This window comes from Halomonas sp., assembly GCF_029263665.1.
In the GTDB taxonomy this organism is placed as follows: Bacteria; Pseudomonadota; Gammaproteobacteria; order Pseudomonadales; family Halomonadaceae; genus Halomonas.
On sequence record NZ_JAJUFQ010000006.1, the window covers coordinates 1 to 115,343 of the forward strand.

The 115,343-nt window shown below is 57.6% G+C and carries 97 protein-coding genes, 3 tRNA genes and 1 pseudogene (1 of these 101 running past the window's edge); 68 read left to right on the forward strand and 33 right to left on the reverse strand.

Annotated elements, in window-relative coordinates; genetic code table 11:
- Window positions 1-155: 155 nt before the first annotated feature.
- From Q1K07_RS07800 to Q1K07_RS07810, 3 genes are read left to right on the forward strand one after another with little or no spacing between them, the layout of a single operon-like run.
- Window positions 156-1,202, forward strand: a complete 1,047-nt coding sequence (locus Q1K07_RS07800; RefSeq protein ID WP_300309541.1) for a TRAP transporter substrate-binding protein — start codon at window positions 156-158, stop codon at window positions 1,200-1,202.
- 5 nt (window positions 1,203-1,207) lie between these two features.
- The gene (locus tag Q1K07_RS07805) at window positions 1,208-1,735 is read left to right on the forward strand and encodes a TRAP transporter small permease subunit (RefSeq protein WP_300309542.1); all 528 of its coding nucleotides are present in this window, start codon (window positions 1,208-1,210) and stop codon (window positions 1,733-1,735) included.
- Window positions 1,736-1,765: 30 nt separating this feature from the next.
- Window positions 1,766-3,055, forward strand: a complete 1,290-nt coding sequence (locus tag Q1K07_RS07810; protein ID WP_300309543.1) for a TRAP transporter large permease — start codon at window positions 1,766-1,768, stop codon at window positions 3,053-3,055.
- Between the two features lie 82 nt (window positions 3,056-3,137).
- Here the strand turns inward: Q1K07_RS07810 and Q1K07_RS07815 are convergent, their stop codons facing one another.
- Window positions 3,138-4,091 (reverse strand): helix-turn-helix domain-containing protein, encoded by a 954-nt coding sequence (locus tag Q1K07_RS07815; RefSeq protein WP_366945045.1) that lies wholly within the window; start codon window positions 4,089-4,091, stop codon window positions 3,138-3,140.
- A gap of 186 nt (window positions 4,092-4,277) precedes the next feature.
- On the opposite strand from Q1K07_RS07815, the gene pobA reads away from it, so the two are divergent.
- Window positions 4,278-5,492, forward strand: a complete 1,215-nt coding sequence (pobA, locus tag Q1K07_RS07820) for a 4-hydroxybenzoate 3-monooxygenase (RefSeq protein WP_300310018.1) — start codon at window positions 4,278-4,280, stop codon at window positions 5,490-5,492.
- Here the strand turns inward: pobA and Q1K07_RS07825 are convergent.
- Both Q1K07_RS07825 and Q1K07_RS07830 read right to left on the reverse strand, forming a co-directional pair.
- Entirely contained in the window at window positions 5,474-6,505 is a 1,032-nt protein-coding gene (locus Q1K07_RS07825) for a DMT family transporter (protein WP_300309544.1), read from the reverse strand. The two genes, pobA and Q1K07_RS07825, sit on opposite strands and share 19 nt — an antisense overlap.
- A 124-nt stretch (window positions 6,506-6,629) precedes the next feature.
- Complete coding sequence (locus Q1K07_RS07830) at window positions 6,630-7,871, reverse strand: benzoate/H(+) symporter BenE family transporter (protein WP_300309545.1); 1,242 nt, start codon at window positions 7,869-7,871, stop codon at window positions 6,630-6,632.
- A gap of 273 nt (window positions 7,872-8,144) precedes the next feature.
- Here Q1K07_RS07830 and Q1K07_RS07835 point away from each other — a divergent pair, with 273 nt between their 5' ends.
- The 7 genes from Q1K07_RS07835 to Q1K07_RS07865 all read left to right on the forward strand — a co-directional run bounded on the left by Q1K07_RS07835 (window position 8,145) and on the right by Q1K07_RS07865 (window position 18,753).
- Window positions 8,145-9,041: a LysR family transcriptional regulator gene (locus Q1K07_RS07835; RefSeq protein ID WP_300309546.1), complete on the forward strand. Its 897-nt coding sequence runs from the start codon at window positions 8,145-8,147 to the stop codon at window positions 9,039-9,041.
- Window positions 9,042-9,283: 242 nt separating this feature from the next.
- A complete protein-coding gene (gene tssI, locus Q1K07_RS07840; RefSeq protein ID WP_300309547.1) occupies window positions 9,284-11,881 on the forward strand; it encodes a type VI secretion system Vgr family protein in 2,598 nt (865 codons plus the stop codon).
- A gap of 6 nt (window positions 11,882-11,887) precedes the next feature.
- Window positions 11,888-12,808, forward strand: coding sequence for a DUF4123 domain-containing protein (locus tag Q1K07_RS07845; protein WP_300309548.1), 921 nt, complete (start codon window positions 11,888-11,890; stop codon window positions 12,806-12,808).
- Window positions 12,805-15,519: a T6SS effector BTH_I2691 family protein gene (locus Q1K07_RS07850; protein ID WP_300309550.1), complete on the forward strand. Its 2,715-nt coding sequence runs from the start codon at window positions 12,805-12,807 to the stop codon at window positions 15,517-15,519. The genes Q1K07_RS07845 and Q1K07_RS07850 overlap by 4 nt, the downstream gene beginning before the upstream one ends.
- Window positions 15,520-15,522: 3 nt before the next feature.
- Complete coding sequence (locus tag Q1K07_RS07855; protein WP_300309552.1) at window positions 15,523-16,581, forward strand: DUF6708 domain-containing protein; 1,059 nt, start codon at window positions 15,523-15,525, stop codon at window positions 16,579-16,581.
- A 73-nt stretch (window positions 16,582-16,654) separates the two neighbouring features.
- Window positions 16,655-17,707 carry a DUF6708 domain-containing protein gene (locus tag Q1K07_RS07860; protein ID WP_300309554.1) on the forward strand — a complete coding sequence of 351 codons (1,053 nt, stop codon included), beginning with the start codon at window positions 16,655-16,657 and terminating at the stop codon, window positions 17,705-17,707.
- Between the two features lie 173 nt (window positions 17,708-17,880).
- Window positions 17,881-18,753: a DUF6708 domain-containing protein gene (locus Q1K07_RS07865; protein WP_300309556.1), complete on the forward strand. Its 873-nt coding sequence runs from the start codon at window positions 17,881-17,883 to the stop codon at window positions 18,751-18,753.
- 261 nt (window positions 18,754-19,014) lie between these two features.
- Here Q1K07_RS07865 and Q1K07_RS07870 read toward each other — a convergent pair whose 3' ends face one another.
- Both Q1K07_RS07870 and Q1K07_RS07875 read right to left on the reverse strand, forming a co-directional pair.
- Complete coding sequence (locus Q1K07_RS07870; protein ID WP_300309558.1) at window positions 19,015-19,539, reverse strand: hypothetical protein; 525 nt, start codon at window positions 19,537-19,539, stop codon at window positions 19,015-19,017.
- Between the two features lie 82 nt (window positions 19,540-19,621).
- Window positions 19,622-20,968, reverse strand: a complete 1,347-nt coding sequence (locus Q1K07_RS07875) for a hypothetical protein (protein WP_300309560.1) — start codon at window positions 20,966-20,968, stop codon at window positions 19,622-19,624.
- A 350-nt stretch (window positions 20,969-21,318) separates the two neighbouring features.
- On the opposite strand from Q1K07_RS07875, the gene Q1K07_RS07880 reads away from it, so the two are divergent.
- From Q1K07_RS07880 to Q1K07_RS07890, 3 genes are all read left to right on the forward strand, one after another.
- A complete protein-coding gene (locus Q1K07_RS07880) occupies window positions 21,319-22,824 on the forward strand; it encodes a hypothetical protein (protein ID WP_300309562.1) in 1,506 nt (501 codons plus the stop codon).
- 66 nt (window positions 22,825-22,890) lie between these two features.
- Window positions 22,891-24,096, forward strand: coding sequence for a hypothetical protein (locus Q1K07_RS07885; RefSeq protein ID WP_300309564.1), 1,206 nt, complete (start codon window positions 22,891-22,893; stop codon window positions 24,094-24,096).
- Window positions 24,097-25,356, forward strand: coding sequence for a hypothetical protein (locus tag Q1K07_RS07890; protein WP_300309566.1), 1,260 nt, complete (start codon window positions 24,097-24,099; stop codon window positions 25,354-25,356). It begins immediately after the preceding gene.
- A gap of 88 nt (window positions 25,357-25,444) precedes the next feature.
- On the opposite strand, the gene Q1K07_RS07895 is transcribed toward Q1K07_RS07890, so the two are convergent.
- From Q1K07_RS07895 to Q1K07_RS07910, 4 genes are all read right to left on the reverse strand, one after another.
- Complete coding sequence (locus Q1K07_RS07895; protein ID WP_300309568.1) at window positions 25,445-26,155, reverse strand: HAD hydrolase-like protein; 711 nt, start codon at window positions 26,153-26,155, stop codon at window positions 25,445-25,447.
- Window positions 26,156-26,312: 157 nt separating this feature from the next.
- The gene (locus tag Q1K07_RS07900) at window positions 26,313-27,815 is read right to left on the reverse strand and encodes a tripartite tricarboxylate transporter permease (RefSeq protein ID WP_300309570.1); all 1,503 of its coding nucleotides are present in this window, start codon (window positions 27,813-27,815) and stop codon (window positions 26,313-26,315) included.
- A 15-nt stretch (window positions 27,816-27,830) separates the two neighbouring features.
- On the reverse strand, window positions 27,831-28,307 hold the full coding sequence (locus Q1K07_RS07905; RefSeq protein WP_300309572.1) for a tripartite tricarboxylate transporter TctB family protein: 477 nt from the start codon (window positions 28,305-28,307) through the stop codon (window positions 27,831-27,833).
- A gap of 94 nt (window positions 28,308-28,401) precedes the next feature.
- The gene (locus Q1K07_RS07910) at window positions 28,402-29,469 is read right to left on the reverse strand and encodes a tripartite tricarboxylate transporter substrate binding protein (RefSeq protein ID WP_300309574.1); all 1,068 of its coding nucleotides are present in this window, start codon (window positions 29,467-29,469) and stop codon (window positions 28,402-28,404) included.
- Window positions 29,470-30,208: 739 nt separating this feature from the next.
- Between Q1K07_RS07910 and Q1K07_RS07915 the strand changes: the two genes are divergently transcribed.
- From Q1K07_RS07915 to Q1K07_RS07930, 4 genes are all read left to right on the forward strand, one after another.
- Window positions 30,209-32,068 (forward strand): sugar phosphate isomerase/epimerase and 4-hydroxyphenylpyruvate domain-containing protein, encoded by a 1,860-nt coding sequence (locus tag Q1K07_RS07915; protein ID WP_300309576.1) that lies wholly within the window; start codon window positions 30,209-30,211, stop codon window positions 32,066-32,068.
- 84 nt (window positions 32,069-32,152) lie between these two features.
- Complete coding sequence (locus tag Q1K07_RS07920; protein WP_300309578.1) at window positions 32,153-33,019, forward strand: shikimate dehydrogenase; 867 nt, start codon at window positions 32,153-32,155, stop codon at window positions 33,017-33,019.
- Window positions 33,016-33,471, forward strand: a complete 456-nt coding sequence (gene aroQ / locus Q1K07_RS07925; RefSeq protein ID WP_300309580.1) for a type II 3-dehydroquinate dehydratase — start codon at window positions 33,016-33,018, stop codon at window positions 33,469-33,471. The genes Q1K07_RS07920 and aroQ overlap by 4 nt, the downstream gene beginning before the upstream one ends.
- 30 nt (window positions 33,472-33,501) lie before the next feature.
- Complete coding sequence (locus Q1K07_RS07930; RefSeq protein WP_300309583.1) at window positions 33,502-34,557, forward strand: Gfo/Idh/MocA family oxidoreductase; 1,056 nt, start codon at window positions 33,502-33,504, stop codon at window positions 34,555-34,557.
- A 24-nt stretch (window positions 34,558-34,581) separates the two neighbouring features.
- Here Q1K07_RS07930 and Q1K07_RS07935 read toward each other — a convergent pair whose 3' ends face one another.
- The 5 genes from Q1K07_RS07935 to Q1K07_RS07955 form a co-directional block, all read right to left on the reverse strand.
- Entirely contained in the window at window positions 34,582-35,439 is an 858-nt protein-coding gene (locus Q1K07_RS07935; protein WP_300309585.1) for a sugar phosphate isomerase/epimerase, read from the reverse strand.
- Complete coding sequence (locus tag Q1K07_RS07940; RefSeq protein ID WP_300309586.1) at window positions 35,426-37,213, reverse strand: FAD-dependent oxidoreductase; 1,788 nt, start codon at window positions 37,211-37,213, stop codon at window positions 35,426-35,428. Before Q1K07_RS07940 ends, Q1K07_RS07935 begins: the two co-directional genes overlap by 14 nt.
- A gap of 135 nt (window positions 37,214-37,348) precedes the next feature.
- A complete protein-coding gene (locus Q1K07_RS07945; RefSeq protein WP_300309587.1) occupies window positions 37,349-38,302 on the reverse strand; it encodes an AEC family transporter in 954 nt (317 codons plus the stop codon).
- A gap of 7 nt (window positions 38,303-38,309) precedes the next feature.
- Complete coding sequence (locus Q1K07_RS07950) at window positions 38,310-39,089, reverse strand: IclR family transcriptional regulator (protein WP_300309589.1); 780 nt, start codon at window positions 39,087-39,089, stop codon at window positions 38,310-38,312.
- Between the two features lie 143 nt (window positions 39,090-39,232).
- Window positions 39,233-40,018, reverse strand: coding sequence for an IclR family transcriptional regulator C-terminal domain-containing protein (locus Q1K07_RS07955; protein ID WP_300309591.1), 786 nt, complete (start codon window positions 40,016-40,018; stop codon window positions 39,233-39,235).
- 162 nt (window positions 40,019-40,180) lie between these two features.
- Between Q1K07_RS07955 and Q1K07_RS07960 the strand changes: the two genes are divergently transcribed.
- From Q1K07_RS07960 to pcaG, 9 genes are all read left to right on the forward strand, one after another.
- Window positions 40,181-41,461, forward strand: a complete 1,281-nt coding sequence (locus Q1K07_RS07960; protein ID WP_366945046.1) for an adenylosuccinate lyase family protein — start codon at window positions 40,181-40,183, stop codon at window positions 41,459-41,461.
- Window positions 41,462-41,773: 312 nt separating this feature from the next.
- Window positions 41,774-42,604, forward strand: coding sequence for a CoA transferase subunit A (locus Q1K07_RS07965; RefSeq protein ID WP_300309595.1), 831 nt, complete (start codon window positions 41,774-41,776; stop codon window positions 42,602-42,604).
- On the forward strand, window positions 42,604-43,377 hold the full coding sequence (locus tag Q1K07_RS07970) for a CoA-transferase subunit beta (protein WP_300309597.1): 774 nt from the start codon (window positions 42,604-42,606) through the stop codon (window positions 43,375-43,377). Before Q1K07_RS07965 ends, Q1K07_RS07970 begins: the two co-directional genes overlap by 1 nt.
- Before the next feature lie 11 nt (window positions 43,378-43,388).
- Window positions 43,389-44,597 carry a 3-oxoadipyl-CoA thiolase gene (gene pcaF / locus Q1K07_RS07975; protein ID WP_300309599.1) on the forward strand — a complete coding sequence of 403 codons (1,209 nt, stop codon included), beginning with the start codon at window positions 43,389-43,391 and terminating at the stop codon, window positions 44,595-44,597.
- A gap of 130 nt (window positions 44,598-44,727) precedes the next feature.
- On the forward strand, window positions 44,728-46,050 hold the full coding sequence (locus tag Q1K07_RS07980) for a TIGR00366 family protein (protein WP_300309601.1): 1,323 nt from the start codon (window positions 44,728-44,730) through the stop codon (window positions 46,048-46,050).
- A gap of 97 nt (window positions 46,051-46,147) precedes the next feature.
- Window positions 46,148-47,326 carry an alpha/beta fold hydrolase gene (locus Q1K07_RS07985; RefSeq protein WP_300309603.1) on the forward strand — a complete coding sequence of 393 codons (1,179 nt, stop codon included), beginning with the start codon at window positions 46,148-46,150 and terminating at the stop codon, window positions 47,324-47,326.
- Window positions 47,327-47,401: 75 nt separating this feature from the next.
- Window positions 47,402-48,334 (forward strand): pca operon transcription factor PcaQ, encoded by a 933-nt coding sequence (gene pcaQ / locus Q1K07_RS07990; protein WP_300309604.1) that lies wholly within the window; start codon window positions 47,402-47,404, stop codon window positions 48,332-48,334.
- 113 nt (window positions 48,335-48,447) lie between these two features.
- The gene (pcaH, locus tag Q1K07_RS07995) at window positions 48,448-49,191 is read left to right on the forward strand and encodes a protocatechuate 3,4-dioxygenase subunit beta (RefSeq protein ID WP_300309606.1); all 744 of its coding nucleotides are present in this window, start codon (window positions 48,448-48,450) and stop codon (window positions 49,189-49,191) included.
- Between the two features lie 32 nt (window positions 49,192-49,223).
- The gene (gene pcaG / locus Q1K07_RS08000; RefSeq protein WP_300309608.1) at window positions 49,224-49,856 is read left to right on the forward strand and encodes a protocatechuate 3,4-dioxygenase subunit alpha; all 633 of its coding nucleotides are present in this window, start codon (window positions 49,224-49,226) and stop codon (window positions 49,854-49,856) included.
- Between the two features lie 117 nt (window positions 49,857-49,973).
- On the opposite strand, the gene Q1K07_RS08005 is transcribed toward pcaG, so the two are convergent.
- Window positions 49,974-50,681 (reverse strand): fumarylacetoacetate hydrolase family protein, encoded by a 708-nt coding sequence (locus tag Q1K07_RS08005; RefSeq protein ID WP_300309610.1) that lies wholly within the window; start codon window positions 50,679-50,681, stop codon window positions 49,974-49,976.
- Between the two features lie 146 nt (window positions 50,682-50,827).
- On the opposite strand from Q1K07_RS08005, the gene Q1K07_RS08010 reads away from it, so the two are divergent.
- On the forward strand, window positions 50,828-51,601 hold the full coding sequence (locus tag Q1K07_RS08010; protein WP_300309612.1) for a YiiX/YebB-like N1pC/P60 family cysteine hydrolase: 774 nt from the start codon (window positions 50,828-50,830) through the stop codon (window positions 51,599-51,601).
- A 62-nt stretch (window positions 51,602-51,663) separates the two neighbouring features.
- On the opposite strand, the gene Q1K07_RS08015 is transcribed toward Q1K07_RS08010, so the two are convergent.
- On the reverse strand, window positions 51,664-52,824 hold the full coding sequence (locus tag Q1K07_RS08015; protein WP_300309614.1) for an acyltransferase: 1,161 nt from the start codon (window positions 52,822-52,824) through the stop codon (window positions 51,664-51,666).
- Between the two features lie 364 nt (window positions 52,825-53,188).
- Here Q1K07_RS08015 and ada point away from each other — a divergent pair, with 364 nt between their 5' ends.
- Together ada and Q1K07_RS08025 are read left to right on the forward strand one after the other, a co-directional pair.
- Window positions 53,189-54,259: a bifunctional DNA-binding transcriptional regulator/O6-methylguanine-DNA methyltransferase Ada gene (gene ada, locus Q1K07_RS08020; RefSeq protein WP_300309616.1), complete on the forward strand. Its 1,071-nt coding sequence runs from the start codon at window positions 53,189-53,191 to the stop codon at window positions 54,257-54,259.
- Window positions 54,256-54,981, forward strand: coding sequence for a 2OG-Fe(II) oxygenase (locus Q1K07_RS08025; protein ID WP_300309617.1), 726 nt, complete (start codon window positions 54,256-54,258; stop codon window positions 54,979-54,981). The genes ada and Q1K07_RS08025 overlap by 4 nt, the downstream gene beginning before the upstream one ends.
- A 68-nt stretch (window positions 54,982-55,049) precedes the next feature.
- Here Q1K07_RS08025 and Q1K07_RS08030 read toward each other — a convergent pair whose 3' ends face one another.
- On the reverse strand, window positions 55,050-56,561 hold the full coding sequence (locus Q1K07_RS08030) for a PLP-dependent aminotransferase family protein (RefSeq protein WP_366945048.1): 1,512 nt from the start codon (window positions 56,559-56,561) through the stop codon (window positions 55,050-55,052).
- 31 nt (window positions 56,562-56,592) lie between these two features.
- Here Q1K07_RS08030 and Q1K07_RS08035 point away from each other — a divergent pair, with 31 nt between their 5' ends.
- From Q1K07_RS08035 to Q1K07_RS08045, 3 genes are read left to right on the forward strand one after another with little or no spacing between them, the layout of a single operon-like run.
- Window positions 56,593-57,084, forward strand: coding sequence for a GNAT family N-acetyltransferase (locus Q1K07_RS08035; protein ID WP_300309621.1), 492 nt, complete (start codon window positions 56,593-56,595; stop codon window positions 57,082-57,084).
- A 27-nt stretch (window positions 57,085-57,111) separates the two neighbouring features.
- Window positions 57,112-57,735, forward strand: a complete 624-nt coding sequence (locus tag Q1K07_RS08040) for an NAD(P)H-dependent oxidoreductase (protein ID WP_300309623.1) — start codon at window positions 57,112-57,114, stop codon at window positions 57,733-57,735.
- Window positions 57,728-58,159, forward strand: coding sequence for a carboxymuconolactone decarboxylase family protein (locus tag Q1K07_RS08045; RefSeq protein WP_300309625.1), 432 nt, complete (start codon window positions 57,728-57,730; stop codon window positions 58,157-58,159). Before Q1K07_RS08040 ends, Q1K07_RS08045 begins: the two co-directional genes overlap by 8 nt.
- 67 nt (window positions 58,160-58,226) lie before the next feature.
- On the opposite strand, the gene Q1K07_RS08050 is transcribed toward Q1K07_RS08045, so the two are convergent.
- From Q1K07_RS08050 to Q1K07_RS08060, 3 genes are all read right to left on the reverse strand, one after another.
- Window positions 58,227-58,302, reverse strand: a tRNA-Thr gene (locus Q1K07_RS08050).
- 144 nt (window positions 58,303-58,446) lie between these two features.
- Complete coding sequence (locus tag Q1K07_RS08055) at window positions 58,447-58,977, reverse strand: GNAT family N-acetyltransferase (RefSeq protein WP_300309627.1); 531 nt, start codon at window positions 58,975-58,977, stop codon at window positions 58,447-58,449.
- A gap of 39 nt (window positions 58,978-59,016) precedes the next feature.
- A complete protein-coding gene (locus Q1K07_RS08060; RefSeq protein WP_300309629.1) occupies window positions 59,017-59,826 on the reverse strand; it encodes an acyl-CoA thioesterase II in 810 nt (269 codons plus the stop codon).
- Between the two features lie 82 nt (window positions 59,827-59,908).
- On the opposite strand from Q1K07_RS08060, the gene tadA reads away from it, so the two are divergent.
- Window positions 59,909-60,409 (forward strand): tRNA adenosine(34) deaminase TadA, encoded by a 501-nt coding sequence (tadA, locus tag Q1K07_RS08065; protein ID WP_300309631.1) that lies wholly within the window; start codon window positions 59,909-59,911, stop codon window positions 60,407-60,409.
- A 78-nt stretch (window positions 60,410-60,487) separates the two neighbouring features.
- On the opposite strand, the gene mltF is transcribed toward tadA, so the two are convergent.
- Window positions 60,488-61,945: a membrane-bound lytic murein transglycosylase MltF gene (mltF, locus tag Q1K07_RS08070; protein WP_300309633.1), complete on the reverse strand. Its 1,458-nt coding sequence runs from the start codon at window positions 61,943-61,945 to the stop codon at window positions 60,488-60,490.
- 159 nt (window positions 61,946-62,104) lie between these two features.
- Here mltF and purL point away from each other — a divergent pair, with 159 nt between their 5' ends.
- The 9 genes and pseudogenes from purL (at window position 62,105) to nadA (ending at window position 73,783) form a co-directional block, all read left to right on the forward strand.
- Window positions 62,105-66,025, forward strand: coding sequence for a phosphoribosylformylglycinamidine synthase (gene purL / locus Q1K07_RS08075; RefSeq protein ID WP_300309635.1), 3,921 nt, complete (start codon window positions 62,105-62,107; stop codon window positions 66,023-66,025).
- 121 nt (window positions 66,026-66,146) lie between these two features.
- Window positions 66,147-66,947, forward strand: coding sequence for an enoyl-CoA hydratase-related protein (locus tag Q1K07_RS08080; protein WP_300309637.1), 801 nt, complete (start codon window positions 66,147-66,149; stop codon window positions 66,945-66,947).
- Window positions 66,947-68,842, forward strand: a complete 1,896-nt coding sequence (locus Q1K07_RS08085) for a DEAD/DEAH box helicase (protein WP_300309639.1) — start codon at window positions 66,947-66,949, stop codon at window positions 68,840-68,842. Before Q1K07_RS08080 ends, Q1K07_RS08085 begins: the two co-directional genes overlap by 1 nt.
- Window positions 68,843-69,098: 256 nt before the next feature.
- Window positions 69,099-70,139, forward strand: a complete 1,041-nt coding sequence (locus Q1K07_RS08090; protein ID WP_300310020.1) for a ScpA family protein — start codon at window positions 69,099-69,101, stop codon at window positions 70,137-70,139.
- A pseudogene (scpB, locus tag Q1K07_RS08095) lies at window positions 70,136-70,693 on the forward strand (SMC-Scp complex subunit ScpB); the annotation flags it as partial. The gene Q1K07_RS08090 and the pseudogene scpB, both read left to right, overlap by 4 nt.
- A 538-nt stretch (window positions 70,694-71,231) precedes the next feature.
- Window positions 71,232-72,083 (forward strand): 23S rRNA pseudouridine(2605) synthase RluB, encoded by an 852-nt coding sequence (gene rluB / locus Q1K07_RS08100; protein ID WP_300309641.1) that lies wholly within the window; start codon window positions 71,232-71,234, stop codon window positions 72,081-72,083.
- Between the two features lie 95 nt (window positions 72,084-72,178).
- Window positions 72,179-72,254 (forward strand) — tRNA-Lys (locus tag Q1K07_RS08105).
- Window positions 72,255-72,330: 76 nt separating this feature from the next.
- Window positions 72,331-72,406: transfer RNA gene (locus Q1K07_RS08110), tRNA-Lys, on the forward strand.
- Between the two features lie 348 nt (window positions 72,407-72,754).
- The gene (gene nadA, locus Q1K07_RS08115) at window positions 72,755-73,783 is read left to right on the forward strand and encodes a quinolinate synthase NadA (protein WP_300309643.1); all 1,029 of its coding nucleotides are present in this window, start codon (window positions 72,755-72,757) and stop codon (window positions 73,781-73,783) included.
- A 60-nt stretch (window positions 73,784-73,843) separates the two neighbouring features.
- On the opposite strand, the gene Q1K07_RS08120 is transcribed toward nadA, so the two are convergent.
- Both Q1K07_RS08120 and Q1K07_RS08125 read right to left on the reverse strand, forming a co-directional pair.
- Entirely contained in the window at window positions 73,844-74,380 is a 537-nt protein-coding gene (locus tag Q1K07_RS08120; protein WP_300309645.1) for a DinB family protein, read from the reverse strand.
- Window positions 74,380-75,921 carry a M48 family metalloprotease gene (locus Q1K07_RS08125; protein WP_300309647.1) on the reverse strand — a complete coding sequence of 514 codons (1,542 nt, stop codon included), beginning with the start codon at window positions 75,919-75,921 and terminating at the stop codon, window positions 74,380-74,382. Before Q1K07_RS08125 ends, Q1K07_RS08120 begins: the two co-directional genes overlap by 1 nt.
- 188 nt (window positions 75,922-76,109) lie before the next feature.
- On the opposite strand from Q1K07_RS08125, the gene Q1K07_RS08130 reads away from it, so the two are divergent.
- The gene (locus Q1K07_RS08130; protein ID WP_300309649.1) at window positions 76,110-76,358 is read left to right on the forward strand and encodes a sulfurtransferase TusA family protein; all 249 of its coding nucleotides are present in this window, start codon (window positions 76,110-76,112) and stop codon (window positions 76,356-76,358) included.
- Window positions 76,355-77,443 (forward strand): AI-2E family transporter, encoded by a 1,089-nt coding sequence (locus tag Q1K07_RS08135; RefSeq protein WP_300309651.1) that lies wholly within the window; start codon window positions 76,355-76,357, stop codon window positions 77,441-77,443. The genes Q1K07_RS08130 and Q1K07_RS08135 overlap by 4 nt, the downstream gene beginning before the upstream one ends.
- Before the next feature lie 119 nt (window positions 77,444-77,562).
- Here the strand turns inward: Q1K07_RS08135 and bcp are convergent, their stop codons facing one another.
- Window positions 77,563-78,036, reverse strand: coding sequence for a thioredoxin-dependent thiol peroxidase (gene bcp / locus Q1K07_RS08140; RefSeq protein ID WP_300309653.1), 474 nt, complete (start codon window positions 78,034-78,036; stop codon window positions 77,563-77,565).
- 458 nt (window positions 78,037-78,494) lie between these two features.
- Between bcp and dapA the strand changes: the two genes are divergently transcribed.
- The 4 genes from dapA to purC all read left to right on the forward strand — a co-directional run bounded on the left by dapA (window position 78,495) and on the right by purC (window position 82,018).
- Window positions 78,495-79,379, forward strand: coding sequence for a 4-hydroxy-tetrahydrodipicolinate synthase (dapA, locus tag Q1K07_RS08145; RefSeq protein ID WP_300309655.1), 885 nt, complete (start codon window positions 78,495-78,497; stop codon window positions 79,377-79,379).
- Between the two features lie 93 nt (window positions 79,380-79,472).
- Window positions 79,473-80,438, forward strand: coding sequence for a lipoprotein-34 (locus tag Q1K07_RS08150; RefSeq protein ID WP_300309657.1), 966 nt, complete (start codon window positions 79,473-79,475; stop codon window positions 80,436-80,438).
- Entirely contained in the window at window positions 80,438-81,232 is a 795-nt protein-coding gene (locus Q1K07_RS08155; RefSeq protein ID WP_300309659.1) for an MBL fold metallo-hydrolase, read from the forward strand. Before Q1K07_RS08150 ends, Q1K07_RS08155 begins: the two co-directional genes overlap by 1 nt.
- A 69-nt stretch (window positions 81,233-81,301) precedes the next feature.
- A complete protein-coding gene (gene purC / locus Q1K07_RS08160; RefSeq protein ID WP_300309661.1) occupies window positions 81,302-82,018 on the forward strand; it encodes a phosphoribosylaminoimidazolesuccinocarboxamide synthase in 717 nt (238 codons plus the stop codon).
- A 161-nt stretch (window positions 82,019-82,179) separates the two neighbouring features.
- Here the strand turns inward: purC and tsaA are convergent, their stop codons facing one another.
- On the reverse strand, window positions 82,180-82,938 hold the full coding sequence (tsaA, locus tag Q1K07_RS08165) for a tRNA (N6-threonylcarbamoyladenosine(37)-N6)-methyltransferase TrmO (protein ID WP_300309663.1): 759 nt from the start codon (window positions 82,936-82,938) through the stop codon (window positions 82,180-82,182).
- Window positions 82,939-83,056: 118 nt separating this feature from the next.
- Between tsaA and Q1K07_RS08170 the strand changes: the two genes are divergently transcribed.
- Window positions 83,057-83,536, forward strand: coding sequence for a GNAT family N-acetyltransferase (locus tag Q1K07_RS08170; RefSeq protein WP_300309665.1), 480 nt, complete (start codon window positions 83,057-83,059; stop codon window positions 83,534-83,536).
- 66 nt (window positions 83,537-83,602) lie between these two features.
- Here the strand turns inward: Q1K07_RS08170 and nadC are convergent, their stop codons facing one another.
- Window positions 83,603-84,451 (reverse strand): carboxylating nicotinate-nucleotide diphosphorylase, encoded by an 849-nt coding sequence (gene nadC / locus Q1K07_RS08175; RefSeq protein ID WP_300309667.1) that lies wholly within the window; start codon window positions 84,449-84,451, stop codon window positions 83,603-83,605.
- 253 nt (window positions 84,452-84,704) lie between these two features.
- Here nadC and ampD point away from each other — a divergent pair, with 253 nt between their 5' ends.
- From ampD to Q1K07_RS08205, 6 genes are all read left to right on the forward strand, one after another.
- On the forward strand, window positions 84,705-85,274 hold the full coding sequence (gene ampD, locus Q1K07_RS08180; protein WP_300309669.1) for a 1,6-anhydro-N-acetylmuramyl-L-alanine amidase AmpD: 570 nt from the start codon (window positions 84,705-84,707) through the stop codon (window positions 85,272-85,274).
- Between the two features lie 345 nt (window positions 85,275-85,619).
- Complete coding sequence (gene aceE, locus Q1K07_RS08185; RefSeq protein ID WP_300309671.1) at window positions 85,620-88,292, forward strand: pyruvate dehydrogenase (acetyl-transferring), homodimeric type; 2,673 nt, start codon at window positions 85,620-85,622, stop codon at window positions 88,290-88,292.
- Between the two features lie 71 nt (window positions 88,293-88,363).
- Entirely contained in the window at window positions 88,364-90,322 is a 1,959-nt protein-coding gene (gene aceF / locus Q1K07_RS08190; protein ID WP_300309673.1) for a pyruvate dehydrogenase complex dihydrolipoyllysine-residue acetyltransferase, read from the forward strand.
- 350 nt (window positions 90,323-90,672) lie between these two features.
- Complete coding sequence (gene adk, locus Q1K07_RS08195) at window positions 90,673-91,329, forward strand: adenylate kinase (RefSeq protein WP_149286020.1); 657 nt, start codon at window positions 90,673-90,675, stop codon at window positions 91,327-91,329.
- A gap of 103 nt (window positions 91,330-91,432) precedes the next feature.
- A complete protein-coding gene (gene tsaB / locus Q1K07_RS08200) occupies window positions 91,433-92,134 on the forward strand; it encodes a tRNA (adenosine(37)-N6)-threonylcarbamoyltransferase complex dimerization subunit type 1 TsaB (RefSeq protein ID WP_300309678.1) in 702 nt (233 codons plus the stop codon).
- Window positions 92,131-92,883: a class I SAM-dependent methyltransferase gene (locus tag Q1K07_RS08205; RefSeq protein WP_300309680.1), complete on the forward strand. Its 753-nt coding sequence runs from the start codon at window positions 92,131-92,133 to the stop codon at window positions 92,881-92,883. Before tsaB ends, Q1K07_RS08205 begins: the two co-directional genes overlap by 4 nt.
- 22 nt (window positions 92,884-92,905) lie before the next feature.
- Here Q1K07_RS08205 and plsB read toward each other — a convergent pair whose 3' ends face one another.
- Window positions 92,906-95,374: a glycerol-3-phosphate 1-O-acyltransferase PlsB gene (plsB, locus tag Q1K07_RS08210; RefSeq protein ID WP_300309682.1), complete on the reverse strand. Its 2,469-nt coding sequence runs from the start codon at window positions 95,372-95,374 to the stop codon at window positions 92,906-92,908.
- A gap of 120 nt (window positions 95,375-95,494) precedes the next feature.
- Between plsB and Q1K07_RS08215 the strand changes: the two genes are divergently transcribed.
- Window positions 95,495-96,619 (forward strand): phosphatidylserine/phosphatidylglycerophosphate/cardiolipin synthase family protein, encoded by a 1,125-nt coding sequence (locus Q1K07_RS08215; protein ID WP_300309684.1) that lies wholly within the window; start codon window positions 95,495-95,497, stop codon window positions 96,617-96,619.
- Window positions 96,620-96,685: 66 nt separating this feature from the next.
- On the opposite strand, the gene Q1K07_RS08220 is transcribed toward Q1K07_RS08215, so the two are convergent.
- Entirely contained in the window at window positions 96,686-97,366 is a 681-nt protein-coding gene (locus tag Q1K07_RS08220; RefSeq protein WP_300309686.1) for a YecA family protein, read from the reverse strand.
- 124 nt (window positions 97,367-97,490) lie between these two features.
- On the opposite strand from Q1K07_RS08220, the gene Q1K07_RS08225 reads away from it, so the two are divergent.
- From Q1K07_RS08225 to Q1K07_RS08235, 3 genes are all read left to right on the forward strand, one after another.
- Window positions 97,491-98,063 (forward strand): SprT-like domain-containing protein, encoded by a 573-nt coding sequence (locus tag Q1K07_RS08225; RefSeq protein ID WP_300309688.1) that lies wholly within the window; start codon window positions 97,491-97,493, stop codon window positions 98,061-98,063.
- Between the two features lie 156 nt (window positions 98,064-98,219).
- Window positions 98,220-100,169 carry an acetate--CoA ligase gene (gene acs / locus Q1K07_RS08230; protein WP_300309690.1) on the forward strand — a complete coding sequence of 650 codons (1,950 nt, stop codon included), beginning with the start codon at window positions 98,220-98,222 and terminating at the stop codon, window positions 100,167-100,169.
- Window positions 100,170-100,423: 254 nt separating this feature from the next.
- Entirely contained in the window at window positions 100,424-101,086 is a 663-nt protein-coding gene (locus Q1K07_RS08235) for a response regulator transcription factor (protein WP_149286012.1), read from the forward strand.
- Window positions 101,087-101,198: 112 nt separating this feature from the next.
- Here Q1K07_RS08235 and Q1K07_RS08240 read toward each other — a convergent pair whose 3' ends face one another.
- A complete protein-coding gene (locus Q1K07_RS08240) occupies window positions 101,199-102,140 on the reverse strand; it encodes a LysR family transcriptional regulator (protein ID WP_300309693.1) in 942 nt (313 codons plus the stop codon).
- A 230-nt stretch (window positions 102,141-102,370) separates the two neighbouring features.
- Between Q1K07_RS08240 and Q1K07_RS08245 the strand changes: the two genes are divergently transcribed.
- Complete coding sequence (locus Q1K07_RS08245) at window positions 102,371-103,870, forward strand: CoA-acylating methylmalonate-semialdehyde dehydrogenase (protein WP_300309695.1); 1,500 nt, start codon at window positions 102,371-102,373, stop codon at window positions 103,868-103,870.
- A gap of 179 nt (window positions 103,871-104,049) precedes the next feature.
- On the opposite strand, the gene Q1K07_RS08250 is transcribed toward Q1K07_RS08245, so the two are convergent.
- Window positions 104,050-104,715: a hypothetical protein gene (locus Q1K07_RS08250; protein ID WP_300309696.1), complete on the reverse strand. Its 666-nt coding sequence runs from the start codon at window positions 104,713-104,715 to the stop codon at window positions 104,050-104,052.
- A gap of 184 nt (window positions 104,716-104,899) precedes the next feature.
- Window positions 104,900-105,211 carry an XRE family transcriptional regulator gene (locus tag Q1K07_RS08255; protein WP_300309698.1) on the reverse strand — a complete coding sequence of 104 codons (312 nt, stop codon included), beginning with the start codon at window positions 105,209-105,211 and terminating at the stop codon, window positions 104,900-104,902.
- A gap of 249 nt (window positions 105,212-105,460) precedes the next feature.
- On the opposite strand from Q1K07_RS08255, the gene Q1K07_RS08260 reads away from it, so the two are divergent.
- From Q1K07_RS08260 to Q1K07_RS08280, 5 genes are all read left to right on the forward strand, one after another.
- Window positions 105,461-106,888, forward strand: coding sequence for an APC family permease (locus Q1K07_RS08260; protein WP_300309699.1), 1,428 nt, complete (start codon window positions 105,461-105,463; stop codon window positions 106,886-106,888).
- Window positions 106,889-107,301: 413 nt separating this feature from the next.
- The gene (gene lhgO / locus Q1K07_RS08265) at window positions 107,302-108,498 is read left to right on the forward strand and encodes an L-2-hydroxyglutarate oxidase (protein ID WP_300309700.1); all 1,197 of its coding nucleotides are present in this window, start codon (window positions 107,302-107,304) and stop codon (window positions 108,496-108,498) included.
- 212 nt (window positions 108,499-108,710) lie between these two features.
- Complete coding sequence (locus tag Q1K07_RS08270) at window positions 108,711-109,673, forward strand: TAXI family TRAP transporter solute-binding subunit (RefSeq protein WP_300309701.1); 963 nt, start codon at window positions 108,711-108,713, stop codon at window positions 109,671-109,673.
- Between the two features lie 56 nt (window positions 109,674-109,729).
- The gene (locus tag Q1K07_RS08275; RefSeq protein ID WP_300309702.1) at window positions 109,730-110,311 is read left to right on the forward strand and encodes a DUF1850 domain-containing protein; all 582 of its coding nucleotides are present in this window, start codon (window positions 109,730-109,732) and stop codon (window positions 110,309-110,311) included.
- A gap of 55 nt (window positions 110,312-110,366) precedes the next feature.
- A complete protein-coding gene (locus Q1K07_RS08280) occupies window positions 110,367-112,373 on the forward strand; it encodes a TRAP transporter permease (protein ID WP_300309704.1) in 2,007 nt (668 codons plus the stop codon).
- Window positions 112,374-112,472: 99 nt separating this feature from the next.
- On the opposite strand, the gene Q1K07_RS08285 is transcribed toward Q1K07_RS08280, so the two are convergent.
- Window positions 112,473-113,117 carry a YbaY family lipoprotein gene (locus Q1K07_RS08285; RefSeq protein WP_300309706.1) on the reverse strand — a complete coding sequence of 215 codons (645 nt, stop codon included), beginning with the start codon at window positions 113,115-113,117 and terminating at the stop codon, window positions 112,473-112,475.
- A gap of 246 nt (window positions 113,118-113,363) precedes the next feature.
- On the opposite strand from Q1K07_RS08285, the gene purE reads away from it, so the two are divergent.
- Window positions 113,364-113,870 (forward strand): 5-(carboxyamino)imidazole ribonucleotide mutase, encoded by a 507-nt coding sequence (purE, locus tag Q1K07_RS08290; RefSeq protein ID WP_149286001.1) that lies wholly within the window; start codon window positions 113,364-113,366, stop codon window positions 113,868-113,870.
- A gap of 36 nt (window positions 113,871-113,906) precedes the next feature.
- Window positions 113,907-115,028 carry a 5-(carboxyamino)imidazole ribonucleotide synthase gene (locus tag Q1K07_RS08295; protein ID WP_300309710.1) on the forward strand — a complete coding sequence of 374 codons (1,122 nt, stop codon included), beginning with the start codon at window positions 113,907-113,909 and terminating at the stop codon, window positions 115,026-115,028.
- A 124-nt stretch (window positions 115,029-115,152) separates the two neighbouring features.
- On the opposite strand, the gene Q1K07_RS08300 is transcribed toward Q1K07_RS08295, so the two are convergent.
- Window positions 115,153-115,343: the 3' portion of a YeiH family protein gene (locus Q1K07_RS08300; RefSeq protein ID WP_300309712.1), read on the reverse strand. The gene runs 823 nt beyond the window's last position; only the last 191 of its 1,014 coding nucleotides appear in the window; its start codon lies off the right edge, out of view — the gene reads right to left on this strand; the stop codon is at window positions 115,153-115,155.

The window sequence follows — 115,343 nt, forward strand, 5'->3', positions numbered from 1 at the left end:
CAGGGGGAAGAGGGTCAGGGAGTTATTTGCGCAAGGCAGGATATGGTAGGTACAACTAAAGTCGTTTAACGCTCACTTCGATCATCGGGTAACGTTTGTAGCAATTTATATCAATAAGAACATTTGTTCGATATACGAACGCGAGGCCCCTGTCGATGAAACGTACCTTGACCCGTTGCCTGCTGGTGGCTTCCATTGCCGGCCTGACTGCCACCGCTGCTCAAGCGGCGACCACGTTGCGCATGGCCCACTTCTGGCCGGGCGCTTCCGGAATCAATCAGGACATCTTTGAAGCCTGGGCCAAGACCATCGAAGAAGAATCCGGTGGAGAATTGCGTGTCCAGATGTTCCCTTCCGGCACCCTGGCCAAGCCAGATGCCATCTACGACGCAGCATCCAAGGGCATTGCGGATATCGGTGCGACGGCCCAAGGGTATACGGCGGGGCGTTTCCCGCTATCGCAGATTGTCGAACTGCCCGGTGTCGCAAGCAGTGCCAGCCAGGGTGCCTGCGTGCTGCAGAGCCTGTATGACGATGGCTATCTGGACGACGAATATGCCGATACCCATCCGCTGTTTATGTTCACCACCGGCCCTGGCGGGATACATACCATCGATACCGATGTCCAGAAACCTTCCGATCTGGAAGGCATGCGTATTCGTCGCCCGACCGCGGTGGCCGGGGACATCCTCGAAAACATGGGCGCCAGCCCGGTGGGCATGCCGGCGCCAGATATCTACACCGCCATGCAACGTGGCGTGATCGATGGACTGAGCTTCCCCTGGGAAGGTCTGAAAGGCTTCCGCATCAATGAACTGGTCAATTATCACACCGAGGTGCCGTTCTATACGCTGATCTTCGTGGCCACCATGAATCAGCGCGTCTATGACAGCCTGAGCGAAGAACAGAAGGCGGTGATCGATGCCAACTCCGGCATGAAGTGGGCAGAAAAGGCCGGTGGCGTCTTCGACCAATTGGATGTGGAAGGCAAGCAGGAAGCCGAGGACGCTGGCCATACCATCCGTGAGGTGAAAAATCCGCTGCAGGATCCGGATTGGCAGAAGCCGCTGCAGGACGGCATTGATGGCTATCTCGCAGAGCTGGAAGAGCGTGGCATCGATAACGCCCAAGACGTCTACCAGGCAGCACTCGATGCCAGCCAAGCCTGCTCTTCCTCACAAGCGGCCGCCACCCAAGAGTAACCGCCATGCAAACCTCTCTGGAACGGGCCAGCCATTGGTTGGCCCTGCTGTGCCGGCTGATAGCGGGTGTGGCCTTGGTCGCCCTGCTGGCGGTGACGATCGGTGATGTCAGCACGCGTTACCTGTATCGACTGACGGAAGGCGCCATTGCCTTGCGTGTGACCGGCAGTGTCGAGCTGGTCAGCTACCTGATGCTGTATGCCTTGCTGGCGGCCATGGCGGCCAATGTAGAAAAGAGCCAGGTGGTGGTGGAAGTGTTCTCCCACGGCTTGCCCGACAGGCTCAAGCACCGCCTGCATGGCGTCTACCTGCTGGGTTTTGCGGCCCTGGGACTGGTGCTGTGCTTTGGTCTGCTGGAATCGGCCACTGCCGCTACCCAGCACGGGGAAATCACCCAGGACCTGCGCCTGCCGATGGGTCCAATCTATCTGGTCGCCGCGTTGCTCAGTCTGTTGCTGGGACTGCGCAGTCTGCTCCATGCGCTGTTGGGCATGCTGTTTGCTGCTGAAGTCGAGGTGTCGCATGGGGATTGAGCTCGGTATTGATATGGGCAGGGGATGGATATGAGCAGCGAAATGATCGGCGCCATTGGCCTGGGTTGCCTGTTGCTGTTGATGGCCCTGCGCGTGCCGGTGGCATTGACCATGCTGCTGGTCGGGGTGGTCGGCTTTGCTCAGATAGTCGGCTGGGGCGCGGCCATCGCCCAGCTCAAGAGCGTACCGGTCGAGGTGCTGTCCAACTACAGCTTCAGTGCCGTGCCCATGTTCATCCTGATGGGCGTGCTGGCCGCGCACTCGGGCATGGCCGGCAAGCTGTTTCATTCCACCCGGGTGATCTGCGGTGGTTGGAAAGGCGGGCTGGCAATTGCCTCGGTCGGCTCCTGCGGCATCTTCTCGGCGATTTCCGGCTCGTCCCTGGCCACCGCCAGCACCATGACGCGTGTCGCGCTGCCGGAAATGGAACGCTACGGCTATCACCGTGGGCTGGCCACTGGCACGCTGGCGGCGGGCGGCACGCTGGGCATCATGATTCCGCCTTCCATCGCCTTGCTGATCTACGCCATTCTCACCGAGCAATCCGTCGGTGACATGTTCATGGCCGGTATGATCCCGGGGCTGATGGGGCTGGTGATGTACGCCCTGACGGTCAGTGTGGTGATGCGCCTGAAACCATCGCTGGCGGTGGCGGGCGAGCCGACGGCGTGGAGCGAGAAGCTCCGTTCCCTGAGCGGGCTGGTACCATTTTTCGCAGTCTTTCTGGTGATGATCCTGGGGATTTACCAGGGCGTATTCACGCCTACGGAAGGGGCCAGTGTCGGGGCCTTTGCCACACTGTTGTATGCCTTGGCCAAGGGCATGCGTCCGGCTGGGCTATGGCAGAGCGTGCAGGAAACCCTGGCCCTGTCGGCGGTGGTGTTCTTCATGCTGGTGGGGGCCGAGACGCTGGGCTATTTCATCTCGGTGTCGCGGATTTCCTTCTCGATCAGTGATCTGCTCTATGCCGCCGAACTATCGCCCATGCTGGTGGTACTGTGCATCCTGCTGCTGTATTTCCTGCTTGGCATGTTCATGGATTCCATCGCCATGCTGGTGATCACGGTGCCGGTGGTGTATCCGATCATCCAGTCCCTGGGTATCGATCCGGTGTGGTTCGGCATCATCACCGTGCTGACCGTGGAGCTGGGCCTGATCACGCCGCCAGTGGGCATGAACGTGTTCGTGATCAAGGCCATGGCCCCACATGTTGGCCTGGGCGAGATATTCCGCGGTGTCTCGCCATTCATCGCCTCGGACTTCATCCGTCTGGCCCTGCTGATCCTCTTCCCCATATTGACCACGTTCCTGTTGTTATAACGACATCGCTATAACGGTATCGCTATAACGACATCGGTTTAATGACTGCAGCAGGTCTGGCGACAACAAAGCTGGTCCCACATCAACGCTCTCTCTCCCCCTGACCTAGCCGAAAGGCCCGGGGGGAGTGGCTGGTGAGTCGCTTGAAAAAACGCGTGAAGTAAGCTGGCTCGGAGAAACCGAGCGAGTCGGACACCTGGCTGACGGTCATGTTGGTGTAGGTGAGCTGGCGCTTGGCTTCGAGCAGCAGGCGTTCATGCAGCATTTGCAGGGCGCTGCGGTTGGCCAGGCGTCGGCATAGGGTATTGAGGTGGGCGCTGGTCAGCCCCAGCTCGCTGGCCAGGGTCTCGATACTGGGTTGCTGGCGATACTGCGCTTCGATCAACGCTTGGAATCTGGCCAGGTGTTCGCGTCCTTTGTTGTCAGTCCGAAGTCCATGGTAGCGAGCACCGGGTGCATCGTGCCTGAGCCTCGACAGCATCACCAACAATGCCAGTACCAATGATTCCAGCAGACTGGTACGTCCCGCTGCCGGGTGGCGATACTCCTCCGCGATATGCTCGACCAGCTGCATGACGCGCTGGGCAGTGTTGTCTCCTTCCAGGCGCAGGTAATCGGCACGTTCCAGGACCTTGGCCTGTCGGTCAAGGGCATGTACGAAGCGTTCCGCCAGGGGGCGGGCGAGGGTGATGATGTGGCCCTGGATATCCTCGGCGAAGCGAAAGCCATGGATGGTCATGGCCGGGACCACGATGACCAACGGGCCATTGGCCGTATGAGTGGTACCTTCAAGCTCCAGCGTTACACTGCCGCTGGCAACATGCAGGATGTGGAACAGGTCGGCATGGCGATGGGGGTGGATATGCCAGTCGTGCAACTGACTGCGTTCAGGAATGGATTCGCAATGCAACAGGTCCGGCGTCGGCCAGGGCCGCGTTTCACCATACAGCTTGAACACCGGAACAGCGCTGCCATCGGCAAGGGCGTCGCTTTCAAGGGCAGTCGCGGTAGGAGCGTGGTGGAGCGTCATTGCCATGGCGGTCTCTCGAAGGTTCGACCAAGGTCTAGGACGAATGTGCGAAATGTCCAAGTATTGATGCCAATCATGCCTTAAGAAAGGGTGGGTTTCATTGAAAAATGCAACTTATCACAACAACACGATTGCATGAGAGCCACCAGCATGAGCACAAGAGCCACCAGCATGGGCGCAAGAACCAGCAGCATGACGCCCGATTCCTCGCCTTCTTCACGTCAAAAAACTCAGGTTGCAATTATCGGCGCTGGCCCCTCCGGTCTGCTGCTTGGCCAACTGCTGCAGCGTCAGGGCATCGATAACATCATTGTGGAACGCAAGAGCGGCGAATACGTGTTGAGCCGTATTCGTGCCGGTGTGCTGGAGCAGGGCATGGTCGACCTGCTGCATGAAGCCGGTGTGGCGGGGCGCATGGAAGCTGAAGGACTGCCTCATTCCGGGGTCGAGCTGGCGTTCGACAACCGTCGGGTGCGAGTGGATCTGAAGGCGCTGACCGGAGGCAAGACGGTCATGGTCTATGGCCAGACCGAAGTCACCCGCGACCTGATGGAGGCTCGCGAAGCCTGCGGTGGCACGACCCTCTACGAAGCCGACAATGTGCAGCCCCACGACCTGGAAACGGAGTCGCCTTACATCACCTACGAAAAGGATGGTGAGCGCTATCGTATCGACTGCGATTATGTTGCCGGCTGTGATGGCTTCCATGGTGTTTCGCGCCGCGCGATTCCCGAGCATCGCATCAAGACTTTCGAGCGCGTGTATCCCTTCGGCTGGCTAGGGTTGCTGGCGGATACCCCGCCGGTGTCCGAGGAACTGATCTATGCGCGGCATGAGCGCGGCTTTGCTCTGTGCAGCATGCGCTCCGCTCACCGCAGCCGCTATTACCTTCAGGTGTCACTGGATGAGAAAGTGGAGGACTGGTCGGACGAGCGCTTCTGGGAGGAACTCAAACGTCGCCTGCCGCAGGACACAGCCCACGACCTGGTCACGGGGCCTGCGCTGGAGAAGAGTATCGCTCCGCTGCGCAGCTTCGTGGTCGAGCCTATGCAATACGGTCGCCTGTTCCTGGTCGGCGATGCCGCGCATATCGTGCCGCCCACCGGAGCCAAGGGGCTGAATCTCGCCGCCAGCGACGTCAATACGCTCTATCGTCTGCTGTGCAAGGTGTATCAGGAAGGCCGTACCGACTTGATCGAGCGCTATTCCGAGACCTGCCTGCGGCGTATCTGGAAGGCCGAGCGCTTCTCCTGGTGGATGACATCCATGCTGCATACCTTCTCTGACGAAGAAGACTTCACTACACGCATGCAGCAGGCCGAGCTCGATTATCTGAGCCGTTCCACCGCCGGCCTCACCACCTTCGCCGAAAACTACGTTGGCTTGCCCTATGAGTCGCTGGAATGAGAAGCGCTGGATTGAGGCGTGCTGGCCTGCCTGGGAGCGCGCCTCTTGGTGACGGCCAGGGCAATGCCGGCCATGGTGATCAACGCGGCACCGGCCCAGGTTTCAGGGCGCGGCACATCATTGAAGAACACGTAGCCGAACAGCGCCGCCCAGACAATCTGCAGATAGAGAAAGGGCGAAGCCAGCGAGGCCGGGGCATAGCGCATGGCCAGAATCAGAGCCAGTTGGCTGGCTGCACCGAAGATGCCTACCGCAGCGAACAAGGGGAAGTGGCGTAACTCGATGCTCGACCAGAACGCCGGTACCACGGCGCTGCTGACCAGGGCCCCGGCCAATCCCGCATAGAACAGTGACGTCAGTGGATGATCTTCACGACCGAACTTGCGCGTGCTCAGCTGGTACAGGGCGAAGCACAGCGTCATGCCGAAGGGCAGCAGAATGGCCGGCTGGGAACGCCAGTCGATCGGTCCGACGCAGATCACCACGCCAGCGAAGCCCAGCAGGATGGCCAGCATCTGCAGGGTGTTCACTCTTTCCTTGAGCAGCGGAATCGCCAGCAGTGTCACCAGCAGCGGTGAGCTGAAGTTGACCACATAGACCTGCAGCAGCGGCAGTGTGCGAAAGGCCAGGTAAGCAAAGGTGCTGGCGCCAAGCAATAACAGCCCTCGGGTGAACTGGCCACTCAGTGAAGTCGTCTTGAGCATGGCAGTGCCACGGCGCTTGCCCAGCCAGATGAAGTAAGCGCTCAGTACCAGCATGTGGCCTAGGTAACGGGCCCACACCACCTGCACGGGGGAGTAATCCTGTGCCAGTGCCTTGACGCTGGAATCGAGCATGGAGAACAACAATCCCGCCGCCAGCATGAAGGCAATGCCTTTCATCGGGCGGTCGTACTTGGCATCCAGGTGTGCTGTATCCAGCACCTCTGTGTTCAGCGTCTTCGTATCCAGGCCCGGTTCTGGCGGATTGGCATCGGCAGTGGATGGGAGCACGGAGGGGGATCGGGACGCCATGGTGGACCACGCAGAAGTGAAGGGGAGCGAAAAAGGCAACGGCCACGCGCTGACCGACGAAGGGGCAGCGCGTCTTTAGGATGCTAATTGGAAGCACGTTTTCAATCCACCCTTGAAGCTGACTTCATGGGCGGCTTGAAGACTTGAGCTTGGGCGACTCGGCAACAGTATCTTTAGCGGTGGCCATCTGGCGTTGCCAGGGCTTGTGCAGCGCCAGGTAGGCAGCAGCCCCGATCACCACTCCCCAGAAGGCCGAGCCCAGACCATAGAAGGACATTCCCGAAGCGGTGGCCAGAAAGGTCAACAGTGAGGCTTCGCGATGATCTTCTGCATTGACGGCACCCATCAGGTTGTTGCCGATGGCGCCAACCAGCGCCAAGCCTGCCAGCACGGCGATGAAGGTTGCCGGCAGGGCAGTGAACAACAACACGATGGTGCCGGCCAGGCAGCCCCCGATGAGATAGAACACGCCATTGGCGACGCCGGCCATATAGCGCTTGTCGGGATTCTCGTGGGCATCCTTGCTGGTGCAAAGAGCAGCGGTGATCGAAGCCAACACAATGGTGATACCACCGAAGAAGGCTACCAGCACAGACAGAATACCGGTGCCGACCAGGATCGGGCGGGCCGGGGTGTTATAACCGGAGGTGTGCAGAATGGTCATACCGGGCATGAACTGTCCGCTCAGGCTGACCAGTACCAGGGGCAAGGCCAGGCTCAATGTCGATGACCAGCTCCATTCTGGAGTGATGAACTGCGGTATGGCCAGTGACAGGCTCACGCCTTCCAGGCTGGCACCCTCGAAGGCAACGGCCAAGGCTACGCCCACCGCCAGCAATAGCACCAGGCAGTAACGCGGAAACAGGCGCTTGAGCACCAGGTAGGCAGCGATCATGCCAAAGGCCAGCGCCGGTGAGACTTCCACTGCCTGGAAGATGCCGACGCCAAATTGGAACAGGATGCCGGCCATCATGGCACTGGCGATGCCTCGTGGAATGACCGCGAGCAACCTGTCGAAATAGCCGCTGATGCCTATCGCGAACAGGATGACGGCCGCGCTGATATAGGCGCCTACCGCTTCATTCAGTGTGATCTCCGGAAACAGCGTGATCAGCAGGGCGGTTCCGGGCGCCGACCATGCCGTGACCACGGGAACCTTGAGCCACAGACTGAGCAGAATGCCGGATATGCCTGAGCCGATGGAAACCGCCCATACCCAGGAAGTCAGCATGGCATTGGACACATCGGCACTGTTGGCGGCCTGGAAAAAGATGATCATCGGCCCGGAATAGGACACCAGCACCGCCAGAAATCCCGCCATCACGGTAGAGAGGGATACGTCTCTGTACATCTGTTGTTTGTGCATCTTTTGTTTGTACACCTGTTGTCTGTAGACCTGTTGTTTGAGCTGTACGGCGGCTTGTTGATTGTCGCTTATGGTTCGTAGCTTATGGCTTGTAACAAATAGCTCGTAACAAATAGCTCGTAACGAATAGCTCGTAACGAATAGCTCGTAACGAATAGCTCGTAACGAATGGTCCGTAACTTATAAGGCGTAGCGTATTGGGTGAAGAAAAATTGATAAATAGATTTGGAGTGGCAACACTGTTCAGTCTCATTGAACAGTGTTGAGGCATTCATGGACCGCTTCGATGCCATGCAGCTCTACACTCGGGTCGTGGAACTGGGCAGCTTCACCCAGGCCGCCGAGCAATTGGCAATATCCAGAGCCTCGGCCAGCACCATCATTCGCCAGTTGGAAGCCCGCCTGGGCGTGCGCCTGCTGCAACGTACCACGCGTCAGGTCAGCACCACCCTGGATGGTCAATCCTATTATCAGCACTGTCGCGATGTCCTGGCCCAGATCGAAGAAACCGAAAGTGCCCTGTCCCAGGTGGCGCACCAGCCGCATGGTCGGTTACGAGTCGATCTGCCCGCATCCTTGGGACGCTTGGTGGTTATGCCAGCGTTACCGAATTTCCACCGGCGCTTCCCGGACATCGTGCTCGAAATCGGTATTGGCGATCGCATGGTCGACCTGGTGCGGGAAGGCGTGGATTGTGTGGTGCGTATCGGTGTGCTGGAAGATTCCTCGCTGGTCGCCAGGCCCTTGGGTAGCCTGGAGCAGGTAACCTGTGCCAGCGCGGAGTATCTGGCTCGCCATGGTGTACCGGCCGAGCTTTCTGAACTGGAAGGCCATCGTTGTGTGGCCTATCAGTCGCCGACCACCGGCCGGCCGGACCCTCTGGCGTTTCGCGTTGCTGACAAGGAAGTGCCATGGGATATGCCTGCCAATGTCGTCGTCAATCACGGCGAAGCCTACGTGGCCGCCTGTGAAGCGGGCTTTGGCATCATCCAGGTGCCGCGCTACCATGTCGAACGGCAACTGCAGGCGGGGAGCTTGGTCGAGATCCTGCCGCAGTATCGGCTGACGCCCTTGCCCATGGCAGTGCTCTATCCGCATCATCGCCACCTGAGTCCACGCTTGCGAGTGTTCATCGATTGGCTGGTAGAGCTGTTCTCAAGCGAATTGTAAGTGATCTCTTACAATCAATTACGTTATTGATTACAAGATGTGAGTGATGTCGCCGGTGGGCGACTCTGTGTACTTGCTGTAATGTGCTCCATTCGGGAAATGCCGAATCAGTCAGTGTGCGCGTTCAGCGCAACACAACTCAGTCATTGAGCCATGCAAATATATGCTGTGTTGCCCTTGTAGTGGCATGAAGAAATAGCGGTATTGAGGAAAAACATAGCGGCATCGAGGAAAACGCAATCATGTTCACGGACGACACCGGTGATTTACTGGCCCGTATTCTGTCGGGGCCGCTATCGCAGCACGAACGCCTGCTGACCCTGAAGCTCGGCGGCACGGATCTGATTCCGCATCGCCTGGTCGGCGAAGAGCGCCTGTCGCGACCGTTTTCCTATACCCTCGACTGCATTTCCCAGCGCGGCGATATCGAGCTCAAGAGCCTGATCGCGCAGCCTGCCGAACTCGGCATTCGCCAGGCCGATGGCCAGTACCGCCCGCTGTCCGGTCTGGTGGAGTCGGCTGCCATGCTCGGTGAAGATGGCGGTGTATTTTATTATCAGGTGACGCTGGTGCCGTGGCTGGCGATGCTCCAGCTGGGCCGCGACAGCCGCATCTTCCAGGACAAGAATGTCGTCGACATCCTCGAGGCGGTATTCGAGCCGCATGTCGTCGCCCAAGGCGGTTGGCGCCTCGATCTGCGCCGCGAGTATCCCGTTCGCTCCTTCGAAGTGCAGTATCGCGAGTCAGACTTCCATTTCATCAGTCGACTCATGGAGCAAGAAGGTATCTGGTGGTATGCAGAACATGCTGGCGAAGGCGATGATTTCGATGGACATCGCATCGTGTTCACCGATGACCCCGCAACCTGTTCAGCGGTTACGCCACAGACCATCCGCTTCCATCGCCAGGATGCCACCGAGACAGAAGACACCATCACTCAATGGGGTGGCCGGCGTCGCCAGCAGCCCAACCGTGTCAGCGTCGGCACCTTCGACTACAAGCAGCCACGCTTGGAAAAACGTACCGGCCTGGACACCATTCGCGACCAGGGCAACCTGCCGGATATCGAAGTCTACGATTATCCCGGCGAGTACTATTATCACGACTATCCTCGCGGCGAGCGCCTGACCGTCAATCGCATGGAAGCTCTGGAATCTCAGGCCAAGCGGTTTCACGGGGCTGGCGGGGTTCGCCAGCTACAGGCCGGCCAGTGGTTCGAGCTCAGCCAGCATGCTCGCCATGAGCGCGGTAACGAGAGCGAACGCCAGTTCCTGGTGCTCGGCCTGACCATTCATGCCGAAAATGCGCTGCCGGTATCGGTGCATCTCAATACTTTGCCAGGCAGCCTGCAGCAACAGATAGACGAGGCGCGTCGTGCTCATGGGCTCGAAGACGACAGCCTGCACCGTGACGACTACCAGCAGGCCGGTACCGGTCATTACCTGGTTGATTTCGAATCCCAACGCCTCAGCCAGCCGTACCGTTCTCCCCTCGATCATCCACGCCCGGTGCTGCGTGGCTTGCAGACGGCCATCGTCGTCGGTCCGGAAAACGAAGAGATTCATACCGACCACCTCAACCGGGTGAAAGTGCAGTTCCACTGGGACCGCCAGGGCCAGCGCAATGACCATTCCAGTTGCTGGCTGCGCGTGTCCGAGCCCAATGCCGGGGCCGGTTGGGGTGGCGTGTTCGTGCCGCGTATCGACCAGGAAGTGACGGTCAGCTTTCTCGAGGGCGACCCCTCGCGGCCACTCATTACTGGCCGGGTGTACAACGGTGACCAGACCCCCGAATGGCATAGCAACGGCCTACTGTCCGGCTTCAAGACCAAGACCTACCGCGGCGGCAAGTTCAACGAACTGGTGTTCGACGACGCCACCAACCAGGAGCGGGTGCGACTCAACTCCGAGTACGACAAGAGCCAGCTCAACCTTGGCTATCTGATTCACCAGAACGGCAATACCCGCGGCGCCTTCCGCGGTACCGGCTTCGAACTGCGCTCCGATGCCTACGGTGCCATCCGCGCCAATCAGGGCCTGCTGTTGACCAGTTGGGGCCAACTCGGCGCTTCTGGCGACCAGCTCGAACTGACGCAGGCCACCGAGCAGCTTTCGAGCGCGCATCGTCTGGCGGACGCCCTGAGTGAAAGCGGCACCCAGCATAATGCTGATGCCCTCGAGTCGCGTACCAATCTCAAGCAGGCCAGTGACGATACCCAGGGCACATACGGCAGCACCGATGCTGCCTCGGATCAGGATCAGTCCACCGCGCGTGGCGCCAGTCAGGCCGGGCGCGGCGAGGCCGCGCATCTCAAGGCGCCTTGGCTGCACCTGAGTTCACCTGCGGGGATTGCCGCCAGCACGCCGGAATCGACGCATCTGGCCCAGGGCAAGTCACTGAGCGTGACCAGCGGCGACGACATCAACCTGGCCGCAGGCAAGAGCCTGATCGGCGCCATCTCCGACCGAATTTCCCTGTTCGTGCAGCGTGCCGGCATCAAGCTGTTCGCTGCCAAGGGCAAGGTGGACATTCAGGCCCAGAGCGATGAAATGGCCCTGACGGCCGAAAAGGACGTCAAGATCACCTCGACCGAGAACAAGGTGCGCATCGAAGCCGCCGAGGAAATCCTGCTTACCAGCGGTGGCGGGTATATCCGCATCAAGGGCGGCGATATCGAAGTGCATTGCCCGGGCAAGGTTGATATCAAGGGCGCACAGCATGCCTTTTCCGGCCCGCAAGGGATGGACGGCGCCATACCGGAGTTGCCGGAAGGCGGCTGCGAAACGCAACTGACAGGTGCCGACCAGCAGCGTAGCGGCGCTGCACCGCTAGGGAGTTAAGGCAGGATGCGGCAATACCAAGCTCCTAAATATCAAGCCCCCAAAGGACAGAGTACGGTCGATACCTTGCCGGAAGACGCCTTGCTGGTGCACCAGTACGCCTTGCTTAACCCGTTGTCTATTGATGCCGAAGACTGGGCAGATCTGCCCTGTGAGCCGCTGCTCACGCCCAATGTCAACGCCCGCCCGCACTTGTTGCCACAACTGGTGCGATTGAATGAGATGCCCCGTGACGCAAGACTCGCTCTGCGCGAGCGGATCGAGCGACACCGGCAGCGTGGCGTCGCGTTCTTCTGTGCCTTGCTTGGTAGCCATGCACCGGCGGAGCGGGTCGCCAGGCATCTCATGCACCATCTGGAGCAGCGCCGCCAGGGCGATTCGCGCTATTGGTGGCTGCGGTTCTACGACCCTTATGTCTTTCGCCACCTATGCTGGCAGCTGGACGCCGAACAGATGGATGTCCTGCTGGGCCCCATTCATGCATGGACCTGGCCGGATGACGATGGACGCTGGCATCACCAGCGCCATCAATCGAGTGAGGCACCCAAGGTGTATCACTTGTTTCTCAGCAAGGAACAATGGCAGCGCATCGATCGGCTGGCGCTACTCAACAGCACGCTGGAGATGTTGGTGCTGTTGGCTCCAGAAGTGGAGCAAAACGCGGTGCTGTGGCAATGGGTCGACAACCTGCTTGAACAGGCAGAACAGTGGCCATTGCCGGAAGACGACGACCGCCAGCTATACGCCGAACAGGCGGTACGCTTCCACCCCGGAATGCATGACCACCCCGTCATTCTGTCCTGCCTGAAGCGCGCGAGAGAGCCGGGGATGACCTATACCCAGGCCTGTGCGGATCTCGATGATGCCAGGATGATGGATCTGGCCGCAGAGCTGGATGACCGTGACATACGCAAGGAGGCTCCATGAGCGAAGCAGACAACAAGACGATTGCAGAGTGCCCGTATTGCCAGAAGAAGGGCCTGCCGATCCTGCCCTTGCGTTATGCCATTACGCGTACAGACGGCGGCAACAGGGAAGTCGTAGGTCCTGCGCTGAGCGGGCCGTTTGGCGATGGCGTGACAGATATTGCGCTACCGGAAGGGCAAGCCTATACCTTGCGACTGGTGCGTGGCGGATACCTGTATGTGTTCAATGAAACCCGTGGCAGCTGGTCTGGCTATGTGGTGACAGAGAAAGGTTATCTGTTCCCCTACGTCACGGAAATCAAGCACGATGTGCTGTTGCGCCTGGACCCGAACAAGGCCCAGGGCAGTATCGATAGCAGGTTGCAACCGCCTACACAGGATGAAGAATTCACCTGCACCGCCAACCCGGAGCACCATTACCCCGGGCGCTGCATCACCATTCCCAATGCCGATCAGGCCGATAATATCTATCTGGCCTTTTCCGACACCGCCTGGACCAAGCGGGTGTGGAAGGAACATGCCACCAATGCCCAGATATGCGACAGCGGTGTGAAGCGGCGCGACCATATGCGCAAGCTCTCGCTGGCTGAATGGCGTGGCGGTAGCGCCAAGCATGCCGCACCAATGGCCGAGCTGGCCGAGCGGGTGGCGGAGGCTAGATATCCATGGATGTCACCCAATCTGCCGCCCGTCACCTTGATGCGTCGTGAACTCTATCAATTGCATTATCCTTTCAGCCATAGTCCGGCGCCAATCCATGGCATGGATGATCAGGTCGAAGGCTTGGTGGCCTGGGCCCAGGAACAGGCCGAACCGCTGGACATGCCGCCACTGATGGTTGCCCTGGATGATCCGGTGGGCATCGCGGCTGATCTGGCAGGCCTGATGAGGGCAAAACTAGACGAGAAGATGGCTGATACGAAGAAAATTCGACCGCTGGCAATCTCTTCTGCCATTGCCAATATCCGCCACAGTATTCGCGAAGACGCCGAAAATCGACAGATCTATCGTACCGAGCGCCAAGCCATTCAACTGGCATATGGCAGTGGTCCCGGTGCCGGTGGAATGGCGTTGGCAGCGATGCTCGTCCCAGGAGTGCGCGAACAGCAGCAAGAGACACTGGAACGCTTTCGTGACCCCACTCCCGAGCAACTGGCTGCCGCTCGGGAAGACGCTTGGAGCGATTACACCGACAAGCTCAATATGGCGGAATTGCAATCCTGGGAGAGCGCCTGGAAAAAGGAATTGCGTACCCTCGACATCGAACAGCTTAACCCGCTGGCTCGGGCACATGTGCAGTGGATGGAGAGCGATAACCTCCACAAACATCTGGACACCCAGCACGACGATAACGATATCGAATCCGGTGCCGCCTTTGTCGATACGCTGCTGCTGTGTATTCAGGATACGCAGGAGTACTCTCCATGTGCAGCGCTGTACCACCGTTGGCTTTCTGCCAAGACGATTGAGCGACGCAACCTGGTGCTGAGAGCCATGGGTTACCACCAGGAGGTGATACTGGGACAGTGGGATGAGACATTGCAGGGTGGCCTGAAGCCAGATGCCCTGCGCGGGCTACCCTGGGATGGCTTGATTACCGGTTACGGCGAGGCACTCGATGCCCTGCGCAACGGCAGCCAGAACGCGGTAGTACGGCTGGCAGCCGCATTGGGTGGCCCCTTCGCCAAGGTGGCGGCTAATGCGGTTGACCAGGCTGTGGGGCCAGCGCTGGTGGCAATGGGTGTCATTGCCCGTGCACCGGTGATTATGGCCGATGTGACGATGAGCAAACGCGCCGCGATTGCGGAGCTGGTCGCACGCATGATGGCGGTCAACCCACAAGTGGGAACGTTGGATGACCTGAACCGGGCGATCGATATCCAGATGCGCAAGGCGCGTATCTACGGGACTCACCTTGAAGGTACTGGCAAGTACCGCTACCTGATCATGGCCGACCCCAGAGTCGTTGGAGATTTCCCCGGAAAGGATGCTCAGGGCAATGCTCGGCACTTCGCCGAGGCCGCGATCTTGACCGAGGCCGACCGTACAGAGCTGACACGTCTACGTTGGCGCCAGTTGCTGCCCACCGAAGCCGGATTGGGTGTGGTGACCGGTATTCTGCAATGCATGGCGCTGGGCAAGCTGGCCGATGACCTGGCCAGCGGCATGGCGCACGAGAAGAACGAAAACAGCTGGCGCTATCACACCGGCATTGTGGGCTTGATAGGTACGCTGGCGGAGACGGTAGGCAAATGGTCGGACAGCGCATCTAAGGTAGGTAGTCGACTAGGGAAAGGCATCGAGCGTTATGTTGGACGCATCTTACGTTTTGCTGGTCGAGGCCTGGGCATCGGTGCGGGTGGGGTGATGGCGCTATGGGACTTTCGACGCGGATTCCAAGAGCTTGGAGAAGGAAATGGTTGGGTCGGAGGATTATTCTTCGCCTCAGGTACGTTTAGCTTGCTTGCTCTGGGAATGTTTGCGGGCTGGTTTGGGACTACGGTTATTGGTTTGTCTGCTACGGGTATCGGTATTGTATTGGTGGTATTGGTTATCGCTATTGCGATATTGATCGAGATATTCAAGGACAATAAGGTGCAGGACTGGCTGGAACGGTGCTATTTCGGCAAGTTCGAGGAAAGCGAACGTTACCAAGATCCGGAGCTGGAACTGAACGAGCTGGAGCTGGCCCTTAACGATATGAAAGGCTGAATTATGGATTATGCTGGGCTTGGAAAGAGGAATCTCTTTCCTATCAACCGTCCGTTGACCGATGCTGAGCGCGCAGCACGTTTCGATCAGAAGAAGTCGAAAGAAGCACCACCGATGGACTTCCTCTCAGTGATCAAATTCAATAGTAGCTATATCGAATTTGTTGATCGCTGGTATTCCATTCGAGGGTTTTGGGCATGGCTTTCGGTCATGTTGGGTGGAGCAGCAGTGATTGCAGGAGGTGCATTACTTTATGCTGTTTTTCTCCCTGTAGGAGATCCGATGGTTTCAGAACTTGGTCCAGCTATATTTTTGGTTTTATTGTCGGTCGTACTTTTTTTATTCGCCTGGTTCGGTGCGTGGTATGCGTTCAAAGTTGAATGCATGGGCTATACACACTATCCCATGCGTCTGAATCGCAAGACACGTCAGGTGCATTTCTTCCGCCAGAATGGCACGGTACTGACGGTGCCATGGGACTCCCTGTTTATCACTCTTGGCGAAGCCAAGAGTCCTCTCAGCGGCACCACCTATGACCTTCGTGCCCATGTGTTGGATGCCGACGGCGAAACGGTACGCGAGTCGTTTTCACTAGGGTATCCCTCTCCTTTGGGTAACGCGGAGTCGATCGATAAGTTCTGGGCCTTTCTGCAGCCCTATATGGAAGCGGAAGATGGCGTAGAGCGCACCTGGCATCATCTCAAAGAGAATATCGGGTATTTGGTACCAGTAGACGGCCGTAAGGAGGGCTGGCGTTGGAGTATTGCACGTAGCTTTATGCTGGCGGCTCATTGGCCCTACCTGCAGTTGGTGTTTTCGCCCTTTCTGGGCCTCAATGCCGTCGGTCGGATGTTGGCGATGTGGACCAGCAAGGTTCCAGAGTGGCCTGAAGAAGTAGAACAGGAAAGTCAGGTGGATGCGGATGACCCTTACGTGCTGACCTGGCGCGACAACGACACGATCGGATGGTGGGAGCTGTATTGGCCACTGATCTGCACGGTTATTGGTGTAGGAGCCTTCATGGGGGTGATTGGTTGGGTTGTGTCTGATCTTTGGCGCTGAGCGGGAAGTTTATTATCTTTTTAGCAGCCAATATGCATGGGCTGATGTTGGCTGCTGCTACCGGGCCTGAGTGATGGATTACGCTGGACTGGATTACCGCAATATCCGCTTTCCCGTGGACCGCCCTTTGACCGAGGTCGAGCGTGCGGCACGTTATCATCAGAAGACGCCAGGTAGTGCACCACCGATGGATTTTCTATCGGTCATAAAGTGCAACAGCAATTATATAGAACTGGTGGATCGCTGGTATTCGATCAAGGGGTTCAATACTTGGTTTGGGGTATGTGTCGCACTGGGTGGTCTCTTTTTTGCCACTATGATCGTACTTGCTTTCTTCTGGGCGCCTGTCACTGATCAGCGTGCAGCGCTATGGTTTATGATGATCGTCTTGCTTCCCATTTCACTGGGGCTTGTCTGGGGGGGCTGGTGGCTGGTCCGCACCGAATGTGGTCGCTGGACCCACTACCCCATGCGTCTGAATCGCAAGACACGTCAGGTGCATTTCTTCCGCCAGAATGGCACGGTACTGACGGTGCCATGGGACGACCTGTTTATCACTCTTGGCGAAGCCAAGAGTCCTCTCAGCGGTACCACCTATGACCTGCGTGCCCATGTGCTGGATGCCGACGGCGAAACGGTACGCGAGTCGTTTTCCCTAGGGTATCCCTCTCCATTGGGTAACGCCGAGTCGATCGACAAGTTCTGGGCCTTTCTGCAGCCCTATATGGAAGCGGAGGACGGTGTTGAGCGCACCTGGCATCATCTCAAAGAGAATATCGGGTATTTGGTACCAGTGGACGGTCGCAAGGAGGGTTGGCGTTGGAGTATCGCACGCAGCTTTATGCTGGCGGCTCATTGGCCCTACCTGCAGTTGGTGTTTTCGCCTTTTTTTGGCCTAAACGCCGTCGGCCGGATGTTGGCGATGTGGACCAGCAAGGTGCCGGAGTGGCCGGCAGAGATTGAACAGCAAAGCCAAGTGGATGCAGATGACCCCTACACGCTGACCTGGCGCGACAATGACACGATCGGATGGTGGGAACTCTATTGGCCAATGATCTGCACGGTTATTGGCGTAGGAGGCTTCGTAGGGTTGATTGGTTGGGTTGTGTCTGATCTTTGGCGCTGAGCGGGCAGTTTATTCTCTTGTTGGCAGCCAATATGCATGGGCTGGTATTGGCTGCTGTTACTGAGCTTGAGTGATGGATTACACTGGTTTTGGCAGGGATGGTAAGCATAAAACAAGCATCTATGGTCGCTCCATCAGATTGGTTGTCTGTTATCAAAATCAATAGTACATATATGGAGCTGGTCGATCGATGGTATCCTGTAAAAGGGTTTGCTGCATGGCAAGGTGCAATTATATCTATTCCTTGTATAGGGGGAGTTGTAGCATTTTTATGGCTTGCTCTTAACAAAGGTAACACGGAAACATGGATTTTTTCGTCACTTGCTATAGTGGTGTTTCTTATCTTTGCATGGATTGGCTATAGAGGAATGCGATTTGATTGTTTTAGAGAATCTCACTACCCGATTCGATTAAATAGAAAAAATCGAAAAGTCTATGTCAGTAGGCCAAAAGATACTGTTTTGGTAGTATCTTGGGACGATCTATATATCTGTATAAAAGAGAATAAAATACCTCTATTTGATAAGAGTTTTGATATCCGAGCGCATGTTTTAGGTGAGGACGGGAAAACTATTAAGGATACCTTTACTCTTGGATATCCCTACCTTGGGGATAGAGAAGGGGTGCTCCAGCTTTGGGAATATATCCGGCGTTACATGGAGGAACCTGATGGGGTTGAGAAAAGCTGTAATCTTACAGAGATATACCTCCCGGTTGATGGGCGTCGTGAAGGGGCCAGGTTTGGGCTGATCGCAACCTTTTCACCAGCGGCAAAGTGGCCTTTCAAAGGGCAACTACTTTTCTCTCCAATATTGGCCATCACTACTTTAGGAAGATGGTTAGCCATGTATACGAGTAAGATTCCTTGCTGGCCTGAAAATATAGAGGCCGAGTGTAAGGTTGACCCTGATGATCCTTACCAAAAAGACTGGCGTAGCAATGGTAAGTATGACTTCTGGGAGCTGGACTGGCCGGTGATCTGTTTTGTAATCGGACTGGTAGTAATCGGTGTTGCTATTGGGTGGGTGGTGAGGGAGCTTTTCTAGTTGTTATTAGCAATCGACAGGTTTTGGAACCTGAAAGGCGAGGCCGGTGGTGGGCGCTCCGGCTTTGTTTTTTCGGCGAGGTAACACATGGATTATGCAGGACTTGGAAAGAGAAACCACTTTCCCATCAACCGCCCGGTGACCGATACCGAGCGCCCAGTACGCTTCGGTCAGAAAAATCGAGCAAAACACCACTGGTGGCCTGGAAGTTTCCCGGTTGTAAGCTCTAATTGATGGGATACATGATTTTGCTGAATAATGTCAGGCCGGACGTTTCCATGGCAGAAATGCCCAAATTACCCAAAGTAAACCTGCGCCGAGAGCGAGACCTGCCAATCCTGTTGAGGGAGGCAGCCCCCACGGTGATGGTGGCCATGTGGCAACGACATTGAAGCCGAAGATCAGTGTAGTGGCCCAGCCTACAGATACAATCAGAAGCAATACACCAACCACCATGACCAGGATACCACCAAGGATTAAAATGGTTTGAAGCCGATCCTTGGAAGAATGTGATGGTTCCCACGAGGCGACTTTACCTATCGCCAGAAATCCGCCTTTCCATATAAGCGTAAAACCACTGCCAATAAGCAAGCCATATGTGAAATTGGCCAAGGCCGTGGGGGTTACGGTGTCAATTTCATGCCATACCATCAACCCAAACAGTAAGATGGCTGAGATGGCAATGGTCTTCGGCCCAGGCAAGCCTCTCCAGAACAGTAAAAGAAGCGCTCCCAGTGCAATGAAAAAGACAAAAATTACAAGAAACCCAATAACCACTACGCTCATTGTAAACATCCCTGTTATGTGGCGTACGACTACAGAATATATGGCCGATGAAATGGCACCATGTTGAAGTCGATTCCATGGTTCACAATACTGGTTCCTGTCTCTTGCGCATTAAGCGGCGATAATCCTTGAGACTTCTATATAGCCAGTATAACCACTGCAGTGCAACTGCACTTAGCGCAATAAATGGTAGCACAGCGATCCATAGAGGGATCCAGAAGTAGCTGGAATCGAGAAGTAGTATTGGTGGTTGAGCGTTGGGGTAGCTGGCGACCCAGTAGCCACTCAGGCGTGCTGTGCCACTTAGCTGCAAGTCCTGGCTCAGAGAGCTCCAGACAGAAGCATTTTGAGAAAGGTCGTTGTATGGTAAACGTTCTTCTTCCATGGTATTAGAGGCTTCTTTCGGGGAAAAGAAGACAACTCTATCGTTTTTACCAGCATCATCCAGTAGCAAGGAAGAAGACTGTTGTTGCTTCAGAATTTTCCAGGTGCGCTGAATGACCTGTGCGTAGAAACCACTCACCATGTCTCTCATGTCTCTCTTCAGCACGGCGTAGTCTTGATCATTCAGCAGTCGTTCAGGAAGAGGAACGTTGCTATTGGCCTGGGCAACGGCCTGTTCCCAGTTATAGCCATCGAGAGGCAATTTATCCTTGAGCGTAGCGCACTGTTCTAAGTCCGTATCGGAACCTGGACAGATTGAAGCCACGGCATTGATTAACTCTGCAAGGTGATTAACTTGATGTTCACGGTGGGCATACAAATATTTACTATAACGGACGTTTTTGTATAGAGCGGCATATTCATCACCAGTCAGCTGAGTGAATTCGCTGTCGTAGAGTGTGATCAAGTCTCTAAGTGCAGTGCGTTTATCGTCATCGATATGAATGACGTCGATGGGTTGGATTGGTCCAGCTACCGCTCGACTGCAATCCCAGCGAGTTGATATATGGGATATCCCCCAGCGATCTTCGAGCTCTTCGGCGGCACAGGTAGCTGGCAGGTCGGTAATGATGACTTCATCATTATATTGAGGCTGGTATTGTTGGAGCTGCTCCAGGGAGGAAATATGTATCTGACGATGACCTTTCAAGGCTTCGTCGATCCGGGTTAGCCAGATATTCCATGGCCAGCATAACGCTGTACCTACCAGAAAGGCGACGGTTGCTAAAAGCAGAGAAATAAAGTTAAGACGCATAACAGTGTTCAAGTCATCAATCTTCTGGCGCTTCTTGAAGTGAAACTTGAGCCACCATAAGAAAAAAAATGCAAGAAGAAGTGTTGTTACTACCCTGTTGCTCTGTGGAGACGGTGTCTGAATCAGTCTGATCAGTAACAAAGGAACGATAAGAAATCCTCCACGGAAGCCCAGGCGAAGCGGGATGGCGGAGGTATGTGCAGGAGAAGTATTACTGGTGGCAAGTGTCATAGGGTCGGAAGCGGTGGCTGATAACAGGATGAATAAATAGTCATTTTAGAAATGATGGAGAAGAGCAAGTATGCCGTAACAAAGCGAAGGGTAACAGCCAAGTGATGGCAATGAAGCTGGTAAGGTCAAGAAAAGTCCAGTTGGCTGAAATGGCACAATGTATAAGAGAGGAAGTCAATGTTTTGGTGTGGCTGGATGATTTGATGTGGTTAGATGAGATGTTGAAACTTTGCAATATGGAAACTCTCTGTTCATGACGCTCGAGAAGTATTCTCATATAATGGCTGACTTCGCCATCAGGTAGGTAATATCTACTTGATCTTTTTCAATGGACGAAAAAGCGCTAGCCGATGAAACCACCGATCATTCTGCAATATCACCATGTACGAGCCGACTTGAGCGGGATGGCAGTGGTGATCGCATGTGTTGGCCTTGCACTACTGGCGATTGTCCTTCCTGTCTTGAATGTTGCATTGTCCGAAGAATGGATCAGGTGGATAGAAGCCGTCGCGATTGGCGCCTGGTTGGTATCGGTGCTTGTCTGCTGGTGGCGTGGCCGGCGAGTACGAGGCCAGGAGGAAATGGTTGAACTTGATCATACGGGGTTCGACTCTCGGCTCTTCGGGCGAATCGACTTTAGCGATATTACCAGGCATGCCGAAGGCCGTGACGTGTCACTGAGGCGCAAAGGCGCCACAGCACCATCGCTGTGTCTGCGACTCAAGAGTGGCCGTCGGCTGCATTTTCATCTCGATAATCGTTATTACGCCGAAGACTTGCTGGATTATCTCGCCTTCATCGAAGCCGTATTGGCTGGGGTGCGGGGACAGACTGAAGCGTATTTCGAGGCAGGGCTGCCCGGTAAGCAACAACTGTTTGGTGCAAAAACAAAACACGCACCATCCCTCTTGCCACGTGATTTTGTGCGGTACATGGCCCCGAACGGCAGTACCAAGGCGAAGCAGAAACCATCTGCTATGCAAACGCCTGGAAAGGGTACCGCAAGGCAAGACCAGAATATGCCTTCGGTTGCCAGGCAACTGGGAGAGGCCAATCGCCAGGCAGGGGTGCGTTTCAAGCAGCATTTGGCCAGGGATCATAAGCTCTATTCTGTCGCGATGGTGCTGTTGTCGCTGGCCTATCTGGTACGGGCCTGTGGACCTGAGATCAAGTCGGTGATCGCGCCTGATCCATTTACCAGGATGCAACAGCAAGCACCTCAGGCACTCGAGCGCAGCTCCAGCAGGCTGCAGCATGCTGTGGCGCAGAAAGGACCGGTCTATCTCTGGGGACGTGATATCGGAAGCAATATCAAGCCAGTACTGATACCGAATGTCTCCACTCGGCATCAAATTGGCATTACATCGATCGATACGATGAACATCGCAGGCGATATTTCCAGGTTTCTGCGCAATGGCGAAGTTGAAGGATATCGAATTGGTCTAAGGCATGATGGCAAGCTGACTCTGGTGAATGTATCAAATATCTCGATGCAGCCAATCCCAGGTGAGAAAGCGTTGTTCTTCTTTATGCTTATGCCCGAAGGACAGGCTCGAAAAGATGCCAAAAAATCTCTGATGAGTGATTCAGCATGGCGTATCCGATATCACAACATTTCTGACCTTCCTGCCCGAATTAGGCAGGGTGAGATAGGTCTTCCCATGATGCTTGTAGAACACTGGTTGAAGATGACGCCCTCACCACGCTTAATGGTAGCTTCGTCTGAGTATCATGGTATGAGTGATGAGGAGTTTGCTCAGGTTGTTCAGGTTCTTGAGACATCTTTTCGACAGCAGGGCGTGGACATTTCGCACTTTTCAACACGACGATTCAAGGATGGTTCCGCCAGTGAATGACCCGTGTAATCTGATTCCATGTACCACCATTACTGTACTGAAATTTATCAATAGGGCGATCGACCGATGATTGCTTCCGCTGTTCGTTCTTTGGGAGTTGTTCGTGCTGGAGAGGTCTTCTGTGTCAATGCCCAGTGCCAAGATTTCAAGCAGCGTGTTATTCATGATGGCAGTACGCTGTGCCGGCTACGCACGGATAAAGGTGTCTTCTTTTTTCTAAGTGAGCAGTTCGAGTACGGTCTACCTGAACAGGAGCTTCGGAAGGGAGGTCAACTGACAATTGGGGCACATCGTCTACGTGATGGCAGTGCCTGGCTCCACTGGTTCCAGCTCGCCAATGGCGAATCCTGGGAACCTGAGCGGCAGGACTTGCGTTGGCCATTGCTGGGTGTTGGGCTGATTCTTGCCCTGTCGATAGTGATTTTCATGATGCCAAGCGATAAACCGATGCTGATTATGGTCCAAACCTTCCTTGGTATCATTGGCACAGTCATTCTGCCATTTACATTAGTGGCGCTAGTCCTATGGCTACATCCGATAAAGTGGAAACTGCGGCGAGAGCTTGTCGCATTGAAGGCCGGAAAGCCAATCGTGTTGAGCGAAGGGCCGTCATGTTCAGAGGCTGACACACTACCGCTTGACGACGGTGTTTATGGTGGCGTCGGCTTGATCCAGGGGGTTGCCTCAGAGATAGGACTCTTTCGTATTGACGAGAATATCAGGCGCTATCAGCTGCGCTGTGCAGGAGAGACGTTCACACTGGCAGAATCGTCGGGAATGCTTGGCTCGAAGAGCTTTGTGTTTCGGCGCCAAGCACCACTATTTATCGGAGAGTCAGATCGTATCGTGTTGCTGACCATGGTCGACGATGGCGAGGTGCATGGCGTGCTCAACCTTACCGATGGTATTGCTCACGCGAATTATCATGGCAGCCCATACTCACCACAGACGCGTCGAGTTGCGTTTGGGGTAGTAGTAGGAATAGTGACATTCATGGCTCTGTGCCTGGGTGGTTTTACCCTTTATGACTGGCACTCTCGGGGGGTGGGGCCAGATTATTGGGACTGGGTGGAACTGGCTGAGATCAGCGGTTTTTTCATGATGATGTTTATGATGATGTTCAGTGGCATTGGTTTGATTATCTGGTATATCCAGCGGCACTCTTCAAGAAAGATCTCATTGCATGGGATACCGGTAGAAAAAGTGGTTGCCTTGGCGCTGCAGTGGCGTCTGCACAATGGGCGTTCCCCGGTTATTAACGAGTTTTCCTGAATGCTGCCTGAATGGATTCGCCCGTGGCTGTATGCCGCTTCATTATGCTATGGCGCTTTCGCCTTTGTCTGGTATCTGATGGTGGGGTATGCCCAGGCCTGGCATGTCGAGCCGGAACAGACGCTCTCGGTTCCACTCAAGGAGCCTGTTGAATGGAATACGCTTCAAGCCACGGCCACCAACGATGGAAGCCTGTTGAGCGTGGGGGCGAGAGGCCGCGATGGCGAAGTTGAAATGTGTTCCAGTGCGGGAGGATGCCGTACTTCTTGCCTTGCACAGGGGGAAGTGGAAACCGGTTCGCACCTTCCCGTGTTCAATTGTCTTGTGGTACCGGAAACTGGTGGGCAAGTGCGCCATAGTGTTGCTCCTTTGGGGGAGATTGGCCGTCAAGGCTTGAGTTACCTGATGCGCACCAATGGCAATCAAGTGGAAGTGGTGGGGCGCTTGAAGGGCGAGGTTTCTGGGATGGGCTGCAATAAACAGGGACGCTGCTATCTGTTTGCCGAGCTCGCCAAGGTTTATAACCAAAGTGTTTTCGTCTCTGACGATAGCGGTGTGCACTGGCGGTTGGCTGCTCAAGACGTGCTTGATAGTGCCAGTACTGTTGAAGTACTGCGAATCGATGGTGAGCGCATCTGGGCTGCTGATTCAGGATCACTCTATTTCTCGGAGGATGGTGGGAGTCACTGGAATGAGCTGGCCAATGCTCGCTCACTGTTGAGTGAGTCTCCGCTACGTATACTGCTGCATAACGATTCACTGGTATTTTTTCATTGGAACATGGATGAAACCGGGCGGATTTACGCCATGGTGAGTGATCAGGGGCGTGGACCCCACTCCATAGTGATGTTTCAGTTTGATCAAACCGGCAAGGTCGTTGATGCTGGTGAACGCCCTGGTGAGCTGCGGGATCTCGTCAGTGGTCCAGATGGCAAGCTGTACGCTATTTACCGTGCAGAGGAACGTGAACGCTATACCTTATATCGCCTGTCCGCTGGTAAGTGGTTACCGATCAAGGCCAGTGGCCGTTCGCCACTGACCAACTTGCAGGGTAGTGACAAGCTACTGTTGATGGAGGCTGGGCGGGGAGATGGACAACACATGTTGTTCAGTCGAGACGCAGGTGAAACCTGGAAGGCAATCGAAGACCTGCCTTATTACGAGGATAAGCGGGTGTTTGATCCGGCAGGAGCCGGCATTCTGGAGTTCCGCTACCCGAACTCCGAAGATCATTACGGTTACCGCTGGCTTCGTCCATGAAGCGGTAGGGCTATCATCCTTTCTAGCTCTCTTTCGTCACCTTTCTCCCTTTCATCATGCTATTCCCAACCACTGCCCCCAACATACCTCACCCCAACCCTAACAAGGCATTCTCCAATCCGTGCAGGTCACGGGTGGTCGGGGTGTCGCTGGGGAAGGGGGAGGCGTGTGGGTCGGCGGTGACGCCAACGAAACGGGCGCCATTGGAACGGGCGGCGCGGAAGTCGTTGTAGGAGTCGCCGATCATCACGGTATGCTGAGGAGCGTGGTGGCGGCGGGTCATCAGGTTGCGCAGGGCGGAGGCCTTGTCGGGTGGGGCGCCGATGACTTCGAGGAAATAGTGGGAGAGGTTGCGGCGTTGGGTGATGGCGGTCAGTTCGGCCTGAGGGGTGGCGGAAAGCAGATAGATTGGCAGGCGGCCTCGCCAGCGTTCGAGAAACTCCAAGGCACCTGAGATGGCGGGGGCCTGGAGCAGACGCTGCTCGACACTTTGCTTGAAGCGTTCGCATAGCTCCCGAATATGCTTGTCTCCGGTGTCGCGGTGCAGGATATGTGCCTCGATATGGCGGAATTTCACTTCCCGGGGCTGTCCGCCTCGTCGGCTCAGGTAGGCCACAACGGCGCGGTATTTCTCTTCAGGCTCGTCGCGATAGAGGTCGGCGAAGGCCTGCCGCTTCAGGCTGGCAGAGTCCAGCACCACACCATCGAAATCGAAGACCAGGGCGTACCGGGTGAAGCCCGGGGTATCACTGGTGGACATGTCCTGGGTCGTGCCGGGTCGCAAGCTGTCGTCGTTCACGGATCGGTCATCCCCAAGTTTTCTCGCGCTCTGGTCTCGAAGTTCTGTTCCCGAAGTTCTGTGTTTCGCGACACGCGGCCCCGGAGGTGCGCAGGCGTGAAAGCGCAAGGGGCCGCGTGTCGCTGGTCAGGTCACTACATCGTTGTCTTTTATCGCATCATTGTCTTTTGAAACGTGCCAGCACCCAGCCCTTGAGTGGCGTATTGCTGAGCAGTACCAGGATGGTCACGCTGCTGAGGATCAACGACAGCGGGTTGGTGAACAGTGAAAGCAGGAACTGGCCACCCTGGTCGCCCACCGATGACATGGCCTGGCGGTAGGACTCGTCGAGCATCGGGCCCAGGATGACGCCCAGGATGATGGGACCCATCTGGAAGCCGAACACCTTGAGCCAGTAACCGAGAATACCGAAACCGAGCATCCAGTAGACATCCATCATGTTGCTGTTGATGGAGTAGGCGCCGACCACGCACAACACCACGATCAGCGGAATCAGAATGGACTTGGGCACTTCGACGATCTTGGAGAAGATCTTGATCCCGGTAAGGCCGAAGATCAGCAGGAAGATGTTGGCCAGTGCCAGATTGCCGACGGTGAACCAGAAAATGTACGGCGTCTCGATCATCAGCATGGGGCCGGGGTTGAGGCCATGGATGACCAGGGCGCCGATGATCACTGCGGTGACCGCATCACCGGGCATCCCGAGGGTCAGCATCGGCACATAGGCGCCACCCACGGCGGCATTGTTGGCGGTTTCCGGGGCTACCAGGCCCTCGTAGGCGCCTTCACCAAAGGGGCGGCTGGGATTCTTGACGCTACGCTTGGCGTGGTCATAGGCGAACAGCGAGGCGATATCGCCGCCGGTACCGGGCAGGGCACCCACGATCACCCCGATCAGTGACGCGCGCATCGATAGCGGCAGGAACTTCAAGATCATGTTCAGCGGCGGCACGATCTTGTTGACGTTCTGCTTGACCGGCACCTTGGCCAGGTTATGCAACTGGTACAGCGCTTCGGCGACACCGAACAGGCCAATCATCACTGCCACATAGGAGATGCCGCCCATCAGTTCCATGCTGCCCATGGTCAGGCGGGGCTGGGCGGTAACCGGATCCATGCCGACCAGGCCGATGGTGGCGCCGAGAGCGACGGCAAAGATACCCCGGGCCAGGGACTTCCCGGACAGGGAACTGACCAGCAGCAGGCCGAGTACGGCAATCAGGAAGTAATCGCGCGGGGCAAACTGCAGTGACAGGTCGGAAAGATAGGGTGCAGTACCGGCGAGTACCACGGTACCCATGATGCCGCCGATGACCGACATGATCGTGGACAGGCCGATGGCCTTGCCGGCTTCTCCCCGCTGGGCCAGGGGATAGCCGTCGAATGCCGTGGTGACTGCCGAGGGCGCGCCGGGGATGTTCAATAGAATGGCGGTGCGGGAGCCGCCGTAGACGCCGCCGACATAGATGCCGACCATCAGTGCCAGGGCGTTGTTGATGTCCCAGGAAAAGGTAAAGGAAATCAGGATCGATACCGCCATGGTCACGGAAAGACCTGGAATGGCACCGATATAGATACCGCCCAGCACGCCGAGGGCGGTCAGGCCGAGCAGGCTTGGATCGAGCCAGGCCATGAGCAGGTAGGAGAGTGAATCACTCATAGAACGCCTCGAATGTCAGGGCAGGTAGACACGGAATACCAGGGTGAACAGGGCATAGATTGCCCCGATCGCCAAGGCGGTGATGATCAATGAACTGATGATCTTGCCCCGGCGCAGGAAGATGAACATGGCGGCCAGAAAGACAGCCGTACTGAGGTAGAAGCTGAACCAGACGATAGCGGCCAGATAGAGGATGGCGGCAACGCTGAATACCACGATATAAGGCTTGAAGTGGTCGCGAATGAAGGCCTGGAATTCTTCAGCAGCATGATGTAGATGTTCCGCGCGCCGCTTGTAGCGGTGGCTGAACAGGATGGCGAGGGAAGAGGCCAGCATCACCAGGCCCAGCCCAACCGGAAAGGACCCGGCGGAATTGAGCTTGAGTCCGCCATCGATGCGGAAGGCCTCGAACAGAATGCCGATGCTCAGTAGCAACAGCAGCCAGTCGAATATCTTTTCACCGGGCTGGACACGCTCGATGTGCTTGCTCATCTAATAGGCTCCCAGGGGAGGCGTGGTGCCTCCCCCGTGGTGATCATGAGATATCGTTGAGAAACGTCGTCGTGAAATGGCGTTATGAAAACGCTTATTCCGCAGCAGCCTCGGATTCGGCTTCGTCCTCCGCTGCCGCCTTGGTCTTGGCAGCGGCCGGGCGCGGAATCTCCAGTGCTTCAGGCGTTGCCTTGAGGCTATCTGGATCAGCGTCGTACATGGACCAGGCAGTGACGGACTGCCAGTTATCCAGGTATTGCTGGGCTTCCTCTCCGTTCAGGTTGAGCGGCTCGGCGCCATAGTCACGCAGGAAGCGGGTGAACTCATCGCTGGCCACGGCCTGCTGGTAGGCGTCCTGCAGCACACCGACGACGTCTTCCGGGGTTTCCTTGCGCACGAAAACGCCCCAGAACGGACCCCATGGCAGGAAGTCTGCGATATTCGGCAGCGCTTCGGTGATCGGCGGCACGCCCGGAAGGGCATCGATCTCTTCCTTGGTCAGCACGGCGAGGCCTTTCATCTTGCCACCGCGAATCTGCTCACCGGCAGCGGCCAGGCTCAAGGGCATGAAGTCGATGTGATCGCCCATCATGGCGGTGATGCCGGGGCCATCGCCACCGAAGGTCACTGTGCGTACATCGAGTTCATCCACGGCGTTGATCATGGCGTGGACAGTGCTCGGCAAGCCGCCGGCACCGGTACCGCCCATGCGCAGTTCGCCGGGATGCTCGTGGGCATAATCGAGCAGGTCGGAAAGGTTGTTGAACGGGCTGTCCGCCGGAGCGGCAATCACCACCAGGCCTTGGGCGATGATGCTGATCGGCTGCATGTCATCGTAGGTGAAGTCAGCCAGTCCCATCAGTTGGTAAAGTTCAGGGTTTTCCGCGCCGAACAGCAGGTTGTAGCCATCGGGGCGCTGGCGCATGACATGGTTCATGCCGATCACGCCGGTGCCGCCCGGGCGATTGGTCAGTACGATGGTGGTGCCCAGGATGTCTTCTACATAGGGGGTCAGGCTGCGCACGACGTTGTCGGTTGCACCGCCGGCCCCCCATTGGATGGTGCCTTGGATGTTGCGATCCGGGTATTCGGCAAGGGCAATGCCGGAAAAAGCCAGAGCGCCGGCGGCGATGGCAATGGAGGTGACGAGAGGCTTGAACATGAAGTGTCCTCCGGGAGTTGTTGTTCTGGCGTGGCCAAGAAGGAAAAGGGTGTGCAGCAAGGGTGATTAGATTGTGTTCGCTGTTCGAACGACATGTTCTTATAGCGAACACTAGAATCTGGTTCCAAAAGTGTCAACGATGCGGCCGATATCTTATACCAATGTTTAATCCGCGATTGCTGTGGGAAATGCGGAGGAAGTGCCGAATAAATGCCTTCCTCGCGATCCACCCACCTTCCAGTGGTGTCCTTCCCATGAAGGCATTGCCGGTATGGCTGCGATGATCTGACGAGCAAGCTTATCTGACAGATAAGGTGCTCCGACAGATAAAGAGTAGCTGGCGCACCGCGCCTTCCCCCAGGCTGGCCTTACTTTCCTGCTATTTATCTTCAAGCCTCTACATTCACACCTCTACACTCAGATCGCTACATTCTTTCTTCTTGTGCGCTGGTTCCTGCGTGCTGGTTCCTACGTACCGGCTTCTGAGTGCAGGCCTTTGTGTGCAGGACTGGCATATCCACTGAGCATGTTGGCTTGCCATCAACCAACGGCACATGCCTTCTACTTTGTTCGTATTGCGTTCTGGTGGGTCGCAATGCGAACATTGGAACCATGTTCTAGAATTAGGCAGTGCTTGATGAAGCGTTCGGGACCATATTTTCTACTCTGTAGGGTCCGATACAGCACTGTTCGACACCGTACTGTTCGACACAGCATGATGGGCTAGGGAGCCTGGAGGATGACAATGCGTGCCATTGCCACGGTATGCCTGAGCGGCGACCTGCGAACCAAGCTGGAAGCCATCGCCCGTGCAGGCTTCGAAGGGGTGGAAATCTTCGAGAACGATCTGCTGTCCTTCGATGGATCGCCTGAGGAAGTCCGTCAATTGTGTGAGCGACTGGGGCTGGCAATTGTCGCCTTTCAGCCATTTCGCGATTTCGAAGGCATGCCGGAGCCCGGTCGCAGTCGTAACCTGCAGCGGGCCGAGCGCAAGTTCGATGTGATGGAACAGCTGGGAACTGACTTCCTGCTGGTCTGCAGCAATGTCTCTCCCCAGGCCAGCGACGACATGGACCAGGTCGTGGCCGATCTGCGCGAGTTGGCCGAACGAGCAGCCACGCGCAACATTCGCATTGGCTTCGAGGCATTGGCCTGGGGGCGTCACATCGCTGATTACCGTGATGCCTGGGAAGTGGTGCGGCGTGTCGACCATCCCCATCTGGGGCTGGTGCTCGACAGCTTTCATATCCTGTCACGCCATAGCGACCTGTCGGCTATTGGCCGAATTCCCAAGGACAAGATCTTCTTTGTCCAACTGGCCGATGCCCCGCTGCTGGACATGGATGTCCTGCAGTGGAGCCGTCATTTCCGCTGTTTCCCCGGCCAGGGGCGATTGCCGCTCAAGGCGTTCATGACCGAGCTGGCCAAGACCGGCTATGACGGTCCGTTGTCGCTGGAGATCTTCAGTGATGCCTTCCGCGCGGCACCGACCGAGATCACGGCGCTGGATGGATTACGTTCCCTGATCCTGCTGGAGAGCCTGGTGGAAGATGCGCCCTGGTCGCAGGCATTGCCTGCTGTACCCAACTACCGTGGCGTGCATTTCATTGAGTTCACGCTCGATGAAGACAGCGCTGCGCCCTTGGGAGAGTTCATCGATGCCCTGGGCTTTCGCCATGTCGGTCGCCATCGCTCCAAGAATGTCGAACTGTGGAAGCAGGGTGATATTCACCTGGTGCTCAACTTCGAGACCGACAGCTTCGCCCACACCTTCCGGCTACTGCACGGTACTTCCGTGTGTGCGGTAGGGTTTCGGGTCGATGATGTGGCCCAGGCTCTGGAGCGGGCTCGTGCCTTCAAGGCTCCTCAGTTCCGCGGCCATGTTGGCGAAGGCGAGATGGAGATTCCTGCCTTGCGAGGCATAGAAGGCAGTCTGGTCTATCTGGTGGACGATAATGCCGCCTCCGACCTGCAATGGCGCACTGACTTTGAGCTGTTCGATCAGGAAAGTCGTGATGAGGCCGGTCTGGTGTGTATCGATCATCTGTCCTATGTGCTGCCAGCGACTCAACTGCTGAGCTGGAAACTGTTCCACCATACGGTGTTCGGTTTTGGCGCGGCGAGTGAGCATGAAATGGTCGATCCACACGGCATGATGGTCAGCCAGGCGGTGATCAGCCCGGATCGCAGCATCCGTCTGCCGCTTACCGTGTCCCAGGTGCAGGAAACCCAGCCCGGACGTTTCCTCAGTGAGTTTCGCGGAGGCGTGCAGCAGATCGCCTTTGCCAGTCGTGACATCTTTGCCAGCGTGGATGAATTTCAGGCCCGTGGGCTGCCGCTGCTGAAGATTCCGCAGAACTACTACGACGACCTGGAAGCTCGCTTCGATCTCGATGCTGAGCTGTTGGAGGCGATGCGCACGCGCAACATTCTTTTCGACCGCAATGACGAGGGTGATTTTTTCCACGCCTATACCGAGACCTTCCTCGGGCGCTTCTTCTTCGAGATCGTCGAGCGCCGCGGCCATTATCAGCAGTTCGGCGAGGCCAATGCCGGTATTCGGCTGGCGGCCCAGGCAGCCAGGCGCGAGGCTTCGTGAAGTGATGGTTGGTATTGCAGCGAATAGAAAAGCGGTGAATAGAAAAACGACGCTCAAAAAAACGACGAACAGCAGGAGATCAGGATGAAGCTTGGTTTGATCGGCAAGGCCATCATGAATTCCAGTTCGCCGGACCTGCATGTCAGGCTTGGCCAACTGACCGGCATTCCTGCCACCTATGATCTTTTCGATGCCAACGAGCAGCCCATCGAATCGCTGGAAAGCCAGGTGCGCAAGGTCATCGCGGAGGGCTATCGCGGGGTCAATGTCACCTTTCCTTGGAAGGAAGACGCGGTAACGCTGGCGACCCGCCCCTCCCAAGGAGCCAGCATGGTCGGCTCCGCCAACACCCTGGTGTTCGAGCAAGGCGAGATCATTGCCGAAAATACCGACTTCACCGGCTTCATGAGCGGCTTTCGTGCGACCCTGGGTGAGCGTCGACCGGGTCGAGTGCTGCAACTGGGCACCGGCGGCGTGGGCAAGGCCGTGGCCTTTGGCCTGGCCAGCCTTGGGGCAACGGAAATCGTCCTGATGGATCTCGATGACAGCAAGTCGCAGCGGCTGGCCGATGAGCTCGGCACCCATGGTTTCAAGGCATCAATCATTCGTGCAGAGCAGGTCGCCGAGGTGGTGCCCGAGTGCGATGGATTGGTCAACTGCACTCCCGTCGGTCATGAAAAGAGCCCAGGCTGCCCGCTGCCCAGGGAACTGGTCACTGCGAAGCATTGGATATTCGATGCGGTCTATGTGCCGGCCGTCACCGAATTCGTTGCTGCCGCCCAGGTTGTCGGTGCTGCCATCATGAGCGGTGTCAGCCTGTTCGTGTTCCAGGGCGTCGATGCCTTCAAGCTGTTCTGTGAAGATCAGGACAAGCGCTCCGCTGCCGACGCTCAGGCTGCTACTCTGTTCGCTCACTATCGTCGTGAACTGCTGAAGGAGAAAGACGCATGAGTCAGGGCAAGGTGCTGGTACTGCATGGACCCAACCTCAACCTGCTGGGTACCCGCCAGCCGGAAATCTATGGCTACGAGACCCTGGATGACGTCAACAACGCGCTGCGTGAGAAGGCGGTACTGGCGGACTGGGACATCGATTGTCTGCAGAGCAACCATGAAGGCGTGCTGATCGATGCCATTCAGGCGGCACGTCTGGATGGCACCGATGCCATCATCATCAATCCTGCCGCCTATACCCATACCTCGGTGGCCATTCTCGATGCGCTCAATGCCTTCGAGGGCACGGTCTACGAAGTGCATATCTCCAACGTGCACCAGCGCGAGAGCTTCCGTCACCATTCCTATGTGTCGTTGCGCGCCAATGGCGTGATTGCTGGCCTGGGAACGCAAGGGTATCAGGCGGCCCTGGATGCGTTGATCAAGGCCAAGGTAGCTTCTACCCAGTAATCGTCCGGAGGCAAGATGTCGGAATATTCTATGTCAGAGCATTCTTCTCCATTGCGTATTGGGGTAATGGGGGCTGGTGTCATTGGTCGTGAGCATGTCGCTCTGGTCAATGCATCGCCCAACACCCGCCTGGTAGCGATTGCCGATGTCACCGAGGCTGGCAGGGAGTTTGCGCTACAGCAAAGGGTGCCGTGTCATGCCGACTACTATGAGATGCTCGATAATGGTGGGCTGGATGCCGTCATTGTGGCCTTGCCCAATGCGCTGCACCTGGAAGCCGGTCTGGCCTGCATCGACCGAGGCCTGCCGACGCTGATGGAGAAGCCGATCGCCGATACGCTTGGCTCCGGGGTGGCGCTGGCCGAGGCCAGTGAAAGGGCCGGCGTGCCGGTGCTGGTCGGTCATCATCGTCGTCATAGCCCGGATATGGTGGAAGCTCGGCGAGCGATTCAAGCTGGAGAACTGGGCCCGCTGGTGGCGCTCAATGGCATGTGGCTGTGTCGCAAGCATGATGACTATTTCGACCAGGCCTGGCGTCGCGAGGTGGGTGGCGGGCCGATTCTGATCAACCTGATCCATGAAATCGATATCCTGCGCTATCTGTGCGGTGAGATCGAAAGTGTCCAGGCGGTCACTTCCAGCCAGGCGCGTGGCTTTGACGTGGAAGACAGCTTCGCGGTGGTCATGGCCTTCGAGAATGGCGCCATCGGCAGTTTCATCGGCAGTGATGCAGTGCCTTCGCCCTTCATGTGGGATGTAGCCTCCGGCCAGTCACCCAACTTCCCGCATTATCCCAGTGACTGCTATGTCATCGGTGGTCAGAAGGGCAGCCTGAGCGTGCCTGGCATGTCGCTCTGGCAACACCCCGAAGGCGCGGACTGGCGCGGTGAACTGGTGCAGAAACGCATGCAGCCGCCACGCACCCGCTGCTACACCGAGCAGCTTGAGCACTTCGTGGCAGTGGCCCGCGGCGAGGCAACGCCGGTGATCGATGCTCGCGAAGGTGTCATGACCCTGGCCGCCACCCTGGCGGTGGAAAAGGCCGCCAGGGAAGGGCGCAAAGTGACCGTGAAGGAGATGTTGTAGGGTGTAGTGTGGCTTGTCCTGGGTTTATGTATCCCCGGTGCGAGCCTCTACGACTCTGGCTTTTTCCAATGCTCGCTGCGCTCGCTCTAGCGCGCTGACACCTTGCTGGCGCAAGGCCTCGGTGGGAATTTCCAGGCTCAGTGGCAGGCTGCGTGGCAGGGTGTTCAGCAGACGTCTCAGGTCGATATCGCCATCTCCGGGGAAGCAGCGCTGCTGGCGGGCTTCGAACAGGATCTGCTCCATGTTGTCGGGAATCGGGCCGATCACATCACATAGCTGCATATAGCGCAGCCATTCACCAGGTGTCTGGCGCAGGTCATCGAGCTGGCTGGCCGAACGGTTGAAGTGGAAGGCATCGACCAGCAGGCAGGCGTTGCCGTGACCAGCGTTTCGAGCGCTGGCAACGATGCGCCGAGCCTGGGCCAGGTCCTTGACTCCCGTCCAGGGCATGAACTCCAGATGCGGATGCAGCCCGAGAGGCCGGGCGATGTCACATAGCGCGGCGAAATTCTCTCCCATTCGCGCTTCATCGTCATCGTTGCCCGCCACCAGCACTTCGCTGGCGCCAAGCTCTGCTCCTGTCTCCAGAATATGCTGAAAATCCTGCTTGACCCGGGTATCGGGCTTGAGTCGCAGGATCTCGATATCCAGCACCTTGATACCGGTTGCGCTGAGGCGCTGTCGGGTACGCCTGAGCAGTCCAGCATCACTGGCCAGAGGGAAGTGGTGCTCTTCTGCTGTGGCGGGTATCAGGCGCAGGCCGACGGCGTCATAACCCGCCTGGGCGGCCACTTCGATCATATCTGGCGGAGACAGCTCCAGCACGGTCAGAGCGGCCAGGGAAAACTGTCGTGGTGAATGGGGCGGGTTAGCGGCAGTCATGGGCATCTTCAGTGCGGGTGGGGAATGTCTGGCGAATGGCATGCAAGGCTGCGATATGGCCGAAGGTCATGGCTGGGCCGAGGTTGATGCCCCCTGCGGGGTAATAGCCCCCCATGATGCTGGCCATGTCCGTGCCCGCGGCATACAGGCCGGTAATGGGAGCTGCCTGTGCATCGAGTACCTGCGCGTGTTCATTGGTCTTGAGGCCAGCGAAGGTGCCAAAGCTGCCAGGCACCACCTTGATGGCATAAAAGGGACCTTCATCCAGCGCCGCCACGCAGGGGTTGGGGCCATGCCTGGGGTCGCCGTTCTTGCGGTTATAGGGGGTGCTGCCTCGGCCGAACTGCGGATCTTCGCCCTGCGCTGCATGGCGGTTGTATTCGGCCACGGTGGCTTCCAGGCCATTGGGGTCGATGGCGCAGGCGGCGGCCAGTTCACGCAAACTGTTGCCAGCCTTGAGATAGCCTTTCTTGATCCAGTGCTTGAAGGGTACTGGAGCCGGCCGGGTGATACCAATGCCATAACGGCGCTGGAAGCGGTGTGTGCAGATCAGCCACGAGCACACTTCCTCACCCTCAGGCACCGCCTTGAGCATGGCGTCGACAAAGTCGTAATAGCCATCCGCTTCATTGACGAAGCGCTTGCCGTTCTTGAGTACCGCGATGATGCCGGGTTTGGCGCGGTCGATGATGTGCGGGAAGTGACCGATACGTTCCTGCTGCTTTCCCCTGCCATGAGTCCGGTCTTGAACCGCTGAATTCCAGGGCACCAGCGAAACGGGGGCCCAGGCGACTGCTGAGTAAAGGTCGTCCGCGACTTGGCCACCAGCCGACTCGCCCAGGCGCAGGCCGTCGCCAGTGGTCGAGGGGGGCGGCAAGGGCCAGTGCTCCTTGCCGCTGGGAGTGCGTGGAAACAGCGCTCGACGGCGTTCGATATCCCACGCAAAGCCACCGGCGGCGAGGATGACGCCACAGCGGGCATGCAGGGCCTGTTCGCCATCCGGGCCGTCGATCACCACACCGCTGACCTTGGTGCCGTTGTGGTGATCTTCCTTGATCAAGCGCTTGGCGGGGGAGTTGACGCGCATGTCCACGCCCAGCTCTTCGGCGGATTTGGCCAGGCGACCAATCAGAGCCACGCCATTGACCAGCTGCATGGCACGTCCGTAGCGTGCCAGGTCGTAGAGATGGCGCGTGAAACGCTTGCTGACATGCCACAGCGATGTTGCCGAACGCATGCAGGTGAGAAAGGCCATCAGGTCCGCTCCCGCCTGGATGGGCATGCCGAGGAATGCTGTCTCCGGCATGGTGTGGCGCAGCTTGTTCAGCGTTTCCCGGGATAGCTCGCGGCCATCGAAGGGGGCGGCAATGACTGAACGGCCGCCGGTTCCGGCCCCCGGTGTGTTGCCATGAATATCGGCGATGGCATTGCCGTCGGCAAATCTGAGGGCCGTCTTGTGATGGAAGAACGCCACCATGCGTGGGGCATATTCGAGGAAGGCATCAATACGAGCCGGATCATAGCGTTCTCCCAGCTCATGACGCAGATAGGTGCGTATGGTGGCGACATCCTCGTGAATGCCTGCATCACGCGCCAGGAAGTTGCGTGGCACCCACATCCACCCTCCGGACCAGGCCGTGGCACCGCCCAGGGTACTGGCCTTTTCCACCACCACGACCTTGAGCCCATGATAGGCGGCGGTAACCGCGGCGGAGAGGCCGGCAGCCCCGGAGCCGATGATGATCAGGTCGAAGTGATGCTGAGTGTCAGGCATGGAGGATCTCATTAACAGGCTAAGAAACAAATCTAGAACAAGGTTCCATTATTTGCAATAAGCCCATATATGTAGCCATCCCTGACGAGAGGGCTGGTGTCAGGCCAACATCAGAGATGACTGGAGAAAGGCGTATCAGGCTGGCAGCAGGCCGTAGCGGTGCATCAACCAGATGGCAGCACTCAGCGTGAAGAAGGCGCTCAACGTTCCGACCATCAGGGCGGCTGCGCCGACTTCTGCCATGCCGTAGCGGCGGCCAAGCAAGGGATAGACGCTGATCATGGGGCTACAGGCAAACAGCAGGGCGCCAGCAATCCACAGTGGATCCACCGGAGGCTGCAGCATGAACAGCAGGAGCACCGCCAGCGGGTGCAGCAGCAGCTTGCCGATAACGATCTGACCGACATCGTTGATCATTCCGCCGACCTTGAGCCCATAGAGCGTGCCGCCAATGACGAACAGCGCTGCAGGGCCGGAAGCATTGGCCAGCATGTCGATGACCTGAACCAGAGGGCCGGGAAGCGAGATTTCCGACATGGCCAGAGCCAGGCCCACGGCCAGGCCGAGCAGGATGGGGTTGCGCACCAGGCGTACGCAGGTCTTGCGGGCCACGGTCAAAATGCTTGCGCCACTTTGCCGACCGGCTTCGGCGAGGATCAGGGCGACAGGAATGATGAGCAGGTTTTCGACCACCATGTTCAATGCCAGAAAGATGGCGGCAGGCGAGGCGCCCAGCACCGTGGCCGCCAGTGGATAGCCAATGAAACCACTGTTGGAGGCCGACATGCCAAGGGACAGCAGGGCGCTTTCGCTGAGCGACTTGCGCCGCAGTGTCAGTGAAACCACCAGGGCCAGGCTGAAGACCAGCAATGAACCCAGACCGTAAGCCAGCAGATAGTTGGGTTGGATGACGTCGCTGAGAGGGTTCTGGGTCAGTGCTCGAATCACCAGCGCCGGCAGGGCGAAATAGAGTACGAAGGTGCCAATGCCCTGAATCTGCTCTCGGTTGAGCAGGCGACTGGCCATGGCCAGGTATCCGGCGCCGATGATCAGGAAGATCGGCGCGGTGATAGCGACAATATCGAGCATGAAGGCCTCAGGTGAACAGGCGTGATGTCGGTGTGGCCTGGGAAATCTCTGCCGCCGCATTCAAGAGCTCCGGGCCAAGTTCCTCTACCCGGGCCGCATCCAGGCGTACGCTGGGACCGGCGATACTCAGCACACCCTGGGGATGCCCATCCCGCGGATGACGAATCAGCGCTGCCATGGCCGCCGTGCCAGGGCCCATGATGTCCTGGGCCCAGCTGTAGCCGCGCTGGCGGGTCTGGCTCAGGTGCTCGAAGACCTCTTGCTTGCTGCGTGGTGCATTGGGCCCCACGGGATGATCGGTTTCCAGGCCCTGGGCATCGAGCATGGCCTCGGCGTCCGCGTCACTGAGCGCAGCCAGCCAGGCGTGGCCACTGGCGGTACAGAACAGCGGGGCTTCCTTGCCCATGTCCGGGTCGTAGACCAGTCCGCTGCGCGCGCCCTGGGCCTTGGCGATCCAGGTCAGGCGAGGGCCTTCAATCACTGAAAGGCGTACCAGCTCACCACTCTTCTGGGCCAGTTGGTCGAGCACCGGTTGCACGATATCGGGAGCGCCCGTGCTGGAGAGATAGCGCAGGCCCAGCCCGACCAGCTTGGTAGTGAGCTTGTAGCGCTGGCTGATCGGGTCCTGGCGCACATGCCCCAGGCGAATCAGTTCATTGCAGATGCGGTGAGCCGCGCTCTTGGGAATGCCCAAGCGTTCGGCGACCACCAGCAATGGCAGGCCATCGGCATCGGTGGAAAGGACCTCGAGTACCCCGAGAGTGCGTTCGATCAGGCTGCCGGCCATGGTGACGTCTCGCTATGCAGAGTGTGTGACATGAACAGAATGTGTGATTAATGATTTGAACTTGTTGATCCTCGAACTACACACTATTTTAGAATCCTGTTCAAAAAATGCATCGTGACGTCATTGCAAGGGCGAGTTCATGCTCAACTGATCGAGGCGCGAATTTCACGGCCTTTCTCGAGCAGCAGTGGCAGATAGTCCTTCACCAGGGTGTCGAAGCTCACTCGTGCAGCATTGGTACTGATGTTGATGGCACCAAGCAATTTGCCGTTGGCATCGAAAGCGGGGATGGCCACGGAGCGCAGGCCCGGGTCGAGCTCCTGGTCGGCAATGGCATAGCCCTGCTGGCGCACCTTGAGGAGGCATTGCTTGAGCTGGGCCGGATCGGTGATGCTCTTGTCCGTGTGGTGTTCCAACTGGATTCGCTGAAGGTAGGCGTCGAGCTGGTCATCGGGCAGTTGGGCGAGCAGCACGCGGCCCATGGAAGTGTGAGCCGCTGGCAGGCGGGTTCCCACGGAAAGGGTGATGGCCATCAAGCGATGCGGAGCGGAGGAACGTGCCACGTAGATGACATCGTCGCCATCCAGTGCGCCTAGGGACGACGATTCGCCGCACTGGGCGGTGATGTCCTCCAGCACCTGCTGGATCACGCTACGATAACCGTTGGCGGAAAGGAACGAGTAGCCAAGCTGGAGGACGCGTGGTGCCAGCTCAAAGTAGCGCTGCTGTTTGCGTACGTAACCCAGGGCATGCAGAGTGAGCAGGAAGCGTCGGGCCCGGGCACGGTTCATGCCGGTACGGTTGGCGACTTCACTCAGGGTCATGCGGGGATGCTCATTGTCGAAGGCCAGGATGACTTCCAGGCCACTGGCCAGGGCCGTTACGAAGTCCCTGTCATCGGGGCTGAGCGTCTCTTGCTCTGATGTCATCGTCGTTCCATCTCATGATGTAGAAGTGAGTTCCTCGCATAAATCTAGCACAGTGTTCGAATTGCGAACACTTGTGCGACAATCGGTCTTTCGTCTTATCCCGTCGGAGCCAACGATATGTCAGCAATGTTATTGCAACACCCTTTCATGAGTCAGCATGCCGTGAGCGAGAGCAACGCCAAGGCCATGATCAGGGCCATGCTGGCGTTCGAACTGGCGCTGGCTGATGTGCAGCAAGCTCGTGGCGCAATACCTGAAGGCGTCAGCCAGCAACTGCACCAGCTTCTCGAAGACCATGGCTTTGATGCCGAGGCCATTGCCGCAGGCATTGCCACAGGGGGCAATGCGGCCATTCCGTTCGTCAAGCAGGCGCGTGCTGCGCTGCCTGCCGATATCAAGGGTTATTTCCATCAGGGCGCGACAAGCCAGGATGTCGTCGACAGCGCCTTGATGTTGCTGGTCAAGCCACGCCTGAGCGCTGTGAATCAACTGCTGCTGCGCTGCCGTGCTGCGGCCATCAAGCTGATGCGCGACCACGAACAGACGGTCATGGTGGGGCGCACTCTGATGCAGCAGGCCTTGCCGATCACCTTTGGCGTCAAGGTAGCGCATTGGGCCATCGGGCTGGAACAGGCGCGTCGACGCCTGGCAGAGGTAACGTTGCCGGTGCAGTTCGGTGGTGCAGTAGGGGTGCATTCCGGTTGGGATGAGCAAGGGCTGGCGTTCATGGATGCCCTGGCCGAGCAACTGGGACTTGATACCGCTGTGTTGCCCTGGCATACCGACCGCCAACCCATCCATGCGCTGGGCACTGCCATTGATGCCGTGGCCGGTGCGGTAGAAAAGCTGGCCCTGGATGTTGCCTTGCTGACGCAGACCGAGGTCGGTGAGGTCGCAGAGCCATCGGCGCCAGGCATGGGCGAATCGTCTTCCATGCCGCACAAGCGCAACCCGGTGCGCTGTGCGCTGATACGTGGTGCTGCCCGCCAGATCCATGGCCAGGCCAGCGTGCTGCTCAATGCCGTGGCTCAACCGCTTGAACGTGGCCTGGGGGAGTGGCATGCCGAATGGGCCCCCTTGATCGACAGCCTTCTGCTGCTCGAAGGGGCCCTGGAGCAGGCCGTGGCGTTACTCGAAGGACTGGAGGTCAATCCCGCCGCCATGCAGCGCAACCTGGCGGTGACGGGAGGCGGCATCATGGCGGAGCCGGTATCCCGGATGCTGACACCTGCTCTGGGGGTGGATGCTGCCAAGCGCATCAGTGCCGAAGCTGCCGAAAGCGCTCGCCTGAGTGGAAGAGGGTATGCAGAAGTGCTGGAAGAGCATCCCGAGGTACAGGGCAAGGTCGATCATCAGGCATTGCTGCAGGCTACCGATCCCGCCGGGTATGTCGGCAGCAGTAGAGAGCAGGTGGTGCGGGCTGTCGAGTGGTTAATGAGATAAGAATCATACTTTGGTCTAAAAAAGCGGCGTCGAAAGACGCCGCTTTTTTTATCGCTGGTCTTCCTCAATGGCGCGATTTTTCCGGTTTTTTCTTGCGATTCTCATGCCGGGGTCTCGGTTGAGGCAGCCGTATGGGATGTTTGACGACGCCCTGCTTCAGGAATATTGTGTTCGTATTGCAATACATAAGTTCGTTATGCGAACAAATTATGTGGATAAATTGCAGAGAGCACGTTGATACAAGCACGTTGATACGAACAACAACGCTGGGACTCCCGGGGAGTGCTGGCGGTCATAACCTGAGGAGCAGTCATGGCCGAATTTCTCAGCCTGCATGACGCTGTAGCGCGCTATGTCGAGGATGGCGCTACCGTTGCCATGGAAGGCTTTACCCACCTGATTCCTTTTGCTGCGGGTCATGAAGTCATTCGTCAGGGCAAGCGTGATCTGACGCTTATTCGCATGACGCCGGATCTGGTCTATGACCAGATGATCGGTGCCGGTTGCGTCAAGAAGGTGATCTTTTCCTGGGGAGGAAACCCTGGCGTAGGGTCCCTGCACCGTTTGCGTGATGCCGTAGAGAAGGGTTGGCCGAACAAGATCGAGATTCTCGAGCACAGCCATGCCGCCATGGCCTGCGCCTTCGAGGCGGGTGCTGCCGGTCTGCCCTTGGCCGTGCTGCGTGGCTATGTGGGCAGTGAGTTGCCCAACGTCAATGACCAGATCAAGTTCATCGAGTGCCCCTTCACCGGTGAGCGGCTGGCGGCAGTGCCTTCTGTGCGTCCGGATGTCTCCATCGTGCATGCCCAGAAGGCTGATCGTGCCGGCAACGTGCTGGTCGAAGGCATCGTCGGGGTGCAGAAGGAAGCCATACTGGCCGCCAGAAAATCCATCGTCACCGTGGAAGAGATTGTTGAGGACCTGACCGAGGAACCCGGCTACCACCCTAATGCCTGCATCATTCCGGGATGGGCCATTGACGCCATCGCCGTGGCGGAAAAGGGCTCTTTGCCCTCGTATGCCCATGGCTACTATCCGCGCGATAACGCTTTCTACAAGGAGTGGGATGGCATCGCCCGCGATCGCGAAGCCTTCACCAAGTGGATTGAAGAAAATGTCATGAACGCAGGGGAGAAAGCCTGATGAGCCTCGAATATACCTCCGCGGAGATGATGACCGTAACCGCTGCTCGGGCGCTGCAGAATGGCATGGCTTGTTTCGTGGGCATCGGCCTGCCCAGTGAAGCCGCCAACCTGGCTCGTTTGACCCATGCCCCGCAAGTCACCCTGATCTATGAATCCGGCACGTTGCAGACCAAGCCTGATGTGTTGCCGCTTTCGATTGGCGATGGCGAGCTGTGTGAATCGGCGCTGACCACAGTATCCGTACCGGAGATGTTCCGCTACTGGCTGCAGGGCGGGAAGGTCGACGTGGGCTTTCTCGGAACCGCCCAGATCGACCGCTACTGCAACCTGAATACCACGTTGATCGGCGACTATCAGTCGCCCAAGGTACGCTTGCCGGGGGGCGGCGGTGCCCCTGAAATTGCCACCAATGCCGGCGAAGTGTTCATCACTCTGAAGCATTCCCCGCGCGCCTTCGTCAAGGACGTGGACTTCATCACTACGTTGGGCTTCGGCCGTGATGGCAAGGGACGTGACAACGTGCCCAACATTGGCCGGGGGCCGACGCGTGTGATCACCGACCTGTGCGTGATGAAGCCGGATCCTGACGATCACGAACTGACCGTGGTCTCCCTGCATCCTGGGGTGACCCGCGAACAGGTCCAGGAAGCCACCGGCTGGGAGATTCGCTTTGCGGCTGATCTGGAGACAACGCCAGAGCCCAGCGAGCGTGAACTGGAAGTATTACGTGAACTGAAGGCACGCACTGCCCGCGCTCACGCAGGTAAATAGGGGGATTGAACATGACAGATGTCTATCTTTGCCATCCGCGCCGCAGTGCCATCGGCCGCTTCGGCGGTACCTTGGCCAGCGTGCGCCCCGATGATCTGGCGGCCGATATCTTCAAGGCGGTGCTGGCTGAAGCGCCGGAGCTCGATCCGGCTGCGATCGAGGAAGTCTTCATGGGCTGTGCCAACCAGGCTGGTGAAGACAATCGTAATGTCGCGCGCATGTCAGCCTTGCTGGCAGGGATTCCGACCTCGGTACCCGGCACTACCATGAATCGCCTGTGCGGTTCTGGCATGGATGCGGTCGGAACGGCCTTCCGGGCGATCAAGGCTGGAGAAATGGACCTGGCCCTGGCGGGTGGCGTGGAGTCCATGTCGCGTGCTCCCTACGTGATGGGCAAGGCGGATAGCGCGTTCTCGCGTGGGCAGAAGATCGAAGACACGACGATCGGCTGGCGTTTCATCAATCCGGCAATGAAGAAAGCCTATGGGGTGGACTCCATGCCCGAGACCGCCGAGAACGTGGCCCAGCAGTTCAATATCTCGCGTCAGGATCAGGACGCCTTTGCCGCCCGTTCCCAGGACAAGGCGGACAAGGCCCAGCAGGCTGGCCGCTTTGCTGAAGAGATCGTGGCCATCGAGGTCCCGCGCCGCAAGCAGGATCCGCTGATCTTCGATACGGATGAGCATCCGCGCCCCGGCACTAGTGTCGAGAAGCTGGCCAAGCTGCCGGCACCCTTTGCCAGCGAGAATGGCAGTGTCACTGCCGGCAACGCCTCCGGGGTCAATGATGGCGCTGCGGCCATGCTGGTGGCCAGCGAAGCCGCAGTACGCAAGCATGGCCTCAAGCCCATGGCCAGGATTCTTGGCATGGCAACGGCGGGGGTCGAGCCGCGCATCATGGGTTATGGACCGGTACCTGCAGTGCGCCGCCTGCTCGAGCGTGCCGGTGTCGGCCTGGATGAGATCGATGTCATCGAACTCAATGAGGCCTTCGCGGCCCAGGCCTTGGCCTGCATGCGTGACCTCGGCCTGGCCGACGATGACCCGCGGGTCAATCCCAATGGTGGTGCCATTGCGCTGGGGCATCCGCTGGGCATGTCCGGGGCGCGTCTACTGATGACTGCGGCACATGAGCTGCAGAAAACCGGCAAGCGTTATGCACTGTGCACCATGTGTGTCGGTGTCGGGCAGGGCATCGCCACTCTGATCGAGCGGGCCTGAGCGAGGCGCTATTGTCATCGCTGGCAGGATGGCTGCCCAGCAAGGTCCTTGGCCTTGCTGGGTGGTTTTTATATAAGGCAGCGGAAAACAAGCCTTTGTATTGATAAACAAAACAAGGGGTGGTCAGCCCATGGATGCAGCAATCAACTTGTCGGTACGCTTTGTTCAGCGTTATCTGCCCAGTGCCTTTGTGCTGGCGGTGATACTGACCTTCATCGTGTTCGTACTGGGTATCACCACAACGGGCACCTCGCCGCTGGACATGGCGACTTACTGGGGCAAAGGATTTTCCTCGCTGTTCACCTTCGGCATGCAGATGACCCTGGTACTGCTGACAGGCTATGTGTTGGCGCTGACTCCCTTGGTGCAGGGCTGGCTGAACAGCCTGACCCAGAGAGCCAGTACTCCACGCCAGGCATTGATTCTGACCATTGTCGTCAGCTTTGTGTGCTACTACCTCAATTGGGCATTCGGCATGGTGGTCGGGGCCATTCTTGCCCGCGAGATGGGACGTCGGGTCATTGGCCTGCACTTTCCTTTCATTGTCGCTGCCGCCTACGGTGGGGAACTGGTGCGTGGTCCTTCATCGTCGATTCCGCTGGTCATCGCGACACCTGAGCACTTCCTTGAAGAGGCCATTGGCATCGTGCCGGTGACCGAGACGCTCTACGCCTGGTGGAACGTTGCGTTGACGGCGTCTCTGCTGGTCTTGCTGCTGATCTTCTACCTGCTGCAGAAACAGCCGAAGGACATCATCCAGTTCAATGGTGGTGCAGAGGAGCCCTTGTCTGGAAAGGCAAGTCATGATGACCGCCCAATGACACCTTCCGACCGGGTCGAGAACAGCCGCTTGCCGACACTGTTCATGGGACTGATGATCGCAGCCTTTCTTGGCGGACAGTGGCTCGAGGGCAGCTTCAGCATCAACCTCAATACGGTCATCCTGATCTTCCTGGCGTTGGGTCTTCTGCTGCACAAGAATCCTGCGCAATACCTCCAGGCCGTCGAGCGTGCCATCGGTGCCGCACGGGGCATCATCGTGCAGTTTCCGTTGTATGCCGGTATCGCTGGCATGATGACCAACTCGGGCATGGTCACGGCATTTTCGGAGGCCATCATTTCAGTGGCGACCCCAGCCACTTTCCCGCTGCTGACGTTCTTCTCCGCGGGACTGGTCAACTTCTTCATCCCCTCCGGCGGCGGCCAGTGGGCGATTCAAGGACCTATCATGATGGAGGCAGCGGCAGCCATTGGCGCTGACCCGGCCCAGACGATCATGGCGTTTACCTGGGGGGATGGCTGGACCAACCAGATTCAGCCGTTCTGGGCATTACCGTTGCTTGGCGTGGCGGGTCTCGCAGCACGCGACATCATGGGTTATTGCCTGGTGTGGTTAATGATTTCAGGTGTGGCGATTGCCGGGACCTTTGTTGCGCTTTCAGTGCTTGGCTAACACGCAGTTCTTGGCTAACACGCAGTTCTGGGATAAACGCCAACTCTTGGATAACACGCGGTATTTGGATAATGCGTCATAGAAAACGGAGAAAATCATGGCATTCGTGACGATCGGTGGCCGCAATGTGGCCTATCGCCTGCTCGGCGCTGCAGCCAATCCTCTGGTGGTGATGGCTCACCCGCTGGGGATGAGCCAGGCCGTATGGGATGACGTACTCCCGGCCCTGTTGCCGCGTTATCGTGTGCTGACCTGGGACCTGCCGGGGCATGGTGTCAGTCAGGCCTGGCCGGATCAGGCGGGACCGATTACACCGGCAGCCCTTGCTGATGATGTGCTGGCCCTGGTGGATCAGGTGGCCGGTGGAGGCCGTTTCCACTTCGTTGGCACTTCCATCGGTGGCGTGGTAGGACAACAACTGGTGGCGGAACATGGCCGGCGCCTGCTTTCTGCCACCTTGACCAACACCGGTGCGGTGATCGGCACTAGCGAGCTTTGGGCGACACGTGCCGAACGGGTGCGCACGGAAGGCCTGGTCGCGATGTCCAGCGAGATTGTGCCGCGCTGGTTTGCCGCTACCTGCTTCGAGGCTAATCCGGCACTCAAGGCTGGCTGGATGACGCAGATGGGGCTTGGCGATGATGAGTCCTATGCCCGTCTTTGCGAGATGCTGGGCAGCCACTCTTTTGTTGGCAAGTTGGCAACTGCTAGCGAGCAAGTGAACGTTCAACTGTTTGGTGGTAGCGAAGATCTGGCGACACCGCCGGAGGCATTGCAAACGCTGTCTGCTGAGTGTGCTGGAGCCCCGGTGGAAATTCTTGAAGGCGTCGGCCATGTGCCTTCCGTCGAGGTGCCGGCGTTGTTTGCCGAGAAGCTGTTGGCGATCCTGTCCCCGGAGCTGGGAGACGTCGGCCAGCATGGCGTGAGTTATGACACCGGGTTGGAGACACGCAAGCAGGTGCTGGGTGCCGAGCATGTGGAGCGTGCTAGCCACAACGCCACCAGCCTGGACGCCCCGTTCCAGCAGATGATTACCCGCTTGGCCTGGGGGGAACTGTGGAGCAATGATGACATCAGCCGTCGCGAACGCAGTATGATCACCACCGCGATTCTGGCGGCCCTGGGACGGGAAGAGCTGGAACTGCATCTCAAGACGGCCAAGCGCATCGGTCTGAGTGAAGCCGAACTGCGTCAGGTACTGATGCATGTGGCCATCTATGCCGGTGTCCCCGCTGCCAACCATGCCTTTGCCCTGGCCAAGAAACTGGGTTGGTAAAAGAAGAAACTGGGTTGGTAAAAACAGAAGCTGGGCTGGTAAAAAAGTAGGGCAAACACTGACAGAGAGGCTCGAATGCTCAATGCGCGTATCAAGCTGCGTCACTTGCAGGCCTTTCTTGAAGTGGCCCGACAGCGTAGCTTTGCTCGGGCTGCTGAGCGCTTGTCCATCACTCAACCCGGCATGTCCAAGGCGATTCGCGAGTTGGAAGATATTCTGGGGACCAGCCTGTTCGAGCGCACGGCTCGAGGAGTAGCGCTGACCCAGGCCGGCCTGACCTTGTTGCGCCATGCGGGGCCTGCCATGCGGGCGCTGGAAGAGGGCGTCGGGGCTTTGGGTGAAGTGGAGCGACATGCGCGCTGGCTGAGAGTTGGTGCGCTGTCCACGGTGGAAAGCCGCCTGCTGCCTGAGGCATTGCGCCGTTGGCATGCCAAGGGCAGTGAAGATGGGCAAGGCAGGTTCGCTGAGGTCGGTGTCAATGTGGTGACGGGGTCCAGTGCCTTTCTGTTGTCGCGGCTGCGCCGTGGAGATCTGGATGTTGTCGTCGGGCGCATGACCGAGGCCCGCGAGATTCAGGACCTGGCATTCGAGCATCTCTACTACGAACGCTTGCTGCTGGTGGTGCGAGCTGGGCATCCATTGGCAGGAGTGTCGCCACTTGTGGCCGAGGACCTGAGTGTCTATCCCTGGGTAGTACCACCGCCTCAGACGACACTGCGTCAGCAACTCGACAGCTTTTGCGTGCGTCAGGCAATGACCCTGCCATCCCGCTTGCTGGAGACCCTGTCGCTCTCCATCAGTCGCGGTTATACCCAAGGCAGCGATGCCATCTGGGTCGCGCCTGAAGAAGCCGTCGCGGAAGCGGTAGGGCGAGGAGAGTTATGCGAGCTCGACCTGGCGATAGAGCAGCAGGGCGGCTCGGTCGGGCTGTGTCGCAACGCCAGCCTGCAGTCATCTCTGGCCCTGGAAGCCTTCTGCGAAACCCTGCGTGAGGTGACGGCAGATTAAGGCATAACCCATAGGTTATGAGAGGTGGTGAAGACGTCAATTGGCACTGGCCCAGGCGGGCGCCACACTGGCAACGATGTACCTCTATGCTTTCCATTCAGAGACAAATTGCTATGCAAGACAATAACAAGTGCGCACTGAACAAGCGCTATGTGGAACGCGACCGCGACTGGCACCCTCCTGCATATGCTCCCGGCTACAAGACCTCCGTGGCCCGCTCCCCCAGCCAGGCACTGGTGAGCCTGTGGAATGCGACAACTTCCGAGCTGATGGGGCCTGATTTCCGCAAGTTGCGTATGGGATCGCATGACAACGATTTGTTGCTTAACTACCGTGATGCCGAGAATCCCGGCCTGCCGGTCGGGGAGCGCATCATCATGTTCGGTCGTGTACTCGATCAGTTCGGCAAGCCAGTCCCGCATACCCTGGTGGAAATGTGGCAGGCCAATGCCGGTGGTCGCTACCGCCACAAGAAGGATGTCTATCTGGCACCGCTGGATCCCAATTTCGGTGGAGTAGGGCGTTGTTTGACCGACGAGGATGGCTGGTACCGCTTCCGTACCATCAAGCCCGGCCCTTATCCATGGGGTAATGGCATCAACACCTGGCGCCCGGCCCATATCCACGTTTCCGTGATGGGGCCGTCGATATCCACCCGCTTGATCACGCAGATGTATTTCGAAGGAGATCCGCTGATCCCGCTTTGCCCTATTGTGCAGACGCTCAACGATCAGGAAGCCGTCGATACCATGATTGCCCGGCTCGACATGGCGCGCAGCCGCCCGATGGATAGCCTGGCCTATCGCTTCGACATCGTGGTGCGCGGTGAACTGCAGACTTATTTCGAAAACCAGTGACAGGTTCGAGAATCAGTACAGAGGCAAAGACAATGCAACAGCCGAATTCCGTATCCTGCAGTGAGCTGATGCTGCGCGAGACTGCGTCACAGACTGCTGGGCCCTATGTGCATATCGGCCTGGCCCTGCATGTGGCCGGCTTGCCCAAGCGTGATGAAGAACTGTGGAACCAGATGGCCAGGCCCGAAGCTGAAGGTGAGCATATCGAGGTCATCGGCAAGGTGATTGACGGCAATGGTGACCCGGTGCGTGATGCACTGCTCGAAGCCTGGCAGGCTGATGCCCATGGCGAGTATCAGCCGGAATATGACCAACACAAGCCATTCAACAGTTTCGGGCGTACGGCGACGACTGCAGAAGGGGATAGCGAGTGGTCATTGATCACGGTCAAGCCCGGTGCCGTAGGGCTTTCCAATGGCCGAGTGATGGCGCCGCATATCAACCTGGCCATCTTCGCCAGGGGCATCAATATTCACTTGCAGACACGTCTCTACTTCGAGGACGAAGCGGAAGCCAATGCTGCCTGTCCGGTACTCAATGCCGTTGAGTCGACGACACGTCGCCAGACCCTGGTCGCCAAGCGAGAAGAAGTCGACGGCAAGGTGCGTTATCGCCTTGATATCCGTCTGCAGGGGGAAGGTGAGACGGTGTTCTTTGATTTCTGATCCTTGTGCTTGCGGATCACGCTCTTGTGACATTCCCTACAGGCCCTGCAGCAGCAGGGCCTGTGTGATTCAGGTCTCCGGAAAGGGAGGGCTTGAAGATGCCTTTCCGGCGACCATTCATATGCCAGTCCTGGGCGCTACGATAGTCATGGTGTGGCTGCCAACACCATCGACACCGCCGCTGATGCGGTCACCTACCTGAAGCGCGCCAACGCCGGCAGGGGTGCCGGTGTAGATCAGATCGCCAGCGCGAATGCGCATGGATTGCGACAGGATGGAGATGACCTCCGGAATGCTCCAGATCAGGTCGGCAATATCCTGGTCCTGCTTGATCTCGTCGTTCACTGCCAGCCAGATGCGGCCACTGGAGGGATGACCAATCTCACTGGCCTTCTTGATCGGTGAGATAACCACAGAGGCATCGAATCCCTTGCCCCAATCCCAGGGCCGCCCGAGTTCCTTGGCTTCTGCCTGCAGGTCGCGGCGCGTGAGGTCGTTGCCGACGGCATAGCCGTAGATGTAGTCATGCGCCTCTTCGACCGGAATCTCGAAACCGTCCTTGCCGATGGCAACGACCAGTTCCATTTCGTACTGGAAGTTCTTGGTCTGGGGGGGATAGGGGATTTCGCTACCGTCGGGAACCAGAGCATCGGCAGGCTTGGTGAAGAAGAAAGGCGGTTCACGGCTTGGATCACGCCCCATTTCCCTGGCGTGAGCCTCGTAGTTACGCCCTACGCAGAAGATGCGACGCACCGGAAATTGTTTGTCATCTCCTTCAATGGCAACGCTGGTAATAGGATGAGGGGCAAAAACATAATCGACCATGGACGGGTTCCCTGTTGTGATGGGGGTATTGTGGCAGGTTCTGTCGTGACAGCTTCGCTCATGACGTATCGAAGGTAAGATCGTAGCATGCTGTTTCGCCAAGGTCGGGGCATTTCCTGTTGATATCAGGGTAGTGGGGAAAAGATATGCTGGAAGGTATCGGAAAGTGGTTGAGTCGCTATCTCAGCCAGCCACTCAAGTCAGCAAGCATACAGGCTCCCGTTGAGATCGAGCAGTTGAGAGCCTGCATGAAGCCTGGTGATGTCCTGCTGATTGATGGCAATACTCGGATCAGTACGGCAATCAAGTATCTGACGCAGTCCACCTGGTCCCATGCAGCGCTGTATGTGGGCAATGCCTGCGAGGAAGTCGGAGGTGGGCCCTACGGCCTGATCGAGGCTGATATCAATGACGGCGTACGCCGTGTTGGCCTGGAAACCTATGCTGGGCAGCACTGCCGTATCTGCCGTCCTGTCGGGCTTGGGCCAGAGGAACGTCAGGCACTGATCGACTATGCCACCCAACGTCTGGGCAACTGCTACGATTTGCGCAATGTCATCGACCTGGTGCGCTATCTGATGCCCACCCCGCCGGTGCCGGTACATTGGCGCAGAAAGATGCTGGCGCTCGGCAGCGGTGATCCCACCCGAGCCATCTGCTCTACCTTGATTGCCGAGGCATTCCAGTCAATCCGCTACCCCATCCTGCCGCGTATTGCAGTGGCACAATCGTTGGGCCCTGGGCATCAGGAGTTCGAGGTGCTTTATCCTCGGCACTTCTCCTACTTTGTACCTCGCGATTTCGATGTCTCGCCTTATTTCCTGATCATCAAACCGACACTCGATATCAATTTCGATCATCGTCAGCTTATCTGGGGAGGAGAGCCTTCCATGTCTTCGCTCAAAAATGAAGCTGGCTGACGGTACTGCGAATGCTCTTTAAATCATGAGAGTTTCGTTCATGAAAGATGGACGAGCAGAGACTATTTGAATGAGTAGTCAAGTTGAGGGAAGCGCAATATCCTGCTCCATCCCTTTGGAGAAAAAAGAAGCGATATCAAGGTGGACTGCCTTTCCATGAAGGCGAAAAGGCAACTGATGGCCAGCACGACTGCCAGGTAGAAAGGTAACAAAATATTGGGATTCCCGTGGTAGATCACCACCAGAAAGATGGGGGAGAAGACGGTGATAGGCCAGTGTACCAGGTAAATAACCAATGAGTGCCTTCCGATCCATTCCACTGGCCGTGAACATCTATCCCATCCATTCCACATACAAAGTTTGAGAAAGGCGGGCATGGTCGCCAGGGATGCCAGAAGAAACCATGGTGCATAGGCTTTCTGGGTGCTGAAATCAGACGTATGCCGCCAAAAGAAAATGACTCCCAGGCACATGGGGACGAGCGCTAGCCCCCAATGAATCCGCTGCATAAAGCGGAGAAATGCTGTCAGGTGTAGCCCAATCCAACAACCTGTCATGAAGAAGACCAGGTAATAGCCCAGGCGCGCGATCTCGCGAGTGCCTGTATAGCCCAGTGCATAGAGGCCTAGCGCCGCCAAGACACCCAGTACTGGCCAGCGCTTGAGCGTCAACAGTGCAAAGAGGTAGTAAAGCAGCAAGTTGTAGAGAAACCAGAGATGGTCAATGGGATGCAGCCACAGTCCTTCGACCAGGCGTCTCCCTGGTATCCCCAAGTAAGTTTCACGCACTGCATACAGTGCGAACATGATGAGGGTCCATACCACATAGGGATATAGGATGTAGTGCATTTTCCCCTTGATGTAGCGCCAGACTCCCTTTTTGATCGAACGTTCCACCAGTAGCCCGGACAACAGCATCAATACAGGCATTCTGAAGGGAGAAAGTGTTTCTCTGATGGTGTCGAACAAGGACCAGGAATCTGGATATGTTGAGGTGATGGAATAGGCAACATGCAGATAGACAACGAGCAGAATGGCTGAGCCACGAAACCTGTCCATCCAGCGATAACGTTCTGCCATGTTATTGGTTTTATGGTGCATATATGCTTCGTTGATCTGCTGAAATGTCTTTGGCCGCACCCAGGATGTTTTTCTCTTCATCCGATTGGCATGTTCTTTAATACGCGAAGAGCCGCTACTCAATATCTCTATCCAGTAAGGCAAGAACCCTATCATGATGAATGTATAGTATGTAGCTGGTTTTGGTTATGAATAATAACTGAAGTTATCCAAGATAATTTCTATTAATCTATTAGGTGCCCCATTCTGTAAAAATAATGTTGTTGTATTGAATATTGCTGTATTGGAGTGAGTTCCTTGGCGACAACACAGATAGCGATAACCTGTTTGCTGGTGGAACTGCATAGAGGACCATCGATGGGGCCTGTACACGATCGGGATGATCCATCGGTAGTTGGCCTCTGTCGCTAAGTGAAGCGATGGCAGGGATTTGAAAGCAAGTATCGGGAAGAGGAGGGCCGCGACTGCTCCTATGCTCATGTTACATCCGAGAAGCAGGACGTAACCGATGACACAGGTAACAGAAGACATCACTGAAACTGAGCGCGATCCGCGCTGGCAATACGTGCTCGCCCGAGATCCGGCAAGCGATGGTGACTTTGTCTATGGCGTAAAGACCTCTGGCGTTTATTGCCGTCCTTCCTGCCCTTCACGCCAGGCAAAGCCACAGAACGTGACGTTTTATCGTTCGCCGGAGGAAGCTGAAGCGGCAGGGCTTCGGGCTTGCCTGCGTTGCCACCCTAAGGGCCAGTCTTCGACCGAGGCGAATGCCGCCATTGTCGCTGAGGCCTGCCGTATCATCGAACAGGCCGACGAGGTACTCCACCTGGAGGACCTGGCTGCAAGAGTCGGCATGAGCCCGCATTATTTCCACCGTCAGTTCAAGGCGATTACCGGGGTGACGCCTCGAGCCTATGCGGCGGCGCATAGGGCTGGGCGTGTTCGCGCCGAGTTGCCCGGTTCCTCTAGCGTGACAGATGCCATCAATGCTGCAGGCTTCAATGCGAGCAGCCGATTTTACGAGCAGTCTTCCGACATGCTGGGCATGCCACCGTCGGCCTACAAGAATGGTGGCAAAGACGCGGATATTCGCTTTGCGGTTGGGCAATGCACCCTGGGTGCCATTCTGGTTGCACAGAGCAACAGGGGTATCTGTGCGATCAGCCTTGGCGATGATCCTGATGCTCTGGTACGTGAATTGCAGGACCGCTTTCCCCAGGCGCATCTGATTGGTGACGATCCAGGCTTCGCCAGCCTGATCGCGAAAGTCGTCGGTTTTGTCGAAGCGCCTGGCGTCGGGCTCGATTTACCGCTCGATATTCAGGGCACGGCCTTCCAGATTCGTGTTTGGCAGGCCCTGCGCGAGATACCTGCCGGCCAGACGGCCAGCTACAGCGATATCGCCAGCCGCATTGGTGTTCCACGTGCAGTTCGTGCGGTGGCGGCGGCTTGTGCTGCCAACAGGATTGCCGTGGCCATCCCCTGCCATCGGGTTGTGCGCGCCGATGGCCGTCTGTCGGGATATCGCTGGGGCGTGCCACGCAAATGCGCTTTGCTGGAGAAGGAGGCGCAGGAATGAATATGGCCGTCATCACCGGCTTGCAGGATCGCCTGACGCGCTATGACTGGTCAGCTGTCGGGGCGGCACTGGATGAGCATGGCCATGCCATCCTGCCCCATGTTCTGACGGTTGCCGAGTGTCGCGATCTTGCTGCGCTTTATGTGCGAGAGGATGCTTTCCGTACCCATATCCATATGGACCGACACGGTTTCGGCAAAGGCGAATACCGCTATTTCAGCTACCCTCTACCGGATCTAATTGCAGAGCTGCGAGCAGGCCTATATGCGCCTCTCGCGGCGGTCGCGAATCACTGGAATGAGCGCATGAAGCTGGATATCCACTATCCCGCCACACTGGATGCCTTCCTGTGCCAATGCCACGCAGCAGGGCAAGAACGCCCGACGCCTCTACTGTTGCAATATGGCGCGGGTGACTTCAACTGCCTGCATCAGGATCTGTACGGTGAGCTGGCCTTTCCATTGCAAGTGGCTTTTCTGCTCTCCGAGCCAGAGCAGGATTTTACCGGGGGTGAGTTCGTGCTGACGGAGCAGCGTCCCCGGATGCAAAGCCGTGTAGAGGTAATACCCCTGCGCCAAGGCGACGCTGTCGTCTTTGCTGTCCATCAGCGCCCGGTTCGCGGTTCTCGCGGCGACTACCGCGTCAACATGCGTCATGGCGTCAGTATCGTCCGAAGTGGCCAGCGCCATACGCTGGGGATCATCTTTCACGACGCCAGATAGGTGCCGTGCCAAGGTGATAGCCATCGTAGAGAAGGGGCTCCCCGGGTTCCGCTGTCATTGATCCGCCACTAGACCAGTGTTGCCAATTTTCTGGCTAACTGTCTTGCCTGCTCGCGGCTGGCGACATTGGTGAAGCCCAGCAGCAATCCTGGATGACATTGAGTGTCGATGCACCAACGGGAGAGAGGTTGCACGGCCAGGCCACCTGCCTGTACTCGGGCTGCAATGGCGGCGTCATCTGTGGCGAAGGGCAACTCGGCTAGAAGGTGCATGCCACCCGCTTTCAACTTGATCTCCAGGCGCTCGCCCAAGCACTCGCGCAAGGCTTCAGCAGTAACCGCTCGACGCTGGGCGTAGAGACTGCGCATTTTCTTCAAATGGCGAGAGAAGTGCCCTTCATGCATCAAATCACTGACGATGGCTTGAGATAGCCAAGGGCAGCCACCGAAGGTGGTGTGACATGCCAGTTGAAAGGTTTCCACCAGTGACTCGGGAACCACCAGGTAGCCAAGCCTGAGCCCCGGGAACAGCACCTTGCTGAAGGAACCGATGTAGAGCACGCGCTCTTGCTGGTCGAGGCTCTTCAATGCCGGCAGTGGATGGCCTTCGTAGCGATACTCGCTGTCATAATCATCTTCGATGATCCAGCTCTCGGCCTTGGCTGCCCAGTTCAACAGTTTCAGGCGTCGGGGCAAGGAGAGTGCGTTGCCGAGCGGGCTCTGGTGAGAGGGCGTGACGACCGCAAACCTGGCTTGAGGCGCGCAGTGCTGTCCATGGTCCACGTCAAGGCCATGCTCATCTACCGACACGGGAATCAGCCTTGCTCCCGCGTGCTCCAACTGGCGGCGTGCAAGATGGTAGCCAGGGTCCTCGAACCAGACCTGGTCATCATGCTTCATCAGGCAGTGACAGATCATGCTGAGCGCTCCCTGGCATCCTGCCGTGATGAACAGCTGTTCTGGAGCGCAGTGAATACCCCGCGAGATACCCAGGTAGGCAGACAGGTGTTCACGTAGCGGGCGGTAGCCAAGTGGATCGGGATAGTTCAGGTCGTCCGCCTGAAGCTCTCGCAGCCTTCGGGTCGTCAGGCGCCGCCATAATGCGTGGGGGAAGGCATCCAGTGCAGGGAGGCCAAGCTGGAAGGGCAGGATGGTAGAGCCTGGCCTGTTCTCCTGAGGCGCCTGGGCACTTGGTGCAGTCGTGTTTCGGGAGTGGTGGATGAGGATATTGGCAGCGTCCAGGCGTGGTGAAACCACGGTACCTGCTGGGCCGCGAGGCTCCAGATAGCCTTCGCTGATCAGCAATTGATAGGCGGTCTCCACCGTGCCTCTTGCCAGGTTGAGCTCACTTGCCAGATTGCGAATGGCTGGCACGCGATCTCCTGGTTTCAAGCGTCCCGTGCGGATCGCTTCCTGGAAACGCTGGTACAACTGTAAATAAAGAGGAGTATCCAACGTTCGGTCAGGTGGCGAGACATCCGTCATTTTTCTTGGCTCATTCAACTTTCTTGTCCTATTCAGCTTTCTTGTCCCATTTGATTGGGCGGTTTTTGTACCTATTGCATAGGCCATCTTCTGCATAGAGTAGTCATTAATTCATGAGGAGACTTCTATGCACTCACCCATTCCACCTTCCGATACACTGCAGGCACCCATCTTGCAGCATGCCGACAGCCCTCAGGCGTTGCGTGCCTGCTTTGCTCTCATGTGTGAGCTGCGCCCCCATCTGACGCATGCCGAAGATTTTGTCGACCAAGTGACACGCCAGGCCGAGCAGAACTACCGGCTGCTGGCAGCCTGGGAAGGTGAAGACGCCGTGGGACTGGCGGGATACCGGCTACAGGAAAACCTGATGTATGGTCGTTTTCTCTATGTTGATGATCTGGTGACGCGAGCGGACAGACGAAGTCATGGCATTGGCGCTGCCTTGCTGGGAGAGATCCAGAAGATGGCTCACTTGCAGCGGTGCCAGCGAGTGGTGCTGGACACCGGATTGGGCAATGCATTGGCACAGCGCTTCTACTACCGACAGGGGCTGCTTGCTACTGGCATGCACTTCAGCCTGTCTCTTGCCACAGAGATGTCAGAAGAAGCGGGACGATAACTGGACGGCCATGAGAGGTGTACCTTCGTGAACAGCATTTTGTTATTGGCATGCAGTCCTCATGGGACAGCATCACAGGGCAGCCGGTTGGCGATGGAATATGCCACTCGCCTGGATCCGCAAGCCCAACTAGTGATACGAGATCTGGCCAACGAGCCATTGCCGTCCATCGATGCCGACTATGCCGATGCCATTGTCACATCGGCTCCAGATAGCAGCCCGCACTTCAATATTTCCGAAAACCTGATAGCCGAACTCGAGCACTGCGATTACTTGCTCATCGCCACACCGATGCACAACTTCACTGTGCCAGCGGCCCTGAAGCTGTGGATCGATCATGTGGTACGCATTCATCGTAGTTTTCGCGCCACAGCACAGGGCAAGCAGGGCCTGCTATGGGATCGCCCGACGTTCGTCTTTGTCAGTGCCGGTGGAATCTTCCAGGGGGAAATGTCGATGCAGCCTGACTTTCTTACACCCTATTTGCGCCACGTTCTATCGACCATCGGTATTCATTCAGTCGAGTTTATTGCCATGCAAGGCCTGGCCCATGGCGATGACGCTCGTCATGCAGCTTCGAGTCAGGCGCGGCAGCAGATGAATCAATACGCAACACCCTTGATGTCCGTTACAGGAGAATCTCATGAGTAAGACTCGTCTTCCCTATGGAGAACTGTCGCCGGTAGCCTATGAAAACCTGCTGAGCGCATATCGCAGCCTGGATCAGAGCAGCCTTGGTCGCAGGTTGGTTGAACTGATCTACCTTCGCGTTTCCCAGATCAATGGCTGCGCGTTCTGCCTGCAGAAGCACGCGGCTACACTGCGCGAATTAGGTGAAGAGACTCACAAGCTGGACAGCTTGGCCGGCTGGCAGGTAAGTGAACTCTACAGCGCCCGCGAACGTGCGGCACTCGCTTGGGCCGAAGGCGTGACGCGAATATCTGAAACCCAGGCTCCTGACGACACCTTCGATGCACTCAAGCCGCTGTTCAGCGATACTGAGATTGCGGATCTGACCTTCGCCGTGGCCTTGATGAATGCACTGAATAGAGTGGCCATTTCCATGCGTCTATGAGGCAAGGTTCTACTTGGCAATGGATGGAGAAGGTCGGTGATGGGGAGGGCGGGTCTTGCATGTTTTCTGGTGCCGGCAAGAGGAGTCGAACCTCCGACCTTCGCATTACGAATGCGCTGCTCTACCAACTGAGCTATGCCGGCAATGCTATCTGCATTGAGTGCCTGTTTCGCATCATAGTGATTCGCCCCAGCCTTCGCCAAGCCTGATACATCAGTCTTGAGCCTGGAATAGATACAGGTGCTCGATACGGCGTAAGTTCAAGGCCGTGATCGGTGTCTGCAGGGTCAGACGCTGATATCAAAGGCTGGGTGAAAGCTGACGATTCCTCGGGGCCAGGCGCCGCGCAGGCGAATGGCCTGGAAATATTCCGGGGGTACGCCGGGAAGCACCAACTCATCGCGCGGCCGAAAACCGAAGCGAGAATAGAAGGCGGGGTCACCCAGCAATACGCAGCCGCTGGCTTCCGCCTTTTCCAGATGCTGCAGTGCCGCTTGCATGAGTTGAGAACCGATGCCTTGTCCCTGGCATTCAGGAGACACGGAAATCGGCCCCAGCCCATACCAGCCAGTGGCAGCCGCTGATCCGGGAGGTGCTGAGGACAGCATGATCGGGGAAAGAGCAACGTGTCCCACTATCTCGTCCTCGTCATCCCTGGTGGCGACCAGGGAAACGGAAAGCACGTCTGCCTGGCGTAGCGCATCAACGATCAAATGTTCAGTATGACTGGCATGCGGAGCATGCTGAAAGGCACGCTGGGTGAGGTCTGAAATGGCCTGGCGGTCATCGGCAGATTCTGGGCGAATATGGAGGTTCACACATGTTCTCCTGATGGCTTGGTATCGGCACGCTTGATATCAGGTCTGTTGCTGGCGCCGGCGAGTGAGACCTTCCTGCGCAACGGAGGCGATCAGTTGCCCTTGGCGATTGTAGATGCTGCCCCGTGCCAGACCGCGTGCACTACCCGCCCAGGGGCTTTCCATGTCGTACAGTAGCCAGTCGTTGACGGTGACATCGCGATGGAACCACAGAGCATGATCGAGGCTGGCAATCTGGATCTCGGGGCTGCGAAAATTGATCCCATGGGGTACCAGTGCCGTGGTCAGCAGGTTGAAGTCCGAGCTGTAGGCCAGCAGATAGCGATGCAGAGCCTGATCGTCGGGCAGCTCTCCCCTTAGCTGGAACCACAAGCGTTTTCGTGCGGGCTCAGGGGAGTCTTCCAGATGCAGGAACTCAATCGGGTGACCGGGAAAGCGGATGAGCTGTGAGCTGCCATCGAGCTCCTCGGGAGTGGGCACTGCCGGCATCGACTGCTGATGGCTGATGCTATCCTCTTCGGCATGGAAAGAGGCGCTGCAGAAAAAGATCGGGCGGCCTTTCTGGATGGCGGTGACCCGGCGAGTGGTAAAGCTGCCGCCATCGCGGACGCGGTCGACCTGGTACATCACAGGCATCTGGGCGTCACCTGGGCGCAGAAAATAAGCGTGCATGGAATGCACCTTTCGTGATGCGTCGACGGTCTGGCTGGCGGCGGAGATCGACTGGCCGAGCGCCTGGCCGCCGAACAACTGGGGAAGTCCGAGGTCCTGGCTGTAGCCACGGAACAGGTTCTCTTCCAGCTTTTCCAGACCGAGCAGATCGACGAGCGCCGTCAAGGGCTGCGACATTCGGGTATCCTCCTTCCTTGCCGGTGAGGTTTTGACCGGCTGTCATACGGTCGTTTTAGTCATTCTACGGGAGTCGATGATCTTGCGCAGCGATGAATTCTACATGCACCGGGCGCTAGAACTTGCCCATCAGGCGGCCGATGCCGGAGAAGTTCCGGTAGGTGCGGTGGTGGTCAATGCTGATGGTGAGATCATCGGACGGGGATTCAATGCACCGGTGGCCAATCATGATCCCAGCGCTCATGCAGAAGTCCAGGCGCTGCGCGATGCAGGTGCACGAATCGGTAACTATCGCCTGGAAGGCTGCACCTTGTATGTGACGCTGGAGCCCTGCCTGATGTGTACGGGAGCGATCATCCATGCGCGGGTGAGGCGGGTTGTCTATGGCGCTGCGGAGCCGCGCAGTGGCATGGTCGAGTCCAAGGCCAATCTATTCGCTCAACCCTGGTATTTCCATCGGGTCGAAGTGGAGGGGGGCGTGCTTGCCACCCAGGCGTCACGTTTGCTCAAGACATTCTTTGCCATGCGCCGTGAAAGTTCAGCGGGTAATGCAGAAGGCAATACAGGAAGTCAGGGCAAATAACTAAAGAGGCTAAGGCGGTGTGCGTTGTTCAGCAAGTACACTCCAGGTCTAAGCAGGCGGCTCGGTCCGTCCTGACATTCAACCCTTGGACTTCGGCGGTACGATCTGAAACAGTGCATTGTCGTTGTCATCGGGCAGCCGCGCATTGAGCTGGTGGAACTGCTGCTGGTTGTGGTCCACGTAATCGAGTATTTCCAGATAACGCTGGATATTGCGCACATAGATGACCGGTTCGCTGCCTCGAGCATAACCATGGCGCGTTCTTTCGTACCACTTGCTTTCCTGCAGCAGTGGCAAGGCATCGCGCACATCTTCCCAGCGGTCGGGATCCCGGCCTAGCATGGAGACGATCTTGCGTGCGTCGTAGAGGTGCCCCAGGCCCACATTATAGGCGGCCAGTGTCATGTACAGGCGGTCGTTACCGGTGATTTCCTCCGGCAAGCGTTGCTCGATGCTACGCAGGTAGCGAGCGCCACCCTCGATACTTTCCGCCGGGTCGAGGCGGTTGGAGATATTCATCTCTTCGGCGGTGACATTGGTCAGCATCATCATGCCGCGGACGCCGGTCGGAGATGTGGCATCGGGTTTCCAGTGAGATTCCTGATACGCCACTGCAGCCAGGAGCTTCCAGTCGAAATTCTCCCGTCTTGCCGCTTCACGGAACAGTTCCTCGTAGCGTGGCAAGCGGCCATGGACATGCTGGATGAAAGTCCTGGCACCAACGTATTCCAGATAATCGTCATGACCAAAGTAGCGGTCGATCAACATGTCCAGCTTGCCGCTGGCGCGAAGTGTGACGAGAAACTCATTGGCTGCATCGATCAGCCCCATACCCTGGTTGTCGGGCAGGGCCCAGGCCATGGCCACTTTTTCGCCAACCTTGAAGCCGTCTTCGACTTCAGGGAAGAACAGGCGGTTGAGACGAAACTGATGTTCGAATACCACGGCGGCATCGAGGCTGCCGTCTTCCACGCGCTTCAGCAGAGAAGCAATCTCGAGATCGGTGGCTTCTTTCCAACTGAGTTCAGGAATACTGTCCTGCAGCTCATGCATGACTCGGCTGATGCCGGTGCCCTTGAGGGTACCAATCTGTAGACCGACCAGATCGGCGGGAGTGCGAGGGGGAGGCAGGCCACGCCGGTAGACCACCATGGGCTGCATCAGCATCACCGGCTGGCTATAGATGATGCCTGGAGTCGCGGGTTCCAGTGGCAGGGCGGCTGCCCCCAGGTCACCTTGTTCGCGCACGGACGCCAATACACTGGAGACATTATGGTCATCTTCCAGGGTCAGGCTGACGCCAAGATAGTCAGCAAAACGGCGTACCAGTTCATACTCGAAACCTGTTGGCCCCAGGCGTCCTTCGTAGTAGGTCAAGGGCGTATTGCGAGTATGAACGGTCAGAAAATCACGGGACTTCACGCCCTCCAAAGCCGTACCGGGGGGAGGCGTGGGGTCGACTGGCCACAAGGCCAGGCCGAGGCCCGCCAACAGTAATACGCCCCGGCGGCGAGGGCGGTGAAAGCCATCGGTCATATTGGCGTGTTCATGGTTGTTGAGCCGTCACCTTACCCACAGTGCGACGAACTGTCACTTGGATGATTTATCGATCTGCCGCTTTCCAGTATCATACGGCCCTCTATAAGGCCCGCTGTGGCACATCATCTTCTCGTCGATTTTCAGAGGCTCCAGGATATGCTCCAACTGCGTGGTGCGCCCGCCCTTTCTGCCTTCCGTCATGCCAAGCTGCTGGCCACCCTGCGTGCATCCGTTCCCGAGATCACCGAACTGTACGCTGAATATGTACATTTCGTGGATGTTGAAGGTGATCTTGGCCCAGCGGAGCATGCTCTGCTCGAACAGCTCCTGGACTATGGTCCCAGCTATGCAGAAGAGCCGCTGACGGAAGGGCTGGCGGTATTGGTGGTTCCGCGTATTGGCACCCAGTCGCCCTGGTCCTCCAAGGCTACCGATATTGCCCATAACTGTGGATTGACCCAGATCAGGCGACTGGAGCGTGGTATCGCCTATCGCATCTCGCTCAGAGGAACCCTGAAGGAAAGTCACTTCGAGGCCATTGTTGCCGGACTGCATGATCGCATGACCGAGACAGTGCTTGGTGATGCATCTGATGCTGCCCAACTGTTTGCCTACCATGAGCCTGCGCCTCTGGGCACGGTGGACATTCTCGAAGGCGGGCGCAATGCGCTGGAAGCGGCCAATGTCGAACTGGGGCTGGCCCTGGCCGAGGATGAAATCGACTATCTGATCGATGCCTTCGGTGAACTGGGGCGTAACCCGACCGATATTGAACTGATGATGTTCGCCCAGGCCAACTCCGAACATTGTCGCCACAAGATCTTCAATGCCGACTGGTTGATCGACGGGGAGCAGCAGACTCATTCGCTGTTCAAGATGATCAAGAACACTTTCGAGGCTTCTCCTGACGGTATTCTTTCTGCCTACAGCGATAATGCCGCTGTGATCGAAGGCAGTGACGCGCGGCGTTTCTTCGCTACGCCGCTGACAGGCAAGGATGGGGAGCGGGCCACCTATGGTGGAGAAGTTGAACCGATCCATATCCTGACCAAGGTCGAGACGCACAACCACCCGACGGCGATTGCACCTCACCCTGGTGCCGCTACCGGTGCAGGTGGTGAGATTCGCGATGAGGGCGCTACCGGTATCGGCGGCAAACCCAAGGCAGGCCTGACCGGTTTTACCGTCTCCAATCTGCGTATCCCCGAGTTTGTCCAGCCCTGGGAAGCTTTCGACTATGGCAAGCCCGAGCGCATCGTCAGCGCCCTGGACATCATGCTGGAAGGTCCCATCGGCGGTGCCGCGTTCAACAACGAATTCGGCCGCCCCAACCTGACGGGCTTCTTCCGTACCTATGAGCAGGATGCCCTGGGAGCCAATGGCATCGAGCGTCGCGGCTACCATAAGCCGGTCATGATCGCGGGTGGTTACGGCAACATTCGTCAGGAACATGTAGCCAAGGGCGAGATCCCCGTCGGCGGCAAGCTGATCGTGATGGGCGGCCCGGCCATGCTCATCGGCCTGGGTGGCGGTGCCGCGTCTTCCATGGCATCAGGTTCCTCCAGTGCCGATCTTGATTTTGCCTCGGTGCAGCGTGACAACCCCGAGATCGAACGGCGGGCCCAGGAAGTCATCGACCGTTGCTGGGCGCTGGGAGAGCAGAACCCCATTTGCTTCATTCATGACGTGGGGGCAGGCGGCTTGTCCAACGCTCTGCCGGAACTGGTCAAGGATGGCGATCGTGGCGGCCTGTTCCAGCTGCGCGATGTTCCCAATGCCGAGCCGGGCATGAGCCCGTTGGAAATCTGGTGCAACGAGGCACAGGAGCGCTATGTGCTGGCGGTAGCTCCAGAGAACCTCGAACTGTTCGATGCCCTGTGCAAGCGTGAGCGTTGCCCCTATGCCGTGGTCGGCGAGGCTCAGCAGGCCCATCACCTGACCGTGGCCGATGGTCACTTCGACACACAGCCAGTTGATCTGCCGATGAGCGTGCTGTTCGGCAAACCGCCGAAGATGACCCGCGAATTTGAGCGCGAGACCCTGGAGCTGCCCGGTGTAGAACTGGACAACCTTGATCTGCGAGAGGCGCTGGACCGTGTGTTGAAGCTGCCCACCGTGGCATCGAAGAGCTTCCTGATTACCATCGGCGACCGCTCGATTACTGGCATGGTCGCCCGGGACCAGATGGTCGGCCCCTGGCAGGTACCGGTCGCTGATGTCGCCGTTACCACCGCCAGTTTCGATACCCACGCGGGTGAGGCCATGGCGATGGGGGAGCGTAGTCCTGTCGCATTGATCGACCCTGCTGCCAGTGCCCGTCTGGCCGTTGCCGAAGCCATTACCAACATGGCGGCGGCACCGATTGCCAAGTTGGGCGATATCAAGATGTCGGCCAACTGGATGAGTGCAGCCGATCATCCCGGTGAGAACCAGGCCTTGTATGATGCTGTGCATGCAGTGGGCATGGAACTGTGCCCGGCGCTGGGCATTGCCGTGCCGGTCGGCAAGGACTCCATGTCCATGCGTACAGCATGGCAGGAGGACGGCGAAGACAAGTCAGTGACATCACCGCTGACGTTGAACATCACCGGCTTTGCTCCTGTGGTGGATGCCATGCGCACCCTGACGCCGCAGATTTCCCTGGAACAGGATGAAAGCGACCTGCTGTTGATTGACCTGGGCGCAGGCCAGAATCGCCTGGGGGGTTCGGCACTGGCGCAGGTCTACGGCCAGGTAGGCAATGAATGTCCGGACCTGGATGATCCAGAGGATCTCAAGGCATTCTTCAGTGTGATTCAGGGCCTTAATGCCGATGGCAAGTTGCTGGCCTATCACGACCGCAGCGATGGCGGTTTGATCGTCACCTTGCTGGAAATGGCCTTTGCCGCCCACGCAGGACTCGAGATCAAGCTCGACTGGCTGGTCGACGAGCCTTCCAGGGCTTCCAGTGCGCTGTTCAGTGAAGAGCTGGGGGCTGTGATTCAGGTCAATCGCGCGCATACGGAGGAAGTACTGGCTCAGTTCGCGGCGGCAGGTATCGAAACGTGCGGCGTCATCGCTCGTCCGCGCTTCGACGATCAGATCCGTATCACGCTGTTCGAAGAGCCGCTGCTCGAGACGACCCGCCAGTTGATGCAGCGTAGCTGGGCCGAAACCAGCTATCGCATGCAGTCACTGCGCGACAATTCCGAATGTGCCAAGAACGAGTTCGATAATCTGCTCGATGCACGTGATCCTGGCCTGTCCGTGACCACGACCTTCGATGTGGATGAAGATATCGCCGCGCCTTTCATCAATGTAACGCGTCCACGTGCAGCCATCCTGCGTGAGCAGGGTGTCAACGGCCACCTGGAAATGGCTTGGGCCTTCGACAAGGCTGGCTTTGAAGCGGTGGATGTGCACATGAGTGATATCCTCAGTGGTCGTGTATCCCTGGAAGACTTCAAGGGAGTGGTCGCCTGTGGCGGTTTCTCCTACGGCGATGTGCTGGGGGCTGGCGGTGGTTGGGCCAAGTCAGTGTTGTTCAACGGTCGTGCCCGCGAACAGTTTGCTGCCTTCTTCGGCCGCGATGACAGTTTTGCTCTGGGCGTGTGTAACGGGTGCCAGATGCTGTCCCAGCTCAAGGAGCTGATTCCGGGCACAGAGGCGTGGCCACGCTTCGTGCGCAATGAGTCCGAGCAGTTCGAGGCGCGTGTGGCCATGGTCGAAGTCGAGAAATCGCCTTCGATTCTGTTGGCCGGCATGGAAGGCTCTCGCTTGCCCATCGCTGTCGCCCATGGCGAGGGACGTGCCGAGTTCCGTGACAGTGCCCACCTGCGCAGTATCCAGGGTTCTGGTCAGGTCGCATTGCGCTACGTTGACAACTATGGCCAGGCCACTACTCGTTACCCGGCCAACCCCAACGGTTCACCATCCGGTATCACGGGTTTGACCACGGCAGATGGCCGGGTGACTATCATGATGCCTCACCCCGAGCGTGTCGTGCGTGCAGTGACCAATTCCTGGCGTCCGGCTGAATGGAGCCAGGATGGTGCCTGGATGAGACTGTTCCGCAACGCCCGGGTATGGCTGGGGTAAGTAACGGATGACTTGCTGAGTCAGTCTTGAGTGCCGCCCTTTTTGGGCGGCACTTGCATTGAGAGCCTAACATGGCTGTTGAACGCATTATTTAGCCCACACTTTTCTCCAGGAGCCTGCCATGACTGCCGTTACCAAGATTTTCCACGATTGCCTCCAGGTGGTCTTGGACAATCATGTGGCTGAAGTGCGCCTCGATCACGCTGAGCGCCACAACTGCATGGATGTCGCAATGATCGATGCCTTGCTGGAAGCCCAGGTCTGGCTGGCCGAGCGGGTCGGGGTGCGTGCAGTGGTGCTGTTGGGTGAAGGTGAAAGCTTTTGTTCGGGATTGGATGTGGCCGCAGTGTTATCGACTCCCGAGCGTATTGCCTGGCTGCTTCAACCGGATGCCTCCGGCATGACGCCAGCTCAACGCTTGGCGTTGGGCTGGCGTGATGTGGGAGCTCCCGTGATTGCTGCCCTGCATGGCCATGTCTTCGGTGCGGGTCTGCAGATGGCCTTGGCGGCGGATATTCGTATTGTCCATCCAGATGCATCGCTGGCGCTGCCGGAGGTTGAGTGGGGACTGGTTGCTGATATGGGGGTCAGCGTCACAGGGGCAGCGCTGCGCCAGGATGTCATCCATGACATGATGCTGACCGGACGTCACTTGAGCGGAGAAGAAGCCGTGATTCTAGGTTTGGCCTCACGGCTTGATGAAGATCCTCGCGAAGGCGGGAGAGAACTGGCGCAATCCCTGGCTCTGCGCTCCCCCAGGGCCGTGGCGGCGGCGCGTCGTCTGCGCCGCGAGGCCCCGGCACTGAGTGAACGCGAGTGTCTGGAACGTGAGTCCAGTCTGCAGCGCAACCTGATAGGCGGGCCTGAGCAGCGCGAGGCAGCACGGGCGCGCCTGGAAGGGCGTCGGCCCCGGCTTGCGTGATGGCATCGTTACGTCCGGCTCAACAACCGATTCTAAAACCGACACCACAACCGACGCCACAACCGACGCCACAACTACGCCCCTATCAGCGCGAAGCGGTTCAGCGGGTCATTCAGCACTTCCGGGGTAGCGATGATCCTGCCGTGGTGGTGTTGCCGACAGGCAGTGGCAAGTCGTTGGTCATTGCCGAACTGGCACGCTTGGCACGTGGTCGCGTACTGGTGCTGGCGCACGTGCGTGAGCTGGTTGAGCAGAACCATGCCAAATATCTGGCCTATGGCCTGCAGGCAGACATCTTCAGTGCCGGCCTCAAGCGCAGGGAAAGTGGCCGGCAGGTGGTCTTTGGCTCGGTGCAATCGGTAGTACGGCACCTGGACGCGGTCAGCGATACCGAGGCCAGATATGGCCCTTTTACCCTGCTGGTGATCGATGAATGCCACCGGGTGTCCCTGGAGCAGGATTCCAGTTATCGCAAGGTAATCGAACACCTGAGAAGCCGCAATCCGCGGCTCAAGGTGCTGGGGTTGACCGCAACGCCTTATCGTCTTGGGCAGGGGTTTATCTATTACCGGCACTACCATGGCATGGTACGCGGAGAAGAAGGCGCCTTTTTTCGGGATTGCGTGTTCGAGCAGCCTCTGCGCCTGATGGTACGCCAGGGTTTTCTCTGCGAACCGGTGAAGGTCGATGCCGCCGTGGCGCATTATGATTTCTCATCCTTGGTGCCTGGGGGAAGCGGCCTGTTCCGTGAAGAAGAGGTCAACAGGATTGTTTCGGGGAATCGGGCAACGCCGGGCATCATTGCCGATGTCATTGAACATGCCAGGCAGCGCCAGGGGGTGATGATCTTTGCGGCCAGTGTTCCGCATGCCCAGGAGATCATGGGATATCTGCCGACGGAAGGCTCGGCTCTCGTGACAGGCAATACCGATGGTGACGAACGCACCCGCTTGATCGAAGCGTTCAAAGCCAGGCACATCAAGTTTCTGGTCAATGTGTCCGTGCTGACGACAGGTTTCGATGCACCACATGTGGACCTGATCGCGATTCTCAGACCCACGGAGTCGGTAGGTCTCTACCAGCAGATTGTCGGTCGTGGTCTACGCTTGTCGCCGGACAAGAGCGATTGCCTGGTGCTGGATTATGCCGGCAACCCTTGGGACCTGTATGCGCCCGAAGTCGGGGGAGTACGTCCAAGGAGCGATAGCGAGCCTGTGCAGGTCGAGTGCCCGGCCTGTGGCCATGCCAACCTGTTCTGGGGCAAGCGTGACGGTGAGATCGTCATCGAACACTATGGTCGCCGCTGTCAGGGACTGGTGGATAATCCAGAAGAGGCTGGCACGGCTGGGCAGCAGTGTACTTTCCGCTTTCGCTTCAAGGTCTGCGGGGAGTGTGGTGCCGAGAATGATATTGCGGCACGCCGTTGTCATGGCTGCCAGACGTTGCTGGTCGATGCCGACGACAAGTTGCGCGCTGCCTTGAAATTGCGTGATGCCAAGGTGTTGAGGGTCAGTGGTATGCAGTTGGATGCGGTGGTGAATGGCCGAGGGCTGCCGCGTCTCAAGGTGACCTATCACGATGAAGATGGTGCCACCCTGGACGAATGGTTTGCCCTGGAAACCACTGCCCAGAGGAATGCCTTTGGTGCCGTGTTCCTGCGCCATCACTCGCGTGCTCCAGGGGTGCCCTGGTCTCCCAGGTCGCCACAGGAGGTCTGCGCTGGCCAGCAGCGCTTGCGAGCACCAGACTTTGTGGTCGGGCGCAAGGTGGGTCGCCATTGGAAGGTGCGCGAGAAGCTGTTCGACTATGTCGGGCGGTATCGTAAGGCAGCGAGTGCAGGCGGCGAGCAGGATGCAGATGATGCTATCGGACATGAGTGCTGTCATCTGCAGTAGGCGGTGTCATTTTAAAGATGATGACGCTTCCGAAATAGAAGTCCTGCGCGGAATAGAAGCTCTGCGCGGAGATTGATAAACTGAACGATTGACGCCAACCTTGTGCCGCCGGCACTTTCCGGGAGACGGGCCTCGCGTGAGTGACTCGCCGACGACAGATCAAGCCTTGCTTCAGGACGTTGCCGATCAGGCGGCTGCCGAGAGTTCGAGCGATCCTGCCAATGAGGCAGGTGAGAGCGCTGCAGAAGACCAGGAAGTGGCACCGCAGGTTCAGGCGTTGGGCCGTTTGTTCGATGAACCGATCACCGAACTGCCTGAAGACCTGTACATTCCGCCGGAGGCCCTGAGGGTATTCCTGGAAACCTTCGAAGGCCCGCTCGACCTGCTGCTGTATCTGATTCGACGCCAGAATCTCGACATCCTGTCGATTGACGTGGCTGCCATCACGCATCAGTACATTGAGTATGTGGAACTGATGAAGGCCATGGAAATCGAGCTGGCGGGTGAATACTTGTTGATGGCGGCCATGCTGGCAGAGATCAAGTCGCGTTCGCTGCTGCCTCGGCCGCCGAAAGGTGATGATGACAGTGAAGACGAAGATCCTCGCGCTGAGCTGATACGCCGTCTGCAGGAGTATGAGCGGTTGAAGCTGGCTGCCGAGTCGTTGGCTGACCTGCCGCGAATCGGTCGCGACTGGTTTCCGGCCAAGGCAGGCTTGCCACCGCTGGAAGCCCGGGTGATTCATCCCGATGTCGCGTTGGACGAACTGCTCGGTGCTCTGGCGGGGTTGTTGCGCCGAGCCGAGTTGAACAAGTCTCACCATATTGAGACAGAAGTCCTGTCGACCCGGGAGCGCATGCTGGCCATCATGGAAAAATTGCACCATGAACGCTACACCCCCTTTGAGGCGCTATTCACATTGGAAGAAGGGCGCTCGGGGGTTGTGGTGACGTTCATGGCGATTCTGGAGCTGGCCAAGGAATCCATGATCGAAATCGTCCAGAACGAAGCTTTGTCGCCGATTCATGTGCGTGCGCGGCTGGCGGAAGAGGGCGAGGAAGCTCCCTTCGATGATCTGGATGATCTGGACGGCGGGGAAAGTGCCTTTGATGAACCTGGCGCTGGTGATACGGTCGCCTCTGCAATAGCGCTGGAAGAGGCGCTGGCTGAGCTGGAAAACGAAGACGGGCTTGAAGGTCGCTCTGGGGACCTGGACGATGAGCTCGAGGATGACGTGGAGCTTCCTGAGGGTGATGTCTGGAGCGAATCTGCAGGTAAAGGGGAAGAGCCGGCATGAGCGTGATGGAAGCACCCGATGCGCTGGATGACATCATTGAAGCTGCATTGCTCTCTGCAGGGGAGCCGTTGGGGCTCGATCGTCTGGAGCTGTTGTTCGATGATCACGAGCGGCCGCCTCGCCGTGCGCTGCGAGAGGCCCTGGAACGCCTGACCGAGCGTCATGTGCGTGGTGCCATGGAGCTTATCGAGACCGCTTCCGGCTATCAGCTACGGATACGTCCGCGCTTGGCCAACTGGGTGGCACGGCTGTGGGATGAGCGTCCACAGCGTTATTCCCGGGCACTGCTCGAGACCCTGGCGATGATCGCCTATCGCCAGCCCGTCACTCGCGGGGATATCGAGGAAGTGCGTGGTGTCACCGTCAGTGGTTCGATCATGCGGACGCTTCTGGAACGTGGATGGATTCGAGTGGTGGGGCATCGTGATGTTCCTGGACGCCCGGCCGTCTATGCGACAACTCGCAGCTTTCTTGATGACTTCGGGCTCAAGACTCTGGATGAACTGCCGCCGATGCACGAGCTCAAGCAGTTTGAAGAGGTACAGTTGGAAGAGGATCTGCCTCCGCCGCCATCTCCGCTGCTCGCCCAGGCCGACCTGCCTTTGGATGAGGAACCTTCAGATGAAGAGCTTTCTGATGATGAATCGTCTGACGAAGCGCCTTCTGATGAAGAGCCTTCTGAGTCAGAAGACCAGAAGACAGCAGCCATGAGGACAGAGGCTCATGAAGCTGAAGAAGTGGAAGATGGAATAGATAGTGATACCGAAAGTGAAAGCGGTACTAATATTGAAGGTCGTACCAGAATAGAAAGTCTTGTCGCTGTACCACATGACGAAGAGACGCGGTTTTCTATAGGGGCGAGAGCGATAGGACCGAGCGCTATAGGGGCGAGAGGAGCTTCAGGGACAGAAGCTGCTATGGAAGAAGCCGACATGATGTCCGAAGGCCTCGATGGTCACGCCGAGATGGCGTCTGAGCGGACTGGTCTGAGCTTTGCTGATCTGGAAGCCAGGCTGTCCGAACGGGCCCGCGGTCGCGTCGATGATGACGCTGCTTCGGGCACGGAATACACCGATACCGAGAACGATACTGATGAGTAACACCACCAGCGAAAAATTGCAGAAGGTCCTGGCCCGTGCCGGTCTGGGTTCCCGTCGCGAGATGGAGGCGGCGATCGCAGATGGCCGAGTCAAGGTCAATGGCCAGGTCGCTACCCTGGGGGACCGTGTCGAGGCCCGTGACAAAGTGAGCCTCGATGATCGCCCGGTCACTCTGCGCGCTGCTGAAGAGGTCCCGCGCCGGGTGATCATGTACAACAAGCCGGAAGGCGAGCTGTGCACACGCAAGGATCCTGAGGGGCGGCGTACCGTATTCGACCGTCTGCCACGGCTCAAGGGAGAACGCTGGATTGCCATTGGCCGCCTGGATATCAATACCAGTGGACTGTTGCTGTTCACAACGGATGGCGAGCTGGCCAATCGCTTGATGCATCCTTCCACTCAAGTCGAGCGTGAGTACGCCGTGCGAGTGATGGGAGAGGTCAAGCGTGAAAATGTGGTGGCCATGGTAGATGGCGTGATGCTTGATGATGGCCCTGCACGTTTCACTGATGTTCAGGAATTCGGTGGGGAAGGCATCAATACCTGGTTCCATGTAGTGATCATGGAAGGCCGCAACCGTGAGGTACGCCGCTTATGGGAGTCCCAGGGACTGACTGTCAGCCGCCTCAAGCGTGTGCGCTATGGCAATATCTTCCTCGACAAACGTGCCAAGGCAGGTGAGTGGGTGGAGTTGTCTCAGACTGAGGTCGACGATCTGGCTGAAGTAGCGGGGCTGGAAACACGCAAGGTTCCGGAACTGACTCCGGATGAGCGTAATCGCTGGAGCCGCGACAAGCACAAGCGTCGCCCGGTGCAGACGATGCAACGCAGCCGAAAGCGCTGAAATCTGCATGGCACTCGGCGCACTTTGATGTTTTATCGAAAAAAGTGCTTGCAATGAAAGGGGTATATCCGTAGTATCTGCACGCGTTCGGGGACGGGTCGTTAGCTCAGTTGGTAGAGCAGTTGGCTTTTAACCAATTGGTCGTAGGTTCGAATCCTACACGACCCACCAACCGAACCTGTACATGGCAGTCTTGCCTTGTTGGAGTGGCAACACATCATCAAGTGTAATGCAGAGGCCATGAGCCGGGTCGTTAGCTCAGTTGGTAGAGCAGTTGGCTTTTAACCAATTGGTCGTAGGTTCGAATCCTACACGACCCACCAGATTCACGGCCTCGTTCCTCGGAACGGGGCCGTTTCTGTTTGCGGGTGTCGAGGCTTGAACAGAGCCTTCCGAGGCTCTCCGGTCTTGCATCATCGCCTTCCTGGCGTCATCATCTTGTTATATTCGTCTGCTAGGTACCGCGGTGGTTGTTGCGGTGGCCTAAACTGACGAGAGGCATCACCAGGGCGAGAGACGCATGGGGGTGCCGGTAGCTGAAGGTGCTGGCAGGTGCTCTCAAGGTGTCGAGGGCGGCCGGTGGCTTCACAGGCGTGCTGCAGCAACGGAGTGTTGTCTGCGCACAAGCTCATGTGCAGGGGGATTCCCTGCTGGTCACAGTGGTAGACACGATGACAGTCATGACTTCACGGGCCGAGATTCGGGATTATCTCGCACGCCCTTATTGCCCTACCCGTATCCCTGCCGAGGATGCTGCCCGCGTTGCAGAAATCAAGCGTTTGCTCAACGAGCAGAATGCCGTCCTCGTCGCTCACTACTACACCGATGATGCTATCCAGCAACTGGCCGAAGAAACAGGCGGCTGTGTCGCTGACTCCCTTGAGATGGCGCGTTTTGGCGCACGTCATGATGCTTCCACCCTGGTGGTGGCGGGAGTACGCTTCATGGGCGAGACGGCCAAGATCCTCTCTCCCGAGAAGCGTGTGTTGATGCCGACCCTGGAAGCGACCTGCTCCCTGGATGTGGGTTGCCCTATCGATGAGTTTTCCGCCTTCTGTGATGCGCACCCGGATCGTACCGTGGTGGTCTATGCCAATACCTCTGCGGCCGTCAAGGCTCGTGCCGACTGGGTGGTGACATCTTCCATCGCAGTGGAGGTGATCGAGCATCTGCAGGCCAAGGGGGAAAAGATTCTGTGGGCCCCCGACAAGCACCTGGGTGGCTATATCCAGAAGAAGACTGGGGCAGATATGCTGCTCTGGGACGGTGCATGCATTGTTCACGAGGAGTTCAAGGCCAAGGGGATCGAGGACCTCAAGGCGCTATACCCTGATGCCGCCGTTCTGGTTCACCCGGAGTCTCCTGAGTCTGTGGTATCCCTGGCCGATGTGGCTGGCTCCACGTCCCAGTTGATCAAGGCAGCCAAGGAACTGTCCAATGAGCAACTGATCGTGGCGACCGATCGCGGTATCTTCTTCAAGATGCAACAGGCCGTGCCGGACAAGACGCTGTTTGAAGCTCCAACTGCAGGTAATGGTGCGACGTGTCGTAGCTGTGCCCATTGCCCGTGGATGGCGATGAATGCGCTCGATAATCTGGCCGAGGCTCTGCGCGAAGGAAGCGGCGAGATTCACGTTAGTGACGAACTGCGCATCCAGGCCCTCAAACCCCTGACCCGGATGCTTGAATTCCAGGCGTGACACCTGCTTGCTAAAGACGCCCGTAGTCGATGCGACTGCGGGCGTCTTTGTATCCGGGCATCACTGTTGCTGTGCTATCAGGTCCAGTAAATCCGTGCTGCCAATGTCTTCTCCTGTCTGTGACAACAACGTGGACACCTGTCCTCGGTGATGGGTCTGGTGATTGAAGAAGTGGAGTATCAGGCTGGAGTAGGATTGGGTAGCAGGAGTGCCCTGGATGTTGTGGTAGCTGAGAGAGTCATCGAGGTCCCGGAAGGAGAGCTGATCGACCCAGTTGATGATCTGTTCGTCCATCCATTTGCGACGCTGGTGTAATGGTTCGAATTCATCGATGAGTATCTGCTCGAGGCTGCTGGGCATTGGCAGGCTCACGATGCCGTGCAGGGAGGCATGCGATGAAGGATGTGTTGCAAAGCGCTTGAGCCAAAGAATGTCACCAACCATGATGTGGTTCAGGGTACCCAGGATAGAGCGGAAAAAGGCGCCACGATCTTTCCACAGTTCTTCCGGGGGCAGGCGGCTCGCTGCTGCATAGATTTTTGTGTTCATCCACTGGTTGTAGCGGGCCAGCAGCATGAAGTGTTCCATGAGCTGCATCAGAATTTCTCCATGGTCTCGCGATATTCGCGGAACGCCTTCTTGCGCTGGATGATCTGGCCTTCGGCATTGAAGTCGTCGCTGCGGCGTGCCACGGCTTCGGCCACGTCGAGCTGGCGAATGGCTCGGTCTATATCACCATCGAGCTGCATTTGTTCCGCCCGGGCCAGGTGTCCCCAGGCTTGATGGCCGCTGTGTCCCGCTGCTTCTGCGAGCAGCGAGAATACCGCTGGGTCTTCCGAGCGCCGGCGCGAAAGGTTGCTGAGGACTTGATATGAACGCTCAGGGTCCTGCTGTAGCAGGGCTTCGCCAAGAAGCAGGGATGCTGGGTAATAATCCGGCATGAGACGCAGCTGGCGCTGGGCGCGCGCAACGGCATCACTGGTTCGGCCACCTTCGAAGGCGACCTGGGCGGCACTGGCTGGAAGCATGGCGATATCCGGGTGACTCTGCGCCAATTGGTCGAGGCTGGACAAGGCCGTATCTATGCTGCCGGATTCGGCATCGAGTAATGCTTGAAGATATTGCTGGGCTGCCTGGGGAGCATTGTCCTGATGTAGAATCGTCATGGCCTGGCTGGGGGAGCGCTGGTGAATTGCCAGTAATGCGCGAGCCCGAATCAGATGATATTGCAGATCATCTCCCCGGGTGACAGAAGTGTGTAGCTGACGAACCCGTTCTTCGGCGTCGCTGATGCGAGACTCGGTAACAGGGTGGGTCAGCAGAAACTCTGGGGGTGTACCACCTTGCAGGCTCATCATGCGTTGCATGGAGCGAAACAGGTCGATCATGGCATTCGGGTCGTATCCTGCCTGAGTCATGGCCTGGAGACCGATACGATCCGCTTCCTGTTCATAACGCCGCGAGTAGCGCAACTGGTCCTGTATCATGGCTGCCTGGGTACCGGCCATGGCGGCAATGCCGACATCGCCACCGCCAGCGGCTGCCACGACCAGACCGGCAAGCATGGCGGCCATGGCGGGTATCTGGGTCTGTTCGGCACGGGACTTGCTGCGTGCGTAGTGGCGCTGGGACAAGTGGCCGAGTTCGTGGGCCAGTACCGAAGCGACTTCGGCTTCATCACGCGCAAAGGCAAACAGGCCACTGTTGACGCCTACCACTCCTCCTGGGACGGCAAAGGCGTTGAGGCTGCCATTGGCTACCAGGGTGATAGTGGTATTGACGCCAGGCAGGCCGCTGTAGGGGACCAGGCGACTGACCAGTGACTCGATGTAGTCCTGTGCGATAGGGTCACGCCACTCCGGTACGTGGGCTCGGAACTGTCTCAGCCAAGCACGGCCAAGACGATACTCTTCTCCGCTGATGGCCTGGCTGCCGGTGGCCACGAGGCTGGGGAGTTCGAAGTCGTTCTGATCGCTATCGAGAGTGCCTGAGGAATCGTAGAGGCTGCTGCCCTGACGGCTGTTGGCATCGTCCCGGGGTTCGTTGAGCGTCCATGCCGTGGCCATGGAGGAGGAGCATACGGCCAGCGCGAGGACCAGCAGGCCGGCACAAGGGCGTGACAGAGTTCGCACAGGCATCTTCGACCTCATTGGCAGCATTGCATTTCAGCAACATTGTATAGTGGCAAGTTTATGTTAAGTGCACTTGGGTATGACATTGCTTCGACCTCAAAAGTGCCTTTAAATCCCAAGGACTTGCCTAGTTCAGGAAAGTGCGACAGCTGATAGCTTGTCGATGTGATTCAAGCATTTTCTCGGGAGAGATCATGACAGTGCAACCTGATAATGTGCTAGATGCCTGCGGGCTTCCATGTCCACTCCCATTGTTGAAGGCCAAGCAGGCTCTGGCGCGCCTTGAAGCCGGGCAACTGCTCGAGGTCAAGGCAACGGATGCAGGCTCCTGGCGGGACTTCGAAACATTTGCCGAACAGAGTGAGCATGTTCTGGAAGGCCGGGAAGTGCGCGATGATGTTTATTATTACTGGCTGCGAAAAGCAGGGAAGGCCAACACATGACATTGCGCACTGTTGTTCGCAATTGGGTCGATCGTTATTTTTCTGACGAAGAAGCCGTGCTGCTGCTCGCACTGCTGGTCGCCGGATTTGCCGTGGTGATCTGGCTTGGACAGGTATTGGCACCTTTCCTCACGGCGTTGGTAGTGGCTTTCCTGCTGCAAGGGCCCGTCAATGGGTTGACTCGGCGCAAGGTGCCGCACTTGGTGGCGGTATTGATCGTGTTTCTTGCTTTCGTCGGTGTGATGCTGGCCATGGCCTTCATTCTGCTGCCACTGGTCTGGGAGCAGTTGACCAGCTTGATTCAAGAGGCGCCCCGCATGTTTGCCAGTGGTCAGGATATGCTCGATGAGCTGCAAAAGGAGTATCCGCAGCTCATCACTCCTGACCTGGTCCAGCACTGGATTGGCGTGATCAGCCGTGAGGCAACCCAGTTGAGCCAGCGAGCCGTGTCATTGTCACTGGCTTCCCTGGGCAACTTGATGAGTCTGATCATCTATCTGGTCCTGGTGCCCATTCTGGTGTTTTTCCTGCTCAAGGATCGCGACAGGCTGATTGGCTTTCTTGTTTCATTTCTGCCCTCCAAGCGGGATCTGATGACCCGGGTATGGCAGGAGATGGATGGCCAGATTGCCAATTACATACGTGGCAAGGCCACTGAAATCATCATTGTCGGCACAGTGGCCTTCTTCACCTTTGCCATGTTCGGTCTGCCATACTCGGCGTTGCTTGGGGTTCTGGTCGGTTTCTCGGTGCTGGTTCCCTATATTGGCGCTGCCGTTGCGACGTTGCCGGTGGCTGCTGTCGCGGGGTTCCACTTTGGGTTGGGCGACCAGTTCCTCTATGTCCTGGTGGCCTATGGAGTGCTTCAGGCCCTGGACGGCAATGTGCTGGTGCCGATCCTGTTCTCCGAAGCGGTCAACCTGCACCCGGTCTCCATCATCCTGGCCGTGCTGGTGTTTGGTGGTATCTGGGGATTCTGGGGAGTGTTCTTTGCGATTCCCCTGGCAACCTTGCTCAAGGCCCTGGTCTATGCCTGGCCCAGGGGAATACAGCAGCACAGCATTGCCCAGCAGGTAGAGGAATAGCAGGTAGAGGAATAAATGGCGGTGCAGTAACCTCAACAGGGCCGGTCAATGACCGGCCCTGTTGGTTTGGGCACTGATTCAGGAACGCGTGAGCAGTGAAGGGTGCCTGATGCCTGCGGCTAGTCCTGATGTAGCGCCTGGGCGGCTTCCAGAACCTCCTGAGCATGGTCCTTTACCTTGACCTTGCGCCACTCCTGGGCGAGCTTGCCATCGCTGTCGATCAGGAAGGTGCTGCGCTCGATACCCATGTACTCCTTGCCATAGAGCTTCTTCAGCTTGATGACATCGAACAGGTTGCAGACGGTCTCGTCCTTGTCGGAGAGCAGGGCAAAGTTGAACTCCTGCTTGTTCTTGAAGTTCTGTTGCGCTCGAATGCCGTCACGAGAAACGCCAATGATGACGGTGTTGGCGGCATCGAACTGTGCCTTGCGATCACGGAAGTCACCACCTTCAGTGGTGCAGCCCGGAGTGCTGGCCTTGGGGTAGAAGTAGATGACCACCTGCTTGCCCCGCAGTTGTGACAGGGTGATTTCGGTATCATCGGTGGCCGGGGCTGTGAAATCCGGAACGACTGCGCCAATCTCCAGGCTCATGGAGGTTCTCCATCATACTATTCAAAGGATTCCGATTAGACGGAAAGGGGGGGACTCTGTAAAGGGCAATGGCCGGTTGCCACCTTGTCGAACAGAGATTATCGATGTTTCCCGTACACGCGGCTGTACAGGGTCTAGCCGCCTGAGTACCATTTATCCTTTAGGCTCTGTACGGAAAGTGTCTGCACGTTGGTGACGTTGCATCGAATCTGGTCTCAAAATGCTTGTTCTCAGCTCATAAGCTCTGCTTTTGACCGGTTTCGTCATGTGCTCACCCAGGGGCGGGAAAGACATCGCCCACTGATGGCGGGCCCGATCTTGTCCATGGCTCATCGGCTTTTTGTACAGCACCTGAGTCTGGTTGCTCCCCCTGATGCACCGGATTCAGGTCTATCACGTCAGCGCGCAAGGAAATACCTGCGTGGCACCTTGGCGACAAATCGAGAGGAATAACGAGGATGATCACGGGCAGTATCGTCGCGTTGGCGACACCGATGAAGAGTAATGGCGAGATTGACTGGGAAGTGCTGCGCAAGCTGGTGAGCTTCCATCTGGAAAATGGCACTGATGCTATCGTGGCAGCGGGCACTACTGGTGAGCCTACCACCATGTCATTCGCCGAACACTTCGATGTGATCCGTACTGTGGTGGAAGAGGTCGATGGCCGTATTCCGGTGATTGCCGGAACGGGTTCCAACAACACCACTGAAGCGATCGAGCTGACCCGTTATGCCAAAGAGGTGGGTGCCGACTATTGCCTGAGCGTGGCGCCGTACTATAACAAGCCTACCCAGGAAGGCATGTATCAACACTTCAAGGCGATTGCCGAGAACTGTGATCTTCCTGTGATTCTGTATAACGTGCCTGGCCGCACGATCTCTGACATCTATAACGAGACAGTGCTGCGCCTGGCCGAAGTGGATAACATCGTCGGTCTCAAGGATGCCACCGGTAATCTGGAGCGAGCCCAGGAGCTGATTCAGCGCCTCAATGGAAGTGACTTCATGCTTTATTCCGGTGATGATGCCACTGCTTGCGATTTTATGCTGATGGGTGGCAACGGCGACATTTCTGTCACTGCCAATGTCGCGCCGAAAGCGATGCACGAACTGTGCATGGCTGCGATTGCCGGGGATGCAGAGAAAGCACATCAGATCAATACACGCTTGCTGCCGTTGCACACCAACCTGGGGATCGAGAGCAATCCGATCCCTGTGAAGTGGGCGCTGCATCGTATGGGAATCATCGACACGGGAATTCGCCTGCCGCTGACCTGGTTATCCGAGAAGTATCATTCCACTGTCAGTGGCGCCCTGCAGTCGGCTGGCCTGATCGACGACTGACGGTTGCCGAAGGGGCACAGCATGCGCTGTCCCTGATCGTGATGTGTTGCTGGGCAGCGGTGACTGGACCTATTAATCAATCAAGGTGGATGCATGAATTCTGCGCTGAAAGGACTGCCGCTGGTGGCGCTTGTGGCTGTAACACTGGCTGGCTGTGCCAAGGACGGTTATTACCATGACCGTAATGAGGACTATGCCGATGCTAAGGTGGCGGCTCCTCTGAGGCTCCCGGAGACCCGTGATACCAGCCGTTATCGGGACATCATGCCAGTGCCCGAGGCGGCAGGGCAGTTCTATGCTCGTGAAAGTGAGTTCGAAGCGCCTCTGCCGCAGACCATGGCTTCCAGTAGCGCGGTGAATGCCGGCCAGGTTGCCTTGCGTGAATCTGCCGCTGGTAGCTGGCTGGTGGTGGGAGCTCCTCCCGCTGCAGTCTGGCCTGAGCTGGAGCGTTTCGCCCAGATGCGTGGCCTTCAGGTCACCAACAAGGATGCTTCGCGAGGTGTGATTGAAACGGCCGATGCCGATATCGAATTGCGCCAGGGGTTGCGCCAGGGTTCCAGCGAGATCCGCTGTGAGACGGCAGGACAGACCAATACCTTGTGCCTGACCGAATTGAGGAGTCACCTCGAAGCACGTAGCGCCTCTGCCAGCATTGCCTCCATGTCTGCCCAGCAAGCGCCAGGCGCCCAGGCGATGGAGCTACAGAAGCGGGGCAACGACTGGGTCATGGTCATGCCGTTTGCGATCGATCGTGCCTGGGCCGAGCTGAATTTTCAGTTGAGCAACAATTTCGACATGCAAGGGCGCCGCGAGTTGGTATCTGCGGATGAGACCAGCAAGAGCTTTGTCATTGATTATGTGACCGAAAGCGAGCGCACCCGTGGCTTCGTCGATTCCCTGACTTCCCTGAGCCTGTGGGAGTCGACACATCGACTCAATCTGATCCTGACCCCACAGGGCAATACCACTGTGATGCAGGTCAGCAGTGCGGAAGATGAGACGCTGTCGGCCGATGATCAGCGTGAACTGCTGGACTTCGTGTCAGGTCTGTTGCGCTGATGCCTCAGGGGTTGGACAAGGCTGGGGGAGGTCTGCGTTTTGCCTCCCTCGGTAGTGGCAGCAAGGGTAATGCCACCCTGGTAAGTGATGGCGAATCACATGTGCTGGTGGATTGTGGCTTCGCCTTGAAGGAGGCCGAGCGTCGGCTGGCTCGCCTGGGAGTGGACCCCAGCCAGCTGGATGCTGTCCTGGTCACTCATGAGCATGGCGACCATGTCCGCGGTGTAGGGCCATTGGCCAGACGCTACCAATTGCCCGTTCATATCACCCCGGGTACCTGGCTGTCCGGCAAGCTTGGCCGTCTGCCACAATGCCACTGGATTACTCCGCAGGCAGCCTTCCAGGTGAAAGGGTTCAGTATCGAGCCAGTCACGGTACCCCATGATGCCCGTGAGCCTGTTCAATTCACCCTCAGTGCTGCCGGCAGGCGACTGGGCCTGCTCACGGACCTTGGGCATCCCAGCGATCATGTGTGCCAGGCTTTCACCGGGTGTGATGCCTTGGTCCTGGAATGCAATCACGATGTACAGATGCTGGCAGAAGGACCTTACCCGCCAAGTCTCAAGCGCCGTGTAGGAGGAGACTGGGGGCATCTGGCCAATGCGCAGGCCGCTACTCTACTCAAGCGCATCGGACTCGACCGCCTGCAGCATATCGTCTGTTCGCATCTTTCCGAGCATAATAATCGCCCCGAGCTGGCATTGGAGGCATTGACGCCCCTGCTCGATGGCGATGAGAACCGCCTGACCGTGGCCGACCAGGATGAAGGCCTGGATTGGCAGGCGATCCACTGACTTTATAACCCCTGGGAACACTGAATTCAGACGGCGTTCCATCACCTGTTTCGCCTGTGGAGGCCCATAATGCAAAAGCTTGAAGAACTCTATGCCGGTAAGGCCAAATCGGTTTATGCCACTGACGACCCTGACCGTCTGATCCTGCACTTCCGTGACGACACCAGCGCTTTTGATGGCCTGCGCATGGAATCCCTGGAGCGCAAGGGGATGGTCAACAATCGTTTCAATGCCTTCATCATGGGCAAGCTGGAAGAAGCTGGTATTCCCACCCATGTAGAGCAGCTGTTGTCCGATACCGAGTGCGTGGTCAAGAAGCTGGACATGATCCCGGTCGAGTGCGTGGTACGCAACATTGCTGCCGGTGGCCTGGTGAAGCGTCTTGGTGTGGAGGAAGGTCAGGAGCTCAATCCGCCGACTTTCGAGTTGTTCCTCAAGAATGACGAGCTTCACGATCCGATGATCAATGAATCGTTGGCCATCACCTTCGGCTGGGCGACAGCCGAGCAGTTGGCAGAGATGAAGGTGCTGACCTTCAAGGTCAATGAGGTGCTCAAGAAGCTGTTCGCCGATGGTGGCTTGCTGCTGGTGGACTACAAGCTTGAGTTTGGCTTGTTCAAAGGCAGCATCGTGCTCGGCGATGAATTCTCCCCGGATGGTTGCCGTTTGTGGGATGCTGATACTCGTGAAAAGCTGGACAAGGATCGCTTCCGCCAAGGGCTTGGTGGTGTGATCGAAGCTTATGAAGAAGTTGGCCGTCGTATCGGCGTCGATTTCGGAGCCTGAAGTCCTGGCGCCAAAGTTGCCTGAGTAGACGAGTGGCTGCATCTCAAGGCATGGACCATCGCCCCGAATCGCATTGCGATTCGGGGCGATGACGTCTTGGAGGGGGAGGCGTTCCACATGCCGACAGCATTATTCCTGCGTCGTATTATTCCTGCGTTGTATTATTCCTGCATAGTACGGCGCGATGAGGGTGCATGTGGCTCAATGGCTTCCACGAGAAAGACGTTGCCAGCAGGTGAGGGAGAGGCACGGAATCGCACGTTGACGTCGCGCAGATAGACCCCGTAATCACGCTCATCTTCATCTTCGGTACCGCGATATGCCGGGCGAGGGTCTTGCCCCAGGACTTGAATGATCAGACGGCGCAGAGAGTCACTATCGGCACGTGCGGACAGCACACCCTCTGCTGCGCTGGAGAACACCACAGGGCACTGGGTCGGGGCATCCGGGGCAAAACCAGTACGTGCCAGGGGGATCGATTCCGCCCATGGCAGGTAGGGCTTGATATCGACCACTGGAGTGCCATCGACCAGGTCAGCTCCGCGCAGGGTCAGCGTGACCCCCTTGCGGGTATCCACGTCAAGCAGCTCTACCAGTGACAGGCCGAGGCGGTTGGGGCGATGCGTACTGCGGCTGGCAAAAACCCCCATTCGTGTATTGCCGCCGAGGCGTGGCGGTCGCACCAGGGGTTTCCAATGACATGGGCTCAGATGGAAGATGAAGGTCAGCCACAGATGACTGAAGCCTTCCAGGCCACGTACGGCTTGTGGATCGTTGAAGGGTGGAGCAAGGACCAGGCGGGCGACCGCGTCATCGGCTAGGCCGGGTTGGCGTGGTATGCCAAACTTGTCCGGAAAATCGCTATGAATCCTGCCGATAGCTGTCAGGTTGAAAGTGTCGGTGGGGTCTGAATGATCCATTTGCGGTCTCATGTACTCGACGGGCGTCGCCATCATGTCACACATCAAGCCATGCTCAAATCGCACCACGGCTCAGCCTTCTTCCACGCCTTCGCCTGTTTACCGGGATACAGGCCCCATGGCACGTGTCCACTACCGTGAGGCAACGGCAGATGATGCGGCGGATCAGGCTGAGGTGTTCCACCATGCTGTCATGCAGGGTGCTAGCCGCCACTACACGATAGCTCAACGCCAGGCCTGGGCGTCGGCATTGTCGCGCGATGCCAGTGTCTGGATGGATCGCCAGTCACGATGCCGGACTCTGATAGCGGAATGTGACAGGCGCTGTGTCGGCTTTGTCGAGCTGGATGTGGCAAAGGCCAATGTCGAGATGTTGTATGTCTGGCCATCGCTGGCAGGGATGGGGATAGGCCGCTCCCTGTTGGCATTGGCCGAGTGCAACTTGCGTGAAGCCGGAGCAGTGCGCATGACGATTGATGCCAGTCTCGGGCTGGCTGAACACCTGACACACCATGGCTGGGACAGCCATGGTGTGGAATGGGTTGAACGTGCTGGAGAACGCTTGCTACGCCACAACATGAGCAAGAACCTCTCATGAAGTGACGCGCTGCTGAACTGCACCGAAGGAGAGGCCGCGTGTGACGGCGGCTGCCCGCTTACCTGCTCAGGACTCTTCCACCATGCGCATGGAAAGGTCGATGGCCTTTACGTCCTTGGTCAGGGCGCCACTGGAAATGCAGTTCACACCGGTTTCGGCAATGGTCCTGAGGGTGGTTTCGTCGACATTGCCGGAGGCCTCCAGAGTAGCGCGACCAGCTGTGTGCCTGACGGCTTCCCGCATGTCATCCAGGGAGAAGTTGTCGAGCATGATGACATCCGCGCCTGCTTCGAGCGCTTGGTCCAGCTCGTCGAAATTCTCTACTTCGATCTCCACGGTGAGATCCCTGGCAATGTTACGTGCTTCCTGGATCGCTGCAGCAATTCCACCGCAGGCAGCGATATGGTTTTCCTTGATCAGGAAGGCATCGAACAGGCCGATGCGGTGATTGGTGCCGCCTCCGCAGGCAACGGCATATTTCTGGGCCACACGCATGCCGGGTAGGGTCTTGCGAGTGTCCAGCAACTTGACGCCGGTGCCCTGCAACAGGTCGACGTAATGACGCGTGCGCGTTGCGGTGGCAGATAGTGTCTGCAGCAGGTTCAAGGCGGCTCGCTCGCCACTCAACAGGCTGCGTGAAGGGCCTTCCAGTTCAAGGAACGGCTGATTGGCTTGAATGCGATCGCCATCCGCTGCGTGCCATGTCAGAACTACCCGTGGATCGAGGCGTCGAAACAGTTCATCGACCCAGGCAACACCACACAGAATGGCAGATTCGCGACTGATGACCCGGGCTCGGCCGAGGTTCTGCTCGGGAATCAACTGAGCGGTGATGTCCATGGGGCCGACATCCTCTGAGAGCATGCGGGCGGCACTATTGCGAATATCTTCGGCAAGGGCATCCTGGAAATGCATGGGGCTATGTCCTGCAAGGCGTGAAGGCGACATTATAGGGGGTTAACAAATGCCTGTGCGAGCCTCTATGTTGCACACTGCTGGGGTGCCGGTTCTATCTGCACAGTGGTTGCCGGAATTATCTCATGCTGAAGTCTGTGATGCGCATGCTGTAACCAGTAAGGAAACGAAGGAGATGGCCTCTGCGCGCCGGGGCAAGTCACTGACATCATGCACCTGCTGGTGCATTTGCCTTTCTCCAAGGAGTCATTCAATGAAATCCGTTAACGGTTGGCTGGAAGGTGTGCGCTGTGTGCCTTCGCCCAATGTAAACCAGCGTCCCGAGGGGGAAGTGTCAGCGGTAGTGCTGCACTCGATCAGCCTACCGCCAGGCCAGTTTGGTGGTGATGATATCGAGCGCTTGTTTACCAACCGTCTTGATGGCGAGGCCCACCCTTACTTCGCCACCATTGCTGGGCTCCAGGTATCTGCTCATCTTCTGATCCGGCGTGATGGAGAGTGTGTTCAATTTGCCCCTTTTGAAGCTCGGGCCTGGCATGCAGGGCGTTCGCGGTGGTTTGATGGTCATCGATGGCGCCGGGAGCTTAATGACTTTTCCATTGGCATTGAGCTCGAGGGAGATGAAGCCTCGGCCTACAGCGATGCTCAGTACCAGTGTCTGGCCAAGGTGCTCCACGCCTTGTTCCTGAGCTATCCGGAGATTACTCCCCAACGTGTCACCAGTCATGCTCGTGTTGCTTCACTACGCAAGACGGACCCCGGGCCAGCATTTGACTGGGCATACCTGCGTCAATGTCTGGCATGTCCTGAGTTAGAGCAATGAAAAGCGAATTTGCATATTGCTCGAGGATATTAGCAGTCAAACGTTAGTTTGTTTACAAGTTCTTGTCTGGCGTCGATTTGCTGGATGATAGAAGCGGCTAAGTTGTTGTGTTGCAGTGCAATATGACAGTATTGAAAAATATTTCCATGTCTGCTTCAATTGGCAGCCCCAGGCGTTTACGGTATCTTTCTGCCATCGAGTCATCGGAAAGACACGAAAATCTCGTAAAATTACTACATGCCTGACGTTGCGCAGCGGTATGAGAGTCTGATCCTTTCTCCGCTCGCTCATTGGCCTCGATCGCGGGGCAAATGACCCCCACATCGTCATTCGGAGAGACGTTCTATGAGTCTTGGTTCAAGAGAAGACTTCGATCCGGTCGAAACCCAGGAATGGCTGGACGCCCTGGAATCGGTACTGGATCGCGAGGGCGAGGACCGCGCCCGTTACCTGATGACGCGGCTGGCCGACCGCTATCGCCGTGATGGCATGCAGGTTCCCTTCTCGGCTACGACACCGCATCGCAATACTATCCCGGTGCACCGTGAAGCCCCGATGCCGGGCGATCTCTTCATGGAGCGTCGCATCCGCTCACTGATCCGCTACAACGCGATCGCCCAGGTGATTCGCAACAACCGTGCGAACCCAGGACTTGGTGGGCACATCGCGAGCTTCATGTCCTCCGCGACATTGTACGATGTGGGCTTCAACCACTTCTTCCGAGCCCCGAATGGCGATTTCGAAGGTGATCTGGTGTATATCCAGGGCCATGTGGCTCCCGGCATCTACGCTCGTGCCTTCCTTGAAGGTCGCCTTACCGAAGAGCAGATGGACAAGTACCGTCAGGAAGTCGATGGCGATGGCCTGTCCTCCTATCCGCATCCGTGGCTGATGCCGGACTTCTGGCAGTTCCCGACCGTATCCATGGGTCTGGGCCCGATTCAGGCCATCTATCAGGCTCACGTGATGAAGTATCTGCATTCTCGCGAACTGCATGATATGCAGGATCGCAAGATCTGGTGCTTCATGGGCGATGGTGAGTGTGACGAGCCGGAATCCTTGGGCGCCATCCACCTGGCCAGCCGCGAGAAGCTCGACAACCTGATCTTCGTCATCAACTGCAACCTGCAGCGTCTGGATGGTCCGGTACGTGGCAACTCGCGCATCATGGACGAACTCGAAGGCGTGTTCCGTGGTGCAGGCTGGAACGTGCTCAAGGTCACCTGGGGGCGTCTATGGGATCCGCTGTTCGAGAAGGACAAGAAAGGTATCCTGCAGAAGCGCATGGACGAGGCAGTCGACGGCGACTACCAGAACTACAAGGCCAATGGCGGCGCGTACACTCGCGAGCATTTCTTCGGCAAGTACCCGGAGACCGCTGAACTGGTCAAGGACATGTCCGATGAGGACATCTGGAAGCTCAACCGTGGTGGCCACGATCCGTTCAAGGTCTATGCGGCCTATCATGAGGCGACGACCAATGCCAATGGTCGTCCGACCGTCATCCTGGCGCATACCGTCAAGGGTTACGGCATGGGTGGTGGCGATGGCGAGGCTGCCAACGAAGCGCACCAGGTCAAGACCATGGAATATGAAGCGCTCAGGCGCTTCCGTGATCGCTTCGGCATCCCGCTTTCCGATGAGCAGCTCAAGGATGTGCCGTACTTCAAGCCGGAAGATGACTCTCCGGAAATGCGCTACATGCACCTCCAGCGTGAGCGACTGGGTGGCTATCTGCCGCAGCGTCGCAGCGACTTCGAGGCTCTGGAAATTCCGCCGCTCGACGACAAGACCTTCGCTTCCCAGACGGGTGGCTCGAAGGGGCGTGAGATTTCCACCACCATGGCCTTTGTGCGTATCCTCAACGGCCTGGTGAAGGACAAGAAGATCGGCAAGCAGGTGGTTCCGATCATCCCTGACGAGGCGCGTACCTTCGGTATGGAAGGCATGTTCCGCCAGTTGGGTATCTACACCTCCGAAGGCCAGAAGTACGAGCCTGTCGACAAAGGCCAAATCATGTTCTACCGCGAGGACCAGAAAGGTCAGATCCTCGAGGAAGGCATCACCGAAGCGGGCGCCATGTCCGCCTGGATGGCAGCGGCGACATCGTACTCGAACAACAACTGCACACTGTTGCCGTTCTACATCTACTACTCGATGTTCGGCTTCCAGCGTATTGGCGATCTGGCCTGGGCGGCAGGTGACCTGCAGGCGCGAGGTTTCCTGGTCGGCGGTACTGCTGGTCGTACCACGCTGAATGGCGAGGGCCTGCAACACCAGGATGGCCACAGTCTGCTGCAGGCGGCAATGATTCCGAACTGCCGTACCTACGACCCGACCTATGCCCATGAGGTCGCTGTCATCGTGCAGGATGGTCTGAAGCGCATGTTCTCTGACAAGGAAAACTGCTTCTACTATCTGACGGTGATGAACGAGAACTACGAGCATCCTGAGCTGGAGAACATTCCGGCCGAGGACATCATCAAGGGTATGTACCTGCTCCGCGAAACTGAAGGCAAGAATGGCCACGTCCAACTGCTGGGCTCTGGCACCATTCTGCGTGAGGTCGAGGCTGCCGCTGCCATGCTGGCCGAGGAGTGGGGTGTCGGCTCCGATATCTGGAGCGTCACCAGCTTCAACGAACTGCGCCGTGAGGCCCTGGGGCTGGATCGCCAGGCCTTCATCAACCCTGAAGCTGAGCCTGGCAAGCCGCACGTGACCAAGTGTCTGGAAGGACGCAAGGGACCGGCCATCGCTTCTACGGATTACATGAAGCTGTATGCTGACCAGGTGCGTGCATGGGTGCCGACTGACTACCACGTGCTGGGTACCGATGGCTATGGTCGCTCCGATACTCGCGAGAAGCTGCGTGCGTTCTTCGAAGTGGATCGCTATTACGTCACCGTGGCAGCGCTCAAGGCGTTGGCCGATCGTGGCGAGATAGATCGCAAGGTCGTGGCCGAAGCCCTCAAGAAGTACGCTATCGATCCGAACAAGCCGAACCCGCTTGAGGTGTGAGGCGCCGAGATCCTGTGGCATGGCGAGCCCCAGAGGGCTCGCCCCCGTCAAGAGTTTGAAGGAGCGCGACCTTGAGTAGCGAAATCATCAAAGTTCCCGACATCGGTGGTGATACCGATGTGGAAGTCATCGAAGTCGCGGTGTCGGTAGGCGATGTCATCGCCCCGGAAGACACCCTGATCACCCTGGAGTCCGACAAGGCCAGCATGGACGTCCCTGCGCCCAAGGCCGGCAAGGTCGTCAAGGTGCTGATCTCGGAAGGCGACAAGGTTTCCGAAGGTGATGACATCGTCGAGCTGGAAGTCGAAGGCGCGGCGGCTGAATCACAACCCCAGGCCGAGCCGGAACCTGCCGCGGCTCCTGCTGCAGAGCCAGCACCGGCGCCTGCTGAAGCAGCACCGGCTGCCAGTCAGGCTGTCGAGATTCGTGTGCCTGATCTGGGGGGCTCCAGCGATGTGGAAATCATCGAGGTGCCGGTCAGTGTGGGCGATGAGGTAGGGGCAGAAGATACCCTGATCACTCTGGAGTCCGACAAGGCCTCCATGGATGTGCCCAGCCCCCATGCCGGCAAGCTGCTCAGCCTGGCCATCAAGGAGGGCGATACAGTTTCCGAGGGAGACCTGATCGGTACCATGGAAGTCAGTGGTGGCGCGGCGTCTGCGCCAGCACCTGCGGCTGCTCCTGAAGCGGCTGCCCCTGCAGCTCCGGCAGAGGCGTCGGCGGTGGAGGAAGAGATCGAGGAAGTTGCTGGTGGTCGCCAGGAAATCCGGGTGCCGGATCTGTCCGGCTCCAGTGATGTACCGATCATCGAGATGGCTGTCGCCGTCGGCGACGAAGTCGATGTCGAAGACGCCTTGATCACTCTGGAATCCGACAAAGCTTCCATGGATGTACCGAGCCCCTTCAAGGGCAAGGTGGTCGAGCTGGCCGTCAAGGAAGGTGACACGGTTTCCGAAGGCGATCTGATCGGTTATATCGAAGTCGCCGGGAGTGTCGTGAAGAAGTCCGCGGCACCTCAACAGGCCACAGCACCTCAACAGGCCGCAGCGCCCCAAGCGGCTGCACCGGCTCCTGCTGCAGCGCCGGCACCCGCCGAAGCGACTGGTAAGCCGAGCAAGAATGTCCATGCAGGCCCCGCCGTTCGCATGCTGGCTCGTGAGCTGGGCGTTGATCTCAGTTTGGTCACTCCGACAGGTCCCAAGGGCCGGGTGATCAAGGATGATGTGCAGAACTACGTCAAGCAGGTGATGTCTGGTGCGGCCAAGCCTGCTGCAGCTGCGGCAAGTGGTGGCAGCGGCATCCCGCCGATTCCTGACCAGGACTTCAGCCAGTTCGGTGAAGTGGAAGAGAAGCCCATGGGCCGCCTGCTCAAGATGGGCGCGATGAACCTGCATCGCAGTTGGGTCAACATCCCTCATGTGACGCAGTTCGATGAAGCCGACATCACTGAGCTGGAAGCCTTCCGCAAGTCGATGAAGGCCGAAGCAGAAGCTCAGGGCGCCAAGCTGACGCCGCTGCCGTTCCTGATCAAGGCCTGTGCCTATGCACTGCAGAAGTATCCGCAGTTCAACGTCAGCCTCAAGGCCGACGGCGAGACCATGGTACACAAGAAATACATCCACATCGGTATCGCAGTGGATACCCCGGATGGCTTGATGGTGCCGGTGATCCGTAATGCGGATCAAAAGTCGCTGATCGACCTGGCCAAGGAGTCTGTGGAGCTGGCCAAGAAGGCACAGACCAAGAAGCTCAAGCGCGAAGAGATGACGGGTGGTTGTTTCACCATCTCCAGCTTGGGTTCCATTGGCGGTACGGCGTTCACGCCGATCGTCAATCCGCCGGAGGTGGGTATCCTCGGTGTATCCAAGGCTTCCATGAAGCCGGTATGGGATGGTGCCGCCTTCCAGCCGCGCCTGATGATGCCGCTGTGCCTGTCCTACGATCACCGTGCGGTCAATGGCGCTGACGCAGCGCGTTTTACCACTCTGCTGGGACAACTGCTGGGCGATGTCCGTCGTCTGTTGCTGTGATACCTCGAGTGGCTAGCCGATTGCTGTTCGGGCAATAGCTGTAGAAGCGGCGCCGCAAGGCGCCGTTTCTATTTGTTGCCTTATGTTGTTGCCTTATGGCCTGGGCCTGCTGGCAGCTCTGTCTGATGTCTTGTTTGATACCAGGTATGGCATTGGATATGCAGTCGGGACCAAAGTGCAATATTTTTTATAACTGTATGATATTAATGTGATTGAGAAATATTTGGTGGTGGTCACAACGCTTCGTTGGTTGTGTCGGCCCCCTGGCCCGGGTATCGTTCGCCAAATCTCATTTCTTCATTGACTCATTTCTGTCATTCATATTTCTGACATTCATAGGAGTAACACTAATGCGTTTGATCCTGTTGGGCGCCCCTGGTGCCGGCAAGGGTACCCAAGCCAAGTTCATCTGCGAACGTTACGGTATTCCCCAGATTTCTACGGGGGATATGCTGCGCGCCGCAGTCAAGGAAGGTTCTGAGCTGGGTCTGCAGGTCAAGGAAATCATGACCACTGGTGGGCTGGTGTCCGATGACATCATCATTGCCCTGGTCAAGGAGCGCATTGCTCAGCCGGATTGTGCCAAGGGCTTCCTGTTCGATGGTTTTCCGCGCACGATTCCCCAGGCCGACGCCATGAAGGATGGCGGAGTGAAGATAGACCATGTGCTGGAGATTGCCGTGGATGACGAGGAAATCGTCAGCCGTATGGCTGGGCGTCGTTGCCACCCGGCTTCAGGTCGCGTCTATCATGTCGAGCACAATCCGCCGAAGGAAGATGGCAAGGATGATGTCACTGGTGAGGCCCTGATCCAGCGCGAAGACGATCAGGAAAGTACTGTGCGTCATCGTCTGTCGGTATATCACGAGCAGACCGAACCGCTCGTCGGCTACTACAAGGACTGGGCGGCAAAGGATCAGGCCAATGCACCGAGCTACCATCGTGTGGAAGGTGTCGGTAGCGTTGAAGCTATCACGCAGCAGGTGCTGAACGCTCTGGAAGGCTAAGGCACAGACGAGTGCTCTTGCCTCAATTGTCTTCATCTGGCCCGCCCTGGCGGGCCAGAGTCATTTATAATGCGCCCACATTTGATTCTCTGGGGTTTCCGACATGTCCCTGATTCTGGCTATGGATGCTTCCTCCAGCGCCTGTTCCGCCGCATTGTTGCGTCGCCAGGATGGTGATGACGACATCATCTCGCGTTTCGAGCTGACACCACGAGAGCATACTCGCAGGCTGATGCCGATGATTGATGAAGTCCTGGCTGAGGCAGGGTTCAAGGCATCCGAGCTTGATGCTGTGTCCTATGGACGTGGGCCGGGCTCGTTCACCGGTTTGCGTATTGCGGCAGGCGTTGCCCAGGGACTGGCTTATGGTCTGGGATGCCCATTGATTGGTGTCTCTACCTTGCAGGCGCTTGCCCTGGGGGGGTTCCTGCGCCATCAGTATCGCTACCTGTTCACTGCGCTGGATGCACGCATGAATGAGGTTTATGCAGCGGCTTGGCATATTCGTGAAAACCGCCCCGTGGCGCTGATGGAAGAGGCTGTGTTGCCGCCAGAGCGGCTGCAATTTCCCAAGGGGCATGATGACCACGACTGGGTCGGGCTGGGCTCTGGGTGGTCACTGTGGGATGCTGTCCCAGCACAGGTGCAGGCCGGATTGGGGTTATGTCTAACGGATGTCGATCCTGCTGCTGCCGATATGGCAGTGCTGGCCGCGGATGCTTTCGATGCGGGTGACATTCAGCGTCCCCACGATGTCCAGCCGGTCTATCTGCGTGATCAGGTAGCCTGGAAAAAAGCACGATGAGCGTTGCTCTGGGTGAGGGGCTAGGAGAACTGGCCCAGCGTTTTTCCATTGACCCTGATCCTCAAGCCGGTCTGAGCCTGGTGCGTGATGCTGAAGGGCGCTTGGTGCTTGGAGGCGATAGCAAGGCCTATGGCAACCCGTTATGGGTCGACTTCGTTGCTGGACGTTCCGCCCACCGGCGTCGTTTCGGTGGCGGACGGGGACAATTGGTGGCGCGGGCCTGCGGCCTGGCCAAAGGGGTGACCCCTTCGGTTGTCGATGCCACTGCAGGGCTGGGACGTGATGCTTTCGTGCTGGCTACGCTAGGAGCGGAAGTGCTGATGATCGAACGCGTAGCCGCCATCGCTGCCCTGCTCGAAGACGGTTTGATGCGTGCCGCCGCTGACCCAGAGGTAGCCGAGATCGTTGCGCGCATGCAACTGAGGCACGGTGACAGCACACAACACCTGTCAGCCTTGGTTGAAGCCAGTGGCTTCGCGCCTCAGGTCATCCATCTGGATCCCATGTTCCCTCATCGCGACAAGTCAGCACTGGTGAAGAAGGAAATGCGCCTGTTTCGTGAGCTGGCCGGGGCGGATGATGATGCGCCCCGATTACTCGAAGCTGCATTGGATGTCGCGACGCATCGGGTCGTGGTCAAGCGTCCGCGCAAGGCGCCTCCCATCGATGGGCCTGAACCCCGTCACCAACTGGAAGAAAAGACCAGTCGATATGACATCTACGTGCATCAGTCATTGACGGGGGCTTGATCCGCCGAATTGCAGTATCTCCTCAGTGGTGAATCAGCGCCAGGCGCTGACGCAGGGCAGGGTCCAGCAGGTGAGCAACACGCTGTGTTGTTTCACGCAGGTGTTCGTCGAACATCAATCGCTCTTCTGTCATCCATACCCAGCCTTCCTTGATCAGGCTGTCCACCAACCCTTCGAACAGGCGTGCGTCAAAGAACTCCGGCGCTTCGCGTCCGGTCAGTACCGCCAGGCGTTCGGCGAGCCCCCGGGCACGTTCACATAACTCATCGCGTTTCAGGGTGCCGGGTGCTGCTTCCAGTAGTACCTCCAGCAGCAGGGTATTGCGTTCAAGGGATGGTTGGATCACGCCGCCAAGCAGGTGCAGGGACTCCTGTTCCTGCAAGCTATCCATCGGCATGTATCCCGCTACGCTCTCATCGACGAGTTCAAGCTCGACCAGCGTATTGAGAATGCTGGCAATCTGAGCGCGCAGATCATCGCCTGTCGACACCGACAATTCCCGGGCCAGGATCGGCCACAGCGGTGCCAGCAGGGTTTCCAGGTCATCAAGCCGGTACCAGCCACCATCGTGGGAAGTGTCGTTGGACAAGGCAAAGGCCACCAGGGCAGGCAAGGCAAACACGTGCAGCACATTGTTCCGGTACCATCCCAGCAGAGCCGCTTGTTGGGCATTGGCTGTGACAATATCACCCAGTGACTGACGTCGCTGTTCGATCATATCCAGCTGCATGACATGCTCGATCCACTCTGCTGCTGAGCCTTCAGGCAAGGTTGAGCCGGGGGTCAGAAGGGCCATGGCCTTCAGAATGTCGAGCTGGTTGCGTAGCGTCGAGACTTCCAAGGCACGATGCGGTGTGGCCAGTAGTGCCAGGCCGACCAGATTGACAGGGTTGAGTGCCGCTACGGCATTGATCCGCTTGATGATGGTGTCGCCAAGCGCCGGTATGGCTTGCTTGAACCAGTCGGCCCTGTCAGTGGAAGAAGCAGAGGGGGCGTCGCGCCAGCCAGAATGGCTGTCGTCGAGGAATGTGGCAATGTCCAGTGGCTCACCGATATTGACAGAGACACGTCCATAAGGCTCTCGCAGGCGCCCAAGCGTTCTGATCAGGGCCAGTGGCGTTTCCTTGCGCTTGCGGCCTCCACTCAGCTCACGCTGGTAGCTGGCATTCTCCAGAATACGCTCATAACCGATGTAGATGGGTACGAAGACCATCGGTTGGGCGTGCTCCTGCTGGCTACGCAGAAAGGAGCGCAGCGTCATGGCCAGCATGCCGGGGCGAGGAGGGAGCATGCGGCCACTGCGCGAGCGCCCGCCCTCGATGAAGTATTCCATAGGATAGCCACGCGCAAGGAGGCGGTGCAGGTACTCGGTGAACACTGCGCCGTACAGGCGGTTGTCACGAAAGCTGCGACGCAGGAAGAAGGCGCCGCCACGGCGCAGCAGCGGGCCCACCAATGGCATGTCGAGATTGCGTCCTGCCGCGATATGCGGTGGCATCAGGCCATCTCGGTAGAGCACGTAGGAAAGCAGCAGGTAATCGATATGACTACGGTGACAGGGCACATAGATCAAGGTGTGGTCTCCGGCCAGTGCCTTGACCTTGTCCAACCCGGTGACCTCGACGCCGTCGTACAGCCGATTCCACAGTCTACGCAATATGCCGGCAAGAAAGCGCAGTACGGGATAGGTCATGCTGGATGCGATTTCATTGCCATAGCGTGCGGCACGTCGCTTGAGCCGGGAGAGGTCGGTGCGACGCGAACCATTGCCTGCTGCATGAGTCTCGGTAATTGCCTGATGCACGGCAGGGCTGGATATCACACCTTGAATCAGGGTGCGGCGGTGAGACAGGTCGGGTCCCAGCACGCGGGTCTTGACGCGGCGAAAGTGGACCCTTAGCAAACGTGCCACCTTGCGATGGGTTCGAGCAGGGTCCAGCGTGCCAGTGTCATTCTTGCTCAGTTCCGTGAGCCTCAATGGCGCTCCCCACTGAATTTCCACATCACGACCATTGACCAGTACGGAAAGCGCACGGCGAAGGCGTCCGGTGAGTTGCCAGCTATCAGCCGCAAGTAGCTGCCAGAAACCGAAATTCTTGCCCGGAGCCCGGCCCCAGAACACACTGACAGGTATCAACTGGACATCGATGCCTCTTTCGATCAGTTCCGCGAAAGGGGTGTCTTCAACCTTGCTGCCGGGCCACCAGCGTGAACGCGGTGCAGGCAATGCCATGCAGCACGGTACACTGAGACCATCCAGGTCTAACCTACCCTTGGCTGATGGCAGATGATGCTGGTGGGTAAATGCCTCCAGCAGCAGCGCATCGCTCAGTGCAGGGCGTGGCAGCACATAGATCGTCGGCAGTGTGGTATCGAGGCCGAGGGCTTCCGGAGCGGGTTCGGAGAGACGCACGTCAGTCCATGCTGCTAACAGGTGGCGCAGTGGAGATCGGAGCGGATGGAAAAGTGAAGTGCGGATCAGGTCAAGCATAAGAGTCCATCCGTGGAAGCAGTCTGAACAAGCATCAAGTGTCGCCAGTATAGCGGTCGTAAGTGGCCTCGGCAGTATTAGGAACAAATGAGCGGCTGATCAGTAAAAGGAGCCGACAGCATGAGAACCCGGAAGGAGAGAGGGGTTTGGCAGGAAGGGAATGATGTCACGTTGCTGCCGGAGGCAAGGCGTTTCATGCCTGCGTTGCTGGAAGCCGTGGAGGGGGCTCGGGAAAGCCTGCTGATCGAACTGTATCTCATGGAGTCCGGTGTGCTGGCCAACCGTGTGATTGACGCTTTGGTCTCGGCCTCTCATCGTGGCGTCGATGTTTATCTGGTGCTGGATGGCTTCGGTTCCATGGGGCTGTCCGCGGCTGACCGGCAGCGTCTCACTGATAACGGCGTGTGGTTGCGTGACTTCAATCCTCTGGGTTGGAATCTCACGCGTAATATCAGCCGTGATCATCGTAAACTGGTGGTGGTGGATCAGCGTATTGCTTTTACCGGAGGGTTCGGTGCCGTGGATGCGTTTCTCAATTCCTGGTTCGAAGTCGCGATACGTATCGAAGGACCTGTGGTCGCGGATTGGGTGGGGTTGTTCTTGAAGGTCTGGGAGTCACCGCTGACGCGAGGAGGAGAGCAGGCGCCACGGATAACACCTCGGCCACACACTGCCGCACTGGTTGGCGGGATGCGCGGGAGAGTCATCTGGGGGCAGGGCTATCGCTTTCAGGCCATCCGCTATTCCTTGCTGGTGCGAAGTTCCTCTGCCAAGCGCCGTCTATGGCTATGCACACCATACTTTGTTCCGACCCGCAGCCTGCGCCGGCGCTTGCGTAATGCTGCCAGAAAGGGTGTCGATGTACGCCTGCTGCTGCCAGGGCAGAGTCATGACCACCCTGGCATTCGTTATGCCAGCCAGCGTTTCTTCATGCGCCTGCTGCGAGCGGGAGTACGAATCTATGAGTTCCAGCCATGCTTCATTCATGCCAAGTTCGTGCTGGCCGATGACTGGGTCAGCCTTGGCTCCTGCAATTTCGACCATTGGAGCCTGCACTGGAACCTGGAGGCCAATCAGGAGGTCGAGAATGCCCTTCTCGCTGCCGAGGTGCAGCAATTGTTCGAGCAGAAATTTCAGGTGAGCCAGGAAATCACCCTGGAGGAGTGGATGCGCAGGCCTTGGTGGATGCGCATCCGGACCATGGTGTTCGGGATATTGGATGGGTTGCTGACGAGACTTCGCTGACCGCTTCTCGAGGAAGGCCCGGAAACGGATGGAGCAGCACTTCAGGGAAGGCGTGGGAAAGCTGGATCAGTGCTTCTTGCCCTTAGGACCTTGTTTGCCCTTGTGCGAATTACCTCTCTTTCCTGACGGACGCTTGGGGCGTGGCTTGGGCTTGGGGGTATCCGGTGGGACACGAAAGTGCAGGTAGAGATCGAGTACCAGTTCAGGTAACTGGGCCACCAGGCTTTCCAGGCGTGCGGCATCGCTGGACAGATCCGCCATGTCTGGCTCATCGGCGAAGATGCCGGACAGCGCCATGAATGGCAGCAACAGGGTCGCGACGCTTTCTTCATCACCTTCGAACCAGGCGAGTTCATCGAGAAAGACCCCTTCCATGAAACCGGCACACCAATCGCCAATGGGAGTTTCTTCGGGGGCGATGCCATCCAGGGTTAGTTCGAAGGGCAGCTCTGGCAAGCCTCCGCTTTCCAGGACATCGATAGCGTTGGACTTGAGCTGTTCGAGGAGGCCGAGTACGGTCTCACGCTCTTGTTCGTCCTGGAATTCCGGTGTGCCATGGAACAGCTCAGCGACCCAGGCACTGGCAGGGACTTCCCGCGGCGCTACTGCCAGAGCGACGAGGAAACCGTGGGCGCCGATCAGGTCCAGGGCATCGGGGCCAGCGCTTTCTTCAAGAAAATCATCCAGTAAATCCAGGGCTTCGTCCTCCAGCAAGGGCTGGGGAAGCGGCGTTTCAGCGTCAGACATGGGGCGCTCGTTTAGCTATCACATAGAACACAAAGGCGAGGGCAGCTTGAGAGCCCTTTACCACCTGGCTATGAGGCGGCATTCTAGCACTCTCCAGAATGTCACGCTGTGTCCTGTTGTGACCATGTCGAAACTAGTCCCCGTGTTGCCTGGCGTCGATGCTGCTGCCCTGCAGGCATTGGACCGCGAAGGATTGAAGCAGGCCGTGCTGATGCGTGTCGATGAGGCCTTGGCACTGTGTCGTAGCGTTCACCCCGCACTGCCTGCGCCTGAGGTGTGGTTCGATCTGCGTGGCAAGAGTGCAGGGCAAGCCCATTTCGGACGCAAGGGGCTGCGCTTCAATGTCCCTTTGCTCGAAGACAACCGAGCAGCCTTCCTGACCGAAGTCGTGCCGCATGAGGTGGCCCACTGGATGGTCTGGCACCTGGAAGATGGGCCATTGTTTCGCCCTCATGGACGTGAATGGCAGACGGTCATGGTGCGGCTTTTTGGTCTGCCGCCCAATGTCACTCACTGTTTTGATACCGCTCGTTCCAGCCCTGCCCCTTATCGATACCGATGCGATTGTCGCGAACATCATTTCTCCGCGCAGCGCCATGCCAATGCCCGGGCCGGGCGTGAGTACTGCTGCAAAGTTTGCCGCTCAAGGTTACAGTTTTGTCCGGAATCAGGACTGGAAAAAGTAAAAAGACAATAACTAAAGTATTGTTATAAAAAAGAAAATCAGTCATACCAATGTCTAGGGGAATCCTGCTGGATGCAACGTTATGCTGGCAGGCAGCTTTATGGTGCCGGTCGGTGGGGGGAATGGCGGCTGGCTCGTTGATATTAAAGATATCCAAGGACAGTAACCATGAGTGAACAAGTGCACGTCCATCCGGTTCCTGAAGAGTTCGCCCAACATGCCTGGGCGAACAAGGAGGCCTATCACGAGCTCTATCGCCAGTCCGTGGAGAATCCCGAGGCCTTCTGGAAGGAGCAGGCCAAGCGCCTGGACTGGATCAAGGCGCCTACCAAGATCAAGAACACCTCCTTTGCCAGCGACAATGTCGACATTCGCTGGTTTGAAGATGGCACACTCAATGTCAGTGCCAATTGCCTGGATCGTCATCTGGCGCAGCGTGGCGACCAGACTGCGATCATCTGGGAAGGTGATGATCCGAATGAGTCCGTGCACATCACATACCGGCAGCTCTACGAGCGCACCTGCCAACTGGCCAATGCGCTGAAGGGCCTGGGCGTGAAGAAGGGAGACACGGTCACTCTCTACATGCCGATGATTCCCGAAGCCGCCGCGGCCATGCTCGCCTGTGCCCGCATTGGCGCTGTTCATTCAGTGGTATTCGGTGGCTTTTCCCCGGACGCTCTGGCTCAGCGCGTCAAGGATGCCGCCTCCCGGGTGGTCATCACGGCCGACGAATCCGTGCGCGGTGGCAAGCAGGTACCGTTGAAGGACAACGTCGATGCGGCCCTGACCCGCGAAGGTACCGATGTTGTCGAGAAGGTGCTGGTGGTCAAGCGTACCGGCGGCGATATCGCCTGGAAGGAAGGCCGTGATGTGTGGTACCACGATCTGGTCGATGGCCAGGACAAGGAGTGCCCGGCCGAGGAAATGGGCGCAGAGGACTCTCTGTTCATCCTCTACACGTCCGGTTCCACTGGTACTCCCAAGGGGCTGGAGCATACCACGGGGGGCTACCTGACCTATGCCAGCATGACCCATCAGTACGTATTCGACTATCACGATGGTGAAGTCTATTGGTGTACCGCTGATGTGGGCTGGGTAACGGGTCACAGCTATATCGTCTATGGTCCATTGGCCAATGGGGCGATCACGCTGATGTTCGAAGGGGTGCCAAGCTATCCCACCCATGGCCGGATGGGGGAAATCGTCGATAAGCACAAGGTCAACATCCTGTATACCGCCCCAACTGCCGTGCGTGCACTGATGGCCCATGGCGATGATGTCATGGCTTCCAGCAAGCGCGACAGTCTGCGCCTGCTGGGTTCTGTGGGGGAACCCATCAACCCTGAAGCCTGGGAGTGGTACTACCGTGTCATCGGCAACAGCAAGTGTCCGGTAGTGGATACCTGGTGGCAGACGGAGACCGGCGGCATCATGATCGCGCCTTTGCCTGGTGCCATTGACCTGAAGCCGGGATCGGCAACCCTGCCTGTATTCGGCGTACAGCCAGCCCTGGTCGACAATGAAGGCAAGGTGCTGGAGGGGGCTACCGAAGGCAATCTGGTGTTGCTCGATTCCTGGCCCGGCCAGGCCCGCTCGATCTGGCAAAACCATGAGCGCTTCGTGCAGACTTACTTCTCCACCTATGAAGGTACCTACTTCACCGGTGACGGCTGCCGTCGTGACGAAGATGGCTATTACTGGATCACTGGCCGCGTGGATGATGTGCTCAATGTTTCCGGCCATCGCATGGGAACTGCCGAGATCGAATCGTCCCTGGTGGCGCACGCAGCTGTTGCCGAAGCCGCAGTGGTGGGCTTCCCTCACGATATCAAAGGCCAGGGCATCTACATCTATGTCACCTTGAATGATGATGTAGAGCCTACGGAGGATCTGCGCAAGGAACTGATCCAATGGGTACGCAAGGACATTGGTCCTATTGCATCTCCGGACCATATCCAGTGGGCTCCGGGTCTGCCCAAGACGCGTTCTGGCAAGATCATGCGTCGTATTCTGCGCAAGATCGCTGCCAATGAGTGTGATGGACTGGGAGATACCAGCACGTTAGCGGACCCGGCAGTGGTGGATGATCTGATCGCACATCGTGCCAACAGTTAACCCCTGATTGCCTGACACGACAACGCCGGCCATTTGGCCGGCGTTGTCGTGTCCGTTGACCATTGCCGTTGATCATGTCGCCTGGTTGAGTGTGGAGACTCAGCAAAAGGTAGTGTAAAGATAGAGTATTGATCTCATACCGACCACATGGTCTTGGGCAACTACCCACCATGGGGTAACATGCTGTACAAACAAGCGTCTTGCGTGACAGCGTGCTGGCCTAATAGCGCTGTTTCGGAATCGGAGGAATATCCATGGCCTTTGCCCAGAAATTCATCGTTGCCGATGACCATCCGCTGTTCCGTGCAGCCTTGACTCAGGCGCTACGCCAGCTGGCGCCGCAAGCCGAGATTGTCGAGGCAGACACGATGGAAGCGACCACAGAGGTCGTGACTCGTCATCCGGATGCAGACCTGATTCTGCTTGATCTGCACATGCCGGGTGCTCATGGTTTTTCCGGCCTGATCCAACTGCGTGGCCAGACGCCGGATATTCCGGTTGCGGTAGTCTCCGGCAGTGATGAAGTCCATGTCGTACGCCGAGCCATCGATTATGGTGCTTCGGGCTTCATTCCCAAGTCCTCGTCTCTGGCGCTGATTGCTGAAGCCGTGGGTGAAATCCTCGAAGGGGAAGTCTGGCTCCCTGAAGAAATGGCTGAAGCGCTCGGCGAAGTCGATGAGGAAGAGGCCCGCTTTGCTGAGGCCATTGCCTCTCTCACTCCTCAGCAGTTTCGTGTGCTCAACATGCTGACGGAAGGACTGCTCAACAAGCAGATTGCCTATGAACTGAATGTTTCGGAGGCAACCATCAAGGCGCATGTAACGGCCATTCTGCGCAAGCTTGGCGTTCACTCTCGTACACAGGCGGTCATCGCAGCCCAACGTCTGGAAGTTGAGCCCCCCAAGGTGGAATCCTGAGCCACGGTTTGGCTTGGTGTCCCTGTCCCATTACCGCATCGCCCCGCCAACAGGCGGGGCGATGCGCTCATAAGTACTGAGTTCATAGGTACTGAGTTCATAGGTACTGAGCCTACACTGGAGGAATGATCAGCTGATCGTCCTCACCCATCAGGAAGGCCTGGTTGAGTTCCAGTGCTTCGCGCAGGAAATCCCACAGCAAGCGTACCCGGGTCAGCTGGCGCTGTTCCTGGCGCGCGGTAATCCAGAACTGGCGCACGATATCCACTTCCTGTTCCAGTAAAGCCGATAGTGACTTCCGTTCAGTTGCCATGAAACAAGGCAATATACCGAGTCCTGTCCCGCTCAGGGTCGCTGTGAACTGTGTCGTCACACTGGTGCTGCGCAGGGCGAAATGAGGCTGTGCATCACCCTGGATCTCCGTTGCCAATAAAGGGTCCAAGTAATTGAGCTGGTCACTGAACAGCAAGTCATCCACATAGCCGACCAGGCGGTGCCGGGCCAATTGATCCAGACGCTGAGGCAAGCCGTAGCGTCTGGCATAAGTGTCACTGGCATATAGCCTGAGTCGATACCGACACAAGCTGGCCACCACCATTCCCGGATTGCTGGGGCGCTCGATGGTAATGGCGAGATCGGCCTCGTGGCGACTCAGGTTGACGACGCGTGGCAGGGTCAGCAGGTCAAGGGTGACGCCTGGATGACGTTGACAGAATGCCGAGAGCAATGGGGCGATGACCCAGGTACCGAAACCCTCAGTGACACCGAGGCGAATCTGGCCATCCAGGCTCAGGTTCTGGTCACTCAGGCTCTCGACGGCATCGCTGGCATGGCGCGCCATCTGCTCAGCATGAGCACGCAATTGTGCACCCGCCTCTGTCAGGCGATAGCCATGTGTGCTGCGTTCGAACAACTGGGTATTGAGTTTTTGCTCGAAGCGCCGAGTGCGCCTGGACAGCGTGGAGTGGTCCAGTCCCAATCGTCGAGCCGCATCTGCAAGCCTGGGATGGCGTGTGACTTCGAGAAATATCTGCAGATCCTGCCAGTCGAGCAAGGGGCTGTCCTCCTGGGAGCAGGGAGAGGGAGCGGTTGTGCATTCATGCACAATCAATGTGCCTGCATGTTGATTGTTTGACTATCCGACCTGTGGCTATCTTTCTATCAAAGACATTGGTTGAGGCATCTCGGCAAACGACCCTCTACAGCTGCCTCTGCGCAACGTATTGCTATAACGACATGCCTCTATAAAGACATGTATCTATAAAGACAAATAGGAGTACGCTCATGTCCATTCGTGAAATTTCCATGCTGATCGACGGTGAACCTGTCGCATCCCAGAGCGGCAACTGGCGCGATGTGGTCAATCCTGCCACCCAGGAAGTGGTGGCCAGGGTGCCTTTCTGTACGCTGGAGGAAGTCGACCGAGCCGTGGCCAGTGCCAAGACCGCCTTTGCTTCCTGGCGCAAGACTCCCCTGAGCAAGCGCATGCGCATCATGCTCAAGTTTCAGGCGTTGATGCGCGAGCATACCGCCGAGCTGGCGGCATTGATCACCGAGGAACACGGCAAGACGCTACCTGATGCCGAAGGCGAGGTGGGGCGTGGCCTCGAGGTTGTCGAGCATGCCTGTTCCATTACCTCGCTGCAGTTGGGTGAAGTGGCGGAAAATGCGGCGAACGAAGTGGACGTCTATACCCTTAACCAGCCGTTGGGCGTGGGGGCGGGGATCACAGCGTTCAATTTCCCTGTCATGCTGCCTTGCTTCATGTTTCCGCTGGCCATTGCGACCGGCAATACCTTTGTGCTGAAACCTTCCGAGCAGGACCCGAGCTCATCCATGCGTCTGGCACAATTGGCACTGGAAGCCGGTGTCCCCGCTGGGGTGCTGAATGTGGTGCACGGAGGCCCGGAGGTTGCCAACCGGCTATGCGAGCATCCGGATATCAAGGCCATGTCCTTCATTGGTTCCACGACGGTGGGAACACAGCTGTATCGTCGTGCCAGTGATGCCGGCAAGCGTGCACAGGCGATGTTGGGGGCAAAGAACCATTGCGTCATCATGCCCGATGCCAACCGCAGCCAGGCCATCAATAATCTGCTGGGCTCAGCTTTTGGTGCCGCGGGCCAGCGTTGCATGGCGAATTCTGTTGTCGTCTTGGTGGGGGAAGCTCGTCAGTGGCTGGATGACATTGCCGAAGGGGCGCGCAAGATGAAGGTGGGGCCCGGCAGCGAGCGTTCAGCGGACCTGGGGCCATTGGTGTCTCCGGCAGCCAAGGCCCGAGTGGAAGAATTGATTGCCAGCGGTGAACAGGAGGGAGCGCGCTTGCTGGTCGATGGCCGAGGCGTGACGGTAGCGGGATATCCTGACGGCAATTTCATCGGACCGACGCTATTTGCCGGAGTAAAGGCTGAAATGCGCATCTATCATGAGGAGATCTTCGGCCCGGTACTGTGCGTGGTAGAGGTGGACACCCTGGATGATGCCATTGCCTTCATCAATGCCAACCCCAATGGCAATGGCACTTCCATCTTCACCAATTCCGGTTGGGTGGCACGCCGCTTTGAATGTGATGTTGATGTCGGGCAGGTGGGGATCAATGTCCCGATTCCAGTGCCAGTGGCTTACTTCAGCTTTACGGGGTCACGGGGCTCGAAGCTGGGCGACCTGGGGCCCAACGGCAAGCAGGCAATTTCCTTCTGGACCCAGACCAAGACGGTCACTTCGCGCTGGTTTGAGCCGGAAAATGTCTCCAGCGGCATCAATAGCACGATTTCGCTTGGCTAGAGTCTGTTGAAGGTATGCTGACATGCCAAAGGCCCGCCTCTGTTTGTCCCAGAAGGCGGGCCTTTGGTGCTGTTCTACGGATGTTCCATCGATCTACTGACACTCTATCGACATACAGACCCTCATGGATCTGTCGCAGTCATGGTGTTTATCGGCAGTCCGGCAGGGCGCGGTATCCATCACTGGATCATTGATTTCAGCAGGTCGTTGAGTCCGCCGCTCTTGGCCGGCATGGCGAACAGAGAGGTGTCAGGAGTAGTGGATGACAAGGATGCCACCTGGAACTTGTCGCCAAAGCGCAGGATCCCCAGGCCTCGTTCACGCAGCATGGCTGCCACAGGGTCGGCATGGCCTGTCAGGTTGGTCTGGTAGCGGTCGAACATGGTCAGTAGTTCCTGCGCTTCGGGCGCATCGCTCAATACCAGCTGATCCTGACGGTTTTCTCCTTCCTGGGTTACCCAGTCCAGGCGATAGACCTGGCCCTGGATACCCGCGACGACTTCGTTCGCACCAGTGGGGCTCAGCGCGGATACGCTTTGGGCCTGATAACTGCTCAGGCTGGCCGCCTTGTCGGCTCCGAGCTGTCCTGCAAGGGCCTGCGCATCGCGAATATCCAGGGCCAGGGGCTGGCCTGAAATGTTGGTGACCAGGTAACCATTATTGCCTTGCATCAGGAGGTAACCCTTTGATGCATGACGGGGAAAATCGACCCGCATCTGATCTCCGGCCCAGCGTACTTCGACAGCGCTGGAAGGATCACCCTTGCCATCAATCAGTGATGCCTGGCCATCGGCCAGAGCAGATAGGGGAATGCACATCAGCAGGGCGGATATGATGCGGCGCATAGAATACATACTCCTTTACAGGCATGGACTTATGGCTTCGATCGCATAAGTCATGCTTAGTTTCCTGGCCAATGTGCTTGTTGCCAGGAAAAGAATAAAAAGCGTGCACAACTCTCAGCGCTCCAGGCAAAGCCAGAACGCTGAGAAGGAAAACTGGGAAATGGATATCGTTGAGGAACGTGGATCAGGAAGTCGAAAGTTGTCCTTCGTCAATGATACGACGGATAGAGCGCAACTCGTCGTAGCTGAAGTGTTCCAGACGTCCTGACAGAAGGTCGCTCATCTTCTGCATGGGGAGACCTGCACGGCGGGCGATCTCACGGCTACCAAGATCCGATACTGCAATGAGCCGTGTCACGACGCGCATCAGGCGTGTGCGCTGCTCTAAGTCCCTTACATCTTCCTTTACATCGCTTCTAGTATCGATGTCAGGGCATCGTCGAGGAGGAGGTTCGTTGTTGTCAGCTTCTCTAGACGAGGAATGTGCGGTACTCATGATGCTCCATTGGGTAGGGGTGACACATACAGCATGCAACCTTTAATCGAGTTTCGCTAGTCCTCCGTAGTATCGATGGCGTAGATGGACAGGAATGTGCTACGCAGTTCCGTAAGATATGGCCTCGTGACTTAAAGGAATCCAAAGTATTGTTTTAAATGTCTTGTGTGATATTTTCGACGATAAGCCAATAAAAACAACGGTCGTGTCCTGCCTGCAGCGTGCGACCTTAAACGAGGAGATATTGCCATGAGCGACTCCACCACGGGAGCCGAGCTCCACCGGGTACTGGCCCGCAAGGATGTCCTGGCGCTGGCCTTCGGGGCAATGATCGGTTGGGGCTGGATTGTCATGACCGGTAGCTGGATCACCTCTGCTGGAAGCCTTGGCGCTATTGCTGCTTTTGTCCTGGGCGGCCTGGTGATTGTGCTGGTAGGGCTGACCTATGCTGAATTAGCGTCGGCCATGCCTCAGGTCGGCGGCGAACATGTCTACAGCTATCGGGCCATGGGGCATTTCGCTTCTTTCCTGTGTACATGGTCGATTGTACTGGGCTACATCAGCGTCGTGGCCTTTGAAGCCGTTGCCTTGCCCACCGTCGTCGAATATCTGTTTCCCTCCTATGCCGTTGGTCATCTCTGGACTGTGGCAGAGTGGGATGTCAAAGCCACATGGGTGGCTGTAGGTGTCGCGGGATCCCTGATCATGATGGTGATCAATTATGTCGGCGTGCGCACTGCGGCACTGGTACAGAAAGTCGTGACGCTGCTGATACTGGTGGTAGGGGTGATGTTCGTCACTGGAGCGCTGTTCGAAGGTGAGCTCGGCACCATGCAGCCGCTGTTCCACAGTGAAAATGGTGTGGCAGGTGGCATCATGCTGGTCATCATCATGGTACCGTTCATGTTTGTCGGCTTTGATGTCATTCCCCAGGCAGCCGAAGAGATCAACTTGCCATTTCGTGAAATCGGGCGAGTGTTGATGATCTCGGTGATCATGGCGGTGTTCTGGTATGCCCTGATCATTCTCGGTACCTCCTTGATGCTGAATCCATCCGAGCTGGCCAATAGCTCCCTGGCCGTACCGGATGCCATGCAAGCTGTGTTCCAGGCTCCCTGGGCGGGCAAGCTGATGGTGCTGGCGGGTATCGCCGGTATTCTGACCAGCTGGAATGCCTTCTATATCGGAGGTTCCCGGGCACTCTATGCGCTGGCGCACTGCGGCATGCTGCCCGCTTTCCTCGGTAAGCTGCATCCGCGGCACCGTACTCCGGTCAATGCCATCCTGCTGATTGGTGTCATTTCCAGTCTGGCGCCATTGTTGGGACGTTCGGCCATGGTCTGGTTGGTGGTGGCTGGAGGACTCGGCATTGTCATTGCCTATCTGTTTGTCTCGTTGTCCTTCCTCATCCTGCGCAGTAAGGAGCCACAAATGGAGCGGCCTTTCCGTGTCCGTCGTGCCCGTCTGGTTGGCTGGCTGGCAGTCTTGTTGTCTCTGGGGATGATCGGTCTGTATCTGCCTGGGAGCCCATCCGCTCTAAAACCGATCGAGTGGCTACTGTTTGCTGGATGGATGGCAGTGGGGCTGGGACTCTATGTATGGTCAAGGTTCACGTACGGTACCCACTATAGCGAGCGCCAGATGGCCCGGGATATGCGTGGCGACGCTTCCGCCTAGTCGCACTCTGCCAATTGATCCTGATCGTTGGACCCTGGTCGCTGAACACCAGAACGATCGTTGTCATCCGTTTCACTGAGGCTGCCTTTCGGCGGCCTCATGCTTTAGTCGAGAGCCTGGCAATGTCCGGGTTTTTTATTGATGGATGTTATAAATGTAGATATTTTATAAAAATATAGCCAATAAGTCCGGCGGGAGCACATCATGAATGCCCTGGCCCGAATCGTTATTGATGATGAATAGGATATGGCCACACGAGATACGCGCCTGAGTGGTGGCATGTGTGTTATTACTCGTGGCCAGAGCATGCTTCTCTTCCTGCTTGTCAGGTGGTATCTGCGCGCAAGACGATAGTTTCAGGGGCGATCTGGCTGGCGATGCCGGACTGGCCAACAATGACAATGAGATGTGCAATGTATGATTTCATCATCATAGGCGGTGGCATTCTGGGCATGTCCACCGCTATGCAGCTGCAGCAGGCCTATCCAGATCGGCGGATGCTGGTATTGGAAAAGGAATCAGGGCCTGCACGCCATCAAACGGGTCACAATAGCGGTGTGATTCATGCCGGGGTCTATTACACCCCGGGCAGTCTGAAAGCGCGTTTCTGTCTGGAAGGCAATCGTGCCACCAAGGCGTTCTGTGATGAACATGCCATTCCCTACGACTGCTGTGGCAAGTTGTTGGTGGCGACCAATGAGGTTGAAATGGAGCGCATGCGAGCCCTGTGGGCCCGCACGGAGGCTAATGGTCTCGAGCGCGAGTGGCTGGAAGCAGGGGCCCTGCGTGAGCGTGAACCCAATATCACGGGGTTGGGAGCGATCTTCGTACCATCCAGTGGCATCGTGGATTATGCTCGCGTTACCCAGGCCATGGCCGATGAGTTCCAGCGTCTAGGCGGTACGATTCGTTATGACCATCAGGTTCGTGCTCTGGAGGAGCGTCGCCAGGAAGTGGTGGTGACGACCTCCAAAGAGACATTCTCTACACGTTATCTGATCAGTTGCGCAGGCCTGATGGCTGACCGCATGATTCGCATGTTGGGAAAGAAGCCGGGCTTTACCATCTGTCCCTTCCGCGGCGAATACTTCCGCCTAGGCGAGCGCCATAACCAGATCGTCAATCATCTGATCTATCCGATACCCGACCCTTCCATGCCATTTCTTGGGGTGCACCTGACCCGCATGATCGATGGCAGTGTCACGGTAGGCCCCAATGCTGTACTGGCATTGGCGCGGGAGGGCTACCGCAAGACTCACGTTTCCGCACCAGATGTGGCCGGAATGCTGACGCACCCGGGAATTCTCAAGGTGTTATGGCGTCATCTCAAGCCTGGCATGCGGGAAATGAAAAACTCTCTGTCGCGGCGCGGCTATCTCGATGAGGTGCGCAAGTACTGTCCGAGCCTGAGTGTCGAGGATCTCGAGCCTTATCCTGCCGGTGTCAGGGCACAGGCCGTGTCTCGGGATGGCAAGCTGATCGATGACTTTCTCTTCGTCAATACGGCCCGCACGGTCAATGTGGGTAACGCGCCTTCTCCGGCTGCTACCTCGGCGTTGCCGATTGGCGTGCATATCGTGGAGAAGGTGAAGAGTCTGGTCGAAAAATGAGTCGTGTGATGTCAGCGTGATGTAAAGAAGCTTGTGTAGCATGCTCTGATCTGTCGCCTAAGACTTTGTGCGGATTGATAATGTGTTGAAAAGACTGCGCAATGAAACCCTTTGCAAGGTGCTCCCCCCGTTGCTAGTTTGCACAGGTGCGTCTATGCATAGGTGGTCATCTCTTACTAACAACAAATGCCCATGAGGCATGGAGGAATGTCATGCGAGCCATGAAGCTGGCCTTGGCTGCATCGCTGTTGATCGGAGCCCAGGCTGCGGTTGCTCAGCAACAGTTGTCTGTCGCCACCGGTGGAACCGGCGGTACCTATTACCCCATTGGGGGTGGCCTTGCCGAGATGATCAAGAAACACATCGACGGCTATGATGCAGTGGCAGAAGTCACAGGAGCCTCGGTCGAGAACATGGGGCTGGTATGGCGAGGAGACTCTGACCTGGCCCTGGCCCTGGCCGATACCGTCTACCAGGGTTATACCGGCACAGGTGCCTTCGAAGGGCGCGAGCTGGATAACATTCGTGCGATTGCCTCGGTCTACCCCAATGCGGTGCAGATCGTGACCATGGCCGACTCCGATATCGAGTCCCTGGAAGACCTCAAGGGCAAGGTGGTATCTGTGGGGGCGCCAGGCAGTGGTACTGAGCTCAATGCCAAGGCACTACTGGAGTCGAACGGTATCACCTATGATGATTTCGATGCCCGTCGCCTCAACTTCAACGAAACAGCCGATGCTCTGCGTAATGGAGATATCGATGCCGGTTTCTGGAGTGTAGGGCCACCCACCAGCTCGATTCTCAACCTGGCCACCACCAATGATGTGCGTCTGATTGGCTTGAGCGATGAAGAGATTGCCAATGCCCAGAAAGACGAGCCGGTGTTTGCTGCTTACGAACTCAAGGCGAATCTGTACGAGGGAATGGACGAGCCGGTACAGACAATCAGCATCCCCAATGTGCTGATTACCAGCAGCGAGATGGATGATGAGCTGGCCTATCAACTGACCAAGATGCTGTTCGAGAAAACCGATGAGTTGATTGCCATTCACCCGGCTGCCAATGACACCACAGTGGAATTCTCCACGGCTTCCACGCCAATTCCTTTCCATGATGGTGCACTGCGCTATTACGAAGAGGTCGGGGCTGACATCCAGGACAAGCAGCGTCCGTGATGAAAGACCGTGATGAGTTGAACAGGTGTCACAGGAGGCGGGCCAAGAGGCCCGCCTTGCTGTTGCTGGTTGGCTTCGCGCTCAGTTTATGGACATGTGCCGCTGTGGCGGATGCGCAACCAGGCAAGCTGGTCATCAAGGACAGTGAAGGGCAGGCATTGATCACTCTCCCTATGCCGTCTGGCAGCGGCTGGTGCATGGCCTGGAATCACTCGGTGAAGGGCTTCGAAATTCTCGATTGTTATCGCAATGTGGCTGGCCAGATGGTACTCGAACGCAGTCACCTTCCGGATTTTGCCGCCGGGCTTGATCATATCTTCGAGCGTGGGCGTCAGCTCTCCGATGGGCATGGTGGCTACTGGATCGAAGATATCGATGAGCCGGTACCTGGTAACCACTACCGTTTGAGAGCCGGGTCGATGAAGGTAGATCACCGCTTGGTCAATCGTGATAGAGGACGCCTGGAAACCTCGATTCGTCAGGCGCGTGAAGACTGTACGGATGCACTGCCGGAATCCGTGCCCGAGGCGGTGACCCCGATCAGCATCAGTGCTCTGGCAGCCAACCAACGCGTCAGTGTGAACCTGGAAGATTGTGAAGAGGAGACATCAACGCAATGTATCTGCCCACAACAATAAATAGACTTGTGCGGTCATGCCTGTTCCAGCGAGCGCATGTCCGGGAGGAATCCTAATGAGCGCTGATGCTTCCCACTCCCCGATTGTCCCTGGCAGTGAGGCCAATCATTCTCGTCTGGTGCTATGGCTGATCACCTTGGTGGCGGTGGGGTTGTCGCTGTTTCAACTTTATTCGGCAGGGATTCAGCCGCTGGGGTTGTTCTATCAGCGCAGTATCCATCTGTCTCTGGTCATGATGTTGGCATTCCTGATGTTCCCGCTATTCGGGCCCAAGCGCTCCCGTGGGGTCATCGGAGGAATCATCGACATGGCCTTCTTCTTCGGAGCGGTGTTTACCGGTGGATACCTGGCATGGAATCTGGATGCCATCTTCAACCGTGCAGGATTCTGGACGCAAACCGACATCATGGCGGGCATCGTGGCCACCGTTACTGTGCTGGAAGCCAGCCGGCGTGCAGTTGGCCTGGGCATGACGATAATCGGCATCATTGCCATCCTGTACGCTTTTGCTGGACCTCGCGGCGAGCTGCCCTGGTTGGGTGAGTGGCTTCCGGGCATCCTGCAACATCGTGGATATAACCTGGACCGTGTCGTCGGCCAGCTCTATCTGGGGCAGGAGGGGATCTTTGGCCTGCCGATGGGGGTGGCGGCCACCTATATCTTCATTTTCGTGCTGTTTGGTGCATTTCTCGAAATCACGGGGGCGGGCAAGTTCTTTATCGATCTGGCCTACGCCGCGACTGGCCGGCAGCGTGGCGGCCCAGCCAAGGCTGCCGTGATTGCTTCTGCTGGCATGGGGTCCATTTCCGGCAGCGCCATCGCTAATGTGGTGACAACGGGCGCCTTCACCATCCCGCTGATGAAGAAGCTGGGTTACAAGCCCCACCAGGCTGGTGGCATCGAAGCCGCTGCTTCCACTGGTGGGCAGATCATGCCACCTTTGATGGGGGCTGGGGCCTTCCTGATTGCTGAGTACACCCGGGTACCTTACCTGGAGATCGTCAAGGTCAGCATTCTGCCTGCCATCATGTATTTCGGTACTGTCTACCTGTTCGTGCATATCATTGCGCTCAAGGAAGGCATGCAGGGCATGGCCAAGGAAGAACTGCCGCAGATGAGCGATGTGCTGAAAAGTGGCTGGCACTTCCTGTTGCCGCTCGCCGTGCTGGTATGGCTACTGGTGATGAACATGTCACCAATGCGAGTGGGGTTCTATGCCATTGTCTGCATGCTGCTGGTGGCCATATTGCGCTTTGCCGTGTGGTTCTTCTTTGTCGCACCGAAGGAAGGCCAGCCAGTAAATGGAGAGCGTCTGGGCACTGCCTGCCGCAATGGCCTGTTGAAACTGGTAGAAGGACTGGAACTGGGGGCCCGCAATGCAGTGGCTGTGTCCATGGCTTGCGCCGTGGCCGGCATTATCGTCGGTATCGTTGGCCTTACGGGGTTGGGACTCAAGTTCTCTGCCATGATGATGGCGTTTTCCGGCGGTCACCTGTTGCTGGCCCTGGTCATGGTGCTGCTGGCCAGCCTGGTGCTGGGAATGGGCCTACCGGTGACGGCGGCGTATATCGTGCTGATCGTGCTGGTGGGGCCGGGATTGTCCAATGAGTTCGGTGTTCCGTTGATCATCGCGCACCTGGTGGTGTTCTGGTATTCCCAGGATTCCAACGTCACGCCTCCCATTGCCCTGGCGGGGTTCGCGGGGGCGGCAATTGCCGGTGCCAAGCCGATGGCGACCAGCTTCCAGGCCTGGAAGTTTGCCAAGGGGCTCTATCTGGTACCGTTGTTCATGGTCTATAACCCCGAGATCATCATCGGTGGCCCGGTCTATATCCTGGTCTGGAAAGCCATCACCGGGATCCTGGCGCTTGCCGCTTTTGCCGCTGTTCTGGAAGGCTATCTATTTGACCGCATACCCATCTGGCAGCGTGTACTGCTGTTGCCGGCCATCATCGGCGTCTTTACTCCCTCGTTGGTCTACGATGTCGCCGGTGCTGCGGTAATGCTGCTGATCATCGTGGCCAACTGGTGGCAGACGCGGGCCAAGGCTTCTACCGCATAGACAGGAGGGTAGCAGCACCATGAAAGCCTCCATGCCTGATGGCATGGGGGCTTTTTACATGAAGTCTTTGTTCGGGGCGATTAAAGGAGGGCGTCGGGATCACTGTGCGGGGGTGTCGTTGCTCCCATCCACGGCAGGTTGCTCTGGGTTCTGCGCATCCACGGATTGCTCGCTGATGGCATCCAGGTTTTCAGCAGCTTCCACTTCTTCCTGTGTGGGCTCATCACCACTGGACAGCAGTTGCTCCTGAGCCTGTTGCAGACTTGCTCCCTGAGCCTGTCCGTTGGCGCCTACCGGGTGCAGGACAATGGCAACCTCGCTTTGGTCGGCATCGCTGCCAACACTGACCAGATAGGCATCGGTGGTGGTCCATTTCAGCTCGCCATTGGCGTCGCGAATTTCAGCGCGGAGGATATGGCGATGGCTGGGGTCTACCTCATCACTTGCATAATCCAGATGAAAATCCGCGGAGCTCTGGTCCATGTCGACACGGGTTTCCGCGATGACCTTTGCGGGGGCATCAGCCAGTGTCACATCATTCAGGCTGACAACGACCTGGGCGTCATCCGCTAGAGACTGGTCGCTGTTAGCGAGGCTCAAGGTGCCGGTCAGAGTCTGCTCATGGTTCGCTTGACCGGCACTGGCAGTGTTGCTGTCCGAGGTCTTTTCGGCATTGCCGTCACCACAGCCGGCCAAGGCCAGGCTGGTTGACAGGGCGGCAATGAGCAACAGGGAGCGTTTCATGGGCTCTCTCCTTGAAAATCGGTAAATACTGTCTGTCGTCATATCGATTCATGCCGCAATGTGGATGCACCCTATCAGATGAATGGGGATAAAGGGCGAACATTACTGTCGTTCTGCGGCGACATGCATCGTGGGAGAGGTAGTCGTCCCTCGGCTCTGCTAGACTATGCCGCTTCTCATTCGTTCACTCGTTGCGGCAAAATTTTTTATCATTGCCGCTATCTGTCGTTTTCCGAGGAGCAGCAGATGCCATCAACAAGCCCGTCACCCCGTGTTGGTGTGATCATGGGATCCAAATCAGATTGGCCAATCATGGAACATGCAGTTTCCATGCTGGAGCGCCTTGGGGTGCCTTATGAGACCCGAGTGGTGTCTGCTCATCGAACGCCGGATCTCCTGTTCGAGTATGCCAAGACCGCGGCGGATCGAGGGTTGCAGGTGATTGTGGCCGGTGCTGGTGGTGCTGCTCATCTCCCAGGAATGGTGGCTTCCCAGACGGCTCTGCCTGTTCTTGGGGTGCCGGTAGAATCGAAGTCCCTGAAGGGGCTGGATTCCTTGCTCTCCATCGTTCAGATGCCTGGAGGCATTGCGGTCGGGACCTTGGCCATTGGCAAGGCCGGGGCAACCAATGCAGGGCTGTTGGCTGCTCAGATCGTCGGACTTGGTGATGCCGGGATACGCAGCGCGGTGGAAGCTTTCCGTGCCGAACAGACACAAACGGTACTCGACAATCCCGATCCTAGCCAGCCGTAAGCAAGTTGCGTGAGGATGTTGTGTGAGGATAAAGCAATGAAGATTGGCGTTCTCGGTGCAGGCCAGCTTGGCCGCATGTTGGCATTGGCGGGATACCCGTTGGCCAACCAGTTCACTTTTCTGGATACCACGGGGCACCCGAGCGCTGGTATCGGTGATGTGATGATTGATACCGACCACAAGCACCTGGAAGCATTTCTCTCCCAGGTTGATCTGGTGACCTACGAGTTTGAGCATCTTCCCGTGGCCCTGGTCCAGGACATCGAGTCCGAGAAGCCGGTTTATCCCTCCAGTGAAGCGATTCGAATTTGCCAGAACCGTGCTGAGGAAAAGGCATTGTTCGATCGCCTGTCGATTCCCACTCCGGACTACCGTCTGGTGGACAGTGCCGAGGCTCTGGAACAGGCCGCTCGAGAGCTAGGGACTCCAGTCGTTGCCAAGTCCATCACTGAAGGCTATGACGGCAAAGGGCAGGCGGTTCTACGCGATCCGTCCGAGGCGACAGAAGCCTGGCAGCGCATCAATCATCCGCGCCTGATCGTGGAATCATTCGTCGACTTTGTCCGTGAAGTTTCCATCATCGCTGTGCGTGGTCGTGACGGCCAGGTGGTGTTCTATCCCATGGCCGAAAATGTCCATGTAGATGGTATCCTGCGCTATTCACTGGCTCCCATGCCGGATCTGGATGATGCCGTTCAGCATACGGCTGATGGTTATATCCGGGCGTTGCTGGATGAACTCGATTATGTCGGTGTTCTGACGCTGGAACTCTTCCAATGCGCCGATGGCAGCCTGCTGGCCAATGAAATGGCTCCGCGAGTGCACAATTCGGGGCATTGGAGCATGGATGGTGCCGTGACCAGCCAGTTCGAGAATCATCTACGTGCGATTCAAGGGTTGCCGCTGGGCGATACCAGCGCGCGTATGCCGACCTGCATGATTAATGTGATCGGTCGCGAGGCAGACCCGGCTGCAGTATTGGCCATTGAAGATGCTCACCTGCATCGTTACGACAAGAGCGAGAGAGCAGGGCGCAAACTGGGCCATATCAATCTGGTTGCTCCGACGCATGAGGCGCTGCTGGAAAAGGTTCGCGCCTGTGCAACACTTGTGCCGGATGCTCCTGCGCCACGCTTCAGTTTCGAAGGAAAGGAGTAAGCTACGGGCTACGAGCCAAGAGCCAAGAGCAGTAAAGGAATCCGGCCCCAATCAGGGGCCGGATGTGTATCGGGCCACTGGGCAACGGCTCGGCATTGAGCTGCTCGTGGCTTGATACTGCTGTTTATCCCATCAAGACCCAACTGGCCGTTCCACCACCGATGATCAGCAGCATGAACAGGATCAGGGCCAGCAGGAAAGGCTTTACTCCCAGTGCCTTGAGCTTTTCCATGCGCGTATTGAGTCCCAGGGCGGCCATGGCCATGGTCAGGGACAGTTGCCCCACCAGCACGAGCCCATCATGTAGCCCGGCGG

Bases quoted from the DNA above. Each gene is read 5' to 3' on its own strand.
- Q1K07_RS07800 (WP_300309541.1), top strand. From the start codon at position 156: ATGAAACGTACCTTGACCCGTTGCCTGCTGGTGGCTTCCATTGCCGGC.
- Q1K07_RS07805 (WP_300309542.1), top strand. From the start codon at position 1,208: ATGCAAACCTCTCTGGAACGGGCCAGCCATTGGTTGGCCCTGCTGTGC.
- Q1K07_RS07810 (WP_300309543.1), top strand. From the start codon at position 1,766: ATGAGCAGCGAAATGATCGGCGCCATTGGCCTGGGTTGCCTGTTGCTG.
- Q1K07_RS07815 (WP_366945045.1), bottom strand. From the start codon at position 4,091: ATGGCAATGACGCTCCACCACGCTCCTACCGCGACTGCCCTTGAAAGC.
- pobA (WP_300310018.1), top strand. From the start codon at position 4,278: ATGACGCCCGATTCCTCGCCTTCTTCACGTCAAAAAACTCAGGTTGCA.
- Q1K07_RS07825 (WP_300309544.1), bottom strand. From the start codon at position 6,505: ATGGCGTCCCGATCCCCCTCCGTGCTCCCATCCACTGCCGATGCCAAT.
- Q1K07_RS07830 (WP_300309545.1), bottom strand. From the start codon at position 7,871: ATGCACAAACAACAGATGTACAGAGACGTATCCCTCTCTACCGTGATG.
- Q1K07_RS07835 (WP_300309546.1), top strand. From the start codon at position 8,145: ATGGACCGCTTCGATGCCATGCAGCTCTACACTCGGGTCGTGGAACTG.
- tssI (WP_300309547.1), top strand. From the start codon at position 9,284: ATGTTCACGGACGACACCGGTGATTTACTGGCCCGTATTCTGTCGGGG.
- Q1K07_RS07845 (WP_300309548.1), top strand. From the start codon at position 11,888: ATGCGGCAATACCAAGCTCCTAAATATCAAGCCCCCAAAGGACAGAGT.
- Q1K07_RS07850 (WP_300309550.1), top strand. From the start codon at position 12,805: ATGAGCGAAGCAGACAACAAGACGATTGCAGAGTGCCCGTATTGCCAG.
- Q1K07_RS07855 (WP_300309552.1), top strand. From the start codon at position 15,523: ATGGATTATGCTGGGCTTGGAAAGAGGAATCTCTTTCCTATCAACCGT.
- Q1K07_RS07860 (WP_300309554.1), top strand. From the start codon at position 16,655: ATGGATTACGCTGGACTGGATTACCGCAATATCCGCTTTCCCGTGGAC.
- Q1K07_RS07865 (WP_300309556.1), top strand. From the start codon at position 17,881: ATGGAGCTGGTCGATCGATGGTATCCTGTAAAAGGGTTTGCTGCATGG.
- Q1K07_RS07870 (WP_300309558.1), bottom strand. From the start codon at position 19,539: ATGAGCGTAGTGGTTATTGGGTTTCTTGTAATTTTTGTCTTTTTCATT.
- Q1K07_RS07875 (WP_300309560.1), bottom strand. From the start codon at position 20,968: ATGACACTTGCCACCAGTAATACTTCTCCTGCACATACCTCCGCCATC.
- Q1K07_RS07880 (WP_300309562.1), top strand. From the start codon at position 21,319: ATGAAACCACCGATCATTCTGCAATATCACCATGTACGAGCCGACTTG.
- Q1K07_RS07885 (WP_300309564.1), top strand. From the start codon at position 22,891: ATGATTGCTTCCGCTGTTCGTTCTTTGGGAGTTGTTCGTGCTGGAGAG.
- Q1K07_RS07890 (WP_300309566.1), top strand. From the start codon at position 24,097: ATGCTGCCTGAATGGATTCGCCCGTGGCTGTATGCCGCTTCATTATGC.
- Q1K07_RS07900 (WP_300309570.1), bottom strand. From the start codon at position 27,815: ATGAGTGATTCACTCTCCTACCTGCTCATGGCCTGGCTCGATCCAAGC.
- Q1K07_RS07905 (WP_300309572.1), bottom strand. From the start codon at position 28,307: ATGAGCAAGCACATCGAGCGTGTCCAGCCCGGTGAAAAGATATTCGAC.
- Q1K07_RS07910 (WP_300309574.1), bottom strand. From the start codon at position 29,469: ATGTTCAAGCCTCTCGTCACCTCCATTGCCATCGCCGCCGGCGCTCTG.
- Q1K07_RS07915 (WP_300309576.1), top strand. From the start codon at position 30,209: ATGACAATGCGTGCCATTGCCACGGTATGCCTGAGCGGCGACCTGCGA.
- Q1K07_RS07920 (WP_300309578.1), top strand. From the start codon at position 32,153: ATGAAGCTTGGTTTGATCGGCAAGGCCATCATGAATTCCAGTTCGCCG.
- aroQ (WP_300309580.1), top strand. From the start codon at position 33,016: ATGAGTCAGGGCAAGGTGCTGGTACTGCATGGACCCAACCTCAACCTG.
- Q1K07_RS07930 (WP_300309583.1), top strand. From the start codon at position 33,502: ATGTCAGAGCATTCTTCTCCATTGCGTATTGGGGTAATGGGGGCTGGT.
- Q1K07_RS07935 (WP_300309585.1), bottom strand. From the start codon at position 35,439: ATGACTGCCGCTAACCCGCCCCATTCACCACGACAGTTTTCCCTGGCC.
- Q1K07_RS07940 (WP_300309586.1), bottom strand. From the start codon at position 37,213: ATGCCTGACACTCAGCATCACTTCGACCTGATCATCATCGGCTCCGGG.
- Q1K07_RS07945 (WP_300309587.1), bottom strand. From the start codon at position 38,302: ATGCTCGATATTGTCGCTATCACCGCGCCGATCTTCCTGATCATCGGC.
- Q1K07_RS07950 (WP_300309589.1), bottom strand. From the start codon at position 39,089: ATGGCCGGCAGCCTGATCGAACGCACTCTCGGGGTACTCGAGGTCCTT.
- Q1K07_RS07955 (WP_300309591.1), bottom strand. From the start codon at position 40,018: ATGACATCAGAGCAAGAGACGCTCAGCCCCGATGACAGGGACTTCGTA.
- Q1K07_RS07965 (WP_300309595.1), top strand. From the start codon at position 41,774: ATGGCCGAATTTCTCAGCCTGCATGACGCTGTAGCGCGCTATGTCGAG.
- Q1K07_RS07970 (WP_300309597.1), top strand. From the start codon at position 42,604: ATGAGCCTCGAATATACCTCCGCGGAGATGATGACCGTAACCGCTGCT.
- pcaF (WP_300309599.1), top strand. From the start codon at position 43,389: ATGACAGATGTCTATCTTTGCCATCCGCGCCGCAGTGCCATCGGCCGC.
- Q1K07_RS07980 (WP_300309601.1), top strand. From the start codon at position 44,728: ATGGATGCAGCAATCAACTTGTCGGTACGCTTTGTTCAGCGTTATCTG.
- Q1K07_RS07985 (WP_300309603.1), top strand. From the start codon at position 46,148: ATGGCATTCGTGACGATCGGTGGCCGCAATGTGGCCTATCGCCTGCTC.
- pcaQ (WP_300309604.1), top strand. From the start codon at position 47,402: ATGCTCAATGCGCGTATCAAGCTGCGTCACTTGCAGGCCTTTCTTGAA.
- pcaH (WP_300309606.1), top strand. From the start codon at position 48,448: ATGCAAGACAATAACAAGTGCGCACTGAACAAGCGCTATGTGGAACGC.
- pcaG (WP_300309608.1), top strand. From the start codon at position 49,224: ATGCAACAGCCGAATTCCGTATCCTGCAGTGAGCTGATGCTGCGCGAG.
- Q1K07_RS08005 (WP_300309610.1), bottom strand. From the start codon at position 50,681: ATGGTCGATTATGTTTTTGCCCCTCATCCTATTACCAGCGTTGCCATT.
- Q1K07_RS08010 (WP_300309612.1), top strand. From the start codon at position 50,828: ATGCTGGAAGGTATCGGAAAGTGGTTGAGTCGCTATCTCAGCCAGCCA.
- ada (WP_300309616.1), top strand. From the start codon at position 53,189: ATGACACAGGTAACAGAAGACATCACTGAAACTGAGCGCGATCCGCGC.
- Q1K07_RS08025 (WP_300309617.1), top strand. From the start codon at position 54,256: ATGAATATGGCCGTCATCACCGGCTTGCAGGATCGCCTGACGCGCTAT.
- Q1K07_RS08030 (WP_366945048.1), bottom strand. From the start codon at position 56,561: ATGCAGAAGATGGCCTATGCAATAGGTACAAAAACCGCCCAATCAAAT.
- Q1K07_RS08035 (WP_300309621.1), top strand. From the start codon at position 56,593: ATGCACTCACCCATTCCACCTTCCGATACACTGCAGGCACCCATCTTG.
- Q1K07_RS08045 (WP_300309625.1), top strand. From the start codon at position 57,728: ATGAGTAAGACTCGTCTTCCCTATGGAGAACTGTCGCCGGTAGCCTAT.
- Q1K07_RS08060 (WP_300309629.1), bottom strand. From the start codon at position 59,826: ATGTCGCAGCCCTTGACGGCGCTCGTCGATCTGCTCGGTCTGGAAAAG.
- mltF (WP_300309633.1), bottom strand. From the start codon at position 61,945: ATGACCGATGGCTTTCACCGCCCTCGCCGCCGGGGCGTATTACTGTTG.
- purL (WP_300309635.1), top strand. From the start codon at position 62,105: ATGCTCCAACTGCGTGGTGCGCCCGCCCTTTCTGCCTTCCGTCATGCC.
- Q1K07_RS08080 (WP_300309637.1), top strand. From the start codon at position 66,147: ATGACTGCCGTTACCAAGATTTTCCACGATTGCCTCCAGGTGGTCTTG.
- Q1K07_RS08085 (WP_300309639.1), top strand. From the start codon at position 66,947: ATGGCATCGTTACGTCCGGCTCAACAACCGATTCTAAAACCGACACCA.
- rluB (WP_300309641.1), top strand. From the start codon at position 71,232: ATGAGTAACACCACCAGCGAAAAATTGCAGAAGGTCCTGGCCCGTGCC.
- nadA (WP_300309643.1), top strand. From the start codon at position 72,755: ATGACAGTCATGACTTCACGGGCCGAGATTCGGGATTATCTCGCACGC.
- Q1K07_RS08120 (WP_300309645.1), bottom strand. From the start codon at position 74,380: ATGCAGCTCATGGAACACTTCATGCTGCTGGCCCGCTACAACCAGTGG.
- Q1K07_RS08125 (WP_300309647.1), bottom strand. From the start codon at position 75,921: ATGCCTGTGCGAACTCTGTCACGCCCTTGTGCCGGCCTGCTGGTCCTC.
- Q1K07_RS08130 (WP_300309649.1), top strand. From the start codon at position 76,110: ATGACAGTGCAACCTGATAATGTGCTAGATGCCTGCGGGCTTCCATGT.
- Q1K07_RS08135 (WP_300309651.1), top strand. From the start codon at position 76,355: ATGACATTGCGCACTGTTGTTCGCAATTGGGTCGATCGTTATTTTTCT.
- bcp (WP_300309653.1), bottom strand. From the start codon at position 78,036: ATGAGCCTGGAGATTGGCGCAGTCGTTCCGGATTTCACAGCCCCGGCC.
- dapA (WP_300309655.1), top strand. From the start codon at position 78,495: ATGATCACGGGCAGTATCGTCGCGTTGGCGACACCGATGAAGAGTAAT.
- Q1K07_RS08150 (WP_300309657.1), top strand. From the start codon at position 79,473: ATGAATTCTGCGCTGAAAGGACTGCCGCTGGTGGCGCTTGTGGCTGTA.
- Q1K07_RS08155 (WP_300309659.1), top strand. From the start codon at position 80,438: ATGCCTCAGGGGTTGGACAAGGCTGGGGGAGGTCTGCGTTTTGCCTCC.
- purC (WP_300309661.1), top strand. From the start codon at position 81,302: ATGCAAAAGCTTGAAGAACTCTATGCCGGTAAGGCCAAATCGGTTTAT.
- tsaA (WP_300309663.1), bottom strand. From the start codon at position 82,938: ATGGATCATTCAGACCCCACCGACACTTTCAACCTGACAGCTATCGGC.
- Q1K07_RS08170 (WP_300309665.1), top strand. From the start codon at position 83,057: ATGGCACGTGTCCACTACCGTGAGGCAACGGCAGATGATGCGGCGGAT.
- nadC (WP_300309667.1), bottom strand. From the start codon at position 84,451: ATGCATTTCCAGGATGCCCTTGCCGAAGATATTCGCAATAGTGCCGCC.
- ampD (WP_300309669.1), top strand. From the start codon at position 84,705: ATGAAATCCGTTAACGGTTGGCTGGAAGGTGTGCGCTGTGTGCCTTCG.
- aceE (WP_300309671.1), top strand. From the start codon at position 85,620: ATGAGTCTTGGTTCAAGAGAAGACTTCGATCCGGTCGAAACCCAGGAA.
- adk (WP_149286020.1), top strand. From the start codon at position 90,673: ATGCGTTTGATCCTGTTGGGCGCCCCTGGTGCCGGCAAGGGTACCCAA.
- tsaB (WP_300309678.1), top strand. From the start codon at position 91,433: ATGTCCCTGATTCTGGCTATGGATGCTTCCTCCAGCGCCTGTTCCGCC.
- Q1K07_RS08205 (WP_300309680.1), top strand. From the start codon at position 92,131: ATGAGCGTTGCTCTGGGTGAGGGGCTAGGAGAACTGGCCCAGCGTTTT.
- plsB (WP_300309682.1), bottom strand. From the start codon at position 95,374: ATGCTTGACCTGATCCGCACTTCACTTTTCCATCCGCTCCGATCTCCA.
- Q1K07_RS08215 (WP_300309684.1), top strand. From the start codon at position 95,495: ATGAGAACCCGGAAGGAGAGAGGGGTTTGGCAGGAAGGGAATGATGTC.
- Q1K07_RS08220 (WP_300309686.1), bottom strand. From the start codon at position 97,366: ATGTCTGACGCTGAAACGCCGCTTCCCCAGCCCTTGCTGGAGGACGAA.
- Q1K07_RS08225 (WP_300309688.1), top strand. From the start codon at position 97,491: ATGTCGAAACTAGTCCCCGTGTTGCCTGGCGTCGATGCTGCTGCCCTG.
- acs (WP_300309690.1), top strand. From the start codon at position 98,220: ATGAGTGAACAAGTGCACGTCCATCCGGTTCCTGAAGAGTTCGCCCAA.
- Q1K07_RS08235 (WP_149286012.1), top strand. From the start codon at position 100,424: ATGGCCTTTGCCCAGAAATTCATCGTTGCCGATGACCATCCGCTGTTC.
- Q1K07_RS08245 (WP_300309695.1), top strand. From the start codon at position 102,371: ATGTCCATTCGTGAAATTTCCATGCTGATCGACGGTGAACCTGTCGCA.
- Q1K07_RS08250 (WP_300309696.1), bottom strand. From the start codon at position 104,715: ATGCGCCGCATCATATCCGCCCTGCTGATGTGCATTCCCCTATCTGCT.
- Q1K07_RS08255 (WP_300309698.1), bottom strand. From the start codon at position 105,211: ATGAGTACCGCACATTCCTCGTCTAGAGAAGCTGACAACAACGAACCT.
- Q1K07_RS08260 (WP_300309699.1), top strand. From the start codon at position 105,461: ATGAGCGACTCCACCACGGGAGCCGAGCTCCACCGGGTACTGGCCCGC.
- lhgO (WP_300309700.1), top strand. From the start codon at position 107,302: ATGTATGATTTCATCATCATAGGCGGTGGCATTCTGGGCATGTCCACC.
- Q1K07_RS08270 (WP_300309701.1), top strand. From the start codon at position 108,711: ATGCGAGCCATGAAGCTGGCCTTGGCTGCATCGCTGTTGATCGGAGCC.
- Q1K07_RS08280 (WP_300309704.1), top strand. From the start codon at position 110,367: ATGAGCGCTGATGCTTCCCACTCCCCGATTGTCCCTGGCAGTGAGGCC.
- Q1K07_RS08285 (WP_300309706.1), bottom strand. From the start codon at position 113,117: ATGAAACGCTCCCTGTTGCTCATTGCCGCCCTGTCAACCAGCCTGGCC.
- purE (WP_149286001.1), top strand. From the start codon at position 113,364: ATGCCATCAACAAGCCCGTCACCCCGTGTTGGTGTGATCATGGGATCC.
- Q1K07_RS08295 (WP_300309710.1), top strand. From the start codon at position 113,907: ATGAAGATTGGCGTTCTCGGTGCAGGCCAGCTTGGCCGCATGTTGGCA.